This window comes from Nocardioides sp. WJ219 (assembly GCF_058559815.1).
The window spans coordinates 222,884-332,947 of sequence record NZ_JBZUJV010000005.1; the positions used below are offsets into that span (position 1 = coordinate 222,884).

Consider the following 110,064-nt stretch of genomic DNA (forward strand, 5'->3'; position numbering starts at 1 on the left):
CGTGGTCACCGCGACCTTGTCACCCTGGGCGACGAACGCCTCGGCGATGGCGCGGCCGATGCCACGGTTGCCGCCGGTGACGAGGACGACGCGGGGTTCGTGCTGTGCTGGCTCGCTCACGCTCAGCGACGCTAGTGATTACCGGGGGGTAGTCGAAATACCCGGTCTACTCGTCGTCCTCGAGGCGGAACCCGAGCTTGAGCCCGACCTGGTAGTGCTCGACGGAGCCGTCCTTGATCTGGCCGCGGACCTGGGTCACCTCGAACCAGTCGAGGTGGCGCAGCGTCTTGCTGGCGCGCTCGACGCCGTTGCTGATGGCCTCCTCGATGCCGTTCGGGGAGGTGCCGACGATCTCGGTGACGCGGTAGGTGCGATTGGTCATGGGGCCACCCTAGGGGTGGCCGGACGGCGGGTCCGGCCGACGTACGCTGGAGCCATGGCGCGGAGGCAGGACACCGAGGACGTCGTCCGGATCACCACCGCGGCCGGCAGCCGGGCCGAGGACATCAGTGCACGGCAGCGGCGCTACCTGCTCTCGATGAGCCTGCGCACGCTGTGCTTCGTCGGTGCGATCGCCGCGTCGCTGACCGGCGTCGACTGGCTCTGGCCGTTCCTCATCGCCGGCGCCCTCGTGCTCCCCTACATCGCGGTCGTGATGGCCAACGCCGCCGCCAACCTCTCCGACGGGTTCCGGCTGCGCGAGGGTGACTTCACCCGCCCCGAGCTCGAGTCCGGGCAGCAGCGCCGCGAGCTGTGAACGACGACGTCTGCTCCGCCAAGGGGTGCCAGGTCCCGGCGACGTGGCAGGTGCTGTGGAACAACCCCAAGCTCCACACGCCCGACCGGCGCAAGGTGTGGCTCGCGTGCGACGAGCACCGCGGCTCGCTCTCGGCGTTCCTGGAGGCGCGGCAGTTCCTCAAGGACGTCGTGCCGCACCAGCCGGCGGTCTGAGCCGGCTCGGTCGGCTCGGTCGGTTCAGCCGCCGATGGCCGACATCGGCCGCTGCGGCTGCAGGAACGACGGGTCGTCGATCCCGTGGCCGGCGGCCTTGCCGCGCATCGCGACCAGCCAGCGCTCGGCCAGCTCGTCGTCGGTGGCGCCGGCGCGCATCGCGGCCCGCAGGTCGGACTCCTGGCGGGCGAACAGGCAGGTACGGACCTGGCCGTCGGCCGTCAGCCGCACCCGGTCGCAGTCGCCGCAGAACGGTCGCGTCACCGAGGCGATGACGCCGACGGTCGCCGGACCACCGTCGACCAGGAAGCGCTCGGCCGGGGCGCTCCCGCGCGGCTCCTCGGCCGGGGTGAGCACGTACGCCGCCTCGAGCGCGGCCAGGATCTCGTCGGCGGTGATCATGCCGTCGCGGCTCCAGCCGTGCTGGGCGTCGAGCGGCATCTGCTCGATGAACCGCAGCTCGTAGCCGCGCTCGACGCACCAGCCGAGCAGCTCGGCGGCCTGGCCGTCGTTGATGCCGCGCATCAGCACGGCGTTGACCTTGACCGGCCCGAGCCCGGCGGCCGCGGCGGCCTCGAGGCCGGCGACGACGTCGTCGAACCGGTCGCGGCGGGTGAGCGCGGTGAAGGTGTCGCGGCGGACGGTGTCGAGGCTGACGTTGACGCGGTCGAGGCCCGCCGCGGCGAGCGCGCCGGCGGTGCGGGCCAGCCCGAGGCCGTTGGTGGTCAGCGAGGTCTCCACCCCGAGGACGTGGGTGCGGGCGACGATGTCGACCAGGCCGCGGCGCACGAGGGGCTCACCACCGGTGAACCGGACCTCCTGCACGCCCAGCCGCGTCACGGCGACCCCCACCAGCCGGACGACCTCGTCGTCGGTCAGCTGCTGGCTGGTCGGCATCCAGTCGAGTCCCTCGGCCGGCATGCAGTAGGTGCAGCGCAGGTTGCACTTGTCGGTCAGCGAGACCCGCAGGTCGGTCGCGACCCGACCGTAGGCGTCCTCCAGCAGCTGCACCCCTCGAGTCTACGGAGTCGTGGCTGGTCCGAGGTCGGTCCGGCGTCACCGGGCGGGTCCCGGCGGGTCACGGCGGGTCCCGGGGGGTGACGGACCGGTCGATAACCTGGACCCGTGGGGTCCTACCGCTTCCTGCTCAGCCGCCGCTGGGTGACCTTCGGGCTCGTGGTGGTCCTGCTGAGCGCGTTCGCCTGGTGGCTCGGGGAGTGGCAGTTCGGGCGGCTCACCGAGCGCCAGCAGCGCAACGACGTCGTCCGCACCAACGAGGCGCTGGCGCCGGCCCCGGTCGACGACGTCCTCTCCCCCGACCGCGACGTCGACCGCGACGACGAGTGGCGGCGCGTCGAGGCCACCGGGACCTACGACGCCGCGAACACCGTCATCGTGCGCTACCGCAGCGACGACGACGGCGCGCCGGGCGTGCAGGTCGTCGTCCCCCTCGTCACCGACCGGGGCGTGGCCCTCGTCGTCGACCGCGGGTTCCTGCAGACCGACGCGCGCTCCCTGGCGGACATCGAGGTCCCCGACCCCCCGTCCGGCGAGGTCACCGTCGTCGGGTGGGTGCGCGTCGACGGCACCGGCGACAGCACCGAGGTCGCCAACCTGTCGACCCGGGCCATCTCGTCCGACCGGATCGGCGAGGCCATCGGCACGCCGGTGTACGACGGCTTCGTCGACGCGGTCTCCGAGGACGGCGAGCCGGTTCCCGCCCTCGCCGCCCACGACCTGCCCGAGCTCGACAGCGGGCCGCACTTCTTCTACGGCCTCCAGTGGTGGTTCTTCGGGGTCCTGGCCGTGTTCGGGTTCGGCTACCTCGCCTACGACGAGCGCCGGCGCGGCCCGCGCGGTGACGGACCCCGCCGGACGCCGCGGGCTCCCCGCCAGCCCCGCCAGCCCCGTCCCAAGCGGGAGCGGACCACCAACGTGCGCCCGGAGTACCAGCGCCGCTAGTCGAGCGCGACGGACTCTGCGTCGTCGATGAAGAACTGGGTGCGGTAGAGGTCGGCGTAGAGCCCGCGCCGGGCCAGCAGCTGGTCGTGGGTGCCGAACTCGACGATCCGGCCGTCGTCGACGACCAGGATCTGGTCGGCATTGCGCACCGTGGAGAGCCGGTGGGCGATCACCAGCGACGTGCGGCCCTCGAGCGCCGCGTCGAGCGCGTGCTGCACGGCGGCCTCGGACTCGGAGTCGAGGTGGGCGGTCGCCTCGTCGAGGACGACGATGGCCGGCGACTTCAGCAGCAGCCGCGCGATCGCCAGCCGCTGCCGCTCGCCACCGGACAGTCGGTAGCCGCGGTCACCGACCACGGTGTCGAGGCCGTCGGGCAACGACCGGACGAGCGTGGAGACCTGCGCGGCCTCCAGGGCCGCCCAGATGGCGTCGTCGGTGGCCTCGGGCCGGGCGTAGCGCAGGTTGGCGCGGATCGTGTCGTGGAACATGTGGGCGTCCTGGGTGACGTAGCCGACGACATCCTCGAGCGACTGCAGGGTCACGTCGCGCACGTCGTGGCCGCCGACCCGGACGGCGCCGCTGCCGACGTCGTAGAGACGGGCCACCAGGTGGGTGATGGTGCTCTTGCCGGCGCCGGAGGGACCGACCAGGGCGACCATCTCGCCGGGTTGGGCGACGAACCCGACGTCGGTGAGCACCTGGGGGCGCTCGCGCGACTCGGTGCGGGCGAGGTTCTCCAGCGAGCCGAGGGAGACCTCGTCGGCGCCGGGGTAGCTGAACGAGACGTGCTCGAACTCCAGGCGGCCGGCGTCGCGGGGCAGCACCACGGCGCCGTGCTTCTGCGTGATCAGCGACGGCAGGTCGAGGACCTCGAAGACCCGCTCGAAGCTGACCAGCGCCGTCATGATGTCGATGCGCACGTTGGAGAGCCCCTGCAGCGGCCCGAGCAGGCGCAGCAGCAGGGTGGCGAGGGCGAGCAGCGTGCCGACGGTGAGCGTGCCGTCGACGGCGAGGTGGCCCCCGACGCCGTAGACCAGGGCGGTGGCGAGCGCGGGCACCAGCATCATCGAGGCACCGAAGACGCGGGTGATCAGCGAGATCCGGATGCCGAGGTCGCGGACCCGGGCCGCCTTGGTGGCGAACAGGTCGTCCTCCTCGCCGCGGCGGCCGAACAGCTTGAGCAGCATCGCGCCGCCGACGTTGAAGCGCTCGGTCATCAGGTTGCCGAGGTCGGCGTTGCCGTCCATCTGCTGCCGGGTCAGGCCGGCGAGCCGGCCGCCGACCCAGCGGGAGACGAGGAACAGGATCGGGAACAGCACCAGGCAGAGCAGGGTGACCTGCCAGCTCAGGGCCAGCATCGCGATGCCGACGACCACGACGGCGATCGTGTTGGAGACCGTGCTGGACAGGGTGGAGGTGAAGGCGCGCTGGGCGCCGATGACGTCGTTGTTGAGCCGCGAGACGAGCGCCCCGGTCTGGGTGCGGGTGAAGAACGCCAGCGACTGCCGCTGGACGTGGCCGAACACCTTGGTGCGCAGGTCGAAGATCAGGCCCTCGCCGATGCGGGAGGAGAACCACCCGCCGATGACGGCGAGGACGGCGCTGACCACGGCGGCGCCGGCCATCGCGAGCGCGAGGTAGGTCACCAGGCCGGTGTCGCCGCCGATGATGCCGTCGTCGACGATGCGCTGCACGAGCAGCGGGGTGACGACCACCATCGCGGAGTCGATGACGGTGACGGTCAGGAAGACCGTGATCAGCCGCCGGTGGGGTCGGGCGAAGCCGAGCACGCGGCGGACGGTCTCACGAGAGACCCGGTTGTCGACCACGCTGCGGTCGGAGCGGAGCGACCGCCAGGCGGCGGCGTTGGGGTGCATGGAGGACATCGGTCCACCTCCTGGGAAGGGCTTAGGTCGCTGCTCCCATGAGGGAGGCCAGCTCGCGGAACCGGCGGGCCTGGGCCTCCCGCTCGAGTCGACGCTGGGTGTCGAGGTCGTGGTGGGCGGCACCGAGGACGAGTGCCGTGGTCTCGCGGACCGCACCGGCCATCGGTGCGGTGAGGGCGGTGACGAGCTCGTCGAGCCGGACGTCGAGCCGATCGGCCGGGACGGCGTCGAGCGCGAACCCGATCCGCACCGCCTCCTCGGCGCTGACGTCGCGTGCTGTGGCGCAGATCTCCAGCGCCCTCGGGTAGCCAACGGCCTCGACCAGCGGTTTTGTTCCCGTGAGGTCGGGGACCAGGCCCAGCGCCGCCTCCTTCATGCAGAAGTAGGCGTCGTCGGCAGCCAGCAGGAGGTCGCAGGAGAGGGCGAGCTGGAACCCCGCGCCGATGGCGTAGCCGTGCACCACCGCGATCGAGACGAAGCGCGGGTCGCGCAGCCAGGTGAAGCCCTGCTGGTAGGCGTCGATCGTGGCGGAGATGTCGTCGTCGGAGCGGGCCAGCAGGTCGACGACGCTCTCCTGCCCGTCGCCGCCACCGGGCGCCAGCAGGGTGCGGTCGAGGCCGGCCGAGAACGTCGCGCCGGCGCCGCGCACGACCACGACCCGGACCTCGTCGGGCAGCTGCTCGCCGATCGCGGCCAGCGTGCGCCACATCGTGGGCGTCTGGGCGTTGCGCGCCTCGGGCTTGTCGAGGGTGATCGTGGCGACCACGCCGTCGACGTCGTAGCGCAGTCGCGCGGCGGCCAGCTGGTCGGCGGGGAGCGTCATGGCGTGAAGTCTAGGGACGGGCACCGACAGCGCTTGATCTCAACCTGGCTTGAGGTTGCACGCTGGGCGCACCCCACCAGAACGAGGAGGACGGGATGCCCGTCGCACTAGTCACCGGGGGCTCGGCCGGACTCGGCCGCGCCCTCGTCCACACGCTCGTCCACGACGGCTGGACCGTCGTCACCGACGGCCGCGACCCCGACCGGCTGACCGCGGCCGTCGCCGGCCTGCCGGCGGTCGTCGCCGTCCCCGGGGACGTCGCCGACGCGGCCCACCGCGACGACCTGGCCCGCGAGGTCGGCTGGCACGGACGGCTCGACCCGGTCGTCCACAACGCCAGCACGCTCGGCCCGCTCCCCCTCCGGCCGTTGCGCGAGGTCTCCGCCGACGAGCTGCTCGCCACGTGGTCGGTCAACGCCGCCGCACCGGTCGCGCTCACCGCCCTCGTGCTCCCCCAGCTCCGCACCGCCGCGGGCGTGGTGGTCTCGCTCTCCAGCGACGCCGCCGTCGAGCACTACGAGACCTGGGGGCCGTACGCCGCCGGCAAGGCCGCGCTCGACCACCTGACGCTGACGCTCGCCGCCGAGGAGGGCCTCACGGCGTACGCCGTCGACCCGGGCGACATGCGCACCGCCATGCACCAGGCGGCGTTCCCCGGTGAGGACATCTCCGACCGGCCCCTGCCCGAGACGGTGGCGCCGTCCCTGCTCGAGCTGGTACGCCGGCGGCCCCCGTCGGGGCGCTACCGCGCCTCGGCCTTCGCGCGCGAGGCGGTGGGCCAGTGACGACGCTGACGGAGACCCCGACGACCGTCTTCACCGCCCCCGACGTCGCCCCGGCGCCGGCCGAGGCCCGTGGCGTGGACCGGGACGCGACCCGCCTGCTCGTCGCCGCGCCCGACGGCATCGGGCACGCCCGCTTCCGCGACCTGGCCGACCACCTGCGGGCCGGCGACCTCGTGGTGGTCAACAACTCCGCCACGGTGCCCGGGCAGGCCGACGCGCGCTCGACGCGGCACGGGCCGGTCGTCGTGCACGCCGCCGCTCCCCTCGACGACGGCACCTGGGTGGTCGAGGTGCGCACCGCACCCGACGCGTCGCGCGCCGTGCTGGACGCGCAGCCCGGCGACCGGCTCACCCTCACCGGCGCCACCCTCGACCTGCTCGAGCCCTACCCGCGCGACGGGTCGACACCGACGGGCCGGGGCAACCGCCTGTGGCGGGCCCGGGTGGTCGGCGACCTGGGCCGGACCCTGGCCCGGGAGGGACGCCCGATCTCCTACGGCTACCTCGACCGGCCCTACCCGCTCACGGACTACCAGACCGTCTTCGGCACCCGGCCCGGGAGCGCCGAGATGCCGTCGGCCGCGCGACCGTTCACGACCGACCTGGTGACCCGGCTGGTCTCCCGCGGCGTGGGGGTCGTCCCCGTCACGCTGCACACGGGGGTGTCCTCGCAGGAGGCCGGCGAGGCCCCGCAGCCCGAGCGGTTCGAGGTCACCGACGCCACCGCCCGCGCGGTCAACGCCGTGCGCGCCGGCGGCGGTCGGGTGGTCGCGGTCGGCACGACCGTCACCCGCGCGCTCGAGTCAGCGATCGACGACGCCGGCCGGGTCGTGCCCGCCGCCGGCTGGACCGAGCGCGTCGTCTCCCCCGCCGACCCGCCGCGCGTGGTGACCGGCCTCGTCACCGGCTGGCACGACCCCGCCGCCTCGCACCTGCTGCTCGTCGAGGCCGTCGCCGGCGCCGCGCTGACCCAGGCGGCGTACGACGCCGCGGTGGCCGGGGGCTACCTGTGGCACGAGTTCGGCGACGCGGCGCTGTTGTTGCCGTGAGACGCGCCCGCTACGCGAGCGACACCAGGTCGGCGTACTCCTCGTTCCACAGGTCCTCGTCGCCGTCGGGCAGCAGCAGCACCCGGTCGGGCTCCAGGGCGCGCACGGCGCCCTCGTCGTGGGTCACCAGGATGATCGCGCCCTCGTAGGTGCGGACGGCGGCGAGCACCTCCTCGCGGGAGGCCGGGTCGAGGTTGTTGGTGGGCTCGTCGAGGAGCAGCACGTTGGCGCTCGAGACGACCAGCGACGCCAGCGCCAGGCGGGTCTTCTCGCCGCCGGAGAGCACCGCGGCCGGCTTGGCGGCGTCGTCGCCGGAGAAGAGGAACGACCCGAGCACCGAGCGGGCCTCGGTGTCGGTGAGCTGGGGCGCGGCCGACTGCATGTTCTCCAGCACCGTGCGCGAGGTGTCGAGGGTCTCGTGCTCCTGGGCGTAGTAGCCCAGCTTGAGACCGTGGCCGGGCTCGACCCGGCCGGTGTCGGGCTGGTCGACGCCGCCCAGGATGCGCAGCAGGGTGGTCTTGCCGGCGCCGTTGAGGCCGAGGATGACGACCCGCGAGCCGCGGTCGATCGCGAGGTTGACGTCGGTGAAGACCTCCAGCGAGCCGTAGGACTTCGACAGCTCCGCGGCGGTGAGCGGGGTCTTGCCGCACGGTGCCGGGGCGGGGAACTTGATCTTGGCGACCTTGTCGGCCGCGCGCTCGCCCTCGAGCCCCGACATGATCTTCTCGGCGCGCTTGAGCATCGACTGCGCGGCCTGGGCCTTGCTGGCCTTGGCCCGCATCCGGTTGGCCTGGTCGGTGAGGGTCTTGGCCTTGTTCTCGGCGTTCATCCGCTCGCGCTTGCGACGCTTCTCGTCGGTCTCGCGCTGGGTGAGGTAGTGGCGCCAGCCCATGTTGTAGAGGTCGATGACCTCCCGGTTGGCGTCGAGGTGGAAGACCTTGTTGACGGTCTCCTCGAGCAGCGCGTTGTCGTGGCTGATCACGATGAACCCGCCGTGGTGGGACTTGAGGAAGTCGCGCAGCCACACGATCGAGTCGGCGTCGAGGTGGTTGGTGGGCTCGTCGAGGATGAGCACCTCGGCGTCGGAGAACAGGATGCGGGCGAGCTCGACGCGACGTCGCTGACCACCCGACAGCGTCTTGAGCGGCTGGTTGAGGATGCGTTCCTCGATGCCGAGGGACGCCGCGATCGTGGCCGCCTCGGACTCCGCGGCGTAGCCACCGCCGGCCTGCATCTCGTCGGTGGCCCGCGTGTAGCGCTTCATGCCCTTCTCGCGGAGTCTCGGGTCGTCGGAGCCCATCAGCTCCTCGGACTCACGCATCCGGCGTACGACGTCGTCGAGCCCGCGCGCCGACAGGATCCGCTCGCGCGCCAGCACCTCCGGGTCGCCGGTGCGCGGGTCCTGCGGCAGGTAGCCCACGTCACCGGTGCGGGTGACGGTGCCGGCGGCCGGCTGCGCCTCGCCGGCGAGGATCTTGGTCAGGGTCGTCTTGCCCGCGCCGTTGCGACCGACCAGGCCGACCTTGTCCCCGGGGGCGACGCGGAAGCTGACGTCGCTCATCAGGAGCCGGGCACCGGCCCGGACCTCGAGCTGGTGGGCACTGATCATGGTGCTCAGATCCTACGGAGCCCGGACCCCGGGAGACTCATCGGCGCACCCCGCCCAGGGGTGGCTCCGGTCACGTCGGCGGTCACTAGATTGGCCGCCATGCGGTTCAACCCCAAGGCCCGGCTCGACACCAGCCGCGTCGGCGACGCCGGACGCGGCTCCGGCGGAGGCGGCTTCGGCGGCGGAGGCGGGGGCGGGCGGATGCCCATCCCCGGTGGGATGGTCGGTGGTGGCGGCGTCCTGTCGGTGATCGTCGTCGTCGTCTTCGTCGCCATCCAGCTGTTCAGCGGCGGGGGCGGGGGTGGCGGGGGTCTCGGCGGTGGCAGCAGCACCCTCGACGCCAGCCGCCTCAGCGACTCCGAGCGGTACGCCGACTGCAAGACCGGCGCCGACGCCAACGAGAGCGTCGACTGCGCCCGCGTCGCGGTCGAGAACTCGCTGTACGACTTCTGGTCCGACACCCTCGGCGACCAGTTCCGGGCCGCCGACAGGCTGGTCACCTTCGAGGGATCGATCTCCACCGGGTGCGGCGGCGCGACCTCGGCCGTCGGGCCGTTCTACTGCCCGACCGACCAGCGCATCTACCTCGACTCCGGGTTCTTCGAGGAGGTCCTGGACCGTCAGCTCGGTGGGCCCAGCGGCGGGTTCGTCGAGCCGTACGTGCTGGCGCACGAGTACGGCCACCACGTCTCCAACCTGATCGGCACCATCGGCAAGGTGCGCGGCGACACCGGCCCGCAGAGCAGCGGCGTCCGCCTCGAGCTGCAGGCCGACTGCTTCGCCGGCATGTGGGCCAGCGCCGCCACCACCACCGAGGACGCCGACGGCAACGTCCTCTTCACCGAGCTCACCAACGCCGACGTCGACGAGGCGATCAAGGCCGCCGAGGCCGTCGGCGACGACCGGATCCAGGAGAAGACCTCGGGCCAGGTCAACCCCGAGACCTGGACCCACGGGTCGGCCGCGAAGCGCAAGGAGTGGTTCGTCCGCGGCTTCGAGGAGGGCACGATCGAGGCCTGCGACACCTTCACCGACGCACCGGTCTGACCGGTACGGCCCTCACCAGCCGAGCAGCGCCTCGACGTTGCCCGACTGGCGCTGCAGGGCCCGCAGGTACGGCGCGACCGCCGGGTGGCGGTACTTCCCGGCCAGCGCGCCCTCCCCGGTCGCGACCCGGGCCAGCGCCCACTCGGCCCGTCCGAAGGCGGTGTAGACAGCGGTGACCCGGGCCCCGAGCAGGACGTCGTCCGCACCGGCTACGCCGTCCGGCAGCCCCACGAGGTAGGCGTCGAGGAGCGGCTCGAACTCCTCGCGCGCGGTGAGGGCGAAGTAGCCGAGGTCGCCACCGACCGGCCCGACCCCGAGGGTGGCCCAGTCGATCGCGACGGCGTCGTCGCCGTCGCGGCCGGGGATGTTCACGTGCGACGGGTCGCCGTGCTGGGGCACCTGGGGCAGCGCGTCCAGCAGCGCCAGGAACTCCGAGCGGCGCCGCCAGAGGTGGTCGGCGACGTCGGCGGCCGTCGTCCGGGCCAGGGTGGGCCAGCCGCCGACCCGGTGCTCGGTCCGGGCGAGCCGCTGCCGGAGCTGGTCGCGGGCCAGGAACCGCGGCCGCGGCAGGTCGCACCCGGCGAACCGGCCCAGGGCCACGGCCACGAACAGCCCGCTGAGCGCGGCGTCCTCGACCCACTCGCGGGTGATGGTGATGCCGGCGTCGTCCTCGTCGACCGCGGCCACCACGGCGCGCAACCCGGTCGTGGTCGTGGCGATCCCGGTGCCGAGCACGTCGGCCTCGCGGCGCCAGTAGGCGCCGTGCGTGGGGTCCGACAGCTCCGTCGGGTCGTGCGCGGCGGGCGCCGCCAGCCGCTTGACGACGACCGGCTGGTCGCCGTACGCCGTCCGCCAGACGCCGACGGTGGAGGCACCGGCACCGCTCGGCAGCGCGTGCCACCCCGGGTCGGGCTCCCACATGGACCGGACGCTACTGGACGCGCGACGCCAGACGGTGCAGCACGACGTCGCTCAGCGCGCCGTCGGCGGCGGTCAGGGTGAGGTAGGTGCAGTGCGGCATGCGTCGCCGGTCGGTCGGCGAGCCCGGGTTGAGCAGCCGCAGGCCCCGGGGCGTCGTGGTGTCCCACGGGATGTGGCTGTGGCCGAAGACGAGCACGTCGAGGTCGGGGTACGCCGTCTCGCACCGCGCCTCGCGGCCCTGCCGGCCGCCGGTCTCGTGCACGACACCGAACCGCACCCCGCCGATCTCCGCTACGGCCACCTCGGGCAGGCGGGCCCGCAGCGCGGCGCCGTCGTTGTTGCCCCAGCAGGCCAGCAGCCGCCGCGACCGCTCCTCCAGCCGGTCGAGGGTGGCGACGTCGACCCAGTCGCCGGCGTGCACCACCACGTCGGCGGCGTCGACCTGCTCCCACACCTCGCCGGGGAGGTCCTTGGCCCGCTTGGGCAGGTGCGTGTCGGCGAGCAGGAGGACGCGCGTCACGGCGCCACGGTAGCCGGGTCGACCGGCCGGTAGACCGTGTCGTCGAGGTCGCGGTCGGCCCAGGCGTGCCGGGCGATCCCGTCGACCGAGCCGTGGCGCAGCCCGTGGTCGACCAGCCCGCCGCGCTGGGCGACCCGGCGCGAGGCGGGGTTGGTGGCGTCGATCCAGGCGATGCACGGCGCTCCGGTGTCAGCCGCGGCGGCGGCGTCCAGGGCCGCGGCCAGCAGCTCGCCGGCGAGTCCGCGGCCCTGGTGGGCGGCGGCGACCCGGTAGTTGAGGTTCCAGTGGCCCGGCACGTGGCGCTGGGCCCCGCCGGACCCGACGACCTCGCCGGAGGCGGCGAGCCGCGCCGTCCAGTAGCTCAGGCCGTCGTCGGCCCACCGCGCGGCGGCGCGCTCGACGTAGGCCGCCGTGGTCTCCCGGTTGCGGTGCACCCGCGGCGGGTCGTAGGCCCACATCGCCGGGTCGCGGTAGATCGTGAAGAGGTCGTCGACGTCGTCGGGGGTCATCGGCCGCAGGTCGAGCCTCACGCGTTGACCACCTCCACCTGCAGCGCGGTGGCGTCGGCCACCGCCTGCTCCAGCACCGACCGCCGCGGGTCGGGCACCGCCAGCCACGGGGGTACGACGACGCACCCGGCCAGCCGCGGGTCGGCGAGGACCTCCTCGACCGCGGGCCGGTCCCCCCCGGTCACGACCGGGCCGGAGAGGCTGCCGAGGATCCGGGCCGCGTGGTCGGCGGCCGCCTCGTAGGCCTGGCGGGCCTGGTTGTCGCGCCGGCGGGCGAAACGCTGCTGCGACTGACCGCCGGCCTTGGTCCGGCCCTGCACGTGACGCTGCCCGGTCTTGGACTCCCCCGCCGTCGAGCCGGCCATCCGGACCATCGCGAACCCGCCCTTGCGCACCAGCAGCACGCCCCAGTCGCCGGGCACCCGCACCGCCGCCGCGAGCCCGCCGGGCGTCGCGGCGCCGTCGTACGACGCGGCGAAGGGGAGGCGGGCGGCGAGCGTCGAGCCGTCGTCGGCGGTGCCGGCGAGCGCGCCGTCGGCCACGGCGTACGTCGTGGGGCCGTGGCTGCGCTCGAAGTTCTCGACCCACCGCGCCCAGCGCGCGGTGGGGACCAGGACGAGGGGCACCCGCCGAACCTAACCGGGCAGGGTCAGGGTCCAGTAGCCGCAGGGGTCACGCTCGACGTGCTCGCGCCCGTGGTCGTCGACCCACGACCACTCCTCGACGGGGTCGAGCCCCGTGCGCCGCCGCCAGCCGAGCCGTCGGCAGAGCGCCGCCGCCGGGTCGTCGTCGGCGACCGCGAGCCCGACCAGGGTCGCGCCCTGCTCGCGGGCCGTGCCGGCGGCGGCGCCGACCAGCGCCGTCCCGACACCGCGGCGCAGCGCGTGCTCGGCGACCCGGAGCGCGTCGGCCTCGGGGTGCTCGCCCAGCGTCGCGAGCACGTCGTCGAACCGCGACCGGCGGTGCAGCAGCACGTGGCCCACCACGTCGTCGCCGTCCCAGGCCAGCAGGTACGTCGCCTCCCCGGCGCGCTGCCGGGCCCACCGGGCGTGGTGGTGGCCGTGGCCGGAGGTGGGCAGCGCGCGCTCGGCGGCGTCGGCCTCGGCGTCCCCCGCGCAGCGCCGGACCTCGACGGCGAGGTGGTCACGCTCGAGCGAGCGGTGGTGCCAGACGGTCTGCCAGTGCCACTCGGGCCGGCTCTCGCGCCAGGTCTCCGACCACCCCAGCGCCCGGTAGAACGCCAGCGCCTCCGGCTGGTGGTCACCGACGTCGAGCAGCAGGTCGGTCAGCCCGCGACGACGGGCCGAGTCCTCCAGCGCGGTCATCAGCCGCCGGCCGACCCCCCGCCGGCGCACGGCGGGGTGCACGCGGAGCCGGATCACCCGCCCCAGGCGCGGGCGGCCGTGCACCGGACGCAGACCGCCCACGCCGACCAGGTGCCCGTCGTCGAGCGCGACGAGCAGCTCACCGCCGGCACCGAGCACCGTCGTGACCGGGTCGACCAGGTCGGGCGGCCCGGTCGGCGGCACCCGCCGCGGCCGCAGCGGCACGGGCACGCTCGCGTCCTCGGTGATGCCGGAGTCGGGCAGGTGCGCCAGCGCCCACAGCGCCGGCAGGTCGTCCGGCTCGAACCCGCGGACCTCGATCATCGGGTGATGCTAGTCAGGTGATCCCCCGCGACGCGAGGGAACCGGCTGCGATCCTGGCGCGTGTCATGGATGTGAGCCGAGACCAGGACGACCAGGTCGCCGAGCTCTACCAGCGCGCCGCCGGGCGGCTGATCGGCCTGCTCACCGTGATGGGCGGCTCCGCGAGCGACGCCGAGGAAGTCGCCCAGGACGCGTTCGTCCGCCTCCTCGAGCACTGGCAGCGAGTGCGCACCTACGACGACCCCGAGGCGTGGCTCCGCACGGTCGCGGTTCGCCTGCTCATCTCACGACACCGGCGCCACACGGTCGCGCGGCTGGGCCTGCCCCGACTGGCCGCCCGCTCGACCACCGAGGTCGCCGGTCCCGATGGTGACCGGCTCGACCTCGACGACGCGCTGGCCGCACTTCCGGTCGGCCACCGCGCGGTCCTCCTGCTCCACCACGTCGACGACCTGCCGGTCGGCGAGGTCGCCGACCTGCTCGGCGTCCCCGTCGGGACCGTCAAGTCGCGCCTGTCCCGAGCGCGCGCCGCCCTCGTCCCCCGGCTCACCGAAGGAAGCACGCCATGACCGACCCGACCGACCCGCTCGTCCGCCTGTTGGGCGATCGCGTGGAGCACGCGACGCCCGACTCCGTCCCCGGTTGGGACCGGGTGCTGGCACGCCGTCGCCGCCGTCGGACGCACCGCGGCGCCCTGGTCGCCGGGATCGCGGCGGCGCTGGTCGTCGCCGGCTCGACGTTCGGAGTGCTCGCCCAACGCTCCGACCCCGACCCAGGTCGGGTGGCCACCGACGCCTCGACGGCACCGGCCGAGAGTTCCCGGCCCAGCTCCGCGCCGCCGTCCCCGGCCACCCCGGTCGAGCCTGGCGCGCAACCGCCCGAGCCCGTGCTGCTGATCAGGGACGCCGAGATCCCGGTGCCGGTCACGTCGACCTGCTGGCAGCACGGCACAGCAGGTTTCTGCTCGGACGGGGTCGCGACCCCGCCCTACACCGACGCGGGCCGACAGGCGGTCGTGCCCTTCGGCTTTCCGCTCAAGGGCTGGTCGTTCACCGCGTCCGCGCAACCGCTCCCCGCTGATGGCGAGCCGGGGGTGTGCTCGCGCTTCCTGGACGTGCCGGTGGTGCGCACCGGGCCGCTCACCCACGAGGCACGCCCATCCGGTCCGGCGGGTCGCTACCTCGTCCACCTCCAGGGGCAGGGCCCACAGGGCAGCGTGTCCGCGTCGTTCGCGTGGACCACCACCATCGAGGGCGTGTTCCCCGAGCCGACCGGCTACGTGAGCGTGCTGAGCGACAGCGGCGACGAGCTGACCAGCTACGGCGTCGAGGTGGGCCTCGTCGACCTCGACCGCTCCTACCCCGGCGCCACGGCGAGGGTGACCGTGACTGCCGCGGACGGCGCCAGTGCGACGTATGGCCCGTTCGGGCAGGACGACCCGTGCGGCGACGGGCGCGTGTACATCGCCTCGCCCGAGGACGCGGCGCCGGGCGCGGCCACCCTCGGACCGGGTCCGTTCCGCTACCGCGTGGAGGTCGACCTCGGCGGCACGACGTACGTCGGCACGGCAGCATGGCCACGCGACGAGCGCCGCGACATGGCGCCGAACACCGACCTGGCCTTCGACCCCCCGCTGCCGGCGTACACCGGCGGCTGAGGGTCAGGAGTCCCCGGTCGTCCGCTGCGGCAAGAGGGCTCGAGCCGCCCGTCGCGGCCTCACAGGCTCCCTCGACGTCTTCGCGTCGGACCCTCGCACGCTGCGCTCGCGAGGCTCCGGCTCAGACGTTGAAGCCCAGCGCCCGCAGCTGCTCGCGGCCGTCGTCGGTGATCTTGTCGGGACCCCACGGCGGCATCCAGACCCAGTTGATCGCGACGTCGTTGACCAGGCCCTCGAGCGCGGCGTTGGTCTGGTCCTGGATGACGTCGGTCAGCGGGCAGGCCGCCGAGGTGAGCGTCATGTCGATGACCAGGTTGGACGACTCGTCGAGGTGGAGGTCGTAGACCAGGCCGAGGTCGACGACGTTGATGCCGAGCTCGGGGTCGACGACGTCCTTCATCGCCTCGGTGACGTCGTCCGTGGTGACGGTGGCGGTGCCGCCGCCGGTGGCGAGGCCGGAGGCCTCGGGGACGTCGGGCAGGTCGGAGTGGTCAGCCATTGGGGGCCTCCAGGGTTCGGGCGGTGGCGTCTTTCCACGCCATCCAGGACAGGAGGGCGCACTTCACGCGCGCCGGGAACTTCGCGACACCGGCGAAGGCGATGCCGTCCTCGAGGACGTCCTCGTCGGGCTCGACCTTGCCCTTGCCCTGCATCAGGGTCAGGAACGTCTCGTGGATCGACATGGCCTCGGCGACCGGCTTGCCGATCACCAGGTCGGCCATCACCGAGGCGGAGGCCTGCGAGATCGAGCACCCCACGGCGTCGTAGGACACGTCGGCCACGGTGCCGTCGGCGACGTGGACGCGCAGCGTCACCTCGTCGCCGCAGGTCGGGTTCACGTGGTGCACCTCGGCCTCGAACGGGTCGCGGAGCCCTGCGTGGTGGGGGTTCTTGTAGTGGTCCAGGATGATCTCCTGGTAGAGGCTGTCGAGCTCGGCCGACGTCATCGCGCCCCCTCCAGCCCGAAGTAGGACCGGCTGTACTCCAGCGCCTCGACCAGGGCGTCGATCTCGCCCGGCGTCGTGTAGAGGTACGACGACATCCGCGTCGAGCTCTGCACGCCGAAGCGGGCGTGCGCCGGCTTGGCGCAGTGGTGGCCGGCCCGGACGGCGATGCCGCGCGAGTCGAGCACCTGGGCCACGTCGTGGGGGTGCACGCCGTCGATCTCGAACGACACCGCTCCCCCGCGCTCGGCGGCGTCGAGGGGGCCCAGCACCTTCAGGCCGGGCACGGTGGCCAGCCCGTCGAGGGCGTAGGCGGTGATCGCGTGCTCGTGGTCGCGGACGGCGTCCAGCCCCAGGTGGCCGAGGTAGTCGACGGCCGCGCCGAGGCCGACGGCCTCGACGATGGGCGGCGTGCCGGCCTCGAACTTGTGCGGGATCGGGGCGTACGTCGAGCGGTCCATGCGGACGGTCTCGATCATCTCGCCGCCGCCGAGGAACGGCGGGAGCTCGTCGAGCAGGCCCGACCGGCCCCACAGCACGCCGATCCCGGTGGGCCCCACGACCTTGTGGCCGGTGAACACGACGACGTCGGGGCGCTCCTCGACCGGCATGGTCGCCAGGTCGATCGGCAGCTGGGGAGCCGCCTGCGAGGCGTCGACGACCACGATCGCGCCGACCTCGTGGGCGCGGCGGGTCAGCTCGGCGACCGGGTTGATGGTGCCGAGCATGTTGGAGACCCAGGTGAACGCGACGACCTTGGTGCGCTCGGTGAGCAGCTCGTCGATGTTCGACAGGTCGAGCCGGCCGTCGTCGGTCAGCCCGAACCACCGCAGCGTCGCGCCGGTGCGCTCGGTGAGCATCTGCCAGGGCACGATGTTGGAGTGGTGCTCCATCTCGGTGATGAGGACCTCGTCGCCCTCACCGACCTGGCGCGGGCCCTTCCAGGCCAGCGTGTTGGCCACCAGGTTGAGCGCCTCGGAGGCGTTCTTGGTGAAGATCACCTCGTCGCGGCTCGGGGCCCCGAGGAACGTCGCCACCTTGTCGCGGGCCGCCTCGAACGCCTCGGTCGACTCGGCACCGAGCTGGTGCATCGCGCGGGCGATGTTGGCGTTGTGGCGCTCGAGGTGGTCGACCATCGCGTCGATCACGCACTGCGGCTTCTGGGAGGTGTTGGCGCTGTCGAGGTAGACCAGCTGCTGCCCGTTGCCGAGCACGCGCTCGAGGATGGGGAAGTCCTTGCGGACGACCTCCAGCTCGGGGAGCAGACCCGTGAGAGCAGTCGTGGTCATGCTCAGGCCGTCGCCGCGGCGGTCTTGGACAGGAAGCGCTCGTAGCCGTTGGCCTCCAGCTCGTCGGCCAGCTCGGGACCGCCGGACTCGGCGACCTTGCCGTCGACGAACACGTGCACCCGGTCGGGCTGGATGTAGCGCAGGATCCGCGTGTAGTGCGTGATCAGCAGGACACCCTTGCCCTCGCCGGCGCGGAAGCGGTTGACGCCCTCGGAGACGACCTTGAGCGCGTCGATGTCGAGGCCGGAGTCGGTCTCGTCGAGGATCGCGACCTTGGGGTCGAGCACCTCGAGCTGCGCGATCTCGTGCCGCTTCTTCTCACCACCGGAGAAGCCCTCGTTGACCGAGCGCTGGGAGAACGTCTTGGGGTCGAGGTCGAGCGCCTCGAGGGCGGCGTTGACGTCCTTGACCCAGGTACGCAGCTTGGGGGCCTCGCCGTCGATGGCGGTCTTGGCGGTGCGCAGGAAGTTCGACACCGAGACGCCGGGCACCTCGACGGGGTACTGCATCGCCAGGAAGAGCCCGGCGCGAGCCCGCTCGTCGACCGACATCGCCAGCAGGTCCTGGCCATCGAGGGTCACCGTGCCGCCGGTGATCTCGTACTTCGGGTGGCCGGCGACGGAGTAGGCCAACGTGGACTTGCCGGAGCCGTTGGGACCCATGATCGCGTGGGTCTCGCCGTCGTTGATGGTCAGCGTGACGCCCTTGAGGATCTCCTTGGGGCCGTCCTCGGTGCTGACCGAGACGTGCAGGTCGTTGATCTCGAGGGTGCTCATGCGGGTGTGACTCCATTCAGGGTGGTGGCGGTGTCGACGTAGACGCCGTCGTCGCGGACCTCGATCGGGAAGGTCGCGACAGGTTCGGTGGCGGGCAGGCCGGTCGGCTTGCCCGTGCGGAGGTCGAAGCGGGAGCCGTGCAGCCAGCACTCGACGGCACAGTCGGCGACCTCGCCCTCGCTGAGCGCGACCGCGGCGTGGCTGCAGAGGTCCTGGAGCGCGAAGAACTCGTCGCCGTCGCGGGCGATCGCGACGTCGACGTCGCCGATCGACACGCCCAGGGCCTCGTCGGCCGGGACGTCGGTGGGGGCGCAGGCCAGCAGGAACGCCATCTCAGACGAGGTCCTCGACGGGCACGGCGAGCGAACCGAGGTCCGAGACGTCGCGCAGCACGTTCTTGGTGAGCTCGGCCTCGACGGTGGCGGTGAGCCGCTCCTCGATCGAGGGCACCCCGACCTTGCGGATGAGGTCGTGGAAGAAGCCGTGCAGCACCAGGCGCCGGGCCTCGTGGTCGGCGATCCCGCGCGAGCGGAGGTAGAACAGCTGCTCGTCGTCGAAGCGCGCGGTGGCCGAGGCGTGCCCGGCGCCGGCGATCTCGCCGGTCTCGATCTCCAGGTTGGGCACCGAGTCGGCGTGGCAGCCGTCGGTGAGCACGAGGTTGCGGTTCTCCTCGTAGGTCTCGATGCCCTCGGCGACCTTGCGGATCAGCACGTTGCCGATCCACACGGTGCGCGCGCCCGGGCCCTGCAGCGCACCCTTGTAGAGCACGTTGCTCTTGGTGCGCGGCTGGTTGTGGTCGGCGAACAGCCGGTGCTCGAGGTGCTGGCCCTCGTCGGCGAAGTACAGGCCGAGCAGCTCGGCCTCGCCGCCGGGACCGGCGTACTCGACGTTGGCGTGCATGCGCACCAGGTCGCCGCCGAAGCTCACCGAGGTGTGCCGCACCGAGGCGTCGCGGCCGACCAGGATGGCGTCGCGGCCGAGGTGGACGGCGTCGTCGTCCCAGTCCTGCAGGGAGACGACGTTGACCTGGGCGCCGTCACCGACGAGCACCGAGGTGATCGCGGAGTAGCGCGCCGAGCCGGTGTGGACCAGCACGACCGTGGCCTTGGAGAACCGACCGAACCGGAGCACCAGCCGGCCCCACACGAGGTCGTCGACCGACTCACCGTGCAGGCGCAGCACGATCGGCTCGTCGAGCTCGGTGTCGGCCGGGACGTCGACCAGGGTCGCGCCGGCCGCGAGCTCGGCGGCCAGCGCCGAGGGCCGGTCGTTGGGGGCGAGCTCGCCGAGCGTGAGCGCGTCGGCGGGTCCGACGGTGGTGACCGCCACCCCCTCGGGCACCGAGGTGTCCCAGGCCAGGGTCGCGGCGGAGGCCTCGCCGTCGAGGATGCCGCGCAGCCTCTTGAGCGGGGTGAACCGCCACACCTCCTCGCGCCCGGTGGGCGCGGGGTGGTCGGCCAGGTCGTACGACGGGGGCGGGTTCAGGTGGGAGACCACCTGGTGCCCCACCTCGAGGCCGGCCTCGAGGTTGTCGCGGGAAGCGTCGGTCAACGTCACGTGTCAGTTCTCTCTACGGTCGGTGGTGCTGGTGGTGCGGGGGTGGAGCGTGGGCGGGTCAGCCCACGGCCCCCTCCATCTGCAGCTCGATCAGGCGGTTGAGCTCGAGGGCGTACTCCATCGGGAGCTCCTTGGCGATCGGCTCGACGAAGCCGCGCACGATCATCGCCATCGCCTCGTCCTCCTCCATGCCGCGCGACATGAGGTAGAAGAGCTGGTCGTCGCTGACCTTGGAGACGCTCGCCTCGTGCCCCATCGACACGTCGTCCTCGCGGATGTCGACGTACGGGTAGGTGTCGCTGCGGCTGATCTGGTCGACCAGCAGCGCGTCGCAGAGCACGTTGGACTTCGAGCCGTAGGCGCCCTCGTTGACCTGGATCAGGCCGCGGTAGGAGGTGCGCCCGCCGCCGCGGGCGACCGACTTGGAGAGGATCGAGGACGACGTGTGCGGGGCGGCGTGCACCATCTTGGCGCCGGCGTCCTGGTGCTGGCCCTCGCCGGCGAACGCGATCGAGAGGGTCTCGCCCTTGGCGTGCTCGCCCATCAGGTAGACGGCGGGGTACTTCATCGTCACCTTGGAGCCGATGTTGCCGTCGACCCACTCCATGGTCGCGCCGGCCTCGCACACCGCGCGCTTGGTGACGAGGTTGTAGACGTTGTTCGACCAGTTCTGGATGGTCGTGTAGCGGCAGCGGCCGCCCTTCTTGACGATGATCTCGACGACCGCGGAGTGCAGCGAGTCGGAGGAGTAGATCGGCGCCGTGCAGCCCTCGACGTAGTGCACGTAGGCGTCCTCGTCGACGATGATCAGGGTGCGCTCGAACTGGCCCATGTTCTCGGTGTTGATCCGGAAGTAGGCCTGCAGCGGGATGTCGACGTGGACGCCCTTGGGCACGTAGATGAACGAGCCACCGGACCACACCGAGGTGTTGAGCGCGGCGAACTTGTTGTCGCCGACCGGGATCACCGTGCCGAAGTACTCCTGGAACAGCTCGGGCTGCTCCTTCAGGGCGGTGTCGGTGTCGAGGAACAGCACGCCCTGGGCCTCGAGGTCCTCGCGGATCGAGTGGTAGACGACCTCCGACTCGTACTGCGCGGCCACGCCGGAGACGAGGCGCTGCTTCTCGGCCTCGGGGATGCCGAGCTTGTCGTAGGTGTTCTTGATCTCCTCGGGCAGGTCGTCCCAGGTGGCGGCCTGCTTCTCCGAGGAGCGCACGAAGTACTTGATGTTGTCGAAGTCGATGCCACCGAGGTCGGAGCCCCAGGTCGGCATGGGCTTGCGGTGGAAGAGCTTCAGGCCCTTCAGGCGCAGGTCGAGCATCCACTGCGGCTCGCTCTTGAGCGCCGAGATGTTGCGGACGACGTCCTCGCTGAGGCCGCGCTGCGCGGTGGCGCCGGCGACGTCGCTGTCGGCCCAGCCGAACTCGTAGCGGCCGATGCCCTTGAGCTCGGGGTTGAGGTCCTCGATGGAGGTCATGAGGTGACCGTCTCCTTCGTCGTCGGTGTGCGTTGCACGTCGGGGATGCAGGTGGTGCAGACCCCGTCGCCGTGGGCGATCGTGGCGAGGCGCTGCACGTGTCGGCCGAGGACCCGGCCGATGGCGGCCGTCTCCTCCTCGCACAGCTGGGGGAACTCGTGGGCCACGTGGGAGACCGGGCAGTGCTGCTGGCACAGCTGCTCCCCCACGGGCAGGTCGCGGACCGTGGCGGCGTAGCCCTCCTCGGAGAAGACCCGGGCCAGCACCTCCGCCGGTCGCAGGTCGGGGTGGGCGGCGGCGATCACGCCGAACTTCTCCTCCACGAACCCCGCGCGCCGCTTGGCGAACTCGCGGACCGCGGTGTCGCCACCGGTCTCGGCGAGGAAGCGGAGCGCGGCGGCCGCCAGGTCGTCGTACTGCTGGTCGAAGCCGTCGCGGCCGGTCTCGGTGAGCGCGAACACCTTGGCGGGGCGACCGCGTCCGCGGGTGCCGCCGGGCCGCGGCTCGCGCGCCTCGACGTGCCCGTCGTCGAGCAGCTGGTCGAGGTGGCGGCGTACGGCGGCGGCGGTGAGGTCGAGCCGCTCCGCGAGCGCCGCGGCCGTGGAGGGTCCGTTGACCAGGATCGAGCGCGCGACGCGCTGCCGCGTCGTCTCGTCGGTCCCCGTCACGATTTCCACAACACCAGTGTGCCGATATTGATTCCGTTCCTTCAAGCAAGGTCGCCCTAAGTGACCTGGGCCGCACGCCGGGGTACCTCGACCTCTGGTCGACCTCCAAGACGCGTCTCAGGTCGACCAGGAGTCGAGCTATCCCCCGCTGGGGCGGGTGGCCCGGAGCCAGGCCAGCCCGAGGAACGGCAGCACGAGCGGCAGGAACAGGTAGCCCTGGCCGAAGTGCGACCAGACCGTCTTGTCGGGGAACAGGTCGTCGGCGACGTAGGACAGCGCCCCGACGGTGAGGACGCCGACCAGCTCGACCGAGCAGGCGAGGGCGGCGACGGTCCAGGCGCGGCGGCCGCCGAGCAGCAGGCAGGTCGTGGCGACGAGGTAGATGACGGCGGCGACCAGCGAGAGCGTGTAGGCCAGCGGCGCGCGGTCGGCGTCGGTGCCGAGCTGCACCAGCGAGCGGCCGGTGGCGGCGACGGCGAAGACGCCGTAGACGAAGACCAGGACGCGGCCGGGGCCGGAGGAGAGGTCACGCACCGGTGCCGCTCCAGATCGTGCCGAGCCGCAGCTGCAGGGCCGCGACGGTCACCACGGCGACCAGCAGGACGCCGGTGCCGGCGCGGGTGCGCTCGGCCAGCGACCAGAACACCCCGATCGGCAGCGCCAGCGCCACCCCGACCAGGTAGCTGACGAACAGCACGCCCTCGACGTCGCGCTCGGTGCGGCCCAGGGCCACGCAGCCGACGACCAGCTGGACCAGCAGGACCAGCTCGATGGCGGCGAGGAGCCCGAAGGTGCGGTCCTGCGGAGCCTCGTCGCGGACCATCGAGACGACGAGCACGACCACGGCCGCGAGGCTGAGCACGATCACCGCACCCGCCAGCCAGTCGCTCACGTCGAGAACCCTAAACTCAGGTTGTGTCCGACCAACCAGCCGTCCTCGTCGACGGCCTGGTCATGGCCTACGGCGACAAGGTCGCGGTCGACGGCCTGACGCTCGACGTGGCGCCGCACACGATCACCGCCGTGCTCGGTCCCAACGGCGCCGGCAAGACGACGACGCTGGAGACCTGCGAGGGCTACCGCCGTCCCCAGCGCGGGTCGGTGCGGGTGCTGGGCCTCGACCCGGTGCGCGACCGGCGGCAGCTGCTCCCCCGGATCGGGGTGATGCTGCAGAGCGGCGGCGCCTGGAGCGGTGTCCGCGCCGACGAGATGCTGCGCCACGTCGCCCGGCTGCACGCCCACCCGGTCGACGTGGACCTGCTCGGCGAGCGGCTCGGGCTCGGCGACTGCGGGCGTACGCCGTACCGGCGTCTGTCCGGCGGGCAGCAGCAGCGCCTCGGACTCGCGATGGCCGTCGTCGGCCGCCCCGAGCTGGTCTTCGTCGACGAGCCCACCGCCGGGCTCGACCCCGCCGTGCGCCGCGACGTGTGGACGCTGCTCGAGGAGCTGCGCACCGACGGCGTGACCGTGGTCCTCACCACCCACTACATGGACGAGGCCGAGCGCCTCGCCGACCGGGTGCACATCCTCGACCGCGGTACCCTGGTCGCCTCGGGCAGCCCGCTCGAGCTCACCCGCGGCGGGTCGGTCGCCACGATCCGCCTCGTCGTCACCGAGCCGTTCCCGGCCGGCGCGCCCGAGTCGCTCGCCCGCAGCCTCGGCCCGGCCACGGAGGTCCGCCAGCTCGACGCCGTCAGCATGCTCGTCTCCGGCCCCGCCGACGCCTCCACCCTGGCCACGGTCTCGCGGTGGTGCGAGGACCACGGCGTGCTCCCGGAGTCGCTGACCCTCGGCCAGCGCAACCTGGAGGACGTCTTCCTCGACCTCACCCGGGGGCCCGCATGAGCACCGGCAGCACCGGCAGCACCGGCACGTTCACCCCGGCCCCGGGCGCCGCGCCGGTGGCCCGCCAGGTGCTCGCCCAGGCCTCGATGGAGGCCCGGCTGATGCTGCGCAACGGCGAGCAGCTGCTGCTCGCCGTCGTCATCCCCGTCATCGTGCTGGTCGCGGGCGTGCGGGGCGCCGAGCGCATCGACCTGTCCTACGGCGTCGACGACCTCGCCCCCGGCGTGCTCGCGCTGGCGGTGCTGTCCACGTCGTTCACCGCGCTGGCGATCGCCACCGGGTTCGAGCGGCGCTACGGCGTGATCAAGCGCCTCGGCACCTCCCCCCTGTCGCGCACCGCGCTGCTCGGCGGGAAGGTGCTGGCCCTGCTGGTCGTCGAGCTGGTCCAGGTGGTCGTCATCGTCGCCGTCGCGCTGGCGCTGGGCTGGGAACCGTCGGCCTCGGTCGTCGGCGTCGTGCTCTCGGTGGTGCTCGGCACCGCCGCCTTCGCCGCCCTCGGCCTGCTGCTCGCCGGCTCGCTGCGCGCCGAGGCCACGCTCGCCGCCGCCAACCTGGTCTACCTGCTGCTGATGGCCGGGGGCGCGGTCGTGCTGCCGGCCACGGCGTACGGCTCCTTCGGCGACGTCGTCACCTGGCTGCCCTCGGGCGCCCTCGGCGAGGCCATGCGTACGTCGCTCGGCGACGCCGGCATCCCGGTGCGCGACCTGCTCGTGCTGGCGGGGTGGGCCGTGCTCGGTGCCGTCGCGACGGCCAAGACGTTCAAGTGGGAGTGACCATGATCGACCTGGCGCGCTTCGTGCGCCCCCTCGGCTGGGCCAGCCTCGTCGCCAACATCGGCATCGTCGTCACCGGCGGGGCCGTCCGGCTGACCGGTTCGGGCCTGGGCTGCCCCACCTGGCCACGGTGCACCGACCAGTCCTTCCGGCCGCACGGCGAGCTCGGCCTGCACGGCGCCATCGAGTTCGGCAACCGGATGCTGACCTTCGTGCTGGTCGCGGTCGCGGTGGCGACGTTCGTCGCGGCCTGGCAGACCCGGCGCCGCGACCTGCGCGTGCACGCGCTCGTGCTCGCGCTCGGCGTCCCTGCACAAGCGGTGATCGGCGGGATCACCGTGCTCACCGACCTCAACTCCTGGCTGGTCTCGCTGCACCTGCTGCTGTCGATGGCCATGATCGGCGTCGCGGTCCTGTTCCTGTGGCGCCTCGACCGCCCCGAGGCGGTGTGGGTGCGCGGCCGGCTCCCGGCCCTGGCCTGGGTCACCTTCGCCGCGGCGTGGGCCGTGCTCTACCTCGGCACCGTGGTCACCGGCGCCGGGCCCCACGCCGGCGACGCGAAGACCGAGCGCAACGGGCTCGACCCGGTGCAGGCCAGCCAGCTGCACGCCGACTCCGTCTTCCTCTTCGTGGGCCTCACGATCGGCCTGCTGCTGGCCACCCGGTCGGCCCGCCGGGCGGTCGTCGTCCTGCTGGCGGTCGAGCTGGGTCAGGGTGCGATCGGGTTCGTGCAGTACTTCACCGACCTGCCCGAGCTGCTGGTCGGCTTCCACCTCCTCGGCGCGGCCCTCACCTCGGCCGCGGTCACCTGGGCGGTGCTCGACACCGTGCTCGTGCCCGCCCACCGCCTGTGGGCTCACGACCTGCCCGAGGACGAGAAGGCGTTGGTCGACTAGCCTCCGGTCCCGTCAGGACCCGAGCCGGAGGACACGATGGACGACACCACCGCGATCCTGGTCGCCGCACTGGTCGGCGGCATGGCCGCCGGGCTGGTCCGACTGCCGCCCCTGCTCGGTTTCCTGGCCGGAGGGTTCGTGCTCGCGGCCCTGGGGGTCGAGCCCGTGCCGGCGCTGGGCACCGTGGCCGACCTCGGCGTCACCGTGCTCCTGTTCGGCGTCGGGCTCAAGATCGACCTGCGCTCGCTGGTCAAGCGCGAGGTGTGGCTGACGGCCACCGTGCACCTGGCCGGCGCGACCGTCGCTGCGGCGATGCTCCTGGGGCTGCTCGCGCTCCTGGGCGTCACCCTCGCCGCCGACGGCGGGCTCGAGACCTGGCTGTTGATCGGCTTCGCGCTGTCGTTCTCCAGCACGGTCTACGTCGTCAAGGTCCTCGAGGAGCGGGGCGCGACGCGCTCGCTCAGCGGGCGGATCGCGATCGGCATCCTGGTGCTGCAGGACCTCGCCGCCGTGCTGTTCCTGGCGATCGTCGAGGGCAAGGTGCCCAGCCCGTGGGCGGCGCTCCTGCTGCTGCTGATCCCCGCGGCGCCGCTGCTGCGACGGCTGCTCGACTCGCTGGGCCACGACGAGCTGCTGCCGCTGTTCGGGGTGGTGATCGCGCTGGTCCCCGGTTACGCGCTCTTCGACGCCGTCAACGTCAAGGGCGACCTCGGCGCACTGCTCCTCGGTGTCCTGCTGGCCGGCCAGCCGCGTGCCGCCGAGCTGGCCAAGAGCCTGTTCACCGTCAAGGACCTGCTGCTCGTCGGGTTCTTCATCTCCATCGGCCTGGCCGGGCTGCCGACGCCGTCGGAGCTGCTGATCGCCGCCGCGCTGCTCCTGCTGCTGCCGCTGCAGGCCCTGGGCTTCGTGGTGCTGTTCCGGCTCGCACGGTTGCGGCGGCGTACGGCGGTGTTGACGGGCACCGCACTGACCAACTACTCCGAGTTCGGGCTGATCGTGGTGGTCGCGGCGCCGTCCAGCCTGCTCGACCCCAGCTGGACGACGGTGCTCGGCACGGCCGTGGCCGGCAGCTTCGTGCTGGCCTCCCTGGCCTCGCAGCAGCCCGAGCGGCTGACCCGGGCCCTGACCCGGTGGCTGCCCGACCCGCCGGTGGAGCGGCTGCACGCCGACGACCGCCCCCTCGACGTCGGCGACGCCCAGGCGGTCGTGCTGGGCATGGGCCGGGTCGGCCACGCGGCGTACGTGCGGCTCTCCGGTGAGTACGGCCTGCGCGTCATCGGCCTGGAGACCTCCCGCGACCGGGTCGAGCAGCTGCGCGCCGCCGGCGCCGCGGTCGTGGAGAGCGACGCCACCGACCCGGAGCTGTGGACCGAGCTCGAGATGCACCACGTCGGGCTGGTGCTCCTCTGCATGCCCCTGCACCGCAACAACCTGGCCACCCTCGAGCGCCTGCGCGGCCAGCGGTTCACCGGCAGCGTCGCGGTGGTCACCCAGTTCGACGACGACCTCGCCGAGGCCCGGGCCGCGGGCGCCGACAGCGGCCTGCAGATCTACGAGGGCGCCGGCGCCGAGCTGGCCGACCGCGCCGTCGTCGAGGCCGGTCTTGCCTGAACCCACGCTGACCCGTCGCAACGATGCGACGGGTCACCGTCGATCCTGCGCTGACCCGTCGCAACGATGCGACGGGTCACCTCACCGGGCGGCGGGTGGGTCAGAAGAGGAGGGGGTCGAGGGCGACGGCGACGAACAGCAGCGAGAGGTAGAGGTTGCTGTGGTGGAAGAGCCGCATCGGCTGGATCAGGCTGAGGTCCTCGGTGCCGCGGGCGCGGGCCCACATCCGGTGGGCCTGGAGCAGGAAGACCGCGCCGAGGGCGGCGGCCACGACGGGGTAGACGAACCCGGTGCCGGCGACCGGCCACAGCAGCAGGGAGGTCGCGACCATCACCCAGCTGTAGAGCACGATCTGGCGGCCCACCTCGGCCGCGGGGCGGACGACGGGCAGCATCGGCACGTCGACGTTGGCGTAGTCCTCGCGGTAGCGCAGGGCGAGCGCCCAGGTGTGCGGCGGCGTCCAGAAGAACACGACGGCGAACAGCACCACCGGCACCCACGACAGCTCGCCGGTCACGGCGGTCCAGCCGATCAGGGCCGGGAAGCAGCCGGCGAGGCCGCCCCAGACGATGTTCTGCGTGGTGCGTCGCTTGAGCACCATCGTGTAGCCGAACACGTAGAACGCGTTGGCGCCGACCGACAGCGCGGCCGACAGCGGGTTGACCCAGATCCAGAGCACGACCGTGGAGATCACCGCCAGGGCGGTCGCGAAGACCAGGGCCGCGCGGGGGGTGACGACGTGGCGCGGCAGGGCGCGGCGCCGGGTGCGGCGCATCTGCTCGTCGATGTCGCGGTCGTAGACGCAGTTGTACGCCGACGCCGACCCGGCCGACAGCGCACCACCGACGACGGTGGCGACGACCAGGCCCAGCGCCGGCACGCCGCGCTCGGCGAAGAACATCACCGGGACGGTGGTCAGCAGCAGCAGCTCGATCACGCGCGGCTTGGTGAGGCCGACGTACGCCGCGAGGACGTCGCGCAGGCTCGCGCCACCGGGCTCGGGGCCGGGTGACTGCACCGCGGGTCGGGACTGGCCGACGTAGGTCACGGACGTCCTCGGTGGATAGGCGGCGGACGGGGCACCGGCGGTAGTCCATCCCCGACTGTGCCCTGTGAGTCTAACGCCCGACGTGAGTAGGCTCGTCATTGCCCGTGGAGCGCAACGACAGCGCGTTCCCCAGCCGCCCAAGGAGACTAGTGAGCCACACCCCCGCCCTCGACTGGACCGACCTCGACGCGAAGGCGGTCGACACCGCCCGGGTCTTGTCGATGGACGCCGTGCAGAAGGTCGGCAACGGCCACCCCGGCACGGCGATGAGCCTCGCGCCGGTCGCCTACCTGCTTTTCCAGAAGGTGATGAGGCACGACCCGGCCAACCCGGAGTGGGTCGGCCGCGACCGGTTCGTGCTCTCGTGCGGCCACAGCTCCATCACGCTCTACACCCAGCTCTTCCTCGGCGGCTTCGGCCTCGAGCTCGAGGACCTCAAGGCGCTGCGCACCTGGGGCAGCAAGACCCCCGGTCACCCCGAGCTCGGGCACACCGCCGGCGTCGAGGTCACCACCGGGCCGCTCGGCCAGGGCGTCGCCAACGCCATCGGCATGGCGATGTCGGGCCGCCGCATCCACGGCATGCTCGACCCCGGTGCCGCCGAGGGCGAGAGCCTGTTCGACCACCAGGTCTACGCGCTCTGCTCCGACGGCGACCTGCAGGAGGGCGTCAGCGCCGAGGCCTCCTCGATCGCCGGCACCCAGCAGCTCGGCAACCTCACCCTCATCTACGACCGCAACCGGATCTCGATCGAGGGCAACACCGACATCGCCTTCACCGAGGACGTCGCCGCCCGCTACGAGGCCTACGGCTGGCACGTCCAGACCGTCGACTGGACCAACGGCGGCACCGACTACACCGAGGACGTCCCGGCCCTGCACGACGCGATCACCGCGGCCCGCGAGGTCACCGACCAGCCGTCGCTGATCGTCCTCGACACCGTCATCGCCTGGCCGGCCCCCAACGCCCGGGGCACCCACGCCGCCCACGGCAGCGCGCTGGGCAAGGAGGAGGTCGCGGCCACCAAGGAGGTCCTGGGCTGGGACCCCGAGACGACGTTCGAGGTGCCGCCCGAGGTGCTCGCCCACACGCGCGCTCTCAAGGAGCGCGGCGCGGCCTGGACCGCCGCCTGGGACGAGCAGCACGCCGCCTGGTCGGCCGCCAACCCCGACGCCGCCGCGCTCCTGGACCGCGTGAAGTCGCGCAGCCTGCCCGACGACCTGGTCGCGGCGCTGCCCACCTTCGAGGCCGACGCCAAGGGCGTCGCCACCCGGTCGGCCTCGGGCAAGGTCATCAACGCCCTCGCCGCGGTGATGCCGGAGCTGTGGGGCGGCTCGGCCGACCTCGCCGGCTCCAACAACACCACGATCAGCGCCGCGAAGTCGTTCGTGCCCGAGAGCCGCGGCACCGAGGACTGGGAGGCCGACCCCTACCAGGGTCGCGTGCTCCACTTCGGCATCCGCGAGCACGGCATGGGCGCGATCATGAACGGCATCGCAGCCGACCGGCTCACCCGCGTCTTCGGCGGCACCTTCCTCACGTTCTCCGACTACATGCGCGGCGCCGTGCGGGTGGCCGCCCTCAGCGGTCTCCCCGTCACCTACGTCTGGACCCACGACTCGATCGGTCTGGGCGAGGACGGTCCGACCCACCAGCCGATCGAGCACCTCGCCGCGCTGCGCGCGATGCCGGGGCTCGACGTCGTCCGGCCCGCCGACGCCAACGAGACCGCGGCGGCCTGGGCCGCCGTGCTCGGGCACACCGACCGCCCGGCCGCCCTGGCCCTCACCCGCCAGAACGTGCCGGTCTTCCCGCGCGGCGAGGACGGCTTCGCCGGCACCGAGGGCGTGGCCCGCGGCGCCTACACGTTGATCGAGGCCGACGGTGGCGTCCCGGACGTGATCCTGATGGGCACCGGCTCGGAGGTGCAGGTCGCCGTCGCCGCCCGCGCGCTGCTCGCCGCCGACGGCATCAAGGCCCGCGTGGTCTCGATGCCCTGCTTCGAGTGGTTCGAGGACCAGGACGAGGCCTACCGCGAGACGGTGCTGCCGTCCACGGTGAAGGCCCGCGTCTCGGTCGAGGCCGGCGTCAAGCAGGGCTGGCGCGACTACGTCGGCGACCACGGCCGCATCGTCTCCATCGACACCTACGGCGCCTCGGCCGACTACCAGCGCATCTACGAGGAGTACGGCATCACCGACCGGGCAGTGGCCGACGCCGCCCGCGACAGCCTGCGCACCGTCACCGGCTGACGCCGGACCGACCCGCGCGGCACCCCCGTCACTACCCCCAGGAGGAACAGCACATGACCGATCGACTCAAGGCCCTGTCCGACGCCGGCGTCAGCATCTGGCTCGACGACCTGTCGCGCGAGCGCATCGAGAGCGGCAACCTCGCCGAGATGGTGAAGGACCGGCACGTCGTCGGGGTCACCACCAACCCGACCATCTTCGCCTCGGCCATCGCCAACGGCGAGCGCTACGACGACCAGGTGCGGAAGCTCGTCGCCGACGGCCGCCCCGTCGACGAGGTGATCTTCGAGCTCACCACCGAGGACGTCCGCAACGCCTGCGACGTGCTCGCGCCCGTCGCCGACTCCAGCGGCACCGACGGCCGGGTCTCGATCGAGGTCGAGCCCGACCTGGCCAACGACACCGAGGGCACCATCGGCTCGGCCAAGGCGCTGTGGGCGGCCGTCGACCGGTCCAACGTGCTGATCAAGATCCCCGCCACCAAGGAGGGCCTGCCGGCCATCACCGCCGTCATCGCCGAGGGGATCAGCGTCAACGTCACCCTCATCTTCGGCACCGAGCGCTACCGCGAGGTGATGGACGCCTACCTCACCGGCCTCGAGCAGGCCCGCGACGCCGGCGTCGACCTGAGCACGATCCAGTCGGTCGCGTCGTTCTTCGTCTCGCGCATCGACACCGAGATCGACAAGCGCCTCGACGCCGTCGGCTCGGAGGAGGCCACCGCCCTCAAGGGCAAGGCCGCCGTCGCCAACGCCCGGCTGGCCTACGCCGCCTACCAGGAGGTCGTCGCCAGCGACCGGTGGAAGGCGCTCGCCGACGCCGGTGCCCACGCCCAGCGTCCGCTCTGGGCCTCGACCGGGGTCAAGAACCCCGACTACTCCGACACCCTCTACGTCACCGACCTGGTGGTCGCCGACACGGTCAACACGATGCCGGAGAAGACCCTCGAGGCCTTCGCCGACCACGGTGAGCTCCAGGGCGACGCCGTCACGGGTCGCGCCGAGGAGGCCCAGGCCGTCTTCGACCAGCTCGAGGCCGTCGGCGTCGACTTCCTCGACGTGCTCCAGACCGTCGAGCACGAGGGCGTCGACAAGTTCAAGAAGTCGTGGACCGAGCTCGTCGAGACCGTCCAGGGTCAGATGGAGAAGGCTGCTCAGTGACGACGGCGCCCGTGGACTGCACGTCCACCGCTGCCTGGCAGCGGCTGCGGGAGCTCGCCGACGGGTTCGCCCCTGACCTGCGGTCGTGGTTCGCCGCCGACCCGGGGCGGGCCGACCGGCTGACCCTCGACGCCGCCGACCTCCACGTCGACCTGTCCAAGGGCCTGGTCGACGACGAGGTCCTCGCGGCGCTGCTGGCGCTCGCCGAGGAGGTCGGGCTGGCCGGACGCCGGGACGCGATGCTGCGCGGTGACCGCGTCAACGTCACCGAGGACCGCGCCGTCCTGCACACTGCGCTGCGGCTGCCGGACGACGCCGACCTGCCTCTCGACGGGCACGACGTCGTCCCCGATGTCCACGACGTGCTGCGTCGGGTCTACGCCTTCGCCGAGCAGGTCCGCAGCGGGGAGTGGACGGGTGTCACGGGCGAGCGCATCCGCACGGTCGTCAACATCGGCATCGGCGGGTCCGACCTCGGTCCGGTGATGGCCTACGAGGCGCTGCGGCCCTACCACCACCCCGAGCTCGAGTGCCGCTTCATCAGCAACATCGACCCCACCGATGCGGCCACGAAGCTCGAGGGGCTCGACCCGGCGACCACGCTGTTCATCGTCTCGAGCAAGACCTTCGGGACGCTCGAGACGCTCACCAACGCCCGGCTGTGCCGGGCCTGGCTGCTCGACGGGCTCGGCGACGCCGACTCCGAGGAGGCGGTGCGCCGGCACTTCGTGGCCGTCTCCACGGCCCTCGACAAGGTCGCCGACTTCGGGATCGACCCCGACAACGCGTTCGGCTTCTGGGACTGGGTCGGCGGCCGCTACAGCCTCGACTCCGCGATCGGGACGTCGCTGGTGGTGGCCATCGGGCCCGAGCGCTTCGCCGAGCTGCTCGCCGGGATGCACGCGGTCGACGAGCACTTCCGCACCGCCGACCTCGCCGCCAACGTGCCGGTCCTGATGGGCCTGCTCAACGTCTGGTACGTCGACTTCCTCGATGCCCACACCCACGCGGTGCTGCCCTACTCCCAGCTGCTCCACCGGTTCCCGGCCTACCTGCAGCAGCTGACGATGGAGTCCAACGGCAAGGGCGTGCGCTGGGACGGCACCCCGGTCACCGCCGGTACCGGCGAGGTGTTCTGGGGCGAGCCCGGCACCAACGGCCAGCACGCGTTCTACCAGCTCATCCACCAGGGCACCCGGATCGTGCCGGCCGACTTCATCGCCTTCGCCAACCCGGCGTACCCGTTGGTCGACCGCGACGCCGGCGACACCGACGTCCACGAGCTGTTCCTGGCCAACTTCTTCGCCCAGACCCGCGCGCTCGCCTTCGGCAAGACCGCCGAGGAGGTGCGGGCGGAAGGCACCGAGGACGACGCGCTCGTCGCGGCCCGGACCTTCACCGGCAACCGGCCGACGGCCTCGATCATGGCGCCCGAGCTGACCCCGGCGGTGCTGGGGCAGCTGGTCGCGCTCTACGAGCACATCACGTTCACCCAGGGCGTCGTGTGGGGCATCGACAGCTTCGACCAGTGGGGCGTCGAGCTCGGCAAGCAGCTCGCCCAGCAGCTCGGCCCGGTCGTCGCCGGTGACGAGGCGGCCGCCGCCGAGCAGGACCCGTCGACGCGGGCCCTGGTCGCCTACTACCGGGAGCACCGACGCCGATGACGACGCGCGCCAACCCTCTCCGCGATCCCCAGGACCGACGGCTCCCCCGCATCGCCGGGCCCTGCGGGCTGGTGCTGTTCGGGGTCACCGGCGACCTGTCGCGCAAGAAGATCATGCCGGCGATCTACGACCTCGCCAACCGTGGGCTGCTGCCGCCCGGTTTCAGCCTGGTCGGGTTCGCCCGCCGGGACTGGGCCGACCAGGACTTCGCACAGATCGTCCACGACTCGGTCAAGTCCTACGCCCGCACCGAGTTCCGCGAGGAGGTCTGGAACCAGCTCGCCGAGGGCTTCCGGTTCGTGCCGGGGGCCTTCGACGACGACGAGGCCTTCGACCGGCTCCGCCGGACGGTCGAGGAGCTCGACGAGGTGCGCGGCACCGGCGGCAACCACGCGTTCTACCTCGCCATCCCGCCCGGCGCCTTCGGCACCGTCGCCCAGCAGCTGCGCCGGCACGGACTCGCCGAGGCCGAGCGGGGACCCGACGGCAGCACGCCGTGGCGGCGGGTGGTCATCGAGAAGCCGTTCGGCCACGACCTCGCCTCCGCGCGCCTGCTCAACGACCAGCTCGACGCGGTGTTCGCCCCGTCGACCATCTTCCGCATCGACCACTACCTCGGCAAGGAGACGGTGCAGAACGTGCTGGCGACGCGGTTCGCCAACACCATGTTCGAGCCGCTCTGGAACAACAACTACGTCGACCACGTGCAGATCACGATGGCCGAGGACGTCGGCATCGGCGGCCGGGCCGGCTACTACGACGGCATCGGCGCCGCACGCGACGTCATCCAGAACCACCTGCTCCAGCTGATGGCGCTGGTGGCCATGGAGGAGCCGACGTCCTTCGACGCCGAGGCGCTGCGGCTGGAGAAGCAGAAGCTGCTCGCCTCGGTGAGCCTGCCGACCCGCCTCGACCAGGCCACCGCCCGCGGGCAGTACGCCGCCGGCTGGGCCGGTGGCACCAAGGTCGGCGGCTTCCACGACGAGGACGGCATCGCCCCCGACTCGCGCACCGAGACCTACGCCGCGATCACCCTGCACGTCGACAACCGCCGCTGGGCCGGCGTCCCGTTCTACCTGCGCACCGGCAAGCGGCTCGGGCGCCGGGTCACCGAGGTCGCGGTGGTCTTCAAGCGTGCCCCCCACCAGCCGTTCACCGCCACGTCGGTCGAGGACCTCACCCAGAACGCCCTGGTGATCCGGGTCCAGCCCGACGAGGGCATGACGTTGCGGTTCGGAGCCAAGGTGCCCGGCACCCAGATGGAGATCCGCGACGTCAACATGGACTTCGCCTACGGCGGCACCTTCACCGAGTCCTCGCCCGAGGCCTACGAGCGGCTGATCCTCGACGTCCTCCTCGGCGACCCGCCGCTGTTCCCGCGCCACCAGGAGGTCGAGCTGTCCTGGCAGATCCTCGACCCCGTCCTGGCGCGGTGGGAGGCCAAGGGTGCCCCCGAGGCCTACGCACCCGGCACGTGGGGGCCCGCGTCGGCCGACGCGATGCTGGCCCGCGACGGACGCGTCTGGCGCCGCCCGTGAGGCCGACCGTGACCGTGATGAGGTGCCACCTGTGATCGAGCTGACCGACACCACGTCCTCCGAGATCGCCGCCGAGCTGGTGCGCGCGCGCACCCGCGCCGGCTCGCCCGCGATGGGCATGGTGATGACCCTGATCGTCGTGGTCGACGAGGAGTCCGCCGAGTCGGCGATGGCCAACGCGCGCAAGGCCACCCACGAGCACCCCGCCCGGGTGCTCGGGGTGGTCCTGGGCTCGCCCCGTGGCCGTCCCGTCGTCAACGCGCAGGTCGGCACCGGCGCCGGGTGGGGCGGCGAGGCGGCGGTCATCCGCCTGGCCGGCGAGGTGGTCAAGCACGCCGACTCCGTCGTCCTGCCGCTGCTGCTGCCCGACTCGCCGGTGGCGATCTGGTGGCCCCACGAGCCGCCTGCCGACCCGGCCGCCGACCCGCTCGGCGCGCTCGCCAAGCGCCGCATCACCGACGCCGCCGAGGTGAGCCGGGGCAAGGGCAAGGCGCTGCAGACCCAGTGCGCGTCGTACGTCGCCGGCAACACCGACCTCGCCTGGACCCGGCTCACGCCGTGGCGCGCGCTGCTCGCCGCCGCGCTCGACCAGCACCCGCTCAAGGTGACCTCGGCGAGCGTCACGTCCGAGCGCGTCAGCCCCAGCGCCGACCTGCTCGCCGCGTGGCTGCGCAGCCGGCTCCGGGTCGAGGTGACCCGACGCGGGTCGACCGGGCCCGGCATCACCGAGGTGGTGCTGGAGACCAAGCAGGGACCCATCCGGATCTCGCGCACCGACGGCCGGCTCGCGACGTTCACCTCCCCCGGGCAGCCCGACCGCCCGATCGCGCTGAAGCGCCGCAAGCTCCCCGAGCTGCTCGCCGAGGAGCTGCGCCGCCTCGACGAGGACGACGTCTACGCCGCCACCATCAAGACCCTCACCACCACCACGAAGGAGGGCCGATGAGCCCCCTGATCGAGGTCCACGACAGCCCCGACCAGCTCGCCACGGCGATCGCTGGCGAGCTGCTCTCCCGGCTCGCCGACCTGCAGAGCTCCGGCGGGGAGCCGCACGTCGCACTCACCGGCGGCACCATCGCCGACGCCGTCCACCGCGAGCTGGCGCGCCTGAGCCCCGGCTCCGACGTCGACTGGGGTCGCGTGGTCGTGTGGTGGGGCGACGAGCGCTTCGTCGCCCCCGACTCCGCCGACCGCAACGCCGGCCAGGCCCGGGCGGCGTTCCTCGACGCCGTCGGGGCCACGCAGGTGCACGAGATGCCCTCGACCGCCGACGCCGGCTCGGTCGACGACGCGGCCGCGGCGTACGCCGAGACGGTGCGCGCGCACGGGGCCGGCAAGCTCGACGTGCTGATGCTCGGCATCGGCCCCGACGGCCACTGCGCCTCGCTCTTCCCCGGCCACCCCGCGCTCGGCGCCACCGACGCGGTCGCGGTCGCGGTGCGCGACTCCCCCAAGCCGCCGCCCGAGCGGGTCACCCTGACGTTCGAGGCCCTGCGGCGCTCCGACTCCGTCTGGTTCCTGGCCAGCGGTGAGGGCAAGGCCGAGGCCGTCGCGCGGGCCCTCGCCGAGGAGGGGGCGGTCGAGGAGACCCCCGCCCGTGGCGTCTCCGGCACGACCGAGACGCTCTGGTTCCTCGACCGCGACGCCGCCTCCCGGCTCTGAGGCGCCCGCCGGCTAGCGGCCGGGGGACGAGACCGAGGCGTCGACGACCACCGGCCGGTCGTCGTCGTCCGAGATCGCGGCGACGGTAGCCAGGGTGAAGAACGCCGCGGCGAGGGTGCCGCTGATCAGGCCGGTGGCGATGTCGAGGGGCTGCAGTGTCCGGGCCATGGCTGAATCCTTCGTAAGCCGAGTGATTCGCTCATCTTAACGCACAAAGAACGGCGCCGGGACCCCATGGGTCGCGGCGCCGTCCTCGAGGTCCTCGGACCGGTCAGAAGATGACCTCGCCCGACTTGCGGCGGGACCGCAGCAGCTGGATCGCCTCGTCGAGGATGACCTCGGCCTCCTTGTCGGAGCGACGCTCCTTCACGTAGGCCAGGTGGGTCTTGTAGGGCTCGATCTTGGGCGCCGGGGGCGGGTTGTCGGAGTCCCGGGACGCCGGCAGACCGCACTTGGGGCAGTCCCAGGAGTCGGGGACGTTGGCCTCGACCGAGAACGTGATGACCGACCGGTGCTCGTGGGAGCAGAAGTACGTGACGGCCTGCCGGGGTGCGGCCTCGCCGCGCTCGGCCTCGCCCATCGGTCCGGCGCCGACACGGCTGCCACGGATGGCGCTTCCTCCACCTGCCATGGGTGACTCTCCTGTGTTCTCTGAAGTGGTGTGGTGCTCGGGACGTGCCCGAGGTGGTGCTCGGTGGCCTGGAGAGCCTCAGTAGGCCTTGAGCAGACCGAGCGCGATGACGCAGGCGAACCAGACCACGCCGGTCCCGATGGTGAACCGGTCGAGGTTGCGCTCGGCGATCGAGGACCCGCCGAGCGAGCTCGACACGCCTCCGCCGAACATGTCGGACATACCGCCACCGCGCCCCTTGTGGAGGAGGACCAGGAGGATCATCAGACCGCTGGTCAGCAGGAGGAAGCCAGTGAGGATCAGTTCCGCGTTCACGATGAGGAATCCTACGTCAGGAGGGTCGGGGACCGAGGATCGGCAGGCGGGTCAGAGCGTCGGCATGTCGTAGAACCGGCAGATCCCGCCGAACTCGTCGGCCTGCAGGCTCGCACCACCGACCAGGGCGCCGTCGACGTCGGTCTTCGCCATGATGCCGGCGACGTTGGCGGCCTTGACCGACCCGCCGTAGAGGACCCGGACGCCGGCGGCGGCCTCGTCGCCGTGCGCCTCGCGGACCTGCCCGCGGATGGCCTGGCAGACCTCCTGGGCGTCCTCGGGCGTCGCGACCTCGCCGGTGCCGATCGCCCACACCGGCTCGTAGGCGACCACGAGGCCGGCGACCTGCTCGGCGGTGAACCCGGCGAGCGAGCCGTCGACCTGGGACATCGTGTAGGGCACGTGCTCGCCGGCCTGGCGGACCTCGAGCCCCTCGCCGACGCAGACGATCGGGGTCATCCCCGCCGCCAGCGCGGCGTGCGCCTTGGCGTTGACGACCTCGTCGGTCTCGGCGTGGTGCTCGCGCCGCTCGGAGTGGCCGACGACCACGTAGGAGCAGCCGAGCTTCGCCAGCATCGCGGCCGAGATCTCGCCGGTGTAGGCGCCGGACTCGTGCACCGAGACGTCCTGGGCGGCGTACCTGATCGACAGCCGGTCGCCGTCGACCAGCGTCTGCACCGAGCGCAGGTCGGTGTACGGCGGCACCACGACGACCTCGACCTTGCCGAAGTCGTGGCGCTTGTCCGACAGCGTCCAGGCGAGCTTCTGGACCAGCACCACCGCTTCCTGGTGGTTGAGGTTCATCTTCCAGTTGCCCGCCATCAGCGGGACGCGGCCGTTCTTGGGTGTTGCGTTGGCCATCAGGACTCCTGGTCCTCGAGAACGGTGATGCCGGGCAGCTCCTTGCCCTCGAGGTACTCGAGGCTGGCACCGCCCCCGGTGGAGATGTGCCCGAAGGCGGACTCGTCGAAGCCGAGCGCCCGGACGGCGGCTGCGGAGTCGCCGCCGCCGACCACCGAGAGGCCGTCGATGCGGGTCAGCGCGTCGGCGACGGCGCGGGTGCCGTCGGCGAACTCGGGTGTCTCGAAGACGCCCATCGGGCCGTTCCAGAACACCGTGCGGGCGTCGGCCAGCGCGGCGGCGAAGTCGGCGCCCGAGGCCGGGCCGATGTCGAGCCCGAGCGCGTCGGCAGGGATGGCCGACGCGGGTACGACGCGGGGCTCGGGCGTGCGGTCGCCCGAGGGGAACGCCGTGTCGACCACGACGTCGCCGGGCAGCAGGATCTGGACCCCCGACTCCTCGGCCCGCTGCAGGTAGCCGCGGCAGACCTCGAGCTGGTCCTCCTCGAGCAGGCTCTTGCCGACCTCGTGGCCCTGGGCCTTGAGGAACGTGAAGACCATCCCGCCGCCGATCAGCAGCTTGTCGGCCTTGCCGAGCAGGTTGTCGATCACGCCGAGCTTGTCGGAGACCTTGGAGCCGCCCAGCACGACCACGTAGGGCCGGGCGGGGTCGACGGTGAGCCGGCGCAGCACGTCGATCTCGGTCGAGACCAGCCCGCCCATCGCGTGCGGCAGGCGCTGCGCGACGTCGTACACGCTCGCCTGCTTGCGGTGGACGACCCCGAAGCCGTCGGAGACGAACGCGTCGGCCAGCGCCGCGAGCTCGTCGGCGAAGGCACCCCGCTCGGCGTCGTCCTTGCTGGTCTCGCCGGCGTTGAAGCGCACGTTCTCCAGCAGGGCGACCTCGCCGTCGGCGAGACCGTCGACCGTCGCGCGCGCCGAGTCCCCCACCGTGTCGGTGGCGAAGGCGACGTCGGCCCCGAGCAGCTCGCCGAGGCGGGCGCCCACCGGGCGCAACGAGTAGGCGTCGTCGGGGGTGCCCTTGGGTCGGCCGAGGTGGGCGGTCACGACGACCCGGGCGCCGGCGTCAGCCAGTGCCCGGATGGTCGGGACGCTCGCCCGGATGCGGCCGTCGTCGGTGATCCGGGTCCCGTCGAGGGGCACGTTGAGGTCGGAGCGGACCAGGACCCGCTTGCCCGTCACGTCGCCCAGGGAGGAGTACTCCCCCACGATCAGAGCGTCTTGCCGATGTAGTCGATCAGGTCGGCGAGGCGGTTGGAGTAGCCCCACTCGTTGTCGTACCAGCCGACGACCTTGACCTGGTTGCCGATCACCTTGGTCAGCGGCGCGTCGAAGATGCACGACGCCGGGTCGGTGACGATGTCGCTGGAGACGATCGGGTCGGTCGAGTAGCGCAGGAAGCGGCCGTCGGCGGCCTTCTCGACGATCGCGTTGACCTCCTCCACCGACGTCTCGCGACCGGCCTCGAACGTGAGGTCGGTGGCCGAGCCGGTGGGCACGGGGACGCGCAGGGCGTAGCCGTCGAGCTTGCCCTTGAGCTCGGGCATGACCAGGCCGATGGCCTTGGCGGCACCGGTCGAGGTCGGGACGACGTTGAGCGCGGCGGCGCGGGCGCGACGCAGGTCCTTGTGGATGTTGTCCTGGAGGTTCTGGTCGGCCGTGTAGGCGTGGATCGTGGTCATCAGGCCCTTGACGATGCCGAGGTCGTCGTTGAGCGCCTTGGCCATCGGCGCGAGGCAGTTGGTGGTGCACGACGCGTTGGAGATCACCGTGTGGGCGGCGGCGTCGTAGTCGTCGTGGTTGACGCCCATGACGACGGTGAAGTCCTCGTTCTTCGCCGGCGCGGAGATGATGACCTTCTTGGCGCCACCGGCGTCGACGTGGGCCCGGGCCTTGGTCGCGTCGGTGAAGAAGCCGGTCGACTCCACCACGACGTCGACGCCCAGGTCGCCCCACTTCAGGGCGGCGGGGTCGCGCTCGGCGAAGGCCTTGATCTCCCTGCCGCCGACCACGATCGCGTCGTCGGTGGACGACACGTCGGCGTCGAGCCGGCCGAGGATCGAGTCGTACTTGAGCAGGTGGGCCAGGGACGCGTTGTCGGTGAGGTCGTTGACGCCCACGATCTCGAGGTCGAGACCCGAGGCGCGCACGGCCCGGAAGAAGTTGCGGCCGATCCGGCCGAATCCGTTGATGCCGACGCGAACAGTCACTGCGGTGCTCCTGAAATTTGGGGGTCTGAGGCTGTTCCCGACCCTACCGGCAGCGCTCGACCCGCCCGACGACGTCCCGCCGTACGTGCCGGTAACCGTCAGTCGTCGAGGATCTCCTCGCCGTCCTCGTCGACGCAGTCCTGGTCGTTCTCGTAGTAGGTCTCCGTCTTCTTCTTCCCGTTGACCGTCTTGGTGCGCGTCTTCTTCTCGCGCTCGGTCTCGACGGTGCCACCGGCGTCCTTGCACTCCTGGGCGAAGTCCTCGGAGTCGGAGCAGCCGGCCAGCAGTCCGGACAGGACGAGGGCGGCGACGGTCAGGCCGACGGCGTTCGGGGTGGTTCGCATGGCGGGGCTGCTCTCTGCTCGGTGCTGCACGGGGCCGCACGGTGACGGGGCCGAGCGGACCCCTACCCCTGCACCAGCACGACTAGTCGTCGTCGGCGAGCATCTCGGGCGTCAGCGACGACTCGGTGTCGGGTACGCCGAGCTCCTCGGCCCGCTTGTCGGCCATCGCGAGCAACCGCCGGATGCGGCCGGCGATCGCGTCCTTGGTGAGCTGGGGCTCGTGCAGCTGGCCGAGCTCCTCCAGCGAGGCCTGCTTGTGCTCCAGCCGCAGCGACCCCGCCATCCGGAGGTGGTCGGGCACCTCCTCGCCGAGGATCTCCATGGCCCGCTCGACGCGGGCACCGGCCGCGACGGCCGCCCGGGCGGAGCGCCGCAGGTTGGCGTCGTCGAAGTTGGCGAGGCGGTTGGCGGTGGCGCGGACCTCCCGCCGCATCCGCCGCTCCTCCCAGGCCATCAGCGTCTCGTGGGCGCCGAGCCGGGTCAGCAGCTGGCCGATCAGGTCGCCGTCGCGCAGGACGACGCGGTCGATGCCGCGCACCTCGCGCGCCTTGGCCGGGATGCCGAGCCGGCGCGCGACGCCGACGAGCGCGAGGGCCGCCTCGGGACCGGGGCAGGTCACCTCGAGGGACGACGAGCGGCCCGGCTCGGTGAGCGAGCCGTGGGCCAGGAACGCCCCGCGCCACGCCGCGACGGCGTCGCAGCCGCCTCCGGAGACGACCGCGGGCGGCAGGCCGCGCACGGGACGCCCGCGCTGGTCGAGCAGGCCCGTCTGCCGGGCCAGCGACTCGCCGTCCTTGACGACCCGCACGATGTAGCGGCTGCCCTTGCGGATGCCGTTGCCCTGCACCATCACCACGTCGGACTTGTGGCCGTAGACCTCGTCGATGTCGCGGCGCAGCCGGCGCGCCGCCGCGCCGGTGTCGAGCTCGGCCTCGACGACGATCTGGCTGCTCACGATGTGCAGCCCCCCGGCGAAGCGCAGCATCGTGGCGACCTCGGCCTTGCGACAGCAGGTCTTGGTGATCTGGGTGTTGGCGAGCTCCGCCTTCACCTGCGCCGTCATCGCCATGGGGGCGATCCTCCCACGGGCGTCAACAATCCCCTGCGGAGCCCCGGAGCCCTGTCGGGCAAGGCGAAAGCAACCGCGACGCCGCGCGTCAGGACCCCTCGTCCATGATCCGGGCGTAGGCGGCCGCGAGCTTGACCGGGTCGTGCCGCGGGGACCCGTCGGCCCGGGCGACGTCGGCGAGGACCAGCCGCGCCCCGGCCGCCTCGACCACCTGGCGCAGCTCCTCGACCTGGTCGTCGACGAGGTTGCCGCCGTCGGCGAGGACGGTGTGCACGCGCAGCTCGGGGGCGTGCTCGAAGAGCACCGCGAGGTGGTCGGCCGGCGCGAAGCCGGGGGTCTCGCCGACCTGCTCCTCGAGGTTGAGGACGACGACCAGCCGGGCGTCGGTGGCGACCACGGCGTCGCGCAGCGCGGGCACCCGCACGTGCGGGATCACCGAGGAGAACCACGAGCCGGGCCCGATGAACGCCCAGTCGGCCTCGGCGACCTTGGCCAGCGCGACCGGGCTCACCGCCGGGTCGGGCGGCTCGAGGTCGAGGGAGGTGATGATGCCCTCGGTGGTCGCGACCTCGACCTGCCCGCGCACCGTCGTCAGGGCGTCGGGGTCGCCGTCGACCAGGCCGCGCACCTCGGCACGGATGTCCATCGGCGACAGCGCCATCGGGAGCACCCGGCCCTTGGCGCCCAGCAGGCGGCCGACCCAGTCGAGGGCGTCGACGTGGTCGCCGAGCAGCTCCCAGAGCCCCACGATCAGCAGGTTGCCGACCACGTGGCCGCGCATGTCGCCGTTGCCCTCGAACCGGTGCTGCAGCAGGCGTGCCCAGGTGTCGCCCCAGGTGTCGGAGCCGCACAGCGCGGCCAGCGCCATCCGCAGGTCGCCGGGGGGCAGGACGCCGAACTCGCCGCGCAGCCGCCCGGAGCTGCCGCCGTTGTCGGCCACGGTGACGATCGCGGTGAGGTCGTCGACGGTCAGGTCGTCGACCAGCATCCGCAGGGCCGACAGCGAGGCGTGCAGGCCGTGCCCGCCGCCGAAGGCGACGACAGCCTGGGCGCGGGTCGTCATTCCCGGCCGAGGTCGCGGTGGATCGGCTTGGCGTCGAACCCGGCGGCCTGCAGCCGGGCCGCGACCTCCTCGGTCATCGCGACGCTGCGGTGCTTGCCGCCGGTGCAGCCGAGCGCGACCCGCATGAAGCGCTTGCCCTCGCGCAGGTAGCCGTCGGCGACGCCGGTGAGCACCGGCAGGTAGGCGTCGAGGAACTCCGCCGCCCCCGGGCGTCCCTTCACGTACTCCGCCACGTCGACGTCGCGCCCGGTGTGGTGGCGCAGCTCGGGCACCCAGTGCGGGTTGGGCAGGAAGCGCATGTCGGCGACGAAGTCGGCGTCGACCGGGATGCCGTACTTGAAGCCGAAGCTGATGACGGTGACCTTGAGCCCGGTGGTGGCGGGCGTGCCGAACGCCGTGGCGACCCGGTCGGTGAGCTGGTGGACGTTGAGGGCCGTGGTGTCGATGACCAGGTCGGCGTCGCCGCGCAGGTCGGCCAGCACCCGGCGCTCGCGCTGCAGCCCGTCGAGCAACCGGCCCGAGGCCTGCAGCGGGTGGGGACGGCGGGCGGCCTCCTGGCGGCGGACGAGGACGTCGTCGGCGGCGTCGAGGAACATCAGCGTCGTGCGCCGTCCGGTCGCGCTCTGGGCCAGCTGGGTGCGCAGCCCCGCGAAGAACGAGCCCGAGCGCACGTCGACCACGACGGCGATGCGCTGGCGCTGGCCGTGGGTCTCGTCGACGAGCCGGACCACGTCGGGGAGCAGGCTGGGCGGGAGGTTGTCGACGACGAAGTAGCCGAGGTCCTCCAGCTCCTTGGCGGCGGTGCTGCGGCCGGCGCCGGTCATCCCGGTGACGACGACCAGCTCGCCGCGCTCGTCGACCTCGGCGTCGGGCCCGGGCTCGGGCTGGTCCTGCGTGCTCATGACTCCTCGACCTCGCCGGTGGCGGTGTTCACGGCCACAGTCTTGCGGGTGGCCGCGGCCTGCTCGACCGCGGCCTTGATGGCCGCGGCGGTGCGCGGCCCGATGCCGGGGACCATCGCGATCTCCTCGACCTCGGCCTCGCGCAGCTTCTTCAGCGACCCGAAGTGCTTGAGCAGCGTCTTGCGACGTACCTCGCCGAGGCCCGGCACGTCGTCGAGCATGCTCTCGACCATCGTCTTGGAGCGGCGGCCGCGGTGGTGGGTGATGGCGAAGCGGTGCGCCTCGTCGCGGACGCGCTGCAGCAGGTAGAGACCCTCGGAGGAGCGGGCCATGATCACCGGGTCCTCCTCCCCCGGCAGCCACACCTCCTCGAGCCGCTTGGCCAGCCCGCACACCGGGATGTCGTCGATCCCGAGCTCGGCGAGCGCACGCTGGGCGGCGGCGACCTGCGGCGGGCCGCCGTCGACGACGACGAGGCCGGGCGCGTAGGCGAACTTGCGCGGCCGGCCGGTCTCGGGGTCGACGAGCATCGGGCCCTGGTCGGTGGCACGCTCCTCGGACCGTGCCTGCTCGTCGAGCAGCCGGCGGAACCGGCGGGTGATCACCTCGTGCATCGAGGCGACGTCGTCCTGGCCGACCTCGCCCGACCCGTCGCCCTTGATCACGAACCGGCGGTACTCGCCCTTGCGCGCCAGCCCGTCCTCGAAGACCACCATCGAGGCCACGATCTCGGTGCCCTGGAGGTTGGACACGTCGTAGCACTCGATGCGCAGCGGCGCCTCCGCCAGGCCGAGGGCCTCGCGGATCTCCTCCAGCGCCCGGTTGCGGGTGGTGAGGTCGCTGGCGCGCTTGGTCTTGTGCAGGACGAGGGACTGCTTGGCGTTGGCCGCCACGGTCTCCTGGAGCGTCTTCTTGTCGCCGCGCTGCGGCACCCGGATCTGCACCTTGGCGCCCTTGAGGTCGCTGAGCAGCGTCTCGAACGTCGCCACGTCGGGGGGCAGCTGGGGCACCAGGATCTCGCGGGGCACCGACTCGCTGTCGTCGTTGCCGGCGTAGAGCTGGAGCAGGAAGTCCTCGACCAGGTCGGCGGTGCCGCCGTCGGTGACCCGGTCGGCCACCCAGCCGCGCTGGCCCCGGATGCGCCCGCCGCGGACGTAGAAGATCTGGACCGCGACCTCGAGCGGGTCCTCGGCCAGCGCGATGACGTCGGCGTCGGCTCCGTCGCCGAGCACCACGGCCTGCTTCTCCAGTGCCCGCTGCATGGCCCCGAGGTCGTCGCGCAGCCGCGCCGCCCGCTCGAAGTCCATGGCGTCGGAGGCGGCGTACATCTCGCGCTCGATGCGCTTGACGAACGGGCGGGTCTGCCCGGCCATGAAGTCGCAGAAGTCGTCGACGATCGCCCGGTGCTCCTCGGCGCTGACGTTGCCGACGCACGGGGCGGCGCACTTGCCGATGTAGCCGAGCAGGCACGCCCGGCCGATCTGCTGGGACCGCTTGAACACACCGTTGCTGCACGAGCGCATCGGGAAGACGCGCAGCAGGATGTCGACGGTCTCGCGGATGGCCCAGGCGTGGCTGTAGGGGCCGTAGTAGCGGGTGCCCTTGCGCTTGGCGCCACGCCCGACCATCACCCGGGGGAACTCGTCCCCCACGGTCACCGCCAGCCAGGGGTAGGACTTGTCGTCGCGGTACTTGACGTTGAACCGCGGGTCGAACTCCTTGATCCAGGAGTACTCCAGCTGCAGCGCCTCGACCTCGGTGTTGACGACCGTCCACTCCACCCGGGCCGCGGTGGTGACCATCGAGGCGGTGCGCTGGTGCAGGTGGGCGACGTCCTGGAAGTACGACGACAGCCGGGCGCGGAGGTTCTTGGCCTTGCCGACGTAGATCACCCGGTCGCGGGCGTCACGGAACCGGTAGACCCCCGGTTGGGTCGGGATCGAGCCCGGCTCCGGTCGGTAGGACAGCGGGCCCCGGGAGGGGCGGGCGGAGCGGGCGGGTGACACGTCTCCAGCCTACGAGCGACCACCGACGACCGACCCGGCGCGCCCGTTTGGTTCGCCATTGTCAGGTGACTTACTCTTCTTTCATGCCGCCCCGCGACCGCTACGGCCTGGTGATGAGCACCGGCCCCGACGCCGCGGCGGCGTACGCCCGCGGCCTCGACGACCTGCTCTGCCTGCGCGCCGGCTCGGCCGGTGCCTTCGCCACCGCGATCGTGCTCGACCCGACCTTCGCCCTCGGCCACGCCGCGCTCGCCCTGGTCGGGCACGACCTGTGCGTCGAGGTCGACGTGGTCGGGCGGATGCGCGACGCGGAGCGGTGGGCCTCGCGCGGCACCGAGCGCGAGCAGAGCCACGTGGCGGCCGTCCTGGCCCACCTGCGGGGTGACTCCCGGCCGGTCGTCGACCACCTCGCCCGCTACCCCGTCGACGCCCTCCTGCTCTCGGCGGCGGTCCCTACGATCGCGTTCGCGGGGGTCACCGAGGTGCCCGAGCAGGCCTGGTCGATCGTGGAGTCGGCCGGCCCCGCCTACGGCGACGACTGGTGGTACGCCGGCCTGCTCGCGTTCGTCCGGCAGGAGCAGGAGCGCTTCGACGAGGCGATGGACCTCGCGTGCACCTCCCTCGCCGAGCAGCCCGACGCCGGCCACTCGGCCCACGCCCGGGCGCACTGCCACTACGAGACCGGCGACCACGTCGGCGGTCGGGACTGGATGGCCGGCTGGGTCACCGGCGACGGCGCCGCGACGGAGAGCCTGAGCCACTTCTCCTGGCACGCGGCGCTGCACGAGCTGTCGCTCGGTGACCTCGATGCGGTGCGCCGGCGCTACGACAGCCAGCTGCGGCCCGAGCTCGCCACCGGCTGCCGGGCGCTCGTCGACACCGGCTCGCTGCTGGTGCGCTGGTCGCTCACGCCCGACGCCGACGACGTACCGGGGCTCGACCGGGTCGCGGCCGCGGTCGGCCACGACGTGCTCGTGCGCCCCGCGACGCCGTTCCTGGGCATGCACTCCGCAGCCACGCTGCTCGCCCTCGACGACGGGGCCGGGCTGGCCTCGCTCGCGACCTGGGCGAGCGCCCACGGGCACGCGACCCACCGCGAGGTCGTCGCGCCGCTCGCCCGGGCCCTCGGGCTCCTGCACGCCGGCGAGGCCTCGGCCGCGGCGGGCGGCCTGGCCGCGCTGGCCGGCTCGCTGCGCCGCATCGGCGGCTCCGACGCCCAGCGCGAGCTCGTCGAGGAGATCCGGGTCGCCGCCCTGATCAAGGCCGACCGCTACGACGAGGCCCGTGACCTGCTCGACGCCCGCCTCGACCGCCGCCCCTCGGCGCGCGACGCCGCGTGGCGGCGCCGGTGCCGGGCGGCCGCCGCGAGCACCGCCTCCCGGTAGCAGGCGGGGTCAGGCCCGGACGATCGCGTCGCCCTCGACGGTCACCGCGATCTCCTCCAGCGGTGCGCTGGCCGGACCGGTGGTCGCCGAGCCGTCGTCGACCGAGAACACGCTGCCGTGGTTGGGGCAGACGATGCCGTCGGCGTCGGCCTCGACCGCGGTCCCCTGGTGGGTGCATCCCGCCGCAAAGGCCTTGAAGGTGCCTTCGGTGGGCTGGGTGAGGACGACGTTGTCGACCACCAGACCACCGCCGACGGGGACCTCGGCAGTGGTGGCGAGGGTGGCGCCGGTCTCCGGCACCGGCCCCGCGACGCCGCCGTTGCTGCTCCCGCCGCCGCCCCCGCCGCAGCCGGCGAGCGCCGCGGCGACGCCGAGGGCGCCGAGACCCTGGAAGACGATGCGGCGGCTGGCACGGGCCGGGAGCCCGCTCGGTGTGCTCATCGAGCAGGTTCCTCTCGGGGGACGCTCAGGCGAGCGTGATCTGGCCACCGGTCTCGGTGACGGCGACCTCGGCGAGCGGGGCGCTCGCGGGGCCGTTGAGCACCGCGCCGTCGGCCAGCGCGAAGCGGCTGCCGTGGGTCGGGCACATCATCTCGTCGCCGTCGATCTCGACCGGCGTGCCCTGGTGGGTGCAGGCCGCGTTGTAGGCCAGGAACTCGCCCTCGGTGGGCTGGACGATCACGAGGTTGTCGTCGAGGAGCACGATGCCGCCGCCGACCGGGATCTCGGACGCCTCGGCGAGCGCGGTGGGCTCGGGCGCGGGCGCACTGCTCCCGGCCTCGCTGCTGCTGCCGCCCCCGGTCTCGGCGGGGGTCGAGCCGTCGGGCTCGGTGCCGCCGCTGCCGGAGTCGTCGTCACCCCCGCACCCGGCCAGGGCCAGGGCCGCGCCGAGCGCACCCATCCCCTGGAACACGATCCGCCTGCTGGTGCGCACTCCGGTCACGTTGCCCGCCTCTCCCGAGAAAAGTAGTTGAAGACGACACTAACCAACAGCGTGCAGGTGAGAGCAGGCTGAGAGACCACCGTCACCTGCCGGTGCGCTTGGCCGGCGCCCGGGTCGTGGTCGCCTTCCGGGCAGCCGCGGCCTTCTTCGTGGCCGTGGTCCTCGGGGCCGTGGTGGTGGTCTTGGCGGGGGCCTTGGCGGGGGCCTTGGCGGCGGTCTTGGCAGCGGGGCCGCGGCCCGCCGGCGCCGCCGACGCCGGCTTGCGCCGGCCGGGCTGACGGGCCTCGCGACCCTCCAGCAGCGGCGCCAGGAACTGCCCGGTGTAGCTGCCGGCGTCGGCCGCGACCTCCTCGGGGGTGCCCTCGGCGATCACCAGGCCACCGCGCGAGCCGCCCTCGGGGCCCATGTCGACCAGCCAGTCGGCGGTCTTGATGACGTCGAGGTTGTGCTCGATGACCAGCACGGTGTTGCCGCCGTCGACCAGGCGACCGAGGACCAGCAGGAGCTTGCGGATGTCCTCGAAGTGCAGACCGGTGGTCGGCTCGTCGAGCACGTAGACCGTGCGCCCGGTGGACCGCTTCTGCAGCTCGGCCGACAGCTTCACCCGCTGCGCCTCGCCGCCCGACAGCGTGGTGGCCGGCTGGCCGAGCCGGACGTAGCCCAGGCCGACCTCGACGAGGGTCTTCATGTGCCGTGCGATGGCGGGGACGGCGGCGAAGAACTCCACGGCCTCCTCGATCGGCATGTCGAGGACCTCGGCGATGGTCTTGCCCTTGTAGTGGACCTCGAGCGTCTCGCGGTTGTAGCGGGCGCCGTGGCACACCTCGCACGGCACGTAGACGTCGGGCAGGAAGTTCATCTCGATCTTGATCGTGCCGTCGCCGGCGCACGCCTCGCAGCGCCCGCCCTTGACGTTGAACGAGAACCGTCCCTGGAGGTAGCCGCGCATCTTGGCCTCCGGCGTGGAGGCGAAGAGCTTGCGGACGTGGTCGAACACGCCGGTGTAGGTCGCCGGGTTGGACCGTGGGGTGCGCCCGATCGGCGACTGGTCGACGTGGATGACCTTGTCGACGTGCTCGAGGCCGGTGATCTTCTGGTGCCGGCCCGGGACGGCGCGCGCGTGGTAGATCTGCTTGGCCAGCGAGGTGTAGAGGATGTCGTTGACCAGCGTCGACTTGCCCGAGCCCGACACCCCGGTGACCGCGACGAACAGGCCCAGCGGGAACGACACGTCGACGTCGCGCAGGTTGTGCTCGTGGGCGCCGTGCACGCGCAGCTCGCGGCCCACGGTGCGCGGGCGGCGTACCTCGGGCACGGGGATCTCGCGCCGGCCGGAGAGGTACTGACCCGTCATCGAGTCGCGGTGGGTGAGCAAGTCGGCGACGGTGCCGGAGTGGACGACCTGGCCGCCGTGCTCGCCGGCGCCCGGTCCGATGTCGACGACCCAGTCGGCGACCTTGATGGTGTCCTCGTCGTGCTCGACGACGATGAGGGTGTTGCCGAGGTCCTTGAGGCGGACCAGCGTCTCGATGAGGCGCTGGTTGTCGCGCTGGTGGAGGCCGATGGACGGCTCGTCGAGGACGTAGAGGACGCCGACCAGGCCGGCGCCGATCTGGGTGGCCAGCCGGATGCGCTGGGCCTCGCCGCCGGACAGCGAGCCCGAGGGCCGGTCGAGGGAGAGGTAGTCGAGGCCGACGTCGAGGAGGAACCGGAGCCGCTCCTGGATCTCCTTGAGCACCCGCTCGCCGATCTGGCGCTCGCGGGCGGACAGGTCGAGGTCGGCGAGGAACGCGGCCGCCTCGTTGATCGGGAGCGCGCAGATCTCCGCGATGTTCCGACCGCCGAGCAGCACCGCCATCGAGACCGGCTTGAGCCGGCTGCCGCGGCACGTGGGGCACGGCACCTCGCGCATGTAGCCCTCGAAGCGCTCGCGGCTGGTGTCGGTGTCGGCCTCGCGGTGCCGGCGCTCGATGTAGGGCCGCACGCCCTCGAACCGGGTGTCGTAGGAGCGCTCGCGCCCGTAGCGGTTGCGGGTGACCACGTGCACCTTGGTCGCGTGACCGTCGAGGACCGAGGAGCGCGCCTTGGCCGGCAGGTCCTCCCACGGGGTGTCGAGGTCGAAGCCCAGCGCCTGGCCGAGCGCCCCGAGGAGCTTCTGGAAGTACTCCCCCACGCTGACGTTGTCCCACGGCTGGATCGCGCCCTGGCGCAGGGTCGCGGTGCTGTCGGGGACGACGAGCTCGGGGTCGACCTCCATCTTGGTGCCCAGACCGCTGCAGGCCGGGCAGGCGCCGAACGGGGAGTTGAACGAGAACGAGCGGGGCTCGAGGTCGTCGGTGTCGATCGGGTGGTCGTTGGGGCACGACATCTTCTCGCTGAACTTCAGCTCGCGCTCGGGGTCCTTGGCCTCGCGGTCGACGAAGTCGAAGACGACCAGGCCGCCGGCGAGGTTGAGCGCGGTCTCGACCGAGTCGGTCAGCCGGCGCTTGGACGACGTCTTGACCGCGAGCCGGTCGACGACGACCTCGATCGTGTGCTTCTTCTGCTTGTCGAGCTTGGGCGGCTCGTCGAGGGTGTGGGTCTCGCCGTTGACCCGGACCCGGCCGAAGCCCTGGGTCTGCAGCTGCTTGAAGAGCTCGACGTACTCGCCCTTGCGGCCCCGGATCACCGGGGCGAGCACCTGGAACCGCGCCCCGTCCTCGAGCCCGAGGACCCGGTCGACGATCTGCTGCGGCGTCTGGCGCTCGATCGGGGCCCCGCACGTGGGGCAGTGGGGGCGGCCGGCGCGCGCGAACAGGAGGCGGAGGTAGTCGTAGACCTCGGTGATCGTGCCGACGGTCGAGCGGGGGTTCTTCGACGTCGACTTCTGGTCGATCGAGACGGCCGGTGAGAGGCCCTCGATGAAGTCGACGTCGGGCTTGTCCATCTGGCCGAGGAACTGGCGCGCGTAGGCCGAGAGCGACTCGACGTAGCGACGCTGCCCCTCGGCGAAGATCGTGTCGAACGCCAGCGAGGACTTGCCGGAGCCCGACAGGCCGGTGAAGACGATGAGGGAGTCGCGCGGGAGGTCGAGGGAGACGTCCTTGAGGTTGTGCTCGCGAGCGCCACGGATGATGAGCTGGTCAGCCACTGATGTCCCTCTGGATCGACCGGATGCGGGTTCGAACAAGTGTTCGCCGCCGGTGCCGTGGCGGCAAGTCGCCGCGCCGGCTCGTCCAGCCTAGGCGGCGCCACGGACAGTCCGGCCCGGGTCACCCGCGAGGATGAGCGGGTGACCACCTCCGACAGCCCGGACCCGACCCGCCCCACCGACCTGCGCCGCCTGCTGGAGCACGCCGACCGGCGCCTGCAGCACACCGTCGACGGACTCGACGACGCGTCGTGCGCCGCCCCCTCCCTGCTCCCCGGCTGGTCGCGCGCGCACGTGCTCGCCCACCTCGCGCTCAACGCCGAGGCGCTCGCCGCGGTGCTGCACGGCGTGGTGGCCGGCGAGAGGGTGCCGATGTACCCGAGCGCCGAGGCACGCGACGCCGACATCGAGGAGCTCGCCGCCGCGGCCCCCGACGTCGTCCGCGCCCGCCTGCGCGCCGCCGTCCCCGCCCTCGACGACGCCCTGCGCGCCCTGCCCGACGAGCTGGCCACGGCCGTCGTGGAGCGCACGCCCGGCAGCGGACGCACGTTCGCGGCGGGCGACGTCGCGGCGATGCGGCTGCGCGAGGTGGAGATCCACCACGCCGACCTCGGGACCGGCTGGAGCGCCGCCGACTGGCCGCGGCCGTTCGCCGCCATGGTCGTCGACCAGCTCGCCGGCCGGGCCGCCGCCACGCTCGTCGCGAGCGACCTGGATCGGACCTGGCAGGGTGGAGCGGGCACGAGCACCGTCACCGGCACGGCCGCCGACCTCGCGTGGTGGCTGTCGGGTCGCGGCGACGGTGAGGGACTGACGAGCGACGGCGAGCTGCCGGGGATCGAGGCATGGTGACCACCGAGTCCGACGGGTACACCGGCGACGTGACGGTCGGCGGCGACGCCGACGTCCGCGAGCTGACCCACCTGACCATCGCCAAGGTGGCGGTCGACGAGCAGATGAGCAACAACTGCTACCTGCTGACCTGCCGCGAGACCGGCGAGCAGGTGCTCGTCGACGCCGCGGCCGAGCCGGCGACGCTGCTGCCGCTGGTGGCCGGCGGGCTCGACGCCGTGGTCACCACCCACCAGCACTGGGACCACCACCGGGCGCTGGCCGACGTCGTCGGCGCCACCGGTGCCGCCGTGGTCGCCGGCGAGCCCGACGCCGACGCGATCACCGAGCAGACCGGCGTCGAGGTCACCCGCCGGGTCGTCCACGGCGACACCGTCCGCGTCGGCTCGTGCGCCCTCGGGGTGATCGCGATCGCGGGGCACACGCCCGGCTCGATCGCCCTGCTGTACGACGACCCCACCGACGGCGGCCGCCCCCACCTGTTCACCGGCGACTCGCTGTTCCCGGGCGGCGTCGGGGCGACGTTCGGCGACGCCGACGCGTTCGCCCGGCTCATCGGCGAGGTGGAGACCAAGGTCTTCGGTCGACTGCCCGACGACACCTGGTTCTACCCGGGCCACGGGGGCGACTCGACCCTCGGCGTCGAGCGGCCGCACCTGGGTGAGTGGCGGGCGCGCGGCTACTAGTCCGCGTCGCGACGGGGCGACCGGCCCGACGTGGCGCAGCCTCCCCCGTGACGGCTGCGACACGCCGGGAGCGGGTTCGGCCCTCGTGGCGCAGGTCAGGTGCAGCCCGGCGGAGTCGCGTCCGACCAGCCTGCTCGGTGGCGCGGGCGCGCGGGATCGGCGGAACGGTCAGAGCCGCCTGGTCACAGATGACCAGGAACGGCGACGTCCCGGGTGGTACCGGCCCCAGGGTCTCGGTCGGCTGGGCTCAGGCGACCAGGGTCAGGCGGCGGGGCCGTCGGCCTGGCGCCACGAGGCGCGCCGGGCCTCGGGGTGGATCCGCGGCACCGACGCACGCCCTCGCAGGTGTGCGGAGTCGACGAGGACCTTCCGGCCGCGCGACGTCGGCGCCCACGAGCCGGCGACGTCCAGGCCGTTGGCCGAGGCGAACAGCGTCAGCTCCTCCAGGTCGGGGACGGTGCCGTGGCTGAGGTGCGAGAGCAGCTCGCGGTGCGACACGTCGGCGGCGACGACGACCGCGACGGCCTCCGCGCCGTACTGCTGGTGCCACAGCCACATGGTGAGCGGCTTGATGCCGTGCTCGGCGGCCTTGGCGGTCACGAGCCGGGCCTGGTCGATCGTGATCCCGTCGCGGAGCAGCGCGTCACGGACGTCCTGACCGTCGACGTGGGTGGGGTGCCGCTCGACGAACCGGCGGCGGAGCGCGGCGGTGCGCTCGACGCTGCGGGAGGCGCGGCGCTCGGGGGCGCCGAGCACGGCGAGCACGACGATGCCGATCAGCCCGACGAGGACGTAGGCGAGGACGCAGGTGAGGAGCATGGGCCTTCCTTTCAGAAGGTCCGGCAGTCAGGCGTGGGGGGCCGGCACCGGGTGGTTCGTGGGGGGGACGCAGAGTCGTGGTGCTCCTCGGCGCGGTGACGCGGTACCTGAATAACATACTCCCGAACCGTGGGTCAGTCGTTACCGAAAAGTTGACAACGCTGACTAGACCGGCCGGTGGTGTTACCCGGCCGTGGATCGACGCCCACAGGCTCGCTCAGGAGTACGACGCCCGGACGACGTCGGTGGTGGGCGTCGACTGGCAGGCGAGCCGGATCCCCTCGGCGAGGTCCTCCTCGTCGAGGACGTCGTTGTGGGCCATCTCGACGTCGCCCTCCAGCAACCGCACCGCGCACGCCGAGCACTCCCCCTCACGGCAGGAGTAGGGCGCCTTGACGCCCTTGGCCTCGAGGTGGTCGAGCATCCGGGTGCGCGGGTCCCAGTCGTCGAACCGGTGGGTCTCGCCGTCGAGGTCGACCTCGAGCGTCACCGGTCCTGCCACGGCGGGCTCGGTGGCGGCCTCGACCTGCGTGACGGTCTCGGCGCCCGGCGCGGCCGCGACCTCGGGCAGGTCGCCGAACGGGTTGCCGCCGAGGGAGACGAACTTCTCCTGGTGGCGGCGCTCGCGCGGGAACTCCAGCTCCTTCAGCGCGGCCACCGTCATCTTCATGAACGGCGCCGGGCCGCACACGAACGCGTCGTACGACGACCGGTCGGCCGCGAAGGCCCGCACCTGCTCGACGGTGGGCAGGCCCTGCACCGACTCGAGCCAGTGCACGACCTGCAGGCGGTCGGGGTGGGCGGCGGCGAGGTCGCGCAGCTCGCGGGCGAAGATCACCGACGCCTCGTCGCGGTTGGCGTAGAACAGCACGATCCGGCCGGTGCCGCGTGCCAGGGCGGTGCGGGTGATCGACATGATCGGGGTGACGCCGCTGCCGCCGGCGAACAGCAGGAGGTCGGCGTCGAGGTCGGCCGGGGTGAAGATGCCCGAGGGCGGCAGCACCCGGACCGTGTCGCCGTCACGCACGTGGTCGCACAGCCAGTTCGACGCGTAGCCCTCGATGGTGCGCTTGACCGTGATCGTGACCGTGCCCGTCTCGTCGGACGGGCTGCTGCACAGCGAGTAGCAGCGCGCCGCGACCCCCGTCTGGTCACTGGGGACGGCGACGGTGAGGAACTGCCCCGGCTTGTAGGCGAACTCGGCCTCGGCGCCGGCCGGCACCCGGAAGGTGATCGAGTGGGCGTCGGCCGTCTCCTCGACGACGTCGACCACCTCGAGCTCGAAGGACTGCGTCGTCACGGCTCTCTCTCGTGCTGCGTCGCGGGCGGGGTACGGCGGGACCGGCGCGGACGACTCAGTAGCCGTCCTCGGCGCCGATGGGGATCCTGCCGTCCCGGGCCGCGGCCTCGATGCTGGCCACCAGGCGTGGACAGGCGGGGTGGACGCTCCGCCCGTCGTCGCGGGTGCGCCGGGACAGGTCGGGGCAGTGGCTGGTCGCCTCGTGGTCCCACTGGACCGAGGTGTGGTGCTCGCTGTTCTTCTTCACGCCCACGCGGGCCAGGCAGTCCAGGCACGCCACCTCGGTCAGCCGGGCGCGGGTGTAGAGACGCTGGTCCTCCAGCGTGTCTGCGCTGGTCGGCACGAACGACGCCATCGCCGGCCTCAGGTGCCCGTCATGACCGAGGGGTCGGCGTCGGCCTTGGTGTCGGCCTCGGCGTCGGCGCCGGCGGCGTCCTGCTCGGCCTTGAGGCGGAGGTTCTCGGCGACCTCCTCCTGCCAGTACTCGTTGGCCTTGGTGGTGTCGACCTCGAACTCGAACCGGTCGACCATCTCGGGCTGCACATCGGCGGCGTCGACGTAGAACTGCTCGTACCAGCGACGCAGCTGGTAGACCGGCCCGTCCTCCTCGCAGAGCAACGGGTTCTGCACCGGCACCTTGTTCTTCCAGATGTGCACGTCCTGGAGGAACCCGCCACCGAACATGTCGGCGTACTTGGCGGCGATGAACGCGGCGGTCTTGTCGTCGAGCCCCTCGGGCTTCTTGACGGCGATGCCGTACTGCAGCAGGAACGAGTCGGGACCCGTCGGCACGTGGCAGTTGACCAGGACGACCTCGGTGTTGAAGCCCTTGTAGTCGGTGTCGAGCCAGTTGATCATGTACGACGGCCCGTAGTACGTCGCCTCGGACTTCAGGAACAGCTCGGCGTCGCCGTAGCCGCCGGCCATGTCGGGACGGCCCTTGGACTCCATGAACTGGGTGGCGACGTGTCCCTCGAAGACGTTGCGGAAGCTCGTGGGGAACGCGAAGTGCACGTAGTAGAAGTGGGCCATGTCGACCACGTTGTCGATGAGCTCGCGGCAGTGGGAGCCCTCGATGTGCTCGGCGTTCCAGATCCACTCGGTGTACTCGCCCTCGGCGAGGCCGGGCAGCTGCGGCGGGAGGATGTCGCGGTCGGCCGCCGAGCCCTCGGAGTCGTGCCAGACCAGCAGCTGGTCGTTGACCACGGCGGTCTCGTAGCGCTGCGTGCGGGCGCGCAGCGGGACCCGGCGGGCGTACGGGATCTTCTTGCACTTGCCGTCGCCGCCCCAGCGCCAGTCGTGGAACGGGCAGGCGATCTCGTCGCCCTTGACCGCACCCTGGGTGAGGTCGCCGCCCATGTGGCGGCAGTAGCCGTCGAGCACCTGCAGCTCGCCGGCGCCGTCGGCCCAGACGACCAACTTGGTGCCGAACCCCTCGATGCCGTGCGGCTTGCCGTCGCGGAAGGTGCTCGCCAGACCCAGGCAGTGCCATCCGCGCGCGTAGCGCTCCGGGGCGCTGCCCTGGTCGAGGGTGCGGACGTGGCTCATGGCGCCAGGCTAGCCCAAAACGAGAACACGTTCTAGTCTGGCGCCATGCGACTCGCCCTCGACCCGGAGCACCACGCGCTGAGCGCGGAGCTCGCCGACTACTTCGCCCGGCTGGTCACCCCGGAGGTCCGGGCCGGGCTCGCCTCGGCGACCGGCCAGTTCGGATCAGCAGAGCTCGGCGAGGCCGGCGTCTACAAGGACGTCATCCGTCAGATCGGCCGCGACGGCTGGCTCGGCATCGGGTGGCCCGAGGAGTACGGCGGGCAGGCCCGGTCGATGGTCGAGCAGCTGATCTTCACCGACGCGGCCGCGGTCGCCGGCGTCCCGATCCCCTACCTGACGCTCAACACCGTCGGGCCGACGATCATGCGCTACGGGACCGAGGAGCAGAGGGAGTACTTCCTCCCCCGGATCCTCGCCGGCGACCTGCACTTCTCGATCGGCTACTCCGAGCCCGGCTCGGGCACCGACCTGGCGTCGCTGCAGACCAAGGCGGTCCGCGAGGGCGACGAGTGGGTGATCAACGGCCAGAAGATGTGGACGTCGCTGATCCAGTACGCCGACTGGATCTGGCTGGCCTGCCGGACCGATCCCGACCTGCCCCGCCACAAGGGCCTCTCGATGATCCTGGTGCCGGCCGACGCCGACGGCGTCTCCTACACACCGGTGCACACCGTCGCCGGCGTCGGTACCAGCGCGACGTACTACGAGGACGTGCGGGTGCCGGCGACCAGCGTGGTGGGCGAGGTCAACGGTGGCTGGAACCTGATGACCAACCAGCTCAACCACGAGCGGGTCTCGCTCACCTCGGCGGCGCCGACGATCCACTCGCTCGGGCTCGTGCGCGAGTGGGCGCAGCAGACCAAGAACCCCGACGGGCAGCGCGTCATCGACAGCGAGTGGGTGCAGATCGCGCTCGGCCGGGCGCACGCCCGCGTGGAGGCACTCACGCTGCTCAACTGGAAGCTCGCTGCCGACGCCGACGCCGGCGTCGACCTCTCCCCCGCCGAGGCCTCGGCGATCAAGATCTACGGCTCCGAGCTCAACACCGAGGTCTACCGCACGCTGCAGGAGGTCGTGGGGCCGATGTCGGGGCTCACGGCCGACTCGCCCGGCGCGGCGCTCGCCGGTCGACTCGAGCGGATGTTCCGCTCCTCGCTGGTGATGACCTTCGGCGGCGGCACCAACGAGATCCAGCGCGACATCATCGGCTACGTGGGCCTCGGCCTGCCTGCCGCCAAGCGATAGGCGACAGAGGACACCGACCATGGACTTCTCCTTCACCCCCGAGCAGGACGAGGCCGCCGCCCTCGCCGCGCAGATCCTCGGCGACCGCTGCACCACCGAGCGCCAGAAGGCCGTCGAGGCCACCGGCTCCCGCTTCGACGCCGACCTGTGGCGCGAGCTGGGTGCGACGGGCCTGCTCTCCCTCGCCCTGCCCGAGCAGTACGGCGGCGCCGGGCTCGGGCTGCTCGAGCTGACCCGCGTGCTCGTCGAGGTCGGGCGCACCGTCGCGCCCGTGCCGCTGGCCGTGCACGGGCCGTCGACCCTGCTCCTGGCCGAGCTCGGCACCGACGCGCAGCGCGAGCGCTGGCTCGCCGGCGGCGCCCTCCTGACCGCAGCGGTGGCCGAGGAGCGCTCCCACCTGCCCGTGCGGCCCACCGTCGAGGTCCGCGACGGGCGGCTGAGCGGCACCAAGGTGGTCGTGCGGGCCGGCGGCGTCGCCGAGGCGTTCCTGGTGACGGCCTCGACCGGCACCGGCACCGGCGTCTTCCTCGTCGACGCGTCCGCCGCGGGCGTCACGACGACGCCCGGGCACAGCAGCGACCGCGACCTCGTCGTACGCCTCGACCTCGACCGCGTCGCGGCCGAGCAGGTCGGCGGCGATGACGCGACGACGCGCCTGCACCGGCTGCTGGTGGTCTGTGCGTGCGCCGAGCAGCTGGGCGTCACCGAGGGCTCCCTGCACCTCACGGCCTCCTACGCCGGGACGCGCGAGCAGTTCGGCCGCCCGATCGGCACCTTCCAGGCCGTCTCGCAGCGCCTGGCCGACGGCTTCATCGACGTCCTGGCGCAGCGGCTCACACTGTGGCAGGCGGTGTGGCTGGTCGCCGAGGGCGCCGACGCCCCGGCGACGACCGCCGCGGTCGCGACCGCCAAGCTGTGGGCGGCCGACGCCGGGCACAAGCTCGCCCACACGACCGTGCACGTGCACGGCGGCGTGGGCATCGACCTGGACGGCGAGGCCCACCGCTACTTCACGACGGCCAAGCGCTTCGAGATGCTCTACGGCGGCGCGACCGAGCAGGCGCTCGCGGTCGGCAGGGTGCTGGCCGACGAGCCGGCCTGAGGCGTGGTGCTGCTCGTCGGCAGGGACGCCCTAGCCTGACGACGTGACCGCGCTGCACACCACCGAGATCGGCACGACCGGCGACCGCGTGGTCTTCCTGCACGGCCTGTTCGGGCAGGGACGCAACTTCACCCAGGTGGCGAGGGCGCTCGAGCCGGGACTGCGGTCGCTGCTGGTCGACCTGCCCAACCACGGGCGGTCGGACTGGACCGACGGCATCGGCTACGTCGAGATCGCCGACGCGGTGGCCGCGGCGCTGCGGTCGGACTACGCCGCCGACGGGCCCGTGCACGTCGTCGGCCACTCGATGGGCGGCAAGGTCGCGATGGCGCTCGCCCTGCGCCACCCCGACCTGGTCCGCCGCCTGGTCGTGGTCGACATCTCCCCCGCCCCCAGCGAGGGCGAGAGCGAGTTCGGGCACCTCCTCGACAGCCTCGCCGGCCTCGACCTCGACGCCGTCGCCCGCCGTGCCGACGCCGACCGCCTGCTCTCCGACCCGATCCCCGACGACCGGGTCCGCGGCTTCCTGCTGCAGAACCTGCGCTCCGGCGAGGACCCCGGCACCTGGCGGTGGCAGGCCAACCTCGCGCTGCTGCGCCGCGAGCTGCCGACGATCGCCGAGTTCCCCGACGTCGGGTCCTTCGACACCCCCTTCGACCACCCGGTGCTGTGGATGGGCGGCGCCCGGTCGCCGTACATCCGCCCCGAGCACGGCGACACCATGCGCCGGCTCTTCCCCCGCACCACCCAGGTCACCATCAAGGACGCCGGGCACTGGGTGCACTCCGAGCAACCGGAGGCGTTCGTCTCCGCGCTGCGGGTGTTCCTGGCCGCGCCGACGGGGTGACGTCGGGGCGGGCCGCGGAAGGCTGGCGTGGGCGTCAGCGCGGGGTTTTGCCCGGGAAGTTCAGACTTCCCCGGTTCACGGGTGAAATCCGCACCAGACCCCGCCCTGACCCCGCCCGACCCGCGACCTACAGCTTCTCCAACCGACTGACGGTCTCCTCGAACTCCCGCACCAGCGACGCCACGACCTCGGCGACCGGGCGGACCTCGTTCATCCGGCCGACGATCTGGCCGACCGGCATCGAGATGACGTCGGGGTCGTTGGCGGCGGAGATGCGGTTGTGGGCGTCGGCGACGAGGAGGTTCTGCAGCGGCATCGGGAGGGGGGCGGGGGCGCCGTCGGCGGCCCACGCCTCGGTCCACCTGGTCTTCAGCAGCCGGGCCGGCTTGCCGGTGTAGACGCGGGTGCGGACGGTGTCGCTGGAGGTGGCGCGCGTGAAGGCGGTCTCCCAGGCCTCGCTGTTGGCGACGCCCATCTGGCGGTACTCCTCGGTGCCCAGCCAGATCGACCCGGTCCACACGCCCTGGGCGCCGAGCGCCAGGGAGGCCGCGACCTGGCGGCCGGAGCCGATGCCGCCGGCGCCGAGGACGGGTACGTCGGGACCGACGGCGTCGACGATGTCGGGGGTGAGCACCATCGAGGCGACCTCGCCGGTGTGGCCGCCGGCCTCGTAGCCCTGGGCGATGATCACGTCGACGCCGTTGGCGACGTGGCTCCGCGCGTGCTTGGCGGCGCCGGCGAGGGCGCCGACCTTGATCCCGGCCTCGTGGCACTTCTCGATCACGTCGACCGGCGGCGAGCCGAGCGCGTTGGCGATGAAGACCGGCCGGTGCTGCAGCGCGACGTCGAGGTGGGACCGCGCGACGGAGTGCAGCCAGCCCAGGACGCCGTCCCGCCCCTCTCCCTCCGGTAGGGGCGGGACGCCGAGCTCGAGCAGCGTCTGGTCGACGAACCGCTTGTGGTCCTCGGGGATCATCGCGCCGAGGTCGAGCGACGTGCCCTCGGTGGGGATCGTCATCGGCATCACGATGTCGACGCCGTAGGGCTTGCCGTCGGTGTGGTCGTCGAGCCAGGTCAGCACCCGCTCGAGCTCCTCGGCGTCGTTGAACCGCACGCAGCCGAGGACGCCGAGGCCGCCGGCGCGCGAGACGGCCGCGGCGACGTGCTCGGAGGGGGTGAAGGCGAAGATCGGGTGCTCGATCCCGAACTCGTCGCAGATCGGCGTACGCATCAGGCGGTCACCCCGCTGCGCGACGCGAGGGCCATCTCCTTGGCACGCGGGTACTGCGCCTTGCCGGTGGCGTTGCGCGGGATCTCGGGCACCAGGGTCAGCGCGCGCGGCAGCTTGTAGCCGGAGAGCGAGGTGCGCAGGAAGGTGCGCAGCTCCGTCAGCTCGACGCTCTGTCCCTCCCGCGGCTGGACGACGGCAGCCACGGTCTGGCCGTACTTCTCGTCGGGCAGCCCGACGACCAGGCAGTCGTAGACGGCCGGGTGGGCCTTGATCGCCATCTCGACCTCCTCGGGGTAGACCTTCTCGCCGCCGGTGTTGACGCAGTTGGAGCCGCGGCCGAGCAGGGTGACCTTGCCGTCCTCCTCGATCCGGGCGAAGTCGCCGGGCACGGAGTAGCGCTCGCCGTCGACCTCGAGGAACGTCTGGGCCGACTTCACCGGGTCCTTGTAGTAGCCCATCGGCACCGAGCCGCCGCGGCCGAGACGGCCGACCTTGCCGACGTTGGCGGCCAGGTCGAGGGGCCGGTTGTCGTCGTCGAGCACGACGCTGCTGGGGCCGAGCCCGACGACGGGACCGTCGCTGCTGATGTTGTTCGGGTCCTGCATGCCCATGCCCTGGAAGCCGGTCTCGGAGGCACCCACCGAGTCGGTGAAGATCCCGTTCGGGAACGCCGCCATCCAGCGCCTCTTGACCTGCGGGCTGAAGATCGCGGCGCTGCTGCTGATCACGAACAGGCTGGAGGCGTCGTACGGCGCGTCGGTGCCGAGTCGGCTCTCGTACTCCTCGATCAGCGGGCGTGCCATCGCGTCGCCGGTCATGAAGAGCATCTGCACCTTGTCGCGCTCGACGACCTCCCAGACGGTCCTGGGGTCGAACTTGGGCTCGAGCACGGTGAGGTGACCGGCGAACAGGTGCATCAGCAGGCTCGCCTGCGCGCCGCCGTGCATCAGCGGGCTCATCGGGAAGGTGACCATCCGCGGCTCCGTGGCCTGGCGGGACTGGTCCATCTCCTCGAGCGGGACGCCGGTGTAGAAGTCGATGCCGCCGCCGAGCACCCGCCAGAAGTCCTCGTGGCGCCACATCACGCCCTTGGGGAACCCGGTGGTGCCGCCGGTGTAGATGATGTGCAGGTCGTCCGGGCTGCGCTCGCCGAAGTCGCGCTCGGCGCTCTGGCCGGCCAGGGCGTCGGCGTACGTGACGCCGCCGAACGCCGAGATGTCGCTGTCGTCGTCGGGCGCCGTGACGTCGGGGATCGCGACGAACGTCGTCAGCCGCGGGTGGTTCGGGGCGGTCGCGGCGACCAGGGGGGCGTAGGTGCGCTCGTGGATCAGCGCGACCACGTCGGCGTTGTCGAAGAGGTAGTTCAGCTCGCCCTCGACGTAGCGGTAGTTGACGTTGATGTTGACCGCGCGGATCTTGACCACGGCGAGCACCGCCACCACGTGCTCGATGCTGTTCTTGGCGTAGACGGCGACGTGGTCGCCCGGCCCGACGCCCTGGGCGCCCAGGTAGTGCGCGAGCCGGTTGGCGTCGGCCTCGAGGTCGGCGTACGTCGCGACCCGGTCGCCCACCTTGACCGCGGGGTTTTCGGGGACGGCGTCGACGGCGTGCTCGAAGAGGTCTGCGATGTTCGTGGCCACGATCGCGAGACTAGAACACGTTCCACTTTTTCGCTAGCGTCCCGATCATGACCCAGGAGAGCACCCCGGAGGCCCCGCCGCACTGCCTCGTCGAGCTCGTCGACCACACGCTGGTGGTCACGATGAACCGCCCCGAGGCGCGGAACGCGCTGACCGGCGAGATGCTCGCGATCATGTCCGACGCCTGGGACCGGGTGAACGGCGACGACGACGTGCGGGCGTGCATCCTGACCGGCGCGGGCGGCTACTTCTGCGCCGGCGCGGACCTGAAGTCGATGTCGCGGCGGCCGCCGTCGGAGTCGTTCGAGTCCGGCGAGTACGACCCGTCGGTGATCAAGGGCCTGCTCAAGGGCTTCCGGCTCACCAAGCCCCTGATCGCGGCCGTCGAGGGCCCGGCGATCGCCGGCGGCACCGAGATCCTGCAGGGCACCGACATCCGGGTGGCCGGCGAGTCGGCGAAGTTCGGCATCTCCGAGGCACGCTGGTCGCTCTACCCGATGGGCGGCTCCGCGGTGCGCCTCGTGCGCCAGATCCCCTACACCGTGGCGGCCGACCTGCTGCTGACCGGCCGGCACATCCTCGCCCCCGAGGCCAAGGAGCTCGGCCTGGTCGGCCACGTCGTCCCCGACGGGCACGCCCTGGAGAAGGCGCACGAGCTGGCCGCGATGATCAGCGCCAACGGTCCCCTCGCGGTGCAGGCGATCCTCAGGACGATGCGCGACTCCGAGGGCAAGCACGAGGACGACTGCTGGGCCGACGACGCCCGCGTCGGCGCCGCGGTCTTCGCCTCCGCCGACGCCAAGGAGGGCCCGCTCGCGTTCGCGGAGAAGCGCAAGCCCGAGTTCCAGGGTCGGTAGCACCCGCGCCGGGCCGGTCGCCGTACGGGACACTGTCGGCCATGCGCTCCCGCAACGCCGTCGTCGGAATCGTCGCCTCGGTCGCCGTGCTCGCCGCGGCGATCGCCCTGCTGCTCGTGCTGGAGGAGTCCGGGTCGTCGGACGTCGCGCTCCCCGACCGGGTCGAGGGCCTGATCGCGGTCGACGCCGAGGGCGCCTACCCCGACGACCTCGCACCTCCGGAGGAGTTCTTCGAGCGCGACCGGGCCTCGCGGAAGGTCAACCGCGACGGCTTCGCCGACGCGTTCGACGGCGCCGACGCCGACAGCCGGGTCTACACCGACCCCGACGAGGCGCTCGACGAGCTGATCTCGGTCGTGGCCGTCGCCGCCGACGCCGGACCACTGGTCCCCGACGAGGGCTTCGTCGAGCCCGAGACGGTCGGCCTGGCGCTGCCGCAGACCGAGCGCATCACCGACGGCGACGTCGAGTGCCTCCTCACCCGCAACCAGCCGCCGCGCGCCGGCGACGACTACGAGCCGGAGGAGGCGGCCCCCGACGCCCACCTGTGCCAGCGCCGCTCCGGCTCCCTCACCGTCCGGGTGCGCGCGAGCACGGGCGACACCGCCGCGCTCGTCGACCTCGTCGACGCACTGTGGGACGACCTGGACTGACGCCGTGGAGCTCGTGCTCGGGGCGCTCTGCCTGCTGATCCCGCTCGGTCTCGCCCTGGTGGTGACCGTGGCGGTCGTCGGCGCGCGACGGAGCCGACGGCGCCTCGAGTCGCTGGCGTCGTACGCCGAGAAGCGGCAGTGGCGCTTCTCCCCCTCCGGCACCGGGCTCGAGCGCCGCTTCACCGGCGACCCGTTCGGTCGCGGGCAGGCGCGCCACGCCGGCAACGTCGTCGAGGGCTGGTACGCCGGCCGCGCCTTCGTCGCGTTCGACTACAGCTACCGCACCAGCTCGGGCGACGGCGAGAGCACCCACCCCTTCTCCGTCGTCAGCATGCACCTCGGCGCCCTGGCGCACCCCGTGCCGCTGCTGCAGGTCGCCCCGCAGGGCGCGCTCGGGCGGTTCTTCGGCAGCCTGCTCGGGACCGACCACCTGCTCGGCGACCCCGTCTTCGACGCCGCCTTCCGGGTGCGGACCGACAGCCCCGAGCTCGCCCACGACGTGCTGCACACCGACATGCGGATGCTGCTGGCGGCCTACCAGGACCGCGCCTGGCGCCTCCAGGGCGACTCGCTGCTGATGTTCCGCCGCGGCCAGCACTCCCCCGACGAGATCGACGCGGTGCTGGGGTCGATGCGCGCGATCCTGGAGCGGGTGCCGCCGCCCGTGTGGACCCGGCTGGGGGGCGGGGCGGCAGGCTGACGCCGAGCGGTGCCCGGCGAAGCGAGGGCCGGGATCGGGAAGAGGATCCCCCTCGGGCCTTGTTCTGCAGGGGACGACGACCCGAAAGGCCACCCGATGCGCATCCCGCTGTCCGTGCTCGACCTCGCCCCCATCGCGAAGGGGGAGTCCGTCGGCAGCAGCATCGCCGCCAGCGTCGCCCTCGCGCAGCGTGCGGAGGAGCACGGCTACCGCCGGGTCTGGTACGCCGAGCACCACAACATGCCCAGCATCGCGTCCTCGGCGACCAGCGTGCTGATCTCGCACGTCGGAGCGCAGACGTCGACGATCCGGCTCGGTGCCGGCGGCGTCATGCTGCCCAACCACTCCCCGCTGACGATCGCCGAGCAGTTCGGCACGTTGGCCGCGATGTACCCCGGCCGCATCGACCTCGGGCTCGGCCGCGCGCCGGGCTCCGACCAGGCCACGGCGCAGGCGATGCGTCGAGACCCCGCCGCCTCCGAGCAGTTCCCGCAGGACGTGCAGGAGCTGCAGGCCTTCCTGGGCGAGGAGTCCCGAGTGCCGGGCGTGACTGCGGTGCCGGGCCGCGGCTCGAACGTACCGCTGTACATCCTCGGCTCGTCGATGTTCGGCGCCCACCTCGCCGCTGCTCTCGGCCTCCCCTACGCCTTCGCCAGCCACTTCGCCCCGCAGGCGCTCGAGGCCGCCGTCACCGCCTACCGGCGTGAGTTCACGCCCTCGGCGCAGCTCGACGCGCCGTACGTGATCGCCGGCGTGAACGTCGTCGCCGCCGACACGGACGCCGAGGCCCGGGACAACCTGCAGGCGGCACGACGCACCATCGCCGTCACCCTCTTCGGCCGTGGCGAGGACCTCAGCGACGTCGAGGCCGACGTCATCCTGCGACGCGGCGGCGCCCAGCACGTCGACCAGATGTTCACCTACGCCGCCATCGGCGACGGCCCCGCGGTCGCGCGCTACCTCGAGAACTTCCGCGACCACGTCGGCGCCGACGAGCTGATCACCGCTCACCAGGCGCCCAACGCCGACGCACGGTTGCGGTCTGTGTCGCTCACCGCTGAGGCGATGGAGTCGGTGCCGGCGTAGGGATCTCGGCGGGACTTCCGGCGGGACTTCTCGGCGTCCGAGATCGTCGGGGCGGCCGGGGTGCTCGGTTCAGCGGCTTCGGCGGCGCGCTCACGAGCGGCAGATCCGCGGCTCGTAGGGTGGCGGCGCTCGTGGACGCCGCCCACGACGCATCCCAGCATCGAAGGAAGACATATGTGCAGAGTGCTCGCCTACATCGGTCCTGAGATCCCGCTCGAGGAGCTGCTGCTCACGCCGTCGAACAGCCTTGTCAACCAGGCCCTCGACCCTGAGCACTACCCAGATCTGCACCTGGCGGGCTGGGGATTCGGTGTCTGGAGCGAGCACCTGCTCAAGCCGGAGGATCCCTTGATCTACCGCCGGCCCATGGCTGCCTTCTACGACGACAACGCCGGCCGCATCATCCCGAGCCTGCAAGCGAGCACGATGCTCGGCCACGTGCGCGCCGCCGCCTACGACTCGGCGGCCGTCATGGTCGACGAGAACTGCCACCCGTTCTCCTTCGAGGAGACGCCCTGGATCCTGGCGCAGAACGGCGACATGCCGAACTGGATGCTCCTTCAGCGGAAGCTGCTGCAGCACTGCGAGGACAGGTACCTGAAGCAGATGCGGGGGTCGACCGACACGGAGTTCCTCTACGTGCTGCTGCTCTCCCTGCTCGAAGGTGACAGCGACGAGGACGTCCAGCGTGCGGTCGAGACGATGATCGGGCTCATCGCCCAGGCGATGGCGGACCTCGATCTGCCTGCCCTGACCAAGATGAAGATGGCCCTGGTGTCGCCGAACCGGATCGTCGGGATCAATGTCGGTCTCGGGCACGAGGGCGAGACCAACCCGGCCGGTGATTGGAAGAAGCTGCGCGAGTCCGGTCCGGGGACGGACGACTACGCCCTCTCGATGCTCCTGGAGCCGATGTACATGCTGATGGGTCGCCATGTCCCGAGCGATGAGGCGTCATACGACTTCGAGGGGTGCGACGAGGACGAGGCCACGGTCGCCATGTTCGCCTCCGAGCCTCTGACGGACGACGAAGCCGGCTGGTCGAACGTCGAGTTCGGCGAGATCGTGTTCCTCGCGAACAAGGGCGGGCACGTCACCAGGAGTGCCAGCAGGCTGTCGGTCTAGGCGTCCGACGCCAGGGACCACGGCACGCAGGCACCGGGGTGGCGCCAGGCCGTGCTCGACGAGGCAGAGCGACACCGCGTCGACACCGTCCCGCCCACCGGACACCGCTACGTCTCCGTCGCCCCCGCTCCCCCCGTGCCTGCCACGGGCCGCAGGCGCGCGCCCGTAGGCGAACGCCTCCTCCGCGACCTGCTGGCGGCGGCGCAGCTCAGACGTCGCGCTCGGTCAGGCGGTGACGTCGGGCACGGCCTCGTCGCCCGCGGACGGCCCCACCCTGCCGCGGGCGATGGCCGCCTCGACCGCCGTGCCGATGCGCTGCAGGACCCCCAGCTCGTGGGGTTCGAGCTCGTCGATGAGGTACTCGCGAACTGCGGCGACGTGTCCGGGTGCGGCGGCGGCGACGACGTCGTAGCCGTCGGCGGTCAGGGACGCGTTGGTCCGCCGCCCGGGGCCCGGGATCCGTGATCGTGCCATCAGGCCGCGCTTCTCGAGGCGCCCGGCGACGTGCGACAGCCGGGACAAGGATGCCGAGGTGCGGGCGGCCAGGTGGCTCATCTGCATCGCGCGGTCCGGCTGCTCGGACAGCACGGACAGCACCATGTACTCGAAGAAGGTGAGCTGCGACTCGCGCTGCATCCGCGCGTCGAGGGCGGCCGGCAGGCTGATCATGATCGAGGAGTTCGCCAGCCACGCCGCCAGCTCGTCGCTGTCCAGCCATCGCTGGTTCGCCGCGGCGTCCGTCGCCTGCCGACCTTCCTCCACCCGCTTCGTCATGCACCCAAGGGTAGCGCAGATGTTGACTCGTCAAGTTCGACGGTGTAGACCTGTCCTCGCGGTGTTGTTGACGCTTCAAGTTGAGCGGTCGCGGCGCCCGCCCACCCATCCACCGACCACCGGAGGACGCACGTCATGCAGCAAACACTGTTGGGGGAGCTCGAGGTCTCCCGCCTGGGCCTCGGCGTCATGGGGATGTCGGGGTTCTACACCGGCGCCGGACAGGGCGAGGCAGCGTCGATCGCCACGATCCACCGGGCCCTCGACCTCGGCGTCACCCACCTGGACACCGCCGAGGTGTACGGGCCCTACGTCAACGAGGAGCTCCTGGGTCGTGCGCTCAGGGGCCGTCGCCACGCCGTGGTGCTCGCCACCAAGTTCGGACTGGTGTCCCACACCGGCCGGGCGGGGATGGACAGCAGCCCCGCCAACATCCGCACCGCAGTCGAGGGATCACTGCGGCGCCTCGCCACCGACCACATCGACCTGTACTACCAGCACCGGGTCGACCCGGCCACGCCGATCGAGGAGACGGTCGGGGCGTTGAGCGAGCTGGTGGCCGAGGGCAAGGTCCGCCACATCGGGCTCTCGGAAGCATCCGCCACCACGATCCGCCGCGCCCACGCCGTCCACCCCGTGGCCGCCGTGCAGACCGAGTACTCACTGTGGACGCGCGACGTCGAGACCGGGCTGCTGCCGGTGCTCCGCGAGCTCGGGATCGGCCTGGTGCCCTACGCCCCCCTGGGCCACGGATTCCTCACCGGTGGCATCCGCACGCTCGAGGGACTGGACGACGACGACTGGCGGCGGTCGAACCCCCGCTTCACCGGGGAGAACCTGACCCGCAACCTGCAGGTCGCCGACGAGGTCAGGGAGGTCGCCGACGAGGCCGGGGCCACGCCGGCCCAGGTGGCACTGGCCTGGCTGCTCGCGAAGGGCGAGGGCATCGCGCCGATCCCCGGCACCACCCGGGCCGACCGCCTCGAGGAGAACGTCGCCGCCGACACCCTGCGGCTCACCGCGGCCCAGATCGCTCGGCTGGACGCCCTGCCGCCCGCGGTCGGCGAGCGTCACCGCGAGCCCGACATGGCCGTCATCGACCGATGACGCAGCCAGACACCCACCACGAACGGACGAAGGCAGACATGACCACGAACGACGTGATCCGCGTCGGGATCATCGGAGCAGACACCAGGGCGAGCTGGGCGGGCGCGTCGCACGTGCCGGCGATCTCGGCGCAGCCGCAGCTCGAGCTGGCCGCCGTGGCCACCCGGCGGGAGGAGAGCGCGCGTCAGGCCGCCGAGGCCTTCGGCGCCCAGCGGTGGTTCTCCGACCCGCTGGAGCTGATCCACGACCCCGCGATCGACCTGGTCACCGTGGCCGTCAAGGTCCCGGCACACCGCGAGCTCGTCCTCGCGGCGCTCGCCGCCGGCAAGGCGGTGTACTCGGAGTCCCCGCTGGGAGCGACGGTCGAGCAGACCGAGGAGATGGCAGCGGCGGCAGGGTCCCTGCACACCGCGATCGGCCTGCAGGGCCGGCACAACCCCTCGGTACGCCGAGCGGCGGAGATCGTCGCCCAGGGCCGGCTCGGGCGCCTGCTCTCGGCGCGGGTGGCCTCGACGACGTTCGGCAACGGTCCGGAGTCGATGAGTGCGTACGCCTACTTCGACCAGGCCTCGGCGGGGGCCGGCCTGATGGAGGTGGCGGCCGGACACGTCCTGGACGTCGTCGAGGCGGTCCTCGGTGACATCACCGAGGTGGACGCCCGCACCGAGCTGCTCTGGCCCGAGGTGAAGCTGGCGGACACCGGTGGGATCTCCCACCGCGAGGTGCCGGACCACCTCGACGCCATCGTCAGGACCACGTCGGGCGCCCCGGCGAGCATCCAGGTGCTCGGCGGCGTTCCCCCCACGGACGCGCGCTTCAGCCTCGAGGTCCGCGGGACCGAGGGGTGGTGACGCTCACCGGCGACCACCCCGCCGGCGTCCAGGTCGGCGACCTCGCGCTGGCTGCGAGCGTCGACTTCGCCGCGCCGGACCGGCCGGTGGCCTCCGGCGTCGGCCCGACCGCCGCCGAGGTCTGGGCCGGCGCGTCGATCAACGTGGGCGAGGTCTACGCGAGCCTGGCCCGCGACATCCGGGACGGCAGCCACCACACCCCGGGCTTCGCGCACGCGGCCCACAACAGCCGCCTGGTCGCCCGGGCCGGCCGAGCCGCGCGGACGGGCGTCCGGCAGTGACCGGGCTCGACGGCACGCGGGCGTTGGTGACCGGCGGCTCGCGGGGCATCGGCGCCGCCGTGGCGCTGCGGCTGGCCGAGGCCGGCGCGGACGTCGCCCTCAGCTACGAGCGCTCTGCGGACCGGGCGCGGGAGGTCGTCGCGCAGATCGAGGCCCAGGGGCGGCGCGGCGTCGCGATCCAGGCGGACAGCGGTGATCCGGATGCGAACCAACGGCTGGTGGAGCAGGCCGTTGCCCGGCTCGGCGGGCTCGACGTCCTCGTCAACAACGCCGGGACCATCCGTGAGGGCAACCTCGTGGACCTGAGCGTGGACGACATCGACACGCTGTTGCACGTCAACATCCGCGGCACGGTGCTGACCACGCGGGCCGCGATCCCGCACCTGGGGCGCGGTGGCCGCATCATCACCATCGGCTCGACGCACGGCGACCGCGTGCCGTTCGCCGGGGTCACGGCGTACGCGCTGACCAAGTCGGCGCACCACTCGTTCACCCGGGGCCTCGCCCGCGAGCTCGGCGCGGCCGGCGTCACCGTCAACCTCGTGCAGCCGGGGCCGATCGACACCGCCCTGAACCCCGCCGACGGCGAGGCCGCCGACCACATCCGCAGCCTGGTGCCGCTGTCGCGCTACGGCACGACGGACGAGGTCGCGGGCGTGGTCCGGTTCCTGGCCGGCCCGGACGCGGCGTACCTGTCGGGCTCGGTCATCACGGTCGACGGCGGCATGAACGCCTGAGGCGTCGCGGCGCGCGCGGCTCAGCCGACGGCGCGCTCGCCGGTCCAGTACTGCGCGCGCAGCGCCTTCTTGTCCGGCTTGCCCAGCCCGGTGAGCGGGAGGGCGTCGGTGGCGATGACCTGCTTGGGCACCTGCACCGAGCCCTTGCGCTCCTTGACCAGCTGCTGGATCTCGCCGACCACGACGTCCGTGAGGTCGTGACCCTCGCGCAGCACGACGATGGCGGTGACGGCCTCGCCGAACTTCTCGTGCGGCGTCCCGATCACCCCGACCTGGGCGATCGCGGGGTGCTCGGCGACGACGTCCTCGACCTCGCGCGGGAAGACGTTGAACCCGCCGGTGACGATCATGTCCTTGGTGCGGTCGACGATGTACCAGAAGCCGTCCTCGTCCTCGCGCGCCACGTCACCGGTGTGCATCCAGCCGTCGGCGCGGAACGTCTCGGCGGTCTCGTCGGGCAGGTTCCAGTAGCCCCCGGAGAGAAGCGAGCCGCTGACGCAGATCTCGCCGGGCTCCCCCACCGGCACCGGCTCGCCGTCCTCGCCCAGCAGCGCGGTGCGCACGAACGCCGACGGGCGCCCGCACGAGGCGAGACGGCCCTCACCGGCGCCCACGTGGTCCTTCTTCGACAGGTAGGTGATCACCATCGGGGCCTCGGACTGGCCGTAGTACTGGGCGAAGATCGGTCCGAACCGCTCGATCGCCTCCTGCAGCCGGACCGGGTTGATCGCCGAGGCGCCGTAGTAGACCGTCTCGAGGCTGGACAGGTCGCGGGTGCGGCTGTCGGGGTGGTCCATCAGGGCGTAGAGCATCGACGGCACCAGCATCGTGGCGGTGATCCGCTGCTCCTCGATGGTGCGCAGCACCTCGGCGGGGTCGAAGCGCGCGAGCACGTGGAGCGACCCGCCCTTGATCACGGTGGGGGTGAAGAACGCCGCGCCGGCGTGCGAGAGCGGGGTGCACATCAAGAAGCGCGGCTCCTCGGGCCACTCCCACTCGCTGAGCATCACCTGCGTCATCGTGGCGAAGGCCTGGGAGATCCCGACGACGCCCTTGGGCTTGCCGGTCGTGCCGCCGGTGTAGGTGATCGAGGTGATGTGGTCGGGCGGCAGCACCGCGGCGGTCAGCGGCTGCGGCTCGAACCCCGCGGCCGCCGCCACCAGGTCGGTCGCCCGCCCCTCCAGCTCGGGCGGCACCGGGCCGATGGTCAGCACCTGGGTCAGGCCCGGGCACTTCTCCAGCAGCGCCAGCGCGCGCTCGGTGAAGTAGGGGTCGACCACGAGCGCCGTGATGCCGGCGTCGTTGATGACGTAGGCGTGGTCGTCGGCGCTGCCGAGCGGGTGCAGCGACGTACGCCGGTAGCCCTGGGTCTGGCCGGCGCCGATGATGAACAGCACCTCGGGCCGGTTGAGCGCAAGCAGCGCGCCGGCCGTGCCGGTGCCGGCGCCGAGCGCCTCGAACGCCTGGACGTACTGGCTGATCCGCCGCGCGGTCTCGCCGCCGGTGAGCACGGTGTCGCCGAGGTGCATCACCGGCTTGTCGCGGTGCCGCTGGAGTGCGGCCACCATCAGGTCGCCGTTGTGGGTCGGGGTGCGGAGGTCAGCATCGGCCATGGGGGCGAGACTAGAACGTGTTCCAGTTCCTGTCACGGACCGATGAGAACGCCGCGGCCGCCGGGTCCCGACCTCCATGAGCACCCCACCCCCTGCCCCCGCCGTCCCACCGGTCGTCGACGCCGAGACCTGGCAGCGCGAGCTCGACGCGCTCCGGGTGCGCGAGAAGGCGGCCACCCGCGAGCTCGACGCCATCGCGGCCCAGCGCCGCCGGCTGCCGGCGGTCGAGATGCCCGACCACGTCCTCGAGGGCGAGGACGGACCCGTCCGGCTCGTCGACGTCTTCGGCGAGCACCCGCAGCTGGTCGTCTACCACCACATGTGGTCCCCCGGGGAGGAGTGGCAGTGCGGCGGGTGCACCGGCTTCACCTCGCAGTTCACCCGGCTCGAGGGCCTCGCCGCCTTCGACGCCCGCTTCGTGGTCGTCACCCAGGGCCCGATCGCCGAGGCGCTCGCCTACCGTCGCAAGGTCGGCAACACGATGACCTGGTACTCCACGGCCGACAGCCCCTTCGGCGCCGACGTGGGCGCCCCGCCCGGTGGTGGCTTCGCGATCAACGTGTTCCTGCGCGACGGCGAGAAGGTCTACCGCACCTGGCACACCGACGGCCGGGGCACCGAACGGCTGAGCTACCTGTTCGGGCTGGTCGACCTGCTCCCCTACGGCCGGCAGGAGGAGTGGCAGTCCTCCCCCGACGGCTGGCCGCAGGGGCCGGCGTACGAGCGCTGGCTCGGGTCGGAGGACATCGCGGCGGCGTACGGCCCGACCGGCTGACCCACGCCCCGTAGGATCGCGCCATGGTCGAGCAGCCCACCACGGTGCGCGTGCGCGACGCCGTCGTGGCCGCGCTCGTCGCCGGCCTGACGTTCCTGCTGCCGACGCTGACCACGCTCGACGGGTCGACCACCCTCACCGGGGCGCTGCTGGCGGTCGCGCTGGCCGCCCTGCTGCGCTCCGCGCACGACTCCGCCCGCCTCGTCCTGCGGACGACGTCGGGTCCGGTCGGGGGACGTCGTGCGGTCCCGCTCGTGCTGACGACGCGCGCCACCGACCCCACGCACCACCCGCTCCGGCCCCGGGCTCCCGGGACCGTCTGACGCCCGCCGGACCACTGCGGTCCCGGCGCGGCAGACGACCGTCCCCGTCCCTTGCTGCACCCGCACGCCAGGAGCCCGCATGTCCCTGCTCGACCCGCTCACCCACGCCCTCTCCGTCGTCGTCGCCGGCGTCCACTCCGGCCTGACCGCGCTCGGCGCCGACCCGTCCTCCGGCACCACCTGGTGCCTCTCGATCGCGGCGGTCGTCGTGGTGGTGCGCAGCGCGCTGCTGCCGATCGTCGTGCACGGCGTCCGCCACGCCCACGCCGCCGCACGCGCCCGCCCGCAGCTCAAGGCGCTCGCCGAGCAGTACCGCGGCCGCACCGATCCCGACGCCGTCCGCGCCCAGCTGGCGGCCCGCCGCGAGATCTCCGCCGAGCACGGGATGTCGCGGCTCGGCTGCCTGCCCGTGCTGCTGCAGGTCCCGATCTGGATCGCGCTCTACCACCTGCTCCGCGACGCCGCCGCCGGGCGCACCGTCGGGGCGCTCGACGCCGGCCAGGTCGAGTCGCTCGCCCAGGCGCGGATCGGCGGCGTACCGCTGACCGACCACGGCTACCTCGGGGCGGGACCGACCCACCTGCTCGTCGTGCTGGGCCTCGCCGGTGCGGCCGCCGCGCTGTCGTTCGTCACCCAGCGCGTGCTGGTCGCCCAGAACTCCGCGGTCGCCCCCGGCGACCTGCCCGAGGCGGTGGCCGGGGCGCAGCGCATCACGCCGTTCGTCAGCTCGATCGGGATGCTCGTGGCCGGCGGCATCGTGCCGGTCGCGCTGCTCGTCTACTGGACCTGCGGAGCGGTGTGGACCGCCACCCAGTCGGCGGTGGTGTGGCGCTGGTTCCCGACGCCCGGCTCCCCGGCCGCCGAGCGTTGGGGCGCCCGGGGAACAACGCCCGGCACGGCGCCGTTCGAGCGGTCATGACTGCCAACACCTACGACGTCGCCGGCCGCACCGTTCTCGTGACCGGCGGGGGCACCGGGATCGGGCGCGCGATCGCGGAGGCGTTCCTCGCCAACGGCGCCAACGTCGCGATCAGCGGGCGCCGCCCCGAGAAGCTCGAGGAGGCGCTCGCCGGCCACCCGGCCGAGCGCACGCTGGCCGTGCAGGCCGACGTCGCCGACGACGACTCGGTGCGCGACATGGTCGGGGCCGTCGTCGAGCGGTTCGGCTCGCTCGACGTGGTCGTCAACAACGCGGCGGCCTATGCCAACGGCGCGTTCGACGACGTCGGCCTCGGCGACTGGCAGGCGATCCGCTCGACCAACATCGACGGCTTCGTGCACGTCGCGCGCCACGCCCTGCCGGAGCTGGAGAAGTCCGGCGGCAACCTCGTCGTCGTGGGGTCGGTCTCGGGCCTGCGCGGCGACTGGGGGCAGGCGGCGTACAACGCCACCAAGGCCGCGATCATGAACTTCGTGCAGTCGCTGGCGCTCGACTACGGCCCGCGCGGCGTGCGGCTCAACGCCGTCGTGCCGGCGTTCACCGTCACCGAGCTGACCGCCGCGGCCGCCGCCGACGAGCGGGTGGCCGGCCCGGCGGTCAACCGGGTCGCCCTCGGCCGCCTCGGGCAGCCCGAGGACGTCGCGCCCGCGGTGCTGTTCCTGGCCAGCCCCGACGCCGCCTACGTCACCGGTGCGTTCCTCGCCGTCGACGGCGGTACGTCGGCCAGCACCGGCCAGGCCCACGTCGAGTAGCCGGCGGTCGGGTCAGGCCAGCAGCGCGGCGACCCGGCGCAGCTCGTCGGCGCCGCGGAACGACAGCAGCAGCGTGGTCACGCCCGTCTCCTCCCAGGCCGCGACCTTCTCCTTGACCTCGCCCTCGGAGCCGATGATGTGCATGTCGTCGACGAGGTCGTCGGGGATCAGTGCGGTCGCCTCGTCCTTGCGCCCGTCGAGGTAGAGCGCCTGGACCTCGCGGGCCAGGTCCTCGTAGCCCATCCGCACGAAGACCTGGTTGTGGAAGTTGGCCTCGGCGGCGCCCATCCCGCCCATGTAGAGCGAGACCGACGGCTTGATCGCGTCGATGACCAGCTGCTTGACCTCTGGGGTGTCGCAGACCTGCAGGTGGCAGGTCGCGGCGATCTCGAAGTCGGCACGCGTCCGCCGCGCGCCCGGCCGGGCGAACCCCTCCTCGAGCCACGGCTGGTACATGGCGGCCGACCTCGGCGTGTAGAAGATCGGGATCCAGCCGTCGGCGATCTCCGCGGTCTGCGCGACGTTCTTGGGGCCCTCGGCGCCCAGCCAGATCGGGATATCGGGCCGCAGCGGGTGGACGATCGGCTTGAGCGGCTTGCCGAGCCCGACGGCCCCGGGGCCGGCGTACGGCAGCGGGTAGTGCGGGCCCGCGTTGGTCACCGGTGCCTCGCGGGCCAGCACCTGGCGGATGATGTCGACGACCTCGCGGGTGCGCGCGAGGGGCTTCTGGAACGGCTGCCCGTACCAGCCCTCGACGACCTGCGGGCCGGAGACGCCCATCCCGAGGATGACCCGGCCGCCGGTGAGGTGGTCGAGGGTGAGGGCGTGCATGGCGATCGACGTCGGCGCCCGACCCGACATCTGCACGATCGAGGTGCCGAGCCGCACCCGTGACGTGCCCCGCCCCCACCACGTCAGCGGCGTGAAGGCGTCGGAGCCCCACGCCTCGGCGGTGAAGATCGCGTCGAAGCCCGACTCCTCGGCCGCGGTGACGAGCTCGTCGACGCCGGCGGGCGGCTGCGCGCCCCAGTAGCCCAGCTGCAGTCCCAGTTTCACCGCGCCTCCCCCGAGCCTGCGAGGGGGAGGATCACGCGGGGAGGTTGAGGAGTCGCACGAGCGAGGGACGAGCTCGTGACCGGCGTCTCGAAATCCATGGCGGACACTCTGGCAGAACAGTTGTCAGCGCAATAGAACGTGTTCTAGTTTCATCGCCATGCCTCGTACGCTCTCGGCGCCGGTCACCGTCGCCTTCGACTACACCCGCTCCACGGGTCCCGTGCTCGGCCGGTTCCTGGCCGGCCTGCGCGACGGCGTCGTGGTCGGCGCCCGGACGTCGGACGGCAGCGTCGTCGTCCCGCCGCCCGAGTTCGACCCGGCCACGCACCTGGCCACGGGCGAGGACGCCCTCGTCGAGGTCGCCGCCGAGGGCACGGTGACGTCGTGGGTGTGGGTGCCCGAGCCGGTCAAGGGCCAGCCGTTCGACCGCCCCTTCGCCTGGGCGCTGGTGACGCTCGACGGTGCCGACGCGCCGCTGCTGCACGCGCTCGACGTCGCCTCGGCCGCCGACGTCTCCACCGGGATGCGGGTGCGGGTGCGCTGGGCCGCCGAGCGGGTCGGGGCGATCACCGACATCGCGTGCTTCGAGCCGGCGGATGGTCTGGAGACGGTTGCTGGCGCAACCTCCTCGACCAGCGTCGGCGGCGAGGCGGTGACGGGGGTGGTCACCCCCGTCGAGCTCGACTACGTCTACGCCGCCAGCCCCGAGGAGTCGGCGTTCTACCGCGCCATCGCCGAGGGCCGGATCGTCGGCCAGCGCTGCCCCACCTGCCAGAAGGTCTACGTGCCGCCGCGCAGCGCCTGCCCGGCCGACGGGACCCCGACGGCCGAGGAGGTCGAGCTGTCGGAGACCGGCACCGTGACGACGTTCTGCATCGTCAACGTGCCGTTCCTGGGCCAGCGGATCACGCCGCCGTACGTCTCGGCGTACGTGCTGCTCGACGGCGCCGACATCGCGTTCCTGCACCTGATCCTCGACTGCCCCGCCGAGGACGTGCACATGGGCATGCGGGTCAAGGCGGTCTGGAAGCCGCGCGAGGAGTGGACGACGTCGATCGAGAACATCAGCCACTTCAGCCCGACCGGCGAACCCGACGCCGACTACGACACCTACCAGCAGCACCTCTGAGGGGCGGACGATGAGAGACGTGGCGGTCGTGGGCTTCGCCCAGCGACAGATGGCGCAGTTCGACGGGTCGCCGACCTGCGTGGAGCTGCTGGTCCCGCTCTTCGCGGAGTGCTACGAGCAGACCGGGTGGACCCGCCAGGACGTCGGGTTCTGGTGCTCGGGCTCCTCGGACTACCTCGCGGGCAGGTCGTTCTCGTTCGTGCAGGCGGTCGACGCGATCGGCGTGATCCCGCCGGTCAACGAGTCGCACGTCGAGATGGACCTGGCCTGGGCGATGTACGAGGCCTGGATCAAGATCCAGACCGGTGAGGTCGACACCGCGCTGGTCTACGCCTTCGGCAAGAGCTCGGCCGGCCAGCTGCGACGCACCCTCGCGCTGCAGCTCGACCCCTACACGATGACCCCGATCTGGCCCGACACCGTGTCGCTGGCGGGCCTGCAGGCCCGGGCCGGCATCGACGCCGGGCTGTGGGACGAGCGCGCGATGGCCGAGGTGGTCCAGCGCTCGCTCAGCGACGCCGAGGCCAACGACTACGCGATCCGCAAGGGCGGCTCGTCGGTCGAGGACCTCCTCGCCCGGCCGATGTACGCCGACCCCCTGCGCAAGCACGACTGCGCGCCCGTCACCGACGGCGCGGCCGCGCTGGTGCTGGCCGCCGGTGACAAGGCGCGCGAGGTGCGCGGGACGCCCGCGTGGCTGACCGGGATCAGCCACCACGTCGACGCGCTCAGCATGGGCACCCGCGACCTCACCCGCTCCCCCAGCGCCCAGCGGTCCGCCGCGGCGCTCGACCTCGACGGGGTCGAGGTGGCCGAGCTGCACGCGCCGTTCAGCCACCAGGAGCTGGTGCTGCGGCGCGAGCTCGGGCTGGCCGACGACGTGACGGTCAACCCGTCGGGCGGTGCGCTGGCGTCCAACCCGATGTTCTCCGCCGGCGGCATCCGCGTCGGCGAGGCGGCGCGACGGATCTGGTCGGGAGAGGTCGGCAAGGCCGCGGCCCACGCGACGTCCGGTCCGGCCCTGCAGCAGAACCTCGTGTGCACCCTCGCGTCGAGCCCGGAAGGCAGCAACTGATGGCCAAGGCACCCGCCGCGGTGGTCGGCGTCGGACAGACCCACCACCGCGCCAAGCGTCTCGACGTCTCGATGGCCGGACTGTGCCGCGAGGCGATGGACCGCGCCCTCGAGGACGCCGGCATGACGCTCGACGAGATCGACGCGATCGTGGTCGGCAAGGCGCCCGACCTGTTCGAGGGCGTGATGATGCCCGAGCTGTTCCTCGCCGAGGCGCTCGGCGCGGCCGGCAAGCCGCTGCTGCGCGTGCACACCGCGGGCTCGGTCGGCGGGTCGACGGCCATCGTGGCGGCGTCCCTGGTGCAGGCCGGCATCCACCGCAAGGTGCTCACCGTCGCCTACGAGAAGCAGTCGGAGTCCAACGCCATGTGGGCGCTGTCGGTGCCCGTGCCGTTCAACATGCCGGTGCACGCCGGCGCCGGCGGCTACTTCGCCCCCCACGTGCGCTCCTACATCCGTCGTTCGGGGGCGCCGGACCACATCGGGGCGATCGTGGCCGCCAAGGACCGCAACAACGCGCTGAAGAACCCCTACGCCCACCTGCACAACGAGGGCACCACCGTCGAGTCGGTGCTGGCCTCGCAGATGCTCTGGGACCCGATCCGGTACGACGAGACGTGCCCGTCGTCCGACGGCGCCTGCGCGCTGGTGATCGGGTCGGAGGACGTCGCAGCGGCCTCGCCCAACCCGGCGTGGATCCACGGCACGGTGATGCGCTCGGAGGCCACCTCGGCCGCGGAGCGCGACCAGGTCAACCCGCAGGCCTCCCGCGACGCCGCGGCCGCGTTGTGGAAGCAGGCCGGGATCAGCAGCCCCATCGACGAGATCGACGCGGCCGAGATCTACGTGCCGTTCTCGTGGTTCGAGCCGATGTGGCTGGAGAGCCTCGGCTTCGCCGACGCGAACGGCGGCGGCTGGCGGCTCACCGAGTCCGGCGCCACCGCGCTCGACGGCAGACTGCCGGTGAACTGCTCAGGCGGCGTGCTGTCGTCGAACCCGATCGGCGCCTCGGGGATGCTGCGCTTCGGCGAGGCGGCCCTCCAGGTGCGCGGCCTCGCCGGCGAGCACCAGGTCGACGGCGCCCGCAAGGCGCTCGGCCACGCCTACGGCGGCGGCTCGCAGTTCTTCGCGATGTGGGTGGTCGGGTCGGACAAGCCGGCCTGACCGCAGACCGTCACGCGTCGGTGACCGCCGTGTCGAGGAGCTCGCGGGCGAGGGTGACGAAGCCGGCGAGCAGCTCCCCGGCCTGACCGGCCCGCGTGGCGATCACGACCCGGACCGGCTCGATCCCCTCGACCGGGACGGTCGTGAGGTCGGGACGGACCCGGCCGCCGGGACCCGGGTCGGGCATCAGCGTCAGCGCCTCCCCGGCCGCGACCAGCTCGAACTTGTCCTCCCGCTCCCCCGCCAGCGGACCGTCGGGCGCCCGGCTCCCGTCGGGTCGCGGGTCGATCCGCCAGAACGCGTCGCGCACGGGATCGGCCGAGCGGACCAGCGGCTCCTCGGCGAAGTCGGCCAGACCGACCTGCTCCTTGCCGGCCAGCGGGTGGTCGCGGGGTACGACGAGCACGCGCCGGTGCTCGGCGATCACCTCCAGGTCGAGTCCGTCGGCGACGAACGGCGCCCGGCCGACGACGACGTCGACCCGGCGGTCGAGCAGCGCCTCGCGGACGTCGTCCCAGGCGACGTGGTGGGTGCCGATCTCGGCGTCGGGGTGCGCGCGCCGCAGGATCCGGACGACGTCGGTGACGACGAGGTCGCCGGCCCACCCGACGGCGAGGCGCGGGGCGCGGCCCGTCGCGCGCACCTCGGCAACGGCCTCCTCCGCGGCGCCGACCAGCGCGAGGGCCTTGGGCAGGAAGGCCCGGCCGGCCTCGGTGAGGGTGCTGCCCTGCGGGGTGCGGTCGAGCAGCCGGGCGCCGACGAGGCCCTCCAGGCGGCGTACCTGCCGACTCAGGGCGGGCTGGGCGACGTGCAGCGCCTCGGCCGCGCGACCGAAGTGCCCGTGCTCGGCCACGACGGTGAAGTAGCGGACCAGGCGGAGGTCGAGATCGGGCACGGCGTCACGGTATCCACCGGCCCCTGACCTGCGGTCATGCCGAGACGGCATCGGCCGCTGACGAACAGGTCTTGGATCCGCGAGCCCCGCTCTCCCTACCGTCGAGGGCATGGACATCTACGTCACCGGAGCATCCGGTTTCATCGGCTCGGCCGTCGTCACCGACCTGCTCGCCGCCGGCCACACCGTCACCGGGCTCGCCCGCTCAGAGGCGAGTGCGGCCGCTCTGGAGCGAGCCGGTGCGGCCGTGCACCGCGGCACCATCACCGACCCGGTCGGAGTAGCCGCCGGGGCCGCGGGTGCAGACGGGGTCGTGCACCTCGCCTTCAACCACGACGACATGTCCGACCTGCACGGCAACGGCCGGATCGACCTCGCCGTCGTCGAGGCACTCGGCGCCGCCCTCGCGGGCAGCGACCGACCGCTGGTCGTCACCTCGGGCTCGGCCCTGCTGGCCGGTGTCGCCTCACCCGCGACCGAGGACGCGGCCGTCGACACCAGCACCTTCGGCGGCGCGGCCCGCGGCCCGTCCGAGGAGGCAGCGCTGGCGCTGGCCGGACGCGGCGTGCGCTCCAGCCTGGTGCGGCTCGCGCCGTCGGTCCACGGTGCCGGGGACGTCCACGGGTTCGTCCCGACGCTCGTGCGCGTGGCCAGGGAGAGGGGCGTGTCCGCGTACGTCGCCGGCGGCCAGAACGTGTGGCCCGCCGTGCACCGGGTCGACGCAGCCCGGCTGTTCCGGTTGGCGGTCGAGCAGGCCCCGGCCGGCACCCGCCTGCACGGGGTCGCCGAGCCCGGGGTCGCCGTGCGCGACCTCGCCGCTGCGATCGGTGAACGGCTCGGTCTTCCCGTGGTCTCGGTCGAACCGGACGACGCCCTCGCCCACTTCGGGTGGATCGGCGGGTTCGCCGGCGTGGACAACCCGACGACCTCGACCCGCACCCAGGAGCTGCTCGGGTGGACCCCTGCCGGTCCGACGCTGCTCGAGGACGTCGCAGCCGGCGTCTACGACGCGGTGTGATGCCGGGCGGTTGGCACCGACCGTGGCGGCGTTCGCCGGTCGCGAACATCGCCCCACGGGAGCACGCCGCGGCGTACGGTCCCGGCATGGGTGAGGTCGTCGAGTTCCCGGGCAAGCAGCCGCAGGTCGAGCCGGAGCCGCTGTGGCGTGAGCTCGTGGGGCGCGCGCTGCGCGAGGAGCGGACCCGTCAGGAGCGCACGCTCGCCGACGTGGCGGGCGACGCCGGGATCTCGGTGCAGTACCTCTCCGAGGTCGAGCGCGGGCTCAAGGAGCCGAGCTCGGAGGTGCTGGGCGCCGTGCACGGCGCGCTCGGGCTCCGGCTCGTCGACCTGACGATCCGGGTCTCGCGCGCGTTGGGCCGGATGTCGGGCCCGCTCGCGCTGGCGGCCTGAGGGCTCAGTAGCCGGGGAAGACCCGGCGCAGGTCGTCGAGCGTGACGTCGCCGGTGACCTCGACCTCGTCGGGCGTGTGCTCGGGGCGCAGCCGTCCGGCCATCAGCCGCACCAGCGACTCGTGCGGCCCGGAGTACGTCGCGGTGGGCGCCACCGGGGTGGCGTCGAACAGCTCGACCGCGTCGGGCTCGAGGTGGATCCCGAAGCGACCGGCGTGCACCGCCGCCGCGACGCCGAGCGCACCGGGCTTGGCGGAGAACCCGAGCAGGAACGACAGCGGGCCGGCCAGCAGGTCGAGCAGCAGGCCGGCCGCCTCGTCGTCGAGGCGGGCGTCGGCGTCGAAGGCGGCCTCGACGTCCCACACGTGCAGGACGACCTCGTTGAGCCGCATGCCGGCCGCCACCACGAACGGCACGGGTGCCGGCAGGAACCCGAGGTCGACGCTCATCGACTCGCGCTGGTGGCCGTCGAGCGCCTCGACCGTCTCGAGGAACGCGGCGTCGGAGGTCACGAACCAGTCGGCCTGCTCGCGCGGGGTCGCGGCGTTCCACCGGTCCCAGATGGCCTGGTTGTCGGCGGGAGGCGCCGGCTCGCCGGCGGCCGCGGCGACGACGGGGCGGCGCGCGATCTCCGCGCCGCTGCCGAGGTGGGACAGCGCGTCGCACACGCGCCACTCGGTCGCACCGCTCCGGGTGGTCAGCGCCGCCTCGTCGAGCTCGGGCACCAGGGCGGCGAGCCGGTCGTGGTGGTGGCGCAGCTGGCTGACGACGCGGTCGGCGAGACTCATGCGGCGAGACTACGCGGGGACGGCGACCGTCGGCTTGCGGCTCTCCAGCACCGCGTCGGCCATCCCGTAGTCCACCGCCGCCTGCGCGGTGAGCACCAGGTCGCGGTCGGTGTCGCGACGCAGCCGCTCGGCGGGGACCCCGGTGTGCTGGCTGAGCAGCGACTCCATCTCGGCGCGCAGACGCACGATCTCCTTGGCCTGCACGGCCAGGTCGGGCAGGGTGCCCTGACCGCCGCCCGCGGGTTGGTCGAGGACGACGCGTGCGTGCGGCAGCAGGGTGCGGTGACCGGGCTCGCCGGCCGCCAGCAGCAGCGCGGAGGACGAGCCGACCTGGCCGACGCACGTCGTACCGACGCGGCAGCGGATGAACTGGAGGGTGTCGTAGATCGCCAGCACCGAGGTGACGCTGCCGCCCGGGGAGTTGAGGTAGAGGCTGATCGGCCGGTCGGGCTCGTCGGACTCCAGGTGCAGCAGCTGGGCGATGACGACGTTGGCGACGCCGTCGTCGACCTCGGTGCCGAGGTAGACGATGCGGTCGGTGAGCAGGCGGCTGTAGATGTCGACCGCGCGCTCCCCGCGCACGGTCCGCTCGACCACGCTGGGGATCGTGTAGCTGCTCACGCCGAGCGCTCCATCCCGAAGGCGATGCCGGCCCGCGACGGCACGACCGAGGCCACCTCGGTCAGCACGTGGTCGACGAAGCCGTAGTCGCGGGCCTCCTCGGCGGTGAACCAGCGGTCGCGCAGCGCGTCGCGCTCGACCCGCTCCACCGGCTGGCCCGTGTGCTCGGCGGTGATCCGCATCATCACGTTCTTCATGTGCTCGAGGTTCTGGGCCTGGATCTCGATGTCGACGGCGTTGCCGCCGATGCCGGCCGAGCCCTGGTGGAGCAGGATCCGGCTGTTGGGCAGGGCGAACCGCTTGCCGGGGGTGCCGGCGGTGAGCAGGAACTGCCCCATGCTGGCCGCGAGGCCCATCGCCAGGGTGGCCACGTCGTTGGGGATCAGCCGCATCGTGTCGTAGATCGCGAGGCCGGCCGAGACCGAGCCGCCGGGGCTGTTGACGTAGAGGCTGATGTCGCGGTGCGGGTCCTCGGCCGAGAGCAGCAGCAGCTCGGCGCAGATCTTGTTGGCGATCTCGTCCTCGACCTGCTGGCCGAGCACGATGATCCGCTGGTGGAGCAGCCGGTCGGCCGCGGTGAGGTTTGCGGTGGTGGTCATGGGTCCAGCGTGCGGACGCCGTGGGGCGGGGCCAAGCGTTTCCGCCGACGGCGGATCCGCTGCAGGCGGACTCGGCCGCGACGGATACCGTGGGCCCGTGATCGAGCTCAGGACGCCCACCCAGATCGAGGAGATGCGACCCGCCGGCCGGTTCGTCGCCTCGGTGATCTCCGCCCTGGCGGACAAGGCCGACGTCGGCGTCAACCTGCTCGAGCTCGACGCGCTGGCCCACGAGATGATCCGCGCGCAGGGCGCCGAGTCCTGCTACATCGACTACCACCCGTCGTTCGGCGCCTCGCCGTTCGGCAAGGTGCTGTGCACCTCGGTCAACGACGCCGTCCTGCACGGCCTGCCCCACGACTACGTGCTGCGCGACGGCGACCTGGTCTCGGTCGACTTCGCCGCCTCGGTCGACGGCTGGGTCGCCGACTCGGCGCTGTCGGTCGTCGTCGGCACCCCGCGCGAGGAGGACCTGCGGCTCATCGAGGTCACCGGTCGTGCCCTCGACGCGGCGATCGAGGCCGCACGCACCGGCAACCGGATCGGCGACATCTCCCACGCCATCGGCGAGGTCGCCCGCGGCGCGGGGCTGGGGGTCAACCTCCAGTTCGGCGGCCACGGCGTCGGCCGCACCATGCACGGCGACCCGCACGTCGCCAACGACGGCCGCCCCGGCCGGGGCTTCAAGCTCAAGCCCGGCCTGGTGATCGCGATCGAGCCGTGGTTCATGCACACCACCGACGCGATCTTCACCGACCCCGACGGCTGGACCCTGCGCAGCCAGGACGGCTCGCGGGGCGCCCACATGGAGCACACGATCGCGATCACCGACGACGGCCCGCTCGTCCTGACCGCCCGCGACTGACGCCGCTTCCAGGGGCGGCGGGTGCCGCCGCCTGCGCTCAGGCGTAGCGGACCCGGAGCTCCTTGATCCCGTTGATCCAGGCGTGCCGCAGCCGGCGCGGCTCCTCGAGCTTGGTGATGTCGGGGCACTGGTCGGCGAGGGCGTCGAAGATCAGCCGGATCTCCTGGCGGGCCAGGTTGGCGCCGACGCAGTAGTGGGCGCCGTGGCCGCCGAAGCCGACGTGCGGGTTGGGCGAGCGGGTGATGTCGAAGCGGAACGGGTCCGCGAAGACGCTGTCGTCGTGGTTGGCCGAGGCGTAGAACAGCGCGACCCGCTGACCCTTGCGCACGGTGACCCCGCCGACCTCGACGTCGTCGAGCGCGGTGCGCTGGAACACCGTCACCGGCGTCGCCCAGCGGACGACCTCGTCGACCATCTCGGCCGGCCGCTCCTCGACCCACCGGCGCCACTGGTCGGGGTTCTCGAAGAAGGCGTTCATGCCGTGGGTGATCGCGTTGCGCGTGGTCTCGTTGCCGGCGACGGCGAGCAGGATGACGAAGAAGCCGAACTCGTCGTCGGTCAGCCCGCGGCCGTCCTTGTCGGCGTGGATGAGCTTGGTGAGGATGTCGTCGCGCGGCGTGGCCTTGCGGTCGGCGGCCATCATCATCGCGTAGCCGAGGATCTCTGCGGCCGCGACCTCGGGGTCGCCCTCGATGTCGGGGTCGTCGGAGGCGAGCATCTGGTTGGACCAGTCGAAGATCTTCGACCGGTCCTCCTGCGGGATGCCGATGAGCTCGGCGATGGCCTGGAGCGGCAGCTCGGCGGCGACGTCCTCGACGAAGTCGCCCTCCCCCTTCTCGACCGCGGCGCGCACGATCTGCTCGGCCCGCCGGGTCATCACCTGCTCGAGCGCGTTGATCGCCCGCGGCGTGAAGCCGCGGCTGATGATCGCGCGGTGGGCGGTGTGGTGGGGCGGGTCCTGGTTGATCAGGATCGTGCGCTGCAGCTCGACCTGGTCGCGGGTCATCCCCTCGGAGAACCGGATGATCGCGCCGTTCTCCTCCGTCGACCAGTCCTTGCTGTTCTTGGAGATCGCGGCGACGTCCTCGTGCCGGCTGACGGCCCAGTAGCCGGTCCCCGACTCCGGCGCCATGCCGTCGAAGGTCCCGGGGGCCTGCTCGACCCAGTGGATGGGGGCGGACGTGCGCAGCAGCAGGAACTCGTCGTGCGGGATCCTCGCCTCGTTGATGTCGGGATCGGTGAAGTCGAATCCCTCGGGCAGGAGGTCGGTGGTGGTCACGCAGGGCTCCCTGTCGGCCGGGGGCACGGCGGCCCCGATGGTGGAACGTGTTCTAGTTCGTCGATCTGAGAGTACATACTCGCGGTACGGGCCGGAAGGGCTGCGCGTGGCGAGTCGAGACCGGGGTCACGCCTCACCACCGCTTGTCGGCCGCGAGAACACGTTCTAGTTTGGGGGCATGGGCACCCCTGTGATCGTCGACGCCGTCCGCACCCCGCTCGGCAAGCGCAACGGCTGGCTCTCCGGCCTGCACCCCGCCACGCTCCTCGGCCTGACCCAGCGCGAGGTCCTCACCCGCGCCGGTCTCGACCCCGAGCACGTCGAGCAGGTGGTCGGCGGCGTGGTCACCCAGGCCGGCGAGCAGTCCAACGGCATGGTGCGCCGCGCCTGGCTGCACGCCGGGCTCCCCCAGCACACCGGCGGCACCGTGGTCGACGCGCAGTGCGGGTCGGGCCAGCAGTCGGCCCACCTCGTGCACGACATGGTGGCCGCCGGCACGATCGACGTCGGCGTCGCCTGCGGCGTGGAGTCGATGTCGCGGATCCCCCTGGGCGGCAACGTGCCCGCCGGACTCGGCGATCCCCGACCCGACGACTGGTCGATCGACATGCCCAACCAGTTCGAGGCCGCCGACCGGATCGCCGCCCACCGCGGCCTCGGCCGGGACGACCTCGAGGCCTTCGGCCTGGCCTCGCAGCAGAAGGCCCGCGTCGCCGTCGACGAGGGACGGTTCAAGCGGGAGGTCTTCGCCGTCAACGCGCCGGTCCGTGACGCGGAGGGCGGGCTGACCGGTGAGACCCGCACGGTCGACGCCGACCAGGGCCTGCGCGAGACCACGCTCGAGGGGCTCGCCCAGCTCCGCACCGTGCGGCCGGAGGGCCTGCACACCGCCGGCACGTCGTCGCAGATCTCCGACGGCGCCGCCGCCGTCCTGATCATGGACGAGGACAAGGCGCGCGCCCTCGGCCTGACCCCGCGGGCCCGGATCGTCAACCAGTGCCTGGTCGGCTCCGACCCCTACTTCCACCTCGACGGCCCGGTGCAGGCCACCCAGCGCATCCTCGACCGCACCGGCATGGCGATCTCCGACTTCGACCTGTTCGAGGTCAACGAGGCGTTCGCCAGCGTCGTGCTGTCGTGGGCCGGCCAGCACGCCGTCGACCTCGACAAGGTCAACGTCAACGGCGGCGCGATCGCGCTCGGTCACCCGGTCGGCGCCACCGGCGTCCGCCTCATCACCACCGCGCTGCACGAGCTCGAGCGACGCGACGGCACGACCGCGCTGATCTCGATGTGCGCCGGCGGCGCGATGGCCACCGGGACCGTCATCGAGCGGGTCTGACCCGGCGGGGTCGGCTCAGGCGCCGTAGACCGGCTCCGGGTCGGGCGCCTCGGCCAGCAGCTCGCGCAGGGCCGGCCCGACCGCCGCGGCGTCCCAGCGGGCGCCGGCGTCGCGCGCGGGCCCGTGGCGCCACCCGTCCTCGACGGTGAGGGTGCTGCCGTCGATCTCGATCACGCGTCCGGTGACGTCGCCGGCCTCCTCGGAGGCGAGCCAGGCCACGACGGGCGAGTTGTCCTCGGGCAGCGCCATCGCGGAGGTGTCGAACGCGCCCTCGGTCATCCGGGTCCGCGCGACCGGGGCGATGGCGTTGACCGTGACGCCGTAGCGGCCCATCTCCTGGGCGGCGACGAGGGTGAGCCCGGCGATGCCGGCCTTGGCGGCGGAGTACGTCGCCTGGCCGACCGAGCCCTGCAACCCCGCGCCGGAGGAGGTGTTGACGACCCGGGCCGCGCGCTGGCGGCCCTGCTTGGCCTCCGCACGCCAGTAGGCGCCGGCGTGGCGCAGGGGGGCGAAGTGTCCCTTCAGGTGCACGCGGATGACGGCGTCCCACTCCTCCTCGGACGTGTTGACGAGCATCCGGTCGCGCACGAACCCGGCGTTGTTGACGAGCACGTCGAGCCCGCCGAAGGTGTCGATCGCCTGGCGCACCATCGCCTCGGCCTGCGCGAAGTCGGCCACGTCAGCGCCGTTGGCGACGGCCTCTCCCCCGGCCGCGCGGATCGCCGCGACGACCTCGTCGGCGGGCGACTCTCCTGTGCCTTCGCCGGCCAGCGAGACGCCGTGGTCGTTGACCACGACCTTGGCGCCGTGCCGGGCCAGCTCGAGGGCGTGGGCGCGGCCGATGCCGCGACCCGCCCCGGTGACGATCGCGACGCGGTCCTGGAGAAGTGCAGGCACGGGGTGCTCCTTCGGTGGCTCAGGTGACGTGCAGGAAGACAGGGGGCTCGCCGCCGCCGTCGCAGGAGACCCGCGCACCGGAGACGTACGACGCCAGGTCGCTGGCCAGGAACACCGCGACGTGCCCGACCTCGCGCGGCCGGGCCATCCGACCGAGCGGGATGGTGCGCTCGATCGCCGCGACCCGGTCGTCGCCGCCGTAGTGGTCGTCGGTGTGCTCGGTGCGGCACAGGCCGACGTCGATGGCGTTGACCCGCACCGCCGGGCCCCACTCCACCGCCAGCGAGCGGGTGAGGGAGTCGAGGCCGGCCTTGGCGGCGCCGTACGCGGCGATGGTGGGCGCGGCCCGGTGGGCCGCGACCGAGGAGATGTTGACGATCGCGCCGCCGCCGGCCTGCTCCTGCATGACGGCGTTGGCCGCCTGCGAGACCACCAGCGGGCTGAGCAGGTTGAGGTCGACGACCTTCTGGTGCAGGCGCGGCGATGCCGTGGCGGCGTCGACGGCGGGCGCGCCGCCCGCGTTGTTGACCAGCACGTCGAGCCGGCCGTGCGTCTCGGCGATCCCGGCCACCAGCGCCGTCACGGCGTCGGGGTCGCGCACGTCGCACACCCGGTGCTCGGCCCCGTCGACGGTGGGCTCGGCCGACCGGGCACAGGTGACCACGGTGGCGCCGGCGTCCAGGAACGCCTCGGTGACGCCGCGACCGATCCCCTTGGCGCCCCCGGTGACCAGGACGACGCGACCGGACAGGTCGAGGGCGAGCGACATGGCTGCTACCCTACCAAGCACTTGCTTGGTCACCTGACGAGTCCCGGACGACGGCGGAGAGACGGCCCATGACGATCACCTCGACCCTGCGGGACGACGGCGTCCGCGTCGTCACCATGGAGCACCCGCCGGTCAACGCGCTGACCGTCCAGGGCTGGTACGACGTCGCCGCGGCGCTCGACGAGGCCTCGGCCGACCTGGCCACCCACGTGGTCGTCCTGCGCGCCGAGGGCCGTGGCTTCAACGCCGGCGTCGACGTCAAGGAGATGCAGCACACCACCGGGTTCGACGCGCTGATCGGCGCCAACAAGGGGTGCTTCGCGGCGTTCAAGGCCGTCTACGAGTGCGCGGTGCCGGTGGTCGCGGCGGTCCACGGCTTCTGCCTCGGCGGCGGCGTCGGCCTGGTCGGCAACGCCGACTGCGTCGTCGCCAGCGATGACGCCTACTTCGGCGTCCCGGAGGTCAAGCAGGGCGCGCTGGGCGCCGCGACCCACATGGCGCGGCTGGTGCCGCAGCACCTGATGCGCACGCTCTACTTCACCTCGCGCACGATCAAGGCCGCCGAGCTGGTGCAGTTCGGCTCCGTGCTCGAGGTGGTGCCGCGCGCCGGGCTCGACGACGCGGCGATGCGCGTCGCCGCCGACATCGCCGTCCAGGACACCCGCGTCATCCGCGCGGCCAAGGAGTGCCTCAACGGCATCGACCCGGTCGACGTCAACAAGAGCTACCGCTTCGAGCAGGGGTTCACGATGGAGCTCAACCTGATGGGTGTCAGCGACGAGTTGCGCGACCGGTTCGCCGGCACGGACAAGTCCGCCACGGCCGGAGGGACGGCATGACCAAGGGACCCCGCGACAAGCGGATGTCGATCGACGACGTCGTCGCCGAGCTGCGCGACGGGATGACGATCGGGATCGGCGGCTGGGGCCCACGGCGCAAGCCGATGGCACTGGTCCGCGCGATCCTGCGCTCCGACCTGCGCGACCTCACCATCGTGAGCTGGGGCGGCGCCGACGTCGGCCTGCTCGCGCGGGCCGGCAAGATCCGCAGGCTCGTCTACGCCTTCGTCTCCCTCGACACCGTGCCCCTGGAGCCCAACTTCCAGAGGGCCCGTCAGGAAGGCACCATCCCCGAGGTCGTCGAGCTCGACGAGGGCATGTTCCAGACCGGCCTCAAGGCGGCGTCCGAGCGGCTGCCGTTCCTGCCGATGCGCGCCGGTCTCGGCTCCGACGTGCTGGTCAACAACCCGTGGATCAAGACGGTCGACTCGCCGTACGCCGCCCCCGACGGCCAGGTCGAGACCTTCGTCGCGGTGCCCGCGCTGCGGCTCGACGTGGCCCTGGTGCACCTCAACCGCGCCGACCAGCACGGCAACGCCACCTACCTCGGGCCCGACCCGTACTTCGACGACCTCTTCGCGATGGCGGCCGAGCGCACGTTCCTCTCCGTCGAGCAGGTCGTCGACACCGCCGGGCTCACCATCGACACCCCCGTGCAACGGCTGCTGCTCAGCCGGATGCTGGTCGACGGCGTCGTCGAGACGCCCCACGGTGCCCACTTCACCGACTGCCGGCCCGACTACGCGCGCGACGAGGCGTTCCAGAAGGCGTACGCCGCCGCGGCCGGCGGCAGCGACGACGACTGGGCCGCGTTCGAGGACCGGTTCCTGTCCGGTGACGAGGAGGCCTACCAGGCCGCGGTCCGGGCCTTCGGCGAGGAGCAGGCATGAGCGAGCCGACGAGGGCCAACGTGTGCGCCGCCGCGGTGGCCGACGCGTTCGCGGACGACGGCGAGATCTTCGCCAGCCCGATGGGCACGATGCCGATGCTGGGGGTGCGGCTCGCCAGGCTGACGTCCAACCCCGACCTGGTGATCAGCGACGGCGAGTCGCTGTTCCTGGCCGGCACTCCCCCGATCTTCGCCCGGGCCGACGTCGTGGAGGGCTGGATCCCGTTCCGCAAGGTCTTCGACGTCGTCGCCCACGGCAAGCGGCACGTGATGATGGGCGCCACGCAGGTCGACCGTGACGGCAACCAGAACATCTCGGCGATCGGACCCTTCGCCCAGCCGAAGCGGCAGCTGCTCGGCTCCCGCGGCGCCCCCGGCAACACCGTCAACAACCGGACGTCGTACTGGGTGCCGCGCCACTCCCCGCGCGTCTTCGTCGAGGCCGTCGACATCGTCTCCGGCGTCGGCCCGAGGCGCGCGGCCGAGGCCGGCCCGGCGGCGTCCCGGTTCAACGACATCCACCGCATCGTCACCAACCTCGCCGTGCTCGACGTCAACGGTCCCGACCGCACCGTCCGGGTCCTCTCGCTGCACCCGGGCGTGACCGCCGCAGAGGTGCAGGAGGCCACCGGCTTCGACCTCGGCGATCTCGGCGCGGTGCCCGAGACGCGGACGCCGACCGCCGAGGAGCTCGTCCTCGTCGGCGAGGTCCTCGACCCCAAGGGCTACCGGTTCAAGGAGGTGCCGCGGTGATCGAGCAGCTGATCCGCACCCCGTTCACCGACCTGGTCGGCGTCCGGCACCCGGTGGTGCAGACCGGGATGGGGTGGGTGTCGGGCCCGCGGCTGGTCTCCGGCACCGCCAATGCCGGCGGCCTCGGCATCCTGGCCAGCGCGACGATGACCTACGACGAGCTCGAGCGGGCGATCGTCGAGACCAAGGCGCGCACCGACCAGCCGTTCGGCGTCAACCTGCGCGCCGACGCCGGCGATGCAGGAGCGCGCTGCGACCTGCTGATCGAGCACGGCGTCCGGGTCGCGTCGTTCGCGCTGGCGCCGAAGCAGGAGCTGATCGCCCGGCTCAAGGAGCACGGCGTCGTGGTGATGCCGTCGATCGGCGCGGCCAAGCACGCCGTCAAGGTCGCCTCGTGGGGCGCCGACGCGGTGATGGTGCAGGGCGGCGAGGGCGGCGGGCACACGGGTCCGGTGCCGACGACGCTGCTGCTGCCGACGGTGCTCGACGCGTTGCGCGATGCCGGCAGCGACATCCCGGTCATCGCCGCCGGTGGCTTCTTCGACGGTCGGGGCCTCGCCGCGGCGCTGTCCTTCGGCGCCGCGGGCGTCGGCATGGGCACCCGGTTCCTGCTCACCCAGGACTCCGCGGTCCCGCAGGCGGTCAAGGAGCGCTACCTCGCCGCCGACCTCACCGGCACCGTCGTCACCGCCAAGGTCGACGGGATGCCGCACCGGATGCTGCGCACCGACCTGGTCGAGTCGCTCGAGGGCACCAGTGCGGCCCGACGGCTCGGCCCCACCGTGCGCCGGACCCTCGACTTCAAGCGGGACGCGGAGCTGAGCTGGGTGCAGCTGGCCCGGGACGGCCACACCATGCGGAAGACCCAGGGCCGCAGCCTGGGGCAGATGGCGCTGGCCGCCAACACCCCGGTGATGCTCAAGGCCGGCCTCGTCGACGGCGACACGGACGCCGGCGTCCTCGCGTCGGGTCAGGTGGTGGGCGTGATCGACGACCTGCCGACGTGCGAGGAGCTGGTCGACCGGGTCGTCACCCGGGCCGCCGCCGAGCTGCGGCGTGGCACGTCGTACGTCGTCTGAGCGTGCGGCCGGCGCCCAGGCCGGCTCCTCGGTCATGATGCGGCTGCGGCTGCGGAGGAACGGCCCGGCGGGCTGGGTTCGCGGTCCCGGACCCGACAGGCGCTCCTGAACTCCCCCGCCGTCCCCGACCACCGGGGCCGCTCCCGGTCGAGGGTCCGGTGTGGCCGCCTACCCTGGACGAGTGACCCAGGAGCCGGCCCCGCGGCGCGCCAAGCACCTCATCGACCCCGACCGCCCGCGGGAGCGGGCCACCGCCGAGGACATCGCCCGTCTCGAGCGGGTGCAGCGCACCGTGCTGTCGGTCCTGGTCGGCACGACGATCTTCCACCTGTCCATCGGCCTGGTCATCGCGGCGATCGTCATCGACGACTCCGAGCGGGTGGCGCAGGTCGGGTTGTGCGTGCTCGGCGGCGCGTTCGGCGTCTGCGCGATCGCCGCGGCGTTCGCGATCCACCGGCGGACGGTGGCGAGCCCGTGGCTGGCGCTGGGCTTCGTCCCGACCGTCGTGGGGCTGTTCGTGGCCCTGCGCTAGACGCGGCGATCGCCGGCCGCCGCTGGTGCGGTCGCGCTGTGGAAACGTCCCGGAGTCGTCCACAGGAAACCCCGCCGGCCCGGTCGTCCACAGAGGTCAGCCCCGAGCGCGAGGCGTCGTCGCCGGTCGCTCCTACGGTCTCACCCATGACCGACCCCGTCCTGACCGAGCTAGCCACGTGGCTGCAGCGCGCCGCGCAGCTCGGGCTGCCGACCGGACCAGGAGAGGCTGCGCCCGACGACAGCCAGCGGATCGACCAGATCGCGATGATCGAGCGGGTCAAGAACGCCTTGGCCGCGGCGCAGGGTCGGATCGCGCACGCCTTCGAGGAGTCCCAACGCGCCGAGCAGCGCGCCGCCGGCGTACCGGCAGCCCGTGTCGGGGAGGGAGTCGCCGCCCAGGTCGCCCTGGCCCGGCACGAGAGCCCGCGCGTCGCCTCCACCTTCCTCGGGCTCTCGCGGGTGCTGGCGACCGAGATGCCCCACACTGCTCGCGCGTTGAGCGAGGGCCGGATCTCCGAGTACGCCGCCACGCTGCTCGCGCGGGAGACCGCGTGCCTCGCCGTGGGTCACCGGACCGCGATCGACGAGGAGCTCGTCGGCTCCGACCGGGTCGACCAGCTGAGTCGCAAGCAGCTCGTCGTCGAGGCCCTGCGCCTGGCCTCCCGCCTCGACCCCGCCGGGGTCTGCGAGCGGCAGGCCCTGGCCGTCAAGGACCGCCGGGTGACCATCCGCCCGGCTCCCGACACCATGACCTACGTGACCGCGCTGGTCCCGGTGGAGCAGGGCGTCGCCATGTACGCCGTCCTCACCAGGATCGCCGACCGAGCACGTAGCGACGGCGACCAGCGCGGCCGCGGCCAGGTCATGGCCGACGCGATGGTCGAGCTCGTCACCGGACGACACCCCCAGGCCCCACCCCGGGTGGACCTGCGTCTGGTGATGACCGACCGCACCCTGCTCGCCGGCGACACCGAGCCCGCCCAGCTGCCGGGCTACGGCGTGGTGCCGGCCGAGTGGGCCCGGACCCTGGTCAAGAGCGCGCTCGATCGCGCCGCGGTCTGGATCACGCGCCTCTACACCGCGCCCGGCACCGGCCAGCTGACCGCGCTCGACGCGCGACGCCGCAGGGCGCCGAAGGGCCTGACCGACTTCATCTCCGACCGTGACCAGCTGTGCCGGACTCCGTGGTGCGGCGCACCCCTGCGACACGTCGACCACGTCCGGCCGCACCGCGAGACCGGAAGGACCGAGGTCGACGACCTGCAGGGACTCTGCGAGCGCTGCAACCACGCCAAGGAGACCCTGGGATGGTCTTCCCGACCGCGACCCGGACCGGTGCACGGCACCGAGATCACCACCCCGACCGGCCACCGCTACCTGTCCTGGGCGCCGCCCCTCCCGGGAGGCAGTGGGGGCGAGGCGGCCTGAGGCGCGTGGGCGCTCCCTCAGGACTCCGTCTCGTCCAGGCCCGGTGGCCGGTAGCCGAACGGAGGGGTCCACTGCCCGTCGGTCGCCAGCTGCTCGAGGACGGCGTACTCCGGCGCGAACCACGTCCGCAGCTCGGCGGCCAGGTCCTCGGACAGCTCGGGTGCGGGACGGGCCGCGGCCCGGTTCCGTCGCGGCACGACCACCGGCGATCCCACGCGCTCGGAGAAGTACGCCGTCCAGACCTCCGGCCGGTCCACGGCGAAGATCCGGTCGATCCGCGCGCCGTTCGCCGCGTCGCCGGCGACGAAGCGGGCCGGGCGGCCCTTGATCCCGGTCCTCTCCTTGTCGGCGAGGAACTGCCGGGCGAAGTCGGCGAACCCGACATCGCCGGTCCAGCGATCGGCATGGTTGTCGCGCACGTCCGGTCGCTGCCGGTAGCGCCACCACGACTCGAGCCAGTCGACCGGGTCGCGGAACATCGCGACCACGTCGTACCGGTCTCTCTCGTAGCCGAGCCGGCTGATCTTGGGCACGGTGTGGCTGTGGAAGTTGATCAGGTTCTGGTGCTTGTGCGGTGCCCTGCCCGGGGGTGCCTGGTGGTAACTGCCCAGCGCCTCGTCGAGCGAAGTGGAGGCGACCTTCGGGACCGACAGCAGGACGAATCCGTGCGACGGAGCGATGATCACTCCCCCACCCTAGGAGCACCGCTTCCGTTCACCGCATGGTCGTCCGCGTGTGGTGCGATGCGGGCGTGTGCCACGACCACGAAGCCCCGCACGCCCACCCCGAGCCGTCGCCGTCGCTCTCCCGGCGGGCCGTCGCCGCGAGTGGCCCGGGCCTGCTCATCGCCGGCTCGCTCGGCGCGGCAGTCGGGACGATCGCGCCCGGCGCCGCCTACGGCTCCACCACCCCGCCGCGCGTCGGGGCGAGCCGGACGTCGCGGATCACCCGGGGCACCCGCCTGGTCCACGCCGACCTCCACAACCACACGCTCCTCTCCGACGGCGACGGCGACCCGGCACTGGCGTTCGCGTCGATGCGCAGCGCCGGACTCGACGTCGCAGCCCTGACGGACCACGCCACGCTGTCCGACAGCGTCCTCGGCGAGGTGCTCGACGGCCTGCTGCCCCCGGAGTACAAGCAGGTCGCCGGCATCACCCCCTCCGACTTCGCGCGCACGGGTCGGCTCGCCGACGCGGCCAACCGCGACGGCCGGTTCACCGCCATCCGCGGGTTCGAGTGGTCCGAGCCGTTGCTGGGGCACGTCAACGTCTGGTTCACCGAGCACTACGTCGACGTGCTCCAGGCCGGTCTGATGCAGCCCCTCCTCGACTGGCTGCGCCGCGAGCCCGGCCTCGTCCTCGACGGCGGCGCCGGCGGCCTCGCCGGGTTCAACCACCCGGGCCGCGAGCCCGGCCGCTTCCAGGAGTTCGCCTACGACGCCCGAGTCCGTGACCGGATGGTGTCGCTCGAGCTGTTCAACCGCGGCGACGACTACCTCTTCGAGGGGTACGCCGACGGCCGTTCGTCTCCGCTCGTCGCCTGCCTCGGCGCCGGGTGGCGCACGGGCATCGCCGGGGTGACCGACGAGCACGGCACCGACTGGGGGTTCCCGGAGGGCAAGGGACGCACCGGCCTCTGGGTCCGCGAGCACAACCGTCGCGGCGTGAAGGAGGCGATGCGGGCGCGCCGGTTCTTCGCCACCCGGACCTCGGGGCTGCGGGTCGACATGACCGCCACCTCCCGCGCGTCGGGACGCCGGGCGCGGATGGGCGGTCGGCTGGTGCATCGCCGCGGCGTCGTCCGGATCCGCCTCGACCTGGCCCGCGACGCGTCGTGGCGCGGACGCCGCCTGCAGGCGCAGGTGCTCCGGCCCGGCACCGAGGTGCCCGAGGTGGCCGACGTCGTCGACTTCAAGGTGGGGCCGGTGCTCGAGATCGACGTGCCGATGCGGCTCAGCGAGGGTGACTGGTTCGTGGTCCGCATCGCCGACCCGGCGCAGCGCAACGCGACCCGCGGCCCGGCGGGACACCCGGGCAACCGGCTCGGCGTCGCCTACACCAGCCCCGTCTGGCTCACCTCCTGAGCGGTCAGAGGCGCTCGATGATGGTCACGTTGGCCTGGCCGCCGCCCTCGCACATGGTCTGCAGCCCGTAGCGGCCGCCGGTGCGCTCGAGCTCGTGGAGCAGGGTGGTCATCAGCCGGGTGCCGGTGGCGCCGATCGGGTGCCCGAGCGCGATGCCGCCGCCGTTGACGTTGACCTTCTCGTGCGGCACGTCCAGCTCCTGCATCCACGCCAGCACCACCGAGGCAAAGGCCTCGTTGCACTCGAACAGGTCGATGTCGTCGATGCCCAGGCCGGTCTTCTCCAGCGCGTGCCGGGTCGCCCGGATCGGGCCGGTGAGCATCCAGACCGGGTCGTCACCGCGCACGGAGAGGTGGTGGATCCGGGCGCGCGGCGTGAGCCCGTGCTCGGCGACCGCCTGCTCGGAGGCGACGAGCATCGCCGAGGACGCATCGCATATCTGCGAGGCCACCGCAGCGGTGATCCGCCCACCGGGCGCCAGGGGCTGCAGGCCGGCCATCTTCTCCAGCGACGTCTCACGAGGGCACTGGTCGGTGTCGAACGTCGTCCCGTCGGCGAGCGGGACCGGGTCGATCTCGGCAGTGAACCGACCCTCGGCGATCGCCGCGCGGGCGCGGTCGTGGGAGGCGAGGGCGAAGGCCTCCATGTCATCCCGGCTGATGCCCCACTTCTCGGCGATCATCTCGGCGCTGCGGAACTGCGAGACCTCGACGTCGCCGTAGCGCGCAACCCAGCCGGGCGACTCGGCGAACGGCGTGCTGAAGCCGTACTGCTGACCGGCGAGCATCGCCGCCGAGATCGGGATCGCGCTCATGTTCTGCACACCGCCGGCCACGACCAGGTCCTGGGTGCCGGACAGCACGCCCTGGGCGGCGAAGTGCACCGCTTGCTGCGAGGAGCCGCACTGCCGGTCGATGGTCACACCGGGCACGTGGTCGGGCAGGCCCGCGACCAGCCAGGCGGTGCGGGCGACGTCGCCGGCCTGCGAGCCGATCGTGTCGCAGCAGCCCAGGATCACGTCGTCGACGGCGCCGGGGTCGACGCCCGTACGCCGCACGATCGCCGCGAGCGTGTGGGCGGCGAGGTCGGCGGAGTGCACGCCGGCCAGGGCGCCGCCCCGCTTGCCGACGGGCGTCCGGACGGCGTCGACGATGTAGGCCTCAGGCATGGTCGCGCTCCTCTGCGATCCCGTCGAGCAGGATGGTCAGGTACTGGTGGGCGATCCGGGTGTGGGTGAGCTTGCCGCCGGGGCGGTACCACCCCACCGCGACCCAGACGGTGTCGCGGATGAAGCGGTAGGTGAGATCGACGTCGAGGTCGGCGCGCAGCGCCCCGGAGGCCACCCCCTCCTCGAGCAGCGTGAGCCAGACCTGGCGCGACTGGGCGTTGCGCTCAGCGAGGTAGCCGAACCGCTCGAAGCCGCCGAGGTACGCCGCCTCGTTCTGGAAGATCGCCACCTCGTGCGGGTGGCGGTCGATCGCCGCGAACGACACCTCGACGGCCCGCTCGAGCTTGGTGCGGGCGTCGAGGTCGCTGCCGAGGATGGCGTCGTACTGGCCGAAGAGCTCGTCCTGGAAGGTCCGCAGGATCTCGTCGACCATCGACTCCTTGGAGTCGAAGTGGTGGTAGAGGCTGCCGGAGAGGATCCCGGCGGCGTCGGCGATGTCACGCACCGTGGTGCTGCGAAAACCCTTCTCGGCGAACAGCCCGGCGGCGATCGCCAGGAGCTGGGATCGCCGCGACGCGGCCGGCTCGGTCTCGGCGGCCATCGTCATGCCTGCTGGCTGCTGACGGCGACGACCTCGCCGGTCATGTACGACGCGTAGTCGCTGGCGAGCATGATCATCACGTTGGCGACCTCCCACGGTTCGGCGGCGCGACCGAACGCCTCGCGCTGCTTGAGCTCGGCCAGCAGCTCGTCGCTGGTCACCTTGGCCAGGAACGGGTGCATGGCGAGGCTGGGGCTGACGGCGTTGACGCGGATGCCGTGCGGCGCGAGGTCGATCGCCGAGCAGCGGGTCAGCGCCATCACGCCGGCCTTGGCGGCGGCGTAGTGGGCCTGGCCCTCCTGCGCCCGCCACCCGATCACCGAGGCGTTGTTGACGATCACGCCCCGCCGGCCGGCGGCGACCATGCGCTGACCGGCGGCGCGGACGCAGCGGAACGTGCCGGTCAGGGTGATGTCGAGGACCCGCGACCACTGCTCGTCGGTCATCTCGAGCACCGACGCCGTGCCACCGAGACCGGCGTTGTTGACCATCACGTCGACGCCGCCGAGCTCGTCGGCGGCGTCGAGCAGCGCGGCGACCTGCGACTCCTCGGTCACGTCGCAGACCAGCTGGCGCACCCGGGCGGCGCCGAACTCGGCCGCCAGCGCCTCCTCGGCCTCGGCCAGCCGGCGGGCGTGGGTGTCGGAGAAGACCACGGCCGCGGCACCCTCCTCGAGCGCCCGGCGTACGACGGCCGCGCCGATGCCGGCGCCCGCCGCGGCGGTGACCACCACGACCTTGCCGGCGAGCAGGTCGTGCCCCGCGACGTACGCGGGGGCGGGTTGCTCGGGGCGGTGGGTGGACATCAGGAGCCCTTCGGTTCGCGCGGGAGGCCGAGCACGCGCTCGGCGAGGATGTTCTTCTGGATCTCGTCGCTGCCGCCGTAGATGGTGTCGGAGCGCGAGAAGAGGAAGAGCCGCTGGTGCTCGTCGAGGTCGTACGCCGCGGGCTCACCGCCGGCCGGTCGGCGCAGCACCAGCCCCTCGGCGCCGGCGACCTGCATCGCCGCCTCCCCGAGGCGTCGGTGCCACCCGGCCCACACCAGCTTGAAGATGGAGCCGGCGCCCCCGCCGGCGGCCGAGTCCTCACCGCCGGCGAGCTGGGACAGTCCGCGCAGCCCCTGCGAGCGGATCACCGAGAGCTCGACCTTGAGCCCGGCGAGCCGGTCGCGGACCACGGGGTCGTCGAGCGCGCCGTTGCGCCGGGCGCGCTCGACGACGCTGTCGAGCTCGCGGGCGTAGTCGACGGTCTGGGCGAGCGTCGAGACGCCGCGCTCGAAGCCGAGCAGCCCCATCGCCACCGCCCAGCCCCCGCCGGGCTCGCCGACCACCAGGTCGGCGGCCGTGCGGGCGCCGGTGAGGAAGACCTCGTTGAACTCCGAGCCGCCGGTGAGCTGCTCGATCGGTCGCACCTCCACGCCGTCCTGGTCCAGCGGCACCAGGAGGAACGACAGGCCCTGGTGCCGCCGCGACCCGGGCTCGGTGCGCGCGATCACGAACACCCACTGGGAGAAGTGCGCGTTGGACGTCCACACCTTCTGGCCGTCGACCACCCACTCGTCACCCTCGAGCACGGCCCGGGTCTGCACGTTGGCCAGGTCGGAGCCGGCGTCGGGCTCGGAGTATCCCTGCGCCCACAGCTCCTCCACCGCCAGGATCGGCGGCAGGAAGCGCGCCTGCTGCTCGGGGGTGCCGAAGGCCATCAAGGTGGGCCCGAGCAGCTGCTCGCCGAGGTGGTTGACGCCGTGCGGGGCGTCGGCCCGGGCGTACTCCTCGTGGAAGACCACCTGCTGCCACAGGCTGAGCCCGCGCCCGCCGTGCTCGACCGGCCAGCCGACGCAGGTCCACCCGTGGGCGGCGAGGTGCCGGTTCCAGGCCAGCCGCTCCTCGATCGCCTCGTGGTCGCGGCCCGGACCGCCGAGTCCCCTCAGGCCCGACCAGTCGCTCGAGGCGAGGTGGTCCTCGAGCCAGGAGCGGATCTCGGTGCGGAACGCCTTGTCGGCGTCGGAGTAGGCGAGGTCCACGGGTGCTACCCTACCAAGCAAATGCTTGGTTTGGAGACGCTGCCCGCCCTGGTCCGCGACGCCGCGGCACGCTTCGGCGACCACCCGGCGTACGTCGAGGGTGGCGTGGCGACGTCGTACGCCGCCCTGCTCCGGAGGGTGGAGCAGGCCGCCGCGTCGTACGTCGCCCGCGGGCTGCAGCCGGGCGGCACCGTCGCGCTGTGGGCGCCCAACAGCACCGACTGGGCGGTGGCCGCGCTCGCCGTGACCTACGCCGGGGGCGTGCTGGTGCCGCTCAACAGCCGCTACACCGCCCACGAGGTGGCGGACGTGCTCGACCGCACCCGGGCCTCGGTCGCCGTGGTCGCCGACGGCTTCCTCGGCCGCACCCAGGTCGCCGACCTCGTCGAGGTCGGCACCGCGGCGCAGGTGGTCGACCTGGCCGACCTGGCCGGCGCCGAGGTCGCTGGATCGCCGGACCACCTCGCCGAGGCGCGCCGCCGCGCCGACGCGGTCGGGGCCGACGACGTCGCCGACGTGCTGTTCACCTCCGGCACGACCGGGCGGTCGAAGGGCGCGATGAGCGCGCACCGGCAGACGATCGGCGTCGCCCGGGCCTGGGCCGACCTCGGCGGCGTGCGTGCCGACGACCGCTACCTGGTGGTCAACCCGTTCTTCCACTCCTTCGGCTACAAGATCGGCATCGTCGTCGGCCTGCTCACCGGCGCCACGCTCTACCCGGTGGCGACGTTCGACGTCGACGAGACGATGCGGCTGGTCCAGGACGAGCGGATCACCCTGCTCCCGGGGGCGCCGACGATCTACCAGTCGCTGCTGGGCGCGCCCCACCGCGCCGCGCACGACCTGTCGTCGCTGCGGCTGGCGGTGACCGGTGCGGCCGTCGTCCCGGTGGTGCTGATCGAGCGGATGCGCGCTCCATCGCCGGCGGGGCTGGGTATCGACCAGGTGGTCACGGCGTTCGGGATGACCGAGGCCGTCGTGGTCGCGATGTGCCGGGCGGGCGACGACGCCGAGACGGTCGCGACCAGCTGCGGGCGCGCGGTCCCGGGCATGGAGACCCGCATCGACACCGAGACCGGCGAGCTGCTGGTGCGCGGGGAGCACGTGATGCTCGGCTACCTCGACGACCCCGACGCCACCGCGGCCGCGATCGACGCCGACGGCTGGCTGCACACCGGCGACGTCGGCACCCTCGACGACGCCGGCAACCTGCGGATCACCGACCGGCTCAAGGACATGTACATCTCCGGCGGCTTCAACGTCTACCCCGCCGAGGTCGAGCAGGTGCTGATGCGCCTCGACGGCGTCGACGACGTCGCGGTGGTCGGGGTGCCCGACGAGCGGCTGGGCGAGGTCGGCAAGGCGTACGTCGTCGGCGCCGCCACCGCCGAGGCCGTCGTCGCCCACGCCCGGGAGCGGCTCGCCAACTTCAAGGTGCCGCGCCAGGTGACCCACGTCGACGCCCTGCCCCGCAACCTGTCGGGCAAGGTGCTCAAGACCGAGCTCAGGAGCAGCTGATGGACCTCACCCTGTCCGAGTCCGAGCAGGCCTTCCAGGCCGAGGCGCGGGAGTGGCTGGCGGCCAACGTGCCGAGCGAGCCGCTGCCGTCGATGGACACCCTCGAGGGCTGGGCCCGCCACCAGGAGTGGGAGGCCCGGCTGGCCGAGGCCCGGTGGTCGGTCGTCTCGTGGCCGCGCGGCTACCACGGCCGCGAGGCGAGCCTGGTGGAGTGGGTCGTCTTCGAGGAGGAGTACTACCGGGCCGGTGCGCCCGGCCGGGTCAGCCAGAACGGCATCTTCCTGCTCGCGCCCATCCTCTTCGACCACGGCACCCAGGACCAGCAGGACCGGTTCCTGCCGTCGATGGCCACCGGCGAGCAGGTGTGGGCGCAGTGCTGGTCGGAGCCCGAGGCCGGGTCCGACCTGGCCGGCCTGCGCTCGACCGCGCGCCGCGACGACGAGCGCGGCGGGTGGGTCCTCGACGGGCAGAAGACGTGGTGCTCGCGCGCAGCGTTCGCCCACTGGGGGTTCGGGCTGTTCCGCTCCGACCCCGAGGCGCAGCGCCACGCCGGCCTGACCTACTTCCTGTTCCCCCTCGACGCCGCAGGGGTCACGGTCCGCCCGATCGCCCAGCTCGACGGCGAGCCCGGGTTCGCCGAGGTCTTCCTCGAGGGCGTCTTCGTGCCGGACGCCGACGTCCTCGGAGCCCCCGGTGACGGCTGGCGGGTCGCGATGAGCACCGCCGGCAACGAGCGCGGTCTGTCGCTGCGCTCCCCCGGCCGCTTCTGCGCCGCCGCCGACCGACTCGTCGAGCTCTACCGCGACTCCCCCGACGGTCCCGACCGCGACGCCGCCGCCCGCGGCGTCGTCGACGCGTGGCTGGGCGCCCAGGCCTACCGGCTCTACACCTGGGGCACCGTCACCCGGCTCGCCGATGGCGGCGACATGGGCGCGGCCGGCTCGGTCAACAAGGTGTTCTGGTCCGAGCTCGACATCGCTCTCCACGAGACCGCCCTCGACCTGCTCGGCTCGGCGGCCGAGGAGGAGTCGCGCTGGCTCGACGGGTACACGTTCTCGCTCTCGGGCCCGATCTACGCCGGCACCAACGAGGTGCAGCGCAACATCGTCGCCGAACGGGTGCTCGGCCTGCCGCGCGAGACCAGAGGAGCGGGCCGATGAGGTTCGAGCTCACCGACGACCAGCGCGACCTCGCGTCGACCCTCGACGGGCTGCTGTCGGCGTCCGACACCGTCGCGGTGGCCCGCGCCTGGGCCGACGACGACACCGCGCCCGGCCTCGCGCTGTGGAAGCGGCTGGCCGACCTCGGGCTGACCATGCTCGCCACCGAGGCCACGCCGGTGGAGGTCTGCATCGCGTTCGAGGCGCTCGGCCGGTACGCCGTGCCGGGCCCCTGGGTCGAGTCGGCGGCCTACCTTCCGGTCGCCCTGGGCCGCGAGGTCAGCGGCGTCGCCACCGTCACCGTGCCGCCGCTGCCGGAGGGACTGGACGCCGACGTCGCCGACGCGGCCTACCTCGCGCTCGGCGGCGACCTGTTCCAGGCCGTCCACGGCGACCGGGTCGCCTCGGTCGACCGCACCCGGCGGCTCTTCGCGTCCTCGCCGACCGAGCCCGTGCCCGCCGGCGACCTCGATGCCGCCTTCGACCTCGCCGTGCTCGCCACCGCCGCCCAGCTGCTCGGCGCCGGCGAGCGGGTGCTCGCCGACAGCGTCACCTACGTCAAGCAGCGCAAGCAGTTCGGGCGCGAGATCGGCAGCTACCAGGCCATCAAGCACGCCCTGGCCGACGTGCGCATCGCCCTCGACTTCGCGCGACCCCTCGTCCACGGCGCCGCGCTCGGCGAGGTGCCGGCGAGCGCGGCGAAGGTCGCCGCCGGCGACGCCGCCTACCTCGCCTCACGCACCGGGCTGCAGGTGCACGGCGCGATCGGCTACACCGCCGAGTTCGACCTGAGCCTGTGGATCACCAAGATCCGCGCGCTGCTCACCGCCTGGGGCACGCCGGCGTTCCACCGCGCCCGCCTGCTCGACGCGCTCGTCGGGACGGACGGCTGATGGAGTTCGGGCTCTCCGAGGAGCAGCAGGAGCTGGTCTCCACCGTGCGCGGCCTGCTGGCCAAGCGCGCCGACCCCCGCGCGGTCCGTGCGGCGGCGGCGTCCGAGGGCGGCCACGACGAGGCGCTGTGGCAGACCCTGGTCGAGCAGATCGGGGTGGCCGCGCTCGGCATCCCCGAGCACCACGGTGGCGCCGGCTTCTCGCTCTTCGAGGCGCTGCTGGTGCTCGAGGAGGTCGGCCGCTCGCTCGCACCGTCGCCCCTGCTGTCGTCGCTGGTCACCTCCGAGGCCCTGCTGGCCGGGGCCGACGACGCGGCCGCCGCCCGGCTCCTGCCCCGGGTCGCCGCCGGTGAGATCGCCGCGTTCGTCGACGGCTCGGGCGCGCCGGTGCTCGACGGCGACACCGCCACGGTGCTGGTCGCGGTCATCGACGACGGCCTGGTCGAGGTCGACCCGGCCACCGCCCGGCGTGCCCGCCTCGGCACCGTCGACCAGACGATCCGGCTCGCCGACGTCGACCTCGACGGCGCGGCCACGACCCCCATCGGCGACGCCGCGGCGGCCGGCGCCCGGGCGGCCCAGGTCGGGGCAGCCGGCGTCGCGGCACTCGCGACCGGCCTGGCGGCCCGCGGGCTGGAGATGACCGTCGCCTACAGCCTCGACCGGGTGCAGTTCGGCCGTCAGATCGGGTCGTTCCAGGCGCTCAAGCACCGGATGGCCGAGATGCTGGTGCTCTCGGAGATGAGCCGCTCCGCGTCGTGGGCGGCGTCGTACGCCGTCTCCGCCCGCGGCGACGACGCCGACCACCTGGCGCACGTCGCGGCGTCCTACTGCGCCGAGGCCGTGGCCCACGTCGCCGCCGAGACGGTGCAGCTGCACGGCGGCATCGCGATCACCTGGGAGCACGACGCCCACCTGGTGCTCAAGCGTGCGCACGCGCTCGGCCAGCTGTACGGCGCGCCCCACCACCACCGGGCCCTCGTCGCCCTCTGACGGGCGCCGACGTGGGCAAGATCACCGCTCTCGCCGGGCTCGGGAGTCGATCAGAGGACCCGTGACTTCCTAGGCTGGCGGCATGACCTTCGACGACGACGCCCTGGACAACACCGACGCCGCCGAGACCGCCCGCGTCGAGGACGACTACCCGACCGGGTCGGTCGCCAGCCCCAGCCGCACCCGCCTCTGAGTCCTCTGCCGGGCCCGGTACGCGCCCTGACGCGGGCCGTCAGGTGGTCGAGCGGTACTTGCCGCGGTAGAACAGCAGCGGCTGCTCGTCGTCCTCGGCCACCAGGTCGACGACCCGGCCGATGACGACGTAGTGGTCGCCGGCCTCGTGGACCGCGTGGATGGTGCAGTCGACGTGGCCGAGGGTGCCGGGCAGGACCGGTGAGCCGGTGACCGACGACGGGGCCCAGGCGAGGCCCGCGAACTTGTCGTTGCCCCGGCTGGCCATCGCGTTGCTCAGGTCGGCCTGGTCGTGGGCGAGGAAGTTGACGCAGAACCGGCCGGCGCGCTGCATCATCGGCCAGGCCCGCGACGTGCGGGCCGGGACGAACAGCACCAGCGGCGGGTCGAGCGAGACGCTGGAGAACGACTGGCAGGTCATGCCGACGGGCTCGCCGCCGCTCATCGCGGTGACCACGGTGACGCCGGAGGCGAAGCGGCCGAGGACGTCGCGGAAGCGCCGGGCCGCGGCCACGGCCTCGGGGTCGTCGGCCGAGACGCTGCTTCCCTCACCGGGCCGCCACTCGACGTCGAGGTCGACGTCGCCGAGCCAGGAGCTGATCAGCTCGGGGCTGGGCCAGCTCTCGCGCGCGTCGGCGCTCATCCCCTCCGGGATCTGGGGTTCGCGCGGGTCGACGGGCACGGCTGACACGGTAGGTCCTACGACCCGCCGCCGAAGTCGTGGCCCCAGTAGGACACCGCGGTCGACTCCCGCGCCACCCAGCGGGCGTCGTCGACGGTGAGGCCGTCGGTGCCGAGCTCGACGTCGAAGCCGCCGGGCGACCTGACGTAGAACGAGACCATCTCGTCGTTCATGTGCCGGCCGAGCGTCGCCGACAGCGGCGCCTGGTGCTTCTTGACCCGCTGCAGCGCGCGACCGACGTCGTCGAGCTCGTCGACCTCCAGCATGATGTGGACGCACTTGCTCTCGTTGGGCATCGGCAGGAACGCCAGCGAGTGGTGGCGGGGGTTGACGCCGAGGAACCGCAGCCACACCTTGGAGCCGGGCTCCTTGCCGACGAACTCACCCGGCATGCTCATCGAGTCGCGCAGCCGGAAGCCGAGCACGTCGGTGTAGAACCGCAGCGCCTCCACGTCGTCGAGCACCGGCAGCACGATGTGGCCCATCCCCTGGTCACCGGTGACGAACTTCGCGGCGTACGGCGTGACCACCGGTCGCGACTCGTAGGTGATGCCGTGGAACAGCTCGAAGACGTTGTCCCAGGGGTCGCGGAAGCGGACGAGCTCCTGGACGCGGCGCTCGTCGAGCTCCTCGCGGGTGCCGTCGGTGAACTCGACGCCGGCCTTCTGCAGGTGCTCGCGCGCCTCCTGCAGGGCGCGGGGGTCGGAGACCTCCCAGCCGACGCACTCGAGCCGGTCGACGTCGGAGGGGAAGACCACCAGCCGGGCCGAGACCTCGTCGATGCGCCAGTACTGGTGGTCGGGGTGCGGGCCGCGGCCCTCGGCGAGCCCGAGCACCTTGCCGGCGAACGTCGTCCAGGCGCCGAGGTCGGTGGAGGCCACCCGGACGTAGCCCATGGACCTGATCTCGATGGTCATGACTTCGGCCTCTCGACGTGGCGGGACAGGAAGGCGGTGGTGATCTCGGCGAACTCCTCCGCCGCCTCGATCTGTGCCCAGTGCCCACACTGGGGGAAGACGTGCAGCTGCGCCTTCGGGATCAGCTTGAGGGCGACCAGCGCGCCGTCGAGCGGGTTGACCCGGTCCTCGCGCCCCCAGGTGAGCAGCGTGTGCTTGCGCAGCCGGTGGGCCTCGCGCCAGAGCATGCCGTCCTCGGCGGTCTCGGGGTTCCAGAAGCTCATGCCCATCGAGCGCATCGCCTCCTGGGCGCCGGGCGCCGTGGCGTCGGCGAAGCGCTCCTCGACCAGCGCGTCGGTGACCAGCGACTGGTCGACCACCATCGTGGAGATGAACGCCCGCAGCCGCTCGCGGGTGGGGTCGGCGCCGAACTCCATCAGGCGCTGCACGCCCTCGGTGGGGTCGGCGTGGAAGAGGTTGAGGCTGAGCCCGCCGGGACCCATCAGCACCAGCCGGCCGACCCGGTCGGGGTGGGTCAGGGCGAGGCGCATCGCGGTGCCGCCGCCGAGGCTGTTGCCGAGCAGGTGCACCCGGTCGATCCCGAGCCCGTCGAGCAGCCGGACGACGTGGTCGGCGCTGTGGCGGTAGAAGTTGCCGACGACCGGCGGCTTGTCGGAGCCGCCGAAGCCGGGCTGGTCGACCAGCAGCGTGCGGAACGTCGTGGCGAAGTGCGGCAGGGCGGGGCCGAAGTTCGACCACGCGCTCGCGCCCGGACCACCGCCGTGCAGCATCACCAAAGGCAGCCCGCCCCCGGCCGGGGTCGGGTCGCCGGCCTCGTAGTAGGTCAGCGTGATGTCGCCGGCCGCGGCGGACCGGCGTACGTCGTCCTTGCGGAGGGGCGCGAGGGTCACTCAGTACATCCCGGGGTCGATCTTGTGGCCGAACTCGTGGGCGCCGAACATCTGCAGCGCCCGCTCGGGGTCGTTGGCGGCGTGGACGCGGCCCGCGTGGGCGTCGCGCCACGCACGCTGCAGGTAGGTGCCGTTGGCCAGGGCCCGGCCGCCGGAGGCCTCGAAGAGCGCGTCGATCGCGTCGATGGCGCGCTGGCTGCCGAGCACCTGGTCACGGCGCACCTTCAGGCGCGAGCGCAGCGGGATCTTCTCGCCCTTGGCGACGTAGGCCTGCTCCTCGCGGATGTTGGCGACCAGCAGGGCCCAGGCGGCGTCGATCTCCGAGGACGCCCGGGCGATCCGCACGGCGGCGAACGGGTCGAGCGAGGCCTTCTCGCCCAGGTAGGCGGCGCGTGAGCGCTGCTTCTGCATCTCGACGTGCTCGGCGTAGGCGCCCATCGCCATCCCGATGATCGGGGTGGTGATGGTGCCGGTGAAGATCGAGTGGAACGGCAGCTTGTAGAGGTCGGAGGTGTTCTGCTCCTGGCCCGGGCCGCGGCACTGGCCGGTCTCCCCCATGCTCAGGGTAAACGCCTCGGGCACGAAGACGTCGTCGACGACGATGTCGTTGGAGCCGGTGCCGGCCAGGCCGACCATGTGCCACACGTCGAGGATCGTGTAGTCGTCACGGGGCACCAGGAAGGTCTTGAAGTCGACGACCTGGCCGTCGCCGTTGAAGACCAGCCCGCCGAGCAGCACCCACGAGCAGTGGTCGCAGCCCGAGGAGAAGCTCCACTTGCCCGAGAGCTGGTAGCCGCCGTCGGCGACGGTCGCCTTGCCCGTCGGGGCGTACGACGAGCTCAGCCGGGTGCTGGTGTCCTCGCCCCACACGGCCTGCTGCGCCTCGTCGGCGAACAGCGCGACCTGCCAGGGGTGGACGCCGACCACGCTGGAGACCCACCCGGTCGAGCCGCACGCCCCCGCGATGTCGCGCACCGCGGTGTAGAAGTCGACGGGGTCGGCCTCGTGACCGTCGAAGCGCCGCGGCTGGAGCAGCGTGAAGAAGCCGGTCTCCTCGAGCTCCTTGACGGAGGCCTCGGGGACGACGCGGAGTCGCTCGGTCTCGTCCGCGCGCTCCCGCAGGCCGGGGAGCAGGTCGCGGACGCCGTCGAGAACGGCCTGGGACATCGGTGCCTCCTGGTGCGGTGCCTGGTCTGCGCCCAGACTAGAACACGTTCTAGTCTGGGTCCAGCGCAGAGGGGTGGTGCCGGTCTGGTCCGCGAGCACAAGACCCGCACAGACCCGTTTGCGGAGGTGCCGCGCGGGCTAGGGTGCCTGACATGTTCAAGAAACTGCAGGCCGCGCTCGGCAAGGGCGGCGCCAAGGTAGACACCGTCCTCGACCACCCCGTCGCCACCCCTGGTGGCGTCCTCACCGGACGCGTCGACGTCCGCGGAGGCGACGTCGAGCAGGCCCTCGAGGGCATCCGCGCCGCGCTCTCCGCCGTCGTCGAGGTCGAGAGCGGCGACGACGAGTGGGCCGCGGCCCGGCTCTTCGGCGAGAGCCGCATCAGCGGCCCGTTCTCGGTCCAGCCCGGCGGCCACGTCTCGCTGCCGTTCCAGCTGCAGGTGCCGGTCGAGCTCTCCCCCAACCAGATCGGCAGCCAGCACATCCACGGCCTCAAGATCGCCGTCGCCACCGTGCTCGAGATCGACAACGCCATCGACGCCAAGGACAACGACCCGATCAAGGTGCAGGCGCTGCCGGCCCAGGAGGCCACGCTGTTCGCCATGCAGCAGCTCGGCTTCCACTTCAAGAGCGCCGACTTCGAGGCCGGCCGGGTCCCCGGCTCGACCCTCGGCTTCTACGGCGAGTACGAGTTCGACGCCCGCAGCTCCGGGCGCCGCTTCAACGAGGTCGAGCTGACCTTCGTGACCCGGCCCGGCGACCTCGACGTCCTCCTCGAGGTCGACAAGCGTGGCGGTTTCTTCACCGAGGGCCGCGACGTGAGCCGCCGCTTCACCCTCGGTCACCACGACACCGACGCCCAGGCCATCGCCCAGCACATCGACAGCATCCTGGCCCGCGTCTGACCCCCGACCACCCCGAACCACTGCCGACGCCCCTCGACCGTCCCGGTCGCGGGGCGTCGTCGTGTCGCGAGGAGCCCGAGCGGTACGGTCCGCGGCATGGTGTGGACGGTCGCGACGGCACGGCACGAGCCGACCGGCGACCCGGAAGCCCTGGTCCCGGTCGACGACGCCGTGGTCACGCCGTTCAGCCAGGGACCGCTGCGGGTCGAGTCGGGTCCGCAGGTGTGG

The 110,064-nt window shown here is 72.7% G+C and carries 118 protein-coding genes (2 of these 118 only partly in view); 57 read left to right on the forward strand and 61 right to left on the reverse strand.

The window, feature by feature from the left end; all coding sequences use genetic code 11:
- A protein-coding gene (locus tag AC4MBH_RS14060; protein WP_491795685.1) for a beta-ketoacyl-ACP reductase crosses the window boundary here: on the reverse strand, positions 1-126 show its start. It extends 606 nt beyond the left edge of the window; 126 of the gene's 732 nt are visible here — the first part of the coding sequence; it begins with the start codon at positions 124-126; the stop codon falls past the left edge of the window.
- 40 nt (positions 127-166) lie between these two features.
- Entirely contained in the window at positions 167-382 is a 216-nt protein-coding gene (locus AC4MBH_RS14065; protein WP_491795517.1) for a dodecin, read from the reverse strand.
- A 54-nt stretch (positions 383-436) separates the two neighbouring features.
- Between AC4MBH_RS14065 and AC4MBH_RS14070 the strand changes: the two genes are divergently transcribed.
- Together AC4MBH_RS14070 and AC4MBH_RS14075 are read left to right on the forward strand one after the other, a co-directional pair.
- The gene (locus AC4MBH_RS14070) at positions 437-757 is read left to right on the forward strand and encodes a DUF3099 domain-containing protein (protein ID WP_491795518.1); all 321 of its coding nucleotides are present in this window, start codon (positions 437-439) and stop codon (positions 755-757) included.
- Complete coding sequence (locus AC4MBH_RS14075) at positions 754-951, forward strand: acetone carboxylase (protein WP_491795519.1); 198 nt, start codon at positions 754-756, stop codon at positions 949-951. The genes AC4MBH_RS14070 and AC4MBH_RS14075 overlap by 4 nt, the downstream gene beginning before the upstream one ends.
- 24 nt (positions 952-975) lie before the next feature.
- Here the strand turns inward: AC4MBH_RS14075 and moaA are convergent, their stop codons facing one another.
- Positions 976-1,962: a GTP 3',8-cyclase MoaA gene (moaA, locus tag AC4MBH_RS14080; RefSeq protein ID WP_491795521.1), complete on the reverse strand. Its 987-nt coding sequence runs from the start codon at positions 1,960-1,962 to the stop codon at positions 976-978.
- Between the two features lie 114 nt (positions 1,963-2,076).
- On the opposite strand from moaA, the gene AC4MBH_RS14085 reads away from it, so the two are divergent.
- Positions 2,077-2,913, forward strand: a complete 837-nt coding sequence (locus tag AC4MBH_RS14085; RefSeq protein WP_491795522.1) for an SURF1 family cytochrome oxidase biogenesis protein — start codon at positions 2,077-2,079, stop codon at positions 2,911-2,913.
- Here the strand turns inward: AC4MBH_RS14085 and AC4MBH_RS14090 are convergent.
- The gene (locus tag AC4MBH_RS14090) at positions 2,910-4,799 is read right to left on the reverse strand and encodes an ABC transporter ATP-binding protein (protein WP_491795523.1); all 1,890 of its coding nucleotides are present in this window, start codon (positions 4,797-4,799) and stop codon (positions 2,910-2,912) included. The genes AC4MBH_RS14085 and AC4MBH_RS14090 overlap by 4 nt on opposite strands.
- Before the next feature lie 22 nt (positions 4,800-4,821).
- On the reverse strand, positions 4,822-5,622 hold the full coding sequence (locus AC4MBH_RS14095) for an enoyl-CoA hydratase/isomerase family protein (RefSeq protein WP_491795525.1): 801 nt from the start codon (positions 5,620-5,622) through the stop codon (positions 4,822-4,824).
- Positions 5,623-5,717: 95 nt separating this feature from the next.
- On the opposite strand from AC4MBH_RS14095, the gene AC4MBH_RS14100 reads away from it, so the two are divergent.
- Both AC4MBH_RS14100 and AC4MBH_RS14105 read left to right on the forward strand, forming a co-directional pair.
- Complete coding sequence (locus AC4MBH_RS14100; protein ID WP_491795526.1) at positions 5,718-6,407, forward strand: SDR family NAD(P)-dependent oxidoreductase; 690 nt, start codon at positions 5,718-5,720, stop codon at positions 6,405-6,407.
- Entirely contained in the window at positions 6,404-7,456 is a 1,053-nt protein-coding gene (locus AC4MBH_RS14105) for an S-adenosylmethionine:tRNA ribosyltransferase-isomerase (protein WP_491795527.1), read from the forward strand. Before AC4MBH_RS14100 ends, AC4MBH_RS14105 begins: the two co-directional genes overlap by 4 nt.
- 10 nt (positions 7,457-7,466) lie before the next feature.
- Here AC4MBH_RS14105 and AC4MBH_RS14110 read toward each other — a convergent pair whose 3' ends face one another.
- Positions 7,467-9,065, reverse strand: a complete 1,599-nt coding sequence (locus tag AC4MBH_RS14110) for an ABC-F family ATP-binding cassette domain-containing protein (RefSeq protein ID WP_491795528.1) — start codon at positions 9,063-9,065, stop codon at positions 7,467-7,469.
- 99 nt (positions 9,066-9,164) lie between these two features.
- Here AC4MBH_RS14110 and ypfJ point away from each other — a divergent pair, with 99 nt between their 5' ends.
- Positions 9,165-10,112: a KPN_02809 family neutral zinc metallopeptidase gene (gene ypfJ, locus AC4MBH_RS14115; protein WP_491795529.1), complete on the forward strand. Its 948-nt coding sequence runs from the start codon at positions 9,165-9,167 to the stop codon at positions 10,110-10,112.
- A 12-nt stretch (positions 10,113-10,124) separates the two neighbouring features.
- On the opposite strand, the gene AC4MBH_RS14120 is transcribed toward ypfJ, so the two are convergent.
- Genes AC4MBH_RS14120 through AC4MBH_RS14140 form a run of 5 tightly spaced genes read right to left on the reverse strand, consistent with a single transcriptional unit; the run spans position 10,125 to position 13,711 of the window.
- Positions 10,125-11,033: a phosphotransferase gene (locus AC4MBH_RS14120; RefSeq protein ID WP_491795530.1), complete on the reverse strand. Its 909-nt coding sequence runs from the start codon at positions 11,031-11,033 to the stop codon at positions 10,125-10,127.
- A gap of 10 nt (positions 11,034-11,043) precedes the next feature.
- Entirely contained in the window at positions 11,044-11,553 is a 510-nt protein-coding gene (locus tag AC4MBH_RS14125; RefSeq protein ID WP_491795531.1) for a metallophosphoesterase family protein, read from the reverse strand.
- Positions 11,550-12,083: a GNAT family N-acetyltransferase gene (locus AC4MBH_RS14130; protein ID WP_491795532.1), complete on the reverse strand. Its 534-nt coding sequence runs from the start codon at positions 12,081-12,083 to the stop codon at positions 11,550-11,552. Before AC4MBH_RS14130 ends, AC4MBH_RS14125 begins: the two co-directional genes overlap by 4 nt.
- On the reverse strand, positions 12,080-12,688 hold the full coding sequence (locus AC4MBH_RS14135) for an acVLRF1 family peptidyl-tRNA hydrolase (RefSeq protein ID WP_491795533.1): 609 nt from the start codon (positions 12,686-12,688) through the stop codon (positions 12,080-12,082). Before AC4MBH_RS14135 ends, AC4MBH_RS14130 begins: the two co-directional genes overlap by 4 nt.
- Positions 12,689-12,697: 9 nt before the next feature.
- The gene (locus AC4MBH_RS14140; protein ID WP_491795534.1) at positions 12,698-13,711 is read right to left on the reverse strand and encodes a GNAT family N-acetyltransferase; all 1,014 of its coding nucleotides are present in this window, start codon (positions 13,709-13,711) and stop codon (positions 12,698-12,700) included.
- A gap of 65 nt (positions 13,712-13,776) precedes the next feature.
- On the opposite strand from AC4MBH_RS14140, the gene AC4MBH_RS14145 reads away from it, so the two are divergent.
- Together AC4MBH_RS14145 and AC4MBH_RS14150 are read left to right on the forward strand one after the other, a co-directional pair.
- Positions 13,777-14,280, forward strand: a complete 504-nt coding sequence (locus AC4MBH_RS14145) for an RNA polymerase sigma factor (protein WP_491795535.1) — start codon at positions 13,777-13,779, stop codon at positions 14,278-14,280.
- A complete protein-coding gene (locus tag AC4MBH_RS14150) occupies positions 14,277-15,368 on the forward strand; it encodes a hypothetical protein (RefSeq protein WP_491795536.1) in 1,092 nt (363 codons plus the stop codon). The genes AC4MBH_RS14145 and AC4MBH_RS14150 overlap by 4 nt, the downstream gene beginning before the upstream one ends.
- 121 nt (positions 15,369-15,489) lie before the next feature.
- Here AC4MBH_RS14150 and AC4MBH_RS14155 read toward each other — a convergent pair whose 3' ends face one another.
- The 10 genes from AC4MBH_RS14155 to AC4MBH_RS14200 form a co-directional block, all read right to left on the reverse strand.
- Positions 15,490-15,867, reverse strand: a complete 378-nt coding sequence (locus tag AC4MBH_RS14155; RefSeq protein ID WP_491795537.1) for a metal-sulfur cluster assembly factor — start codon at positions 15,865-15,867, stop codon at positions 15,490-15,492.
- Positions 15,860-16,315, reverse strand: a complete 456-nt coding sequence (sufU, locus tag AC4MBH_RS14160) for a Fe-S cluster assembly sulfur transfer protein SufU (RefSeq protein ID WP_491795538.1) — start codon at positions 16,313-16,315, stop codon at positions 15,860-15,862. Before sufU ends, AC4MBH_RS14155 begins: the two co-directional genes overlap by 8 nt.
- Positions 16,312-17,601 carry a cysteine desulfurase gene (locus tag AC4MBH_RS14165; RefSeq protein WP_491795539.1) on the reverse strand — a complete coding sequence of 430 codons (1,290 nt, stop codon included), beginning with the start codon at positions 17,599-17,601 and terminating at the stop codon, positions 16,312-16,314. The genes sufU and AC4MBH_RS14165 overlap by 4 nt, the downstream gene beginning before the upstream one ends.
- Before the next feature lie 2 nt (positions 17,602-17,603).
- Positions 17,604-18,377 carry a Fe-S cluster assembly ATPase SufC gene (gene sufC / locus AC4MBH_RS14170; RefSeq protein WP_491795540.1) on the reverse strand — a complete coding sequence of 258 codons (774 nt, stop codon included), beginning with the start codon at positions 18,375-18,377 and terminating at the stop codon, positions 17,604-17,606.
- Entirely contained in the window at positions 18,374-18,709 is a 336-nt protein-coding gene (locus AC4MBH_RS14175) for a non-heme iron oxygenase ferredoxin subunit (RefSeq protein ID WP_491795541.1), read from the reverse strand. The genes sufC and AC4MBH_RS14175 overlap by 4 nt, the downstream gene beginning before the upstream one ends.
- Position 18,710: 1 nt before the next feature.
- Entirely contained in the window at positions 18,711-19,934 is a 1,224-nt protein-coding gene (gene sufD, locus AC4MBH_RS14180; protein ID WP_491795542.1) for a Fe-S cluster assembly protein SufD, read from the reverse strand.
- A 58-nt stretch (positions 19,935-19,992) separates the two neighbouring features.
- The gene (sufB, locus tag AC4MBH_RS14185) at positions 19,993-21,411 is read right to left on the reverse strand and encodes a Fe-S cluster assembly protein SufB (protein ID WP_491795544.1); all 1,419 of its coding nucleotides are present in this window, start codon (positions 21,409-21,411) and stop codon (positions 19,993-19,995) included.
- Entirely contained in the window at positions 21,408-22,082 is a 675-nt protein-coding gene (locus AC4MBH_RS14190) for a helix-turn-helix transcriptional regulator (protein WP_491795686.1), read from the reverse strand. The genes sufB and AC4MBH_RS14190 overlap by 4 nt, the downstream gene beginning before the upstream one ends.
- A 135-nt stretch (positions 22,083-22,217) precedes the next feature.
- Positions 22,218-22,613 (reverse strand): hypothetical protein, encoded by a 396-nt coding sequence (locus tag AC4MBH_RS14195; protein ID WP_491795545.1) that lies wholly within the window; start codon positions 22,611-22,613, stop codon positions 22,218-22,220.
- Positions 22,606-22,971, reverse strand: a complete 366-nt coding sequence (locus tag AC4MBH_RS14200) for a hypothetical protein (protein ID WP_491795546.1) — start codon at positions 22,969-22,971, stop codon at positions 22,606-22,608. Before AC4MBH_RS14200 ends, AC4MBH_RS14195 begins: the two co-directional genes overlap by 8 nt.
- A 23-nt stretch (positions 22,972-22,994) precedes the next feature.
- Here AC4MBH_RS14200 and AC4MBH_RS14205 point away from each other — a divergent pair, with 23 nt between their 5' ends.
- The 4 genes from AC4MBH_RS14205 to AC4MBH_RS14220 are packed head-to-tail and all read left to right on the forward strand — an operon-like array spanning position 22,995 to position 27,204.
- Positions 22,995-23,924 (forward strand): ABC transporter ATP-binding protein, encoded by a 930-nt coding sequence (locus tag AC4MBH_RS14205; protein ID WP_491795547.1) that lies wholly within the window; start codon positions 22,995-22,997, stop codon positions 23,922-23,924.
- Positions 23,921-24,697, forward strand: a complete 777-nt coding sequence (locus tag AC4MBH_RS14210) for an ABC transporter permease (RefSeq protein ID WP_491795548.1) — start codon at positions 23,921-23,923, stop codon at positions 24,695-24,697. The genes AC4MBH_RS14205 and AC4MBH_RS14210 overlap by 4 nt, the downstream gene beginning before the upstream one ends.
- Positions 24,698-24,699: 2 nt before the next feature.
- Complete coding sequence (locus AC4MBH_RS14215; protein ID WP_491795549.1) at positions 24,700-25,593, forward strand: COX15/CtaA family protein; 894 nt, start codon at positions 24,700-24,702, stop codon at positions 25,591-25,593.
- A 36-nt stretch (positions 25,594-25,629) separates the two neighbouring features.
- Positions 25,630-27,204 (forward strand): cation:proton antiporter domain-containing protein, encoded by a 1,575-nt coding sequence (locus AC4MBH_RS14220; RefSeq protein WP_491795550.1) that lies wholly within the window; start codon positions 25,630-25,632, stop codon positions 27,202-27,204.
- Between the two features lie 100 nt (positions 27,205-27,304).
- Here the strand turns inward: AC4MBH_RS14220 and AC4MBH_RS14225 are convergent, their stop codons facing one another.
- Complete coding sequence (locus AC4MBH_RS14225) at positions 27,305-28,252, reverse strand: heme o synthase (protein WP_491795551.1); 948 nt, start codon at positions 28,250-28,252, stop codon at positions 27,305-27,307.
- A 149-nt stretch (positions 28,253-28,401) separates the two neighbouring features.
- On the opposite strand from AC4MBH_RS14225, the gene tkt reads away from it, so the two are divergent.
- From tkt to pgl, 6 genes are read left to right on the forward strand one after another with little or no spacing between them, the layout of a single operon-like run.
- Entirely contained in the window at positions 28,402-30,504 is a 2,103-nt protein-coding gene (gene tkt / locus AC4MBH_RS14230; RefSeq protein ID WP_491795552.1) for a transketolase, read from the forward strand.
- A 53-nt stretch (positions 30,505-30,557) separates the two neighbouring features.
- Complete coding sequence (gene tal / locus AC4MBH_RS14235; RefSeq protein WP_491795553.1) at positions 30,558-31,664, forward strand: transaldolase; 1,107 nt, start codon at positions 30,558-30,560, stop codon at positions 31,662-31,664.
- Positions 31,661-33,328 carry a glucose-6-phosphate isomerase gene (gene pgi / locus AC4MBH_RS14240; RefSeq protein ID WP_491795554.1) on the forward strand — a complete coding sequence of 556 codons (1,668 nt, stop codon included), beginning with the start codon at positions 31,661-31,663 and terminating at the stop codon, positions 33,326-33,328. Before tal ends, pgi begins: the two co-directional genes overlap by 4 nt.
- Positions 33,325-34,866 carry a glucose-6-phosphate dehydrogenase gene (gene zwf, locus AC4MBH_RS14245; protein WP_491795555.1) on the forward strand — a complete coding sequence of 514 codons (1,542 nt, stop codon included), beginning with the start codon at positions 33,325-33,327 and terminating at the stop codon, positions 34,864-34,866. Before pgi ends, zwf begins: the two co-directional genes overlap by 4 nt.
- 31 nt (positions 34,867-34,897) lie before the next feature.
- Positions 34,898-35,812, forward strand: a complete 915-nt coding sequence (locus tag AC4MBH_RS14250) for a glucose-6-phosphate dehydrogenase assembly protein OpcA (RefSeq protein ID WP_491795556.1) — start codon at positions 34,898-34,900, stop codon at positions 35,810-35,812.
- On the forward strand, positions 35,809-36,528 hold the full coding sequence (gene pgl, locus AC4MBH_RS14255; protein WP_491795557.1) for a 6-phosphogluconolactonase: 720 nt from the start codon (positions 35,809-35,811) through the stop codon (positions 36,526-36,528). Before AC4MBH_RS14250 ends, pgl begins: the two co-directional genes overlap by 4 nt.
- A 12-nt stretch (positions 36,529-36,540) precedes the next feature.
- Here pgl and AC4MBH_RS14260 read toward each other — a convergent pair whose 3' ends face one another.
- From AC4MBH_RS14260 to uvrC, 11 genes are all read right to left on the reverse strand, one after another.
- On the reverse strand, positions 36,541-36,696 hold the full coding sequence (locus AC4MBH_RS14260; protein WP_491795558.1) for a hypothetical protein: 156 nt from the start codon (positions 36,694-36,696) through the stop codon (positions 36,541-36,543).
- Positions 36,697-36,799: 103 nt separating this feature from the next.
- The gene (locus AC4MBH_RS14265) at positions 36,800-37,159 is read right to left on the reverse strand and encodes an RNA polymerase-binding protein RbpA (protein ID WP_491795559.1); all 360 of its coding nucleotides are present in this window, start codon (positions 37,157-37,159) and stop codon (positions 36,800-36,802) included.
- Positions 37,160-37,237: 78 nt separating this feature from the next.
- A complete protein-coding gene (secG, locus tag AC4MBH_RS14270) occupies positions 37,238-37,474 on the reverse strand; it encodes a preprotein translocase subunit SecG (protein ID WP_491795560.1) in 237 nt (78 codons plus the stop codon).
- A gap of 51 nt (positions 37,475-37,525) precedes the next feature.
- Positions 37,526-38,335 (reverse strand): triose-phosphate isomerase, encoded by an 810-nt coding sequence (gene tpiA / locus AC4MBH_RS14275; protein ID WP_491795561.1) that lies wholly within the window; start codon positions 38,333-38,335, stop codon positions 37,526-37,528.
- On the reverse strand, positions 38,335-39,543 hold the full coding sequence (locus AC4MBH_RS14280; RefSeq protein WP_491795562.1) for a phosphoglycerate kinase: 1,209 nt from the start codon (positions 39,541-39,543) through the stop codon (positions 38,335-38,337). The genes tpiA and AC4MBH_RS14280 overlap by 1 nt, the downstream gene beginning before the upstream one ends.
- Positions 39,544-39,545: 2 nt before the next feature.
- Positions 39,546-40,544, reverse strand: a complete 999-nt coding sequence (gap, locus tag AC4MBH_RS14285) for a type I glyceraldehyde-3-phosphate dehydrogenase (RefSeq protein WP_491795563.1) — start codon at positions 40,542-40,544, stop codon at positions 39,546-39,548.
- 98 nt (positions 40,545-40,642) lie between these two features.
- Entirely contained in the window at positions 40,643-40,888 is a 246-nt protein-coding gene (locus tag AC4MBH_RS14290) for a hypothetical protein (protein ID WP_491795564.1), read from the reverse strand.
- A gap of 82 nt (positions 40,889-40,970) precedes the next feature.
- The gene (whiA, locus tag AC4MBH_RS14295) at positions 40,971-41,957 is read right to left on the reverse strand and encodes a DNA-binding protein WhiA (protein WP_491795565.1); all 987 of its coding nucleotides are present in this window, start codon (positions 41,955-41,957) and stop codon (positions 40,971-40,973) included.
- A gap of 88 nt (positions 41,958-42,045) precedes the next feature.
- On the reverse strand, positions 42,046-43,020 hold the full coding sequence (locus tag AC4MBH_RS14300; RefSeq protein WP_491795566.1) for a gluconeogenesis factor YvcK family protein: 975 nt from the start codon (positions 43,018-43,020) through the stop codon (positions 42,046-42,048).
- Complete coding sequence (gene rapZ / locus AC4MBH_RS14305) at positions 43,017-43,922, reverse strand: RNase adapter RapZ (protein ID WP_491795567.1); 906 nt, start codon at positions 43,920-43,922, stop codon at positions 43,017-43,019. The genes AC4MBH_RS14300 and rapZ overlap by 4 nt, the downstream gene beginning before the upstream one ends.
- On the reverse strand, positions 43,919-45,928 hold the full coding sequence (gene uvrC / locus AC4MBH_RS14310; protein ID WP_491795568.1) for an excinuclease ABC subunit UvrC: 2,010 nt from the start codon (positions 45,926-45,928) through the stop codon (positions 43,919-43,921). The genes rapZ and uvrC overlap by 4 nt, the downstream gene beginning before the upstream one ends.
- Positions 45,929-46,011: 83 nt before the next feature.
- On the opposite strand from uvrC, the gene AC4MBH_RS14315 reads away from it, so the two are divergent.
- Complete coding sequence (locus AC4MBH_RS14315) at positions 46,012-47,313, forward strand: tetratricopeptide repeat protein (RefSeq protein ID WP_491795569.1); 1,302 nt, start codon at positions 46,012-46,014, stop codon at positions 47,311-47,313.
- A gap of 9 nt (positions 47,314-47,322) precedes the next feature.
- On the opposite strand, the gene AC4MBH_RS14320 is transcribed toward AC4MBH_RS14315, so the two are convergent.
- The 3 genes from AC4MBH_RS14320 to uvrA all read right to left on the reverse strand — a co-directional run bounded on the left by AC4MBH_RS14320 (position 47,323) and on the right by uvrA (position 51,386).
- Entirely contained in the window at positions 47,323-47,754 is a 432-nt protein-coding gene (locus tag AC4MBH_RS14320) for a Rieske (2Fe-2S) protein (protein WP_491795570.1), read from the reverse strand.
- 25 nt (positions 47,755-47,779) lie between these two features.
- Positions 47,780-48,256 (reverse strand): Rieske (2Fe-2S) protein, encoded by a 477-nt coding sequence (locus AC4MBH_RS14325; protein WP_491795571.1) that lies wholly within the window; start codon positions 48,254-48,256, stop codon positions 47,780-47,782.
- An 82-nt stretch (positions 48,257-48,338) separates the two neighbouring features.
- Positions 48,339-51,386, reverse strand: coding sequence for an excinuclease ABC subunit UvrA (gene uvrA / locus AC4MBH_RS14330; RefSeq protein WP_491795572.1), 3,048 nt, complete (start codon positions 51,384-51,386; stop codon positions 48,339-48,341).
- A 141-nt stretch (positions 51,387-51,527) separates the two neighbouring features.
- Between uvrA and AC4MBH_RS14335 the strand changes: the two genes are divergently transcribed.
- Positions 51,528-52,238: a maleylpyruvate isomerase family mycothiol-dependent enzyme gene (locus tag AC4MBH_RS14335; RefSeq protein WP_491795573.1), complete on the forward strand. Its 711-nt coding sequence runs from the start codon at positions 51,528-51,530 to the stop codon at positions 52,236-52,238.
- Positions 52,232-52,924, forward strand: coding sequence for an MBL fold metallo-hydrolase (locus AC4MBH_RS14340; protein ID WP_491795574.1), 693 nt, complete (start codon positions 52,232-52,234; stop codon positions 52,922-52,924). The genes AC4MBH_RS14335 and AC4MBH_RS14340 overlap by 7 nt, the downstream gene beginning before the upstream one ends.
- Before the next feature lie 261 nt (positions 52,925-53,185).
- On the opposite strand, the gene AC4MBH_RS14345 is transcribed toward AC4MBH_RS14340, so the two are convergent.
- The 4 genes from AC4MBH_RS14345 to AC4MBH_RS14360 form a co-directional block, all read right to left on the reverse strand.
- Positions 53,186-53,743, reverse strand: a complete 558-nt coding sequence (locus AC4MBH_RS14345) for a hypothetical protein (protein ID WP_491795575.1) — start codon at positions 53,741-53,743, stop codon at positions 53,186-53,188.
- A 217-nt stretch (positions 53,744-53,960) separates the two neighbouring features.
- The gene (locus AC4MBH_RS14350; RefSeq protein WP_491795576.1) at positions 53,961-55,043 is read right to left on the reverse strand and encodes a 2Fe-2S iron-sulfur cluster-binding protein; all 1,083 of its coding nucleotides are present in this window, start codon (positions 55,041-55,043) and stop codon (positions 53,961-53,963) included.
- A 55-nt stretch (positions 55,044-55,098) separates the two neighbouring features.
- Positions 55,099-55,386, reverse strand: a complete 288-nt coding sequence (locus tag AC4MBH_RS14355) for a hypothetical protein (RefSeq protein WP_491795577.1) — start codon at positions 55,384-55,386, stop codon at positions 55,099-55,101.
- A 20-nt stretch (positions 55,387-55,406) separates the two neighbouring features.
- Entirely contained in the window at positions 55,407-56,591 is a 1,185-nt protein-coding gene (locus AC4MBH_RS14360) for a 3-ketosteroid-9-alpha-monooxygenase, oxygenase component (RefSeq protein WP_491795578.1), read from the reverse strand.
- A gap of 45 nt (positions 56,592-56,636) precedes the next feature.
- Here AC4MBH_RS14360 and AC4MBH_RS14365 point away from each other — a divergent pair, with 45 nt between their 5' ends.
- Genes AC4MBH_RS14365 through AC4MBH_RS14375 form a run of 3 tightly spaced genes read left to right on the forward strand, consistent with a single transcriptional unit; the run spans position 56,637 to position 59,788 of the window.
- Entirely contained in the window at positions 56,637-57,839 is a 1,203-nt protein-coding gene (locus AC4MBH_RS14365) for an acyl-CoA dehydrogenase family protein (RefSeq protein ID WP_491795579.1), read from the forward strand.
- Between the two features lie 19 nt (positions 57,840-57,858).
- The gene (locus tag AC4MBH_RS14370) at positions 57,859-58,941 is read left to right on the forward strand and encodes an acyl-CoA dehydrogenase family protein (RefSeq protein WP_491795580.1); all 1,083 of its coding nucleotides are present in this window, start codon (positions 57,859-57,861) and stop codon (positions 58,939-58,941) included.
- Positions 58,942-58,984: 43 nt separating this feature from the next.
- The gene (locus tag AC4MBH_RS14375; protein ID WP_491795581.1) at positions 58,985-59,788 is read left to right on the forward strand and encodes an alpha/beta fold hydrolase; all 804 of its coding nucleotides are present in this window, start codon (positions 58,985-58,987) and stop codon (positions 59,786-59,788) included.
- 127 nt (positions 59,789-59,915) lie between these two features.
- Here the strand turns inward: AC4MBH_RS14375 and AC4MBH_RS14380 are convergent, their stop codons facing one another.
- A complete protein-coding gene (locus AC4MBH_RS14380; RefSeq protein WP_491795582.1) occupies positions 59,916-61,019 on the reverse strand; it encodes an NAD(P)H-dependent flavin oxidoreductase in 1,104 nt (367 codons plus the stop codon).
- Positions 61,019-62,659 carry an acyl-CoA synthetase gene (locus tag AC4MBH_RS14385; RefSeq protein ID WP_491795583.1) on the reverse strand — a complete coding sequence of 547 codons (1,641 nt, stop codon included), beginning with the start codon at positions 62,657-62,659 and terminating at the stop codon, positions 61,019-61,021. The genes AC4MBH_RS14380 and AC4MBH_RS14385 overlap by 1 nt, the downstream gene beginning before the upstream one ends.
- Before the next feature lie 47 nt (positions 62,660-62,706).
- On the opposite strand from AC4MBH_RS14385, the gene AC4MBH_RS14390 reads away from it, so the two are divergent.
- The 5 genes from AC4MBH_RS14390 (at position 62,707) to AC4MBH_RS14410 (ending at position 67,080) form a co-directional block, all read left to right on the forward strand.
- Positions 62,707-63,516, forward strand: a complete 810-nt coding sequence (locus AC4MBH_RS14390) for a crotonase/enoyl-CoA hydratase family protein (RefSeq protein ID WP_491795584.1) — start codon at positions 62,707-62,709, stop codon at positions 63,514-63,516.
- A 41-nt stretch (positions 63,517-63,557) separates the two neighbouring features.
- On the forward strand, positions 63,558-64,169 hold the full coding sequence (locus AC4MBH_RS14395) for a hypothetical protein (protein WP_491795585.1): 612 nt from the start codon (positions 63,558-63,560) through the stop codon (positions 64,167-64,169).
- A gap of 4 nt (positions 64,170-64,173) precedes the next feature.
- The gene (locus AC4MBH_RS14400; protein ID WP_491795586.1) at positions 64,174-64,869 is read left to right on the forward strand and encodes a hypothetical protein; all 696 of its coding nucleotides are present in this window, start codon (positions 64,174-64,176) and stop codon (positions 64,867-64,869) included.
- Between the two features lie 96 nt (positions 64,870-64,965).
- Positions 64,966-65,955 (forward strand): LLM class flavin-dependent oxidoreductase, encoded by a 990-nt coding sequence (locus AC4MBH_RS14405; RefSeq protein ID WP_491795587.1) that lies wholly within the window; start codon positions 64,966-64,968, stop codon positions 65,953-65,955.
- A 183-nt stretch (positions 65,956-66,138) separates the two neighbouring features.
- Positions 66,139-67,080 carry a class II glutamine amidotransferase gene (locus AC4MBH_RS14410; RefSeq protein WP_491795588.1) on the forward strand — a complete coding sequence of 314 codons (942 nt, stop codon included), beginning with the start codon at positions 66,139-66,141 and terminating at the stop codon, positions 67,078-67,080.
- A gap of 225 nt (positions 67,081-67,305) precedes the next feature.
- Here AC4MBH_RS14410 and AC4MBH_RS14415 read toward each other — a convergent pair whose 3' ends face one another.
- Positions 67,306-67,854, reverse strand: coding sequence for a MarR family winged helix-turn-helix transcriptional regulator (locus tag AC4MBH_RS14415; RefSeq protein WP_491795589.1), 549 nt, complete (start codon positions 67,852-67,854; stop codon positions 67,306-67,308).
- Positions 67,855-67,989: 135 nt separating this feature from the next.
- On the opposite strand from AC4MBH_RS14415, the gene AC4MBH_RS14420 reads away from it, so the two are divergent.
- Genes AC4MBH_RS14420 through AC4MBH_RS14435 form a run of 4 tightly spaced genes read left to right on the forward strand, consistent with a single transcriptional unit; the run spans position 67,990 to position 70,830 of the window.
- The gene (locus AC4MBH_RS14420) at positions 67,990-68,961 is read left to right on the forward strand and encodes an aldo/keto reductase (RefSeq protein ID WP_491795590.1); all 972 of its coding nucleotides are present in this window, start codon (positions 67,990-67,992) and stop codon (positions 68,959-68,961) included.
- A gap of 38 nt (positions 68,962-68,999) precedes the next feature.
- The gene (locus AC4MBH_RS14425) at positions 69,000-69,812 is read left to right on the forward strand and encodes a Gfo/Idh/MocA family protein (protein WP_491795591.1); all 813 of its coding nucleotides are present in this window, start codon (positions 69,000-69,002) and stop codon (positions 69,810-69,812) included.
- Positions 69,809-70,093, forward strand: coding sequence for a hypothetical protein (locus AC4MBH_RS14430; RefSeq protein WP_491795592.1), 285 nt, complete (start codon positions 69,809-69,811; stop codon positions 70,091-70,093). Before AC4MBH_RS14425 ends, AC4MBH_RS14430 begins: the two co-directional genes overlap by 4 nt.
- A complete protein-coding gene (locus tag AC4MBH_RS14435; RefSeq protein WP_491795593.1) occupies positions 70,090-70,830 on the forward strand; it encodes a 3-oxoacyl-ACP reductase family protein in 741 nt (246 codons plus the stop codon). The genes AC4MBH_RS14430 and AC4MBH_RS14435 overlap by 4 nt, the downstream gene beginning before the upstream one ends.
- Before the next feature lie 20 nt (positions 70,831-70,850).
- Here the strand turns inward: AC4MBH_RS14435 and fadD8 are convergent, their stop codons facing one another.
- Positions 70,851-72,443 carry a fatty-acid--CoA ligase FadD8 gene (gene fadD8, locus AC4MBH_RS14440; protein ID WP_491795594.1) on the reverse strand — a complete coding sequence of 531 codons (1,593 nt, stop codon included), beginning with the start codon at positions 72,441-72,443 and terminating at the stop codon, positions 70,851-70,853.
- Between the two features lie 76 nt (positions 72,444-72,519).
- On the opposite strand from fadD8, the gene AC4MBH_RS14445 reads away from it, so the two are divergent.
- The 4 genes from AC4MBH_RS14445 to budC all read left to right on the forward strand — a co-directional run bounded on the left by AC4MBH_RS14445 (position 72,520) and on the right by budC (position 75,233).
- Positions 72,520-73,218 (forward strand): DUF899 family protein, encoded by a 699-nt coding sequence (locus AC4MBH_RS14445; RefSeq protein WP_491795595.1) that lies wholly within the window; start codon positions 72,520-72,522, stop codon positions 73,216-73,218.
- A gap of 23 nt (positions 73,219-73,241) precedes the next feature.
- The gene (locus AC4MBH_RS14450; protein ID WP_491795596.1) at positions 73,242-73,541 is read left to right on the forward strand and encodes a hypothetical protein; all 300 of its coding nucleotides are present in this window, start codon (positions 73,242-73,244) and stop codon (positions 73,539-73,541) included.
- A gap of 79 nt (positions 73,542-73,620) precedes the next feature.
- The gene (gene yidC / locus AC4MBH_RS14455; RefSeq protein ID WP_491795597.1) at positions 73,621-74,460 is read left to right on the forward strand and encodes a membrane protein insertase YidC; all 840 of its coding nucleotides are present in this window, start codon (positions 73,621-73,623) and stop codon (positions 74,458-74,460) included.
- Positions 74,457-75,233: a meso-2,3-butanediol dehydrogenase gene (gene budC / locus AC4MBH_RS14460; protein WP_491795598.1), complete on the forward strand. Its 777-nt coding sequence runs from the start codon at positions 74,457-74,459 to the stop codon at positions 75,231-75,233. The genes yidC and budC overlap by 4 nt, the downstream gene beginning before the upstream one ends.
- A gap of 12 nt (positions 75,234-75,245) precedes the next feature.
- Here budC and AC4MBH_RS14465 read toward each other — a convergent pair whose 3' ends face one another.
- The gene (locus AC4MBH_RS14465) at positions 75,246-76,289 is read right to left on the reverse strand and encodes an LLM class F420-dependent oxidoreductase (RefSeq protein WP_491795599.1); all 1,044 of its coding nucleotides are present in this window, start codon (positions 76,287-76,289) and stop codon (positions 75,246-75,248) included.
- Between the two features lie 157 nt (positions 76,290-76,446).
- On the opposite strand from AC4MBH_RS14465, the gene AC4MBH_RS14470 reads away from it, so the two are divergent.
- The 3 genes from AC4MBH_RS14470 to AC4MBH_RS14480 are packed head-to-tail and all read left to right on the forward strand — an operon-like array spanning position 76,447 to position 79,656.
- Positions 76,447-77,418 carry a Zn-ribbon domain-containing OB-fold protein gene (locus tag AC4MBH_RS14470; protein WP_491795600.1) on the forward strand — a complete coding sequence of 324 codons (972 nt, stop codon included), beginning with the start codon at positions 76,447-76,449 and terminating at the stop codon, positions 77,416-77,418.
- 10 nt (positions 77,419-77,428) lie between these two features.
- Positions 77,429-78,493 carry a thiolase family protein gene (locus AC4MBH_RS14475; protein WP_491795601.1) on the forward strand — a complete coding sequence of 355 codons (1,065 nt, stop codon included), beginning with the start codon at positions 77,429-77,431 and terminating at the stop codon, positions 78,491-78,493.
- Entirely contained in the window at positions 78,493-79,656 is a 1,164-nt protein-coding gene (locus tag AC4MBH_RS14480; protein WP_491795602.1) for a thiolase family protein, read from the forward strand. The genes AC4MBH_RS14475 and AC4MBH_RS14480 overlap by 1 nt, the downstream gene beginning before the upstream one ends.
- Before the next feature lie 10 nt (positions 79,657-79,666).
- Here the strand turns inward: AC4MBH_RS14480 and AC4MBH_RS14485 are convergent, their stop codons facing one another.
- On the reverse strand, positions 79,667-80,551 hold the full coding sequence (locus AC4MBH_RS14485; protein ID WP_491795603.1) for a LysR family transcriptional regulator: 885 nt from the start codon (positions 80,549-80,551) through the stop codon (positions 79,667-79,669).
- Between the two features lie 109 nt (positions 80,552-80,660).
- On the opposite strand from AC4MBH_RS14485, the gene AC4MBH_RS14490 reads away from it, so the two are divergent.
- Both AC4MBH_RS14490 and AC4MBH_RS14495 read left to right on the forward strand, forming a co-directional pair.
- On the forward strand, positions 80,661-81,569 hold the full coding sequence (locus tag AC4MBH_RS14490) for an SDR family oxidoreductase (protein WP_491795604.1): 909 nt from the start codon (positions 80,661-80,663) through the stop codon (positions 81,567-81,569).
- Between the two features lie 86 nt (positions 81,570-81,655).
- Complete coding sequence (locus tag AC4MBH_RS14495) at positions 81,656-81,961, forward strand: helix-turn-helix domain-containing protein (protein WP_491795605.1); 306 nt, start codon at positions 81,656-81,658, stop codon at positions 81,959-81,961.
- A gap of 4 nt (positions 81,962-81,965) precedes the next feature.
- On the opposite strand, the gene AC4MBH_RS14500 is transcribed toward AC4MBH_RS14495, so the two are convergent.
- Genes AC4MBH_RS14500 through AC4MBH_RS14510 form a run of 3 tightly spaced genes read right to left on the reverse strand, consistent with a single transcriptional unit; the run spans position 81,966 to position 83,968 of the window.
- On the reverse strand, positions 81,966-82,748 hold the full coding sequence (locus AC4MBH_RS14500) for a maleylpyruvate isomerase family mycothiol-dependent enzyme (RefSeq protein ID WP_491795606.1): 783 nt from the start codon (positions 82,746-82,748) through the stop codon (positions 81,966-81,968).
- 9 nt (positions 82,749-82,757) lie between these two features.
- On the reverse strand, positions 82,758-83,369 hold the full coding sequence (locus AC4MBH_RS14505) for a ClpP family protease (RefSeq protein ID WP_491795607.1): 612 nt from the start codon (positions 83,367-83,369) through the stop codon (positions 82,758-82,760).
- Positions 83,366-83,968, reverse strand: a complete 603-nt coding sequence (locus tag AC4MBH_RS14510) for an ATP-dependent Clp protease proteolytic subunit (protein ID WP_491795608.1) — start codon at positions 83,966-83,968, stop codon at positions 83,366-83,368. Before AC4MBH_RS14510 ends, AC4MBH_RS14505 begins: the two co-directional genes overlap by 4 nt.
- A 97-nt stretch (positions 83,969-84,065) precedes the next feature.
- On the opposite strand from AC4MBH_RS14510, the gene map reads away from it, so the two are divergent.
- On the forward strand, positions 84,066-84,833 hold the full coding sequence (gene map / locus AC4MBH_RS14515; RefSeq protein WP_491795609.1) for a type I methionyl aminopeptidase: 768 nt from the start codon (positions 84,066-84,068) through the stop codon (positions 84,831-84,833).
- Positions 84,834-84,870: 37 nt separating this feature from the next.
- On the opposite strand, the gene AC4MBH_RS14520 is transcribed toward map, so the two are convergent.
- Positions 84,871-86,112 (reverse strand): cytochrome P450, encoded by a 1,242-nt coding sequence (locus tag AC4MBH_RS14520; RefSeq protein WP_491795610.1) that lies wholly within the window; start codon positions 86,110-86,112, stop codon positions 84,871-84,873.
- Between the two features lie 178 nt (positions 86,113-86,290).
- On the opposite strand from AC4MBH_RS14520, the gene AC4MBH_RS14525 reads away from it, so the two are divergent.
- On the forward strand, positions 86,291-87,454 hold the full coding sequence (locus AC4MBH_RS14525) for a steroid 3-ketoacyl-CoA thiolase (protein WP_491795611.1): 1,164 nt from the start codon (positions 86,291-86,293) through the stop codon (positions 87,452-87,454).
- A gap of 15 nt (positions 87,455-87,469) precedes the next feature.
- Here the strand turns inward: AC4MBH_RS14525 and AC4MBH_RS14530 are convergent, their stop codons facing one another.
- Entirely contained in the window at positions 87,470-88,351 is an 882-nt protein-coding gene (locus tag AC4MBH_RS14530) for an SDR family oxidoreductase (RefSeq protein WP_491795612.1), read from the reverse strand.
- A 19-nt stretch (positions 88,352-88,370) separates the two neighbouring features.
- On the reverse strand, positions 88,371-89,120 hold the full coding sequence (locus tag AC4MBH_RS14535; RefSeq protein WP_491795613.1) for an SDR family oxidoreductase: 750 nt from the start codon (positions 89,118-89,120) through the stop codon (positions 88,371-88,373).
- Positions 89,121-89,188: 68 nt separating this feature from the next.
- Between AC4MBH_RS14535 and AC4MBH_RS14540 the strand changes: the two genes are divergently transcribed.
- From AC4MBH_RS14540 to AC4MBH_RS14565, 6 genes are all read left to right on the forward strand, one after another.
- Positions 89,189-89,959, forward strand: a complete 771-nt coding sequence (locus AC4MBH_RS14540; RefSeq protein WP_491795614.1) for an enoyl-CoA hydratase family protein — start codon at positions 89,189-89,191, stop codon at positions 89,957-89,959.
- The gene (locus AC4MBH_RS14545; protein WP_491795615.1) at positions 89,956-90,849 is read left to right on the forward strand and encodes a CoA transferase subunit A; all 894 of its coding nucleotides are present in this window, start codon (positions 89,956-89,958) and stop codon (positions 90,847-90,849) included. Before AC4MBH_RS14540 ends, AC4MBH_RS14545 begins: the two co-directional genes overlap by 4 nt.
- Positions 90,846-91,601, forward strand: coding sequence for a CoA-transferase subunit beta (locus AC4MBH_RS14550; protein ID WP_491795616.1), 756 nt, complete (start codon positions 90,846-90,848; stop codon positions 91,599-91,601). Before AC4MBH_RS14545 ends, AC4MBH_RS14550 begins: the two co-directional genes overlap by 4 nt.
- Complete coding sequence (locus AC4MBH_RS14555) at positions 91,598-92,680, forward strand: NAD(P)H-dependent flavin oxidoreductase (protein WP_491795617.1); 1,083 nt, start codon at positions 91,598-91,600, stop codon at positions 92,678-92,680. The genes AC4MBH_RS14550 and AC4MBH_RS14555 overlap by 4 nt, the downstream gene beginning before the upstream one ends.
- 181 nt (positions 92,681-92,861) lie before the next feature.
- The gene (locus tag AC4MBH_RS14560) at positions 92,862-93,212 is read left to right on the forward strand and encodes a hypothetical protein (RefSeq protein ID WP_491795618.1); all 351 of its coding nucleotides are present in this window, start codon (positions 92,862-92,864) and stop codon (positions 93,210-93,212) included.
- Between the two features lie 146 nt (positions 93,213-93,358).
- The gene (locus AC4MBH_RS14565; protein WP_491795619.1) at positions 93,359-94,642 is read left to right on the forward strand and encodes an HNH endonuclease; all 1,284 of its coding nucleotides are present in this window, start codon (positions 93,359-93,361) and stop codon (positions 94,640-94,642) included.
- Between the two features lie 17 nt (positions 94,643-94,659).
- Here AC4MBH_RS14565 and AC4MBH_RS14570 read toward each other — a convergent pair whose 3' ends face one another.
- Positions 94,660-95,328 carry a sulfotransferase family protein gene (locus tag AC4MBH_RS14570; protein WP_491795620.1) on the reverse strand — a complete coding sequence of 223 codons (669 nt, stop codon included), beginning with the start codon at positions 95,326-95,328 and terminating at the stop codon, positions 94,660-94,662.
- A 65-nt stretch (positions 95,329-95,393) separates the two neighbouring features.
- Here AC4MBH_RS14570 and AC4MBH_RS14575 point away from each other — a divergent pair, with 65 nt between their 5' ends.
- Positions 95,394-96,728, forward strand: coding sequence for a CehA/McbA family metallohydrolase (locus AC4MBH_RS14575; RefSeq protein ID WP_491795621.1), 1,335 nt, complete (start codon positions 95,394-95,396; stop codon positions 96,726-96,728).
- 4 nt (positions 96,729-96,732) lie between these two features.
- On the opposite strand, the gene AC4MBH_RS14580 is transcribed toward AC4MBH_RS14575, so the two are convergent.
- Genes AC4MBH_RS14580 through AC4MBH_RS14595 form a run of 4 tightly spaced genes read right to left on the reverse strand, consistent with a single transcriptional unit; the run spans position 96,733 to position 100,520 of the window.
- Positions 96,733-97,896, reverse strand: coding sequence for an acetyl-CoA C-acetyltransferase (locus AC4MBH_RS14580; RefSeq protein WP_491795622.1), 1,164 nt, complete (start codon positions 97,894-97,896; stop codon positions 96,733-96,735).
- Positions 97,889-98,503, reverse strand: coding sequence for a TetR/AcrR family transcriptional regulator (locus tag AC4MBH_RS14585; protein WP_491795623.1), 615 nt, complete (start codon positions 98,501-98,503; stop codon positions 97,889-97,891). Before AC4MBH_RS14585 ends, AC4MBH_RS14580 begins: the two co-directional genes overlap by 8 nt.
- Complete coding sequence (locus tag AC4MBH_RS14590; RefSeq protein ID WP_491795624.1) at positions 98,500-99,303, reverse strand: SDR family oxidoreductase; 804 nt, start codon at positions 99,301-99,303, stop codon at positions 98,500-98,502. The genes AC4MBH_RS14585 and AC4MBH_RS14590 overlap by 4 nt, the downstream gene beginning before the upstream one ends.
- Positions 99,303-100,520 carry an acyl-CoA dehydrogenase family protein gene (locus tag AC4MBH_RS14595; RefSeq protein WP_491795625.1) on the reverse strand — a complete coding sequence of 406 codons (1,218 nt, stop codon included), beginning with the start codon at positions 100,518-100,520 and terminating at the stop codon, positions 99,303-99,305. Before AC4MBH_RS14595 ends, AC4MBH_RS14590 begins: the two co-directional genes overlap by 1 nt.
- Positions 100,521-100,541: 21 nt before the next feature.
- Between AC4MBH_RS14595 and AC4MBH_RS14600 the strand changes: the two genes are divergently transcribed.
- From AC4MBH_RS14600 to AC4MBH_RS14615, 4 genes are read left to right on the forward strand one after another with little or no spacing between them, the layout of a single operon-like run.
- Positions 100,542-102,038, forward strand: coding sequence for a FadD3 family acyl-CoA ligase (locus tag AC4MBH_RS14600; RefSeq protein ID WP_491795626.1), 1,497 nt, complete (start codon positions 100,542-100,544; stop codon positions 102,036-102,038).
- A complete protein-coding gene (locus tag AC4MBH_RS14605) occupies positions 102,038-103,198 on the forward strand; it encodes an acyl-CoA dehydrogenase family protein (RefSeq protein WP_491795627.1) in 1,161 nt (386 codons plus the stop codon). Before AC4MBH_RS14600 ends, AC4MBH_RS14605 begins: the two co-directional genes overlap by 1 nt.
- Entirely contained in the window at positions 103,195-104,091 is an 897-nt protein-coding gene (locus AC4MBH_RS14610) for an acyl-CoA dehydrogenase family protein (RefSeq protein WP_491795628.1), read from the forward strand. The genes AC4MBH_RS14605 and AC4MBH_RS14610 overlap by 4 nt, the downstream gene beginning before the upstream one ends.
- Complete coding sequence (locus tag AC4MBH_RS14615; protein WP_491795629.1) at positions 104,091-105,083, forward strand: acyl-CoA dehydrogenase family protein; 993 nt, start codon at positions 104,091-104,093, stop codon at positions 105,081-105,083. Before AC4MBH_RS14610 ends, AC4MBH_RS14615 begins: the two co-directional genes overlap by 1 nt.
- Positions 105,084-105,315: 232 nt before the next feature.
- Here AC4MBH_RS14615 and AC4MBH_RS14620 read toward each other — a convergent pair whose 3' ends face one another.
- The 4 genes from AC4MBH_RS14620 to hsaA are packed head-to-tail and all read right to left on the reverse strand — an operon-like array spanning position 105,316 to position 108,931.
- Positions 105,316-105,957, reverse strand: coding sequence for a flavin reductase family protein (locus tag AC4MBH_RS14620; protein WP_491795630.1), 642 nt, complete (start codon positions 105,955-105,957; stop codon positions 105,316-105,318).
- A 17-nt stretch (positions 105,958-105,974) separates the two neighbouring features.
- Positions 105,975-106,874 (reverse strand): iron-dependent extradiol dioxygenase HsaC, encoded by a 900-nt coding sequence (gene hsaC / locus AC4MBH_RS14625; protein WP_491795631.1) that lies wholly within the window; start codon positions 106,872-106,874, stop codon positions 105,975-105,977.
- Positions 106,871-107,764 carry a 4,5:9,10-diseco-3-hydroxy-5,9,17-trioxoandrosta-1(10),2-diene-4-oate hydrolase gene (gene hsaD, locus AC4MBH_RS14630; RefSeq protein WP_491795632.1) on the reverse strand — a complete coding sequence of 298 codons (894 nt, stop codon included), beginning with the start codon at positions 107,762-107,764 and terminating at the stop codon, positions 106,871-106,873. The genes hsaC and hsaD overlap by 4 nt, the downstream gene beginning before the upstream one ends.
- On the reverse strand, positions 107,765-108,931 hold the full coding sequence (hsaA, locus tag AC4MBH_RS14635; protein ID WP_491795633.1) for a 3-hydroxy-9,10-secoandrosta-1,3,5(10)-triene-9,17-dione monooxygenase oxygenase subunit: 1,167 nt from the start codon (positions 108,929-108,931) through the stop codon (positions 107,765-107,767). It abuts the gene before it with no gap.
- Between the two features lie 152 nt (positions 108,932-109,083).
- Between hsaA and AC4MBH_RS14640 the strand changes: the two genes are divergently transcribed.
- The gene (locus AC4MBH_RS14640; protein ID WP_491795634.1) at positions 109,084-109,836 is read left to right on the forward strand and encodes a sporulation protein; all 753 of its coding nucleotides are present in this window, start codon (positions 109,084-109,086) and stop codon (positions 109,834-109,836) included.
- Between the two features lie 96 nt (positions 109,837-109,932).
- Positions 109,933-110,064, forward strand: the beginning of a protein-coding gene (locus tag AC4MBH_RS14645; RefSeq protein ID WP_491795635.1) for a glycosyltransferase family 61 protein. It continues 888 nt past the right edge of the window; only the first 132 of its 1,020 coding nucleotides appear in the window; its start codon is at positions 109,933-109,935; its stop codon lies beyond the right edge, outside the window.

Coding starts and splice junctions, on each gene's coding strand:
- AC4MBH_RS14550 (WP_491795616.1), top strand. CDS start 90,846: ATGAGCGAGCCGACGAGGGCCAACGTGTGCGCCGCCGCGGTGGCCGAC.
- AC4MBH_RS14565 (WP_491795619.1), top strand. CDS start 93,359: ATGACCGACCCCGTCCTGACCGAGCTAGCCACGTGGCTGCAGCGCGCC.
- hsaC (WP_491795631.1), bottom strand. CDS start 106,874: ATGACCATCGAGATCAGGTCCATGGGCTACGTCCGGGTGGCCTCCACC.
- AC4MBH_RS14150 (WP_491795536.1), top strand. CDS start 14,277: ATGACCGACCCGACCGACCCGCTCGTCCGCCTGTTGGGCGATCGCGTG.
- AC4MBH_RS14495 (WP_491795605.1), top strand. CDS start 81,656: ATGGGTGAGGTCGTCGAGTTCCCGGGCAAGCAGCCGCAGGTCGAGCCG.
- AC4MBH_RS14140 (WP_491795534.1), bottom strand. CDS start 13,711: ATGATCGAGGTCCGCGGGTTCGAGCCGGACGACCTGCCGGCGCTGTGG.
- AC4MBH_RS14395 (WP_491795585.1), top strand. CDS start 63,558: ATGCGCTCCCGCAACGCCGTCGTCGGAATCGTCGCCTCGGTCGCCGTG.
- AC4MBH_RS14090 (WP_491795523.1), bottom strand. CDS start 4,799: ATGTCCTCCATGCACCCCAACGCCGCCGCCTGGCGGTCGCTCCGCTCC.
- AC4MBH_RS14165 (WP_491795539.1), bottom strand. CDS start 17,601: ATGACCACGACTGCTCTCACGGGTCTGCTCCCCGAGCTGGAGGTCGTC.
- AC4MBH_RS14480 (WP_491795602.1), top strand. CDS start 78,493: ATGGCCAAGGCACCCGCCGCGGTGGTCGGCGTCGGACAGACCCACCAC.
- AC4MBH_RS14260 (WP_491795558.1), bottom strand. CDS start 36,696: ATGGCCCGGACACTGCAGCCCCTCGACATCGCCACCGGCCTGATCAGC.
- ypfJ (WP_491795529.1), top strand. CDS start 9,165: ATGCGGTTCAACCCCAAGGCCCGGCTCGACACCAGCCGCGTCGGCGAC.
- AC4MBH_RS14215 (WP_491795549.1), top strand. CDS start 24,700: ATGATCGACCTGGCGCGCTTCGTGCGCCCCCTCGGCTGGGCCAGCCTC.
- AC4MBH_RS14590 (WP_491795624.1), bottom strand. CDS start 99,303: ATGTCCACCCACCGCCCCGAGCAACCCGCCCCCGCGTACGTCGCGGGG.
- tal (WP_491795553.1), top strand. CDS start 30,558: ATGACCGATCGACTCAAGGCCCTGTCCGACGCCGGCGTCAGCATCTGG.
- AC4MBH_RS14345 (WP_491795575.1), bottom strand. CDS start 53,743: ATGCTCCTCACCTGCGTCCTCGCCTACGTCCTCGTCGGGCTGATCGGC.
- AC4MBH_RS14110 (WP_491795528.1), bottom strand. CDS start 9,065: ATGATCAGTGCCCACCAGCTCGAGGTCCGGGCCGGTGCCCGGCTCCTG.
- AC4MBH_RS14500 (WP_491795606.1), bottom strand. CDS start 82,748: ATGAGTCTCGCCGACCGCGTCGTCAGCCAGCTGCGCCACCACCACGAC.
- AC4MBH_RS14065 (WP_491795517.1), bottom strand. CDS start 382: ATGACCAATCGCACCTACCGCGTCACCGAGATCGTCGGCACCTCCCCG.
- AC4MBH_RS14210 (WP_491795548.1), top strand. CDS start 23,921: ATGAGCACCGGCAGCACCGGCAGCACCGGCACGTTCACCCCGGCCCCG.
- AC4MBH_RS14145 (WP_491795535.1), top strand. CDS start 13,777: ATGGATGTGAGCCGAGACCAGGACGACCAGGTCGCCGAGCTCTACCAG.
- AC4MBH_RS14220 (WP_491795550.1), top strand. CDS start 25,630: ATGGACGACACCACCGCGATCCTGGTCGCCGCACTGGTCGGCGGCATG.
- AC4MBH_RS14535 (WP_491795613.1), bottom strand. CDS start 89,120: ATGTCGCTCGCCCTCGACCTGTCCGGTCGCGTCGTCCTGGTCACCGGG.
- fadD8 (WP_491795594.1), bottom strand. CDS start 72,443: ATGGCCGATGCTGACCTCCGCACCCCGACCCACAACGGCGACCTGATG.
- AC4MBH_RS14425 (WP_491795591.1), top strand. CDS start 69,000: ATGACCACGAACGACGTGATCCGCGTCGGGATCATCGGAGCAGACACC.
- AC4MBH_RS14290 (WP_491795564.1), bottom strand. CDS start 40,888: ATGCGAACCACCCCGAACGCCGTCGGCCTGACCGTCGCCGCCCTCGTC.
- AC4MBH_RS14540 (WP_491795614.1), top strand. CDS start 89,189: ATGACGATCACCTCGACCCTGCGGGACGACGGCGTCCGCGTCGTCACC.
- rapZ (WP_491795567.1), bottom strand. CDS start 43,922: ATGAGCACGCAGGACCAGCCCGAGCCCGGGCCCGACGCCGAGGTCGAC.
- AC4MBH_RS14490 (WP_491795604.1), top strand. CDS start 80,661: ATGGACATCTACGTCACCGGAGCATCCGGTTTCATCGGCTCGGCCGTC.
- AC4MBH_RS14610 (WP_491795628.1), top strand. CDS start 103,195: ATGAGGTTCGAGCTCACCGACGACCAGCGCGACCTCGCGTCGACCCTC.
- sufC (WP_491795540.1), bottom strand. CDS start 18,377: ATGAGCACCCTCGAGATCAACGACCTGCACGTCTCGGTCAGCACCGAG.
- AC4MBH_RS14405 (WP_491795587.1), top strand. CDS start 64,966: ATGCGCATCCCGCTGTCCGTGCTCGACCTCGCCCCCATCGCGAAGGGG.
- AC4MBH_RS14175 (WP_491795541.1), bottom strand. CDS start 18,709: ATGGCGTTCCTGCTGGCCTGCGCCCCCACCGACGTCCCGGCCGACGAG.
- AC4MBH_RS14580 (WP_491795622.1), bottom strand. CDS start 97,896: ATGCCTGAGGCCTACATCGTCGACGCCGTCCGGACGCCCGTCGGCAAG.
- AC4MBH_RS14100 (WP_491795526.1), top strand. CDS start 5,718: ATGCCCGTCGCACTAGTCACCGGGGGCTCGGCCGGACTCGGCCGCGCC.
- AC4MBH_RS14360 (WP_491795578.1), bottom strand. CDS start 56,591: ATGAGCCACGTCCGCACCCTCGACCAGGGCAGCGCCCCGGAGCGCTAC.
- AC4MBH_RS14265 (WP_491795559.1), bottom strand. CDS start 37,159: ATGGCAGGTGGAGGAAGCGCCATCCGTGGCAGCCGTGTCGGCGCCGGA.
- sufU (WP_491795538.1), bottom strand. CDS start 16,315: ATGACGTCGGCCGAGCTCGACAGCCTCTACCAGGAGATCATCCTGGAC.
- AC4MBH_RS14300 (WP_491795566.1), bottom strand. CDS start 43,020: ATGACGACCCGCGCCCAGGCTGTCGTCGCCTTCGGCGGCGGGCACGGC.
- AC4MBH_RS14600 (WP_491795626.1), top strand. CDS start 100,542: ATGCTTGGTTTGGAGACGCTGCCCGCCCTGGTCCGCGACGCCGCGGCA.
- AC4MBH_RS14370 (WP_491795580.1), top strand. CDS start 57,859: ATGGACTTCTCCTTCACCCCCGAGCAGGACGAGGCCGCCGCCCTCGCC.
- zwf (WP_491795555.1), top strand. CDS start 33,325: ATGACGACGCGCGCCAACCCTCTCCGCGATCCCCAGGACCGACGGCTC.
- AC4MBH_RS14470 (WP_491795600.1), top strand. CDS start 76,447: ATGCCTCGTACGCTCTCGGCGCCGGTCACCGTCGCCTTCGACTACACC.
- AC4MBH_RS14365 (WP_491795579.1), top strand. CDS start 56,637: ATGCGACTCGCCCTCGACCCGGAGCACCACGCGCTGAGCGCGGAGCTC.
- AC4MBH_RS14475 (WP_491795601.1), top strand. CDS start 77,429: ATGAGAGACGTGGCGGTCGTGGGCTTCGCCCAGCGACAGATGGCGCAG.
- AC4MBH_RS14120 (WP_491795530.1), bottom strand. CDS start 11,033: ATGTGGGAGCCCGACCCGGGGTGGCACGCGCTGCCGAGCGGTGCCGGT.
- AC4MBH_RS14640 (WP_491795634.1), top strand. CDS start 109,084: ATGTTCAAGAAACTGCAGGCCGCGCTCGGCAAGGGCGGCGCCAAGGTA.
- whiA (WP_491795565.1), bottom strand. CDS start 41,957: ATGGCGATGACGGCGCAGGTGAAGGCGGAGCTCGCCAACACCCAGATC.
- AC4MBH_RS14095 (WP_491795525.1), bottom strand. CDS start 5,622: ATGACGCTCCCCGCCGACCAGCTGGCCGCCGCGCGACTGCGCTACGAC.
- AC4MBH_RS14545 (WP_491795615.1), top strand. CDS start 89,956: ATGACCAAGGGACCCCGCGACAAGCGGATGTCGATCGACGACGTCGTC.
- AC4MBH_RS14420 (WP_491795590.1), top strand. CDS start 67,990: ATGCAGCAAACACTGTTGGGGGAGCTCGAGGTCTCCCGCCTGGGCCTC.
- AC4MBH_RS14415 (WP_491795589.1), bottom strand. CDS start 67,854: ATGACGAAGCGGGTGGAGGAAGGTCGGCAGGCGACGGACGCCGCGGCG.
- AC4MBH_RS14155 (WP_491795537.1), bottom strand. CDS start 15,867: ATGGCTGACCACTCCGACCTGCCCGACGTCCCCGAGGCCTCCGGCCTC.
- AC4MBH_RS14525 (WP_491795611.1), top strand. CDS start 86,291: ATGGGCACCCCTGTGATCGTCGACGCCGTCCGCACCCCGCTCGGCAAG.
- AC4MBH_RS14615 (WP_491795629.1), top strand. CDS start 104,091: ATGGAGTTCGGGCTCTCCGAGGAGCAGCAGGAGCTGGTCTCCACCGTG.
- AC4MBH_RS14510 (WP_491795608.1), bottom strand. CDS start 83,968: ATGACCACCACCGCAAACCTCACCGCGGCCGACCGGCTGCTCCACCAG.
- AC4MBH_RS14340 (WP_491795574.1), top strand. CDS start 52,232: ATGGTGACCACCGAGTCCGACGGGTACACCGGCGACGTGACGGTCGGC.
- AC4MBH_RS14605 (WP_491795627.1), top strand. CDS start 102,038: ATGGACCTCACCCTGTCCGAGTCCGAGCAGGCCTTCCAGGCCGAGGCG.
- AC4MBH_RS14315 (WP_491795569.1), top strand. CDS start 46,012: ATGCCGCCCCGCGACCGCTACGGCCTGGTGATGAGCACCGGCCCCGAC.
- hsaA (WP_491795633.1), bottom strand. CDS start 108,931: ATGTCCCAGGCCGTTCTCGACGGCGTCCGCGACCTGCTCCCCGGCCTG.
- pgl (WP_491795557.1), top strand. CDS start 35,809: ATGAGCCCCCTGATCGAGGTCCACGACAGCCCCGACCAGCTCGCCACG.
- AC4MBH_RS14390 (WP_491795584.1), top strand. CDS start 62,707: ATGACCCAGGAGAGCACCCCGGAGGCCCCGCCGCACTGCCTCGTCGAG.
- AC4MBH_RS14445 (WP_491795595.1), top strand. CDS start 72,520: ATGAGCACCCCACCCCCTGCCCCCGCCGTCCCACCGGTCGTCGACGCC.
- AC4MBH_RS14380 (WP_491795582.1), bottom strand. CDS start 61,019: ATGCGTACGCCGATCTGCGACGAGTTCGGGATCGAGCACCCGATCTTC.
- AC4MBH_RS14450 (WP_491795596.1), top strand. CDS start 73,242: ATGGTCGAGCAGCCCACCACGGTGCGCGTGCGCGACGCCGTCGTGGCC.
- yidC (WP_491795597.1), top strand. CDS start 73,621: ATGTCCCTGCTCGACCCGCTCACCCACGCCCTCTCCGTCGTCGTCGCC.
- AC4MBH_RS14320 (WP_491795570.1), bottom strand. CDS start 47,754: ATGAGCACACCGAGCGGGCTCCCGGCCCGTGCCAGCCGCCGCATCGTC.
- sufB (WP_491795544.1), bottom strand. CDS start 21,411: ATGACCTCCATCGAGGACCTCAACCCCGAGCTCAAGGGCATCGGCCGC.
- budC (WP_491795598.1), top strand. CDS start 74,457: ATGACTGCCAACACCTACGACGTCGCCGGCCGCACCGTTCTCGTGACC.
- AC4MBH_RS14585 (WP_491795623.1), bottom strand. CDS start 98,503: ATGACGATGGCCGCCGAGACCGAGCCGGCCGCGTCGCGGCGATCCCAG.
- tpiA (WP_491795561.1), bottom strand. CDS start 38,335: ATGGCCAACGCAACACCCAAGAACGGCCGCGTCCCGCTGATGGCGGGC.
- AC4MBH_RS14070 (WP_491795518.1), top strand. CDS start 437: ATGGCGCGGAGGCAGGACACCGAGGACGTCGTCCGGATCACCACCGCG.